This is a genomic window from Legionella gratiana, from assembly GCF_001467695.1.
In the GTDB taxonomy this organism is placed as follows: domain Bacteria; phylum Pseudomonadota; class Gammaproteobacteria; order Legionellales; family Legionellaceae; genus Legionella; species Legionella gratiana.
In genome coordinates this window covers 71,328-186,670 of the sequence record NZ_LNYE01000003.1, presented here as the reverse complement: position 1 = coordinate 186,670, position 115,343 = coordinate 71,328, and the positions used below count along the sequence as shown (strand labels likewise).

Sequence of the window (115,343 nt, the reverse complement as noted above, 5' to 3'; positions counted from 1 at the left end):
CTAACATTACATAAAAAATAACCCCTACTCCAGCAATAGATTTACTCGGAAATTGACAACCTGGTTGATTAGGATTCACAATCGCACAAGCATTAGGAATAGTTTCCGCAGGCAAATGATGATCGGTAATTAAAACATCTATGCCTAATTGATTTGCTCTTTCGACCCCATCAAAACTAGCAATGCCATTATCCACCGTAATAATGAGTGCCGGCGTCCACTTGCTGGCTACATCGACAATTTGAGGTGTTAAACCATAACCGAATTCAAACCTGTTGGGCACTAAATAATCAATAAACTGAGCTCCCATAGCACGTAAAGCAGTAATTGCGAGTGCTGTTGAGGTCGCACCATCTGCATCAAAATCACCAACAATGATAATACGCTGCTGTTCACGTAATGCCTTTGCTAAACGCATACAAGCAGCATCAATACCCTTTAAAGTATCAAAAGGTAATAAAGCTTGTAACTGCTTATCTAATTGAGATGCTTCTGTTATGCCGCGAGCAGCAAAAATCCGCTTAAGTATCTCAGGTACATTAGGCATATTGGGAATATGTCTTGGTGGCACACGCTGTTTAATAAGCATGGATAAGTTTTCTCCACAAATGAACAAGCCAACCACTAGAAAATTGGATGTAAGCAGCATTATTCCAATACCAATGGATGGTCATTTTTTTTAATTCTTCTTGATGTTGTTCACTGAGCATAGAAAACTCGGTGAGCAATAAAATCTTATAATCCTTAAGTGCTAATGAAGAGTTATATAAACTCACATTTGTCCCACAAATTTTTGCCCAAGGTAAAAATTGTTCATCAGCACAAATACTTATTGCTTTTTTCTCCTTAAGTTTTGCATTTCCCCAAACCCATAATCCATTAATTAAAGAATTATTAGGTCTAGATGCAAAAAGCATTTGGCATTCAGTTAAAAACTTTTGCCAATACATTGTATTATCTAATTGCGCCAATTCAGGCATTAAGGATTGATTCAATAAATGCTGTACTGGTTTAGCGCGTAACAAATACTCTTTATCATTGTATAACAACCAGGTTACTGGATTATGGTAATGAAGAACTTTACCTTCTTCTGCGAGATACTGCGAAAATAGTTCGAACCATAATTTAGCTTCACCCTCTTGAATTTGCAGCTCTTTACCTAAAGTCGCAATCATGGCGTCATTATGGGTAGCTACCCAATGAACAAGACTCAAAACGAACCACTCACCTTCTAATTTATGATACTGCCTTAATAAATCGGCAAAAGGTGGATCAGAAGGATCATAATCGAGACAACGTAAAAAATGAAGCAGTGCATTTCCTTCTGAAGTTAATAATTTTGCGTTTTCTGGAATAATGGTACATTCTGAGTCAATCACTACATGCATACTTATGAAGCCTTAATCAGTCCATCTCTTTTAAATAATATTTTCAAGTTTCTTAATGCTTGACGCATACGATCTTTATTTTCTATAAGGCCAAAACGAACATAACCATCTCCTTGTTGACCAAAACCTATCCCAGGTGATACTGCGACATGAGCTTCTTGTAATAAGTACTTACTAAATTCAAGTGAGCCCATATCTTTGTAATGAGAAGGGATAGGAGCCCAAACAAACATAGTTGCTTTGGGACGCTCCACTGCCCAACCTAGTTCATTTAAACCATCACAAAGAATATTACGGCGTTTCTCATAGAGATCTCTAATTTCTCGCACACAGTCATCAGAACCTTCTAATGCAGCAATTGCTGCAACTTGGATTGGTGTAAATGTACCATAGTCCAAATACGATTTAATCCGAGTCAGCGCTGCAACAAGCTCTTCGTTACCACAAGCAAAACCAATACGCCAACCTGGCATATTATAAGATTTAGACATTGAATAAGTTTCAATAGCTATGTCTGTAGCACCAGGAACTTGCAATATTGAAGGTGCTTTATATCCATCAAATACGATATCTGCATAGGCTAAATCATGGATTACCCAAATTTGATGTTTTTTTGCCAAATCTACTATTTGTTCAAAAAAAGCATAATCGACACAATGGGTACTTGGATTTGCAGGAAAATTGATTACTATCGCTTTAGGTTTAGGCAAACTGCTGTTGATGGTATCTTCAAGGGATGCTAAAAATTGGGTTTCATTAATAAGTGGAATTTGTTTTACATTGGCTCCAGCAATAATAAATCCGTAAGTATGGATAGGATATGCGGGATCAGGTACTAAAATAGTATCACCAGGTCCACTAATCGCTAATGCTAAATGAGCTAACCCTTCTTTCGAGCCAATAGTCGCTAATATTTGTGTTTCATTATTTAAATGCACATTATAGTTGCGTTCATACCAAGAAGCCATTGCTCGTCTTAACCGTGGAATTCCCTTAGACATTGAGTACCGATGCGTATCTGGTCGTTGCACCGCTTCGATCAATTTATTCACTATATGCGGAGGTGTTGGTTGATCGGGATTTCCCATACCAAAATCAATAATATCTTCTCCACGTGCTCGCGCCTCTGTTTTTAATTGTGTTAATGTGTTAAAAACATAGGGTGGTAAGCGCTTAATTCGTGGAAATTGATTCATAATATCGACCTCTGTAGTATACTCACAGCCACTATAACCCAATCACCCCTCCAAAACCATGAATATCAATTTAGAAGAATCAGAACTACATGCGGTGCAAGCTTATAATAATAACAAAATTCAGATTAATTCCACTGTTTACGAAAAAAGTTTCATTGTTTCCAAAAAAGAAATCATCAGTGAGCTATCCATTAAAAATATCCTAGATATTGATGAAGTCTACTTGAGCTTATTAACGCAATTCAAACCGGAAATTATCATCATTGGCCATGAAAATACCGGAAAACTCCCATCTTTGTCAATTATGAGTCAACTTGCACAACAGAGAATTGGAATTGAATCTATGTCAATCGGCGCAGCCTGCCGTACTTATAATGTTTTGTTAAGTGAGCATCGAACTGTTGTTGCAGGATTTATTTTCTGAATGCGGCACTTTTTTGAAAAAATAGGTTTCTTCGTCTATACTCCATGTTGATCAAGGAAGGATCACCATGAGTTGACCTGTATCAAAATTGACTCTTGTCCAACCAAACATGGAGCAGCATTATCTCAATGGTTGAGGTGAGCTGAAATACGGAAATGAAAATAGCTATTCAATTAAAAAGTGAAGCACCTAATATTCCCTGGGAAGCTCTTGACTTGCAAGTTTCTTATTTTGTCAAAACTGATACCGAGGAATTTCTTCCCAAAACTGAAAAATACCCAGCTCTCGGGTCGGGTGATATTTCCGTCAAATTTGGTAATGATCTAGTACGTGAGAAAGACGTGTTTTTTAGTCTTTTGCTTGATTCAGCCAACGTTCTTGCACAAAATTCTATTTCTGCAGAAGAACTTAACGAATCCACGCCAATCACCATGGAGTTTGATTATAACCCGCGTGAACTTTCCCAACCGCCTGCAGAAATTGTCCAACCAAAACCTTTATTTGTTTATGGCCGTTTGCTGGAAAAAAATGGCAATAAAAAGATGGATGATGTGCAGATTATTTTTGAAGCATCAAAGGATGAAAATACGCCGCTGATTCCCATTGCCAGTGTAAGAACTGAAGCTAATGGTTATTTTTTTATTGAATATCCAGAAGGATATTATAAGGACGCTGTGGCACGAGTTGGATTGAATATTCGTGAGAACCCTATCCCCATACGACTGAAAGAAAAATTAATTGATGGAGAACAACATGCTCTGGTTTTTCCTAATCACGTCATTATAGTCGTAGAGTTACCAGAAGCAGAAGAACTGGAAGAGCAAACAGAGTGTGGTTGCAAAGAACTGGATGTACATGAAAACAAACGCGTTTTGGAAGAGTATTCTTTTTATAGTCTGGTACGGACTACCGAACCTGAAATTCTTGGTTATGTTCTTGAGGAAGATGATGATATTAGCTTGGATGAAGTATTAACCAATCATCCTATTAAAATCTGGGAAATTCTTGATCCGATTATTAAATTACCTGCCTTTAATCATCTTACCATGCGCACTGGTTTTGCCTCATCTGAAATGACAATCGCAAGGCCCGGCACAACCCCTGCTACGAATCCAGCGCCCAATAATGAACTGTTAGAATCATTAAAAAAAATAAAAATCAATCGAAGTGTGCTCAATACGTTTCTCAAAAGCGTACCCGCTTTAACTAAAGATAATATTGTTCATTTGATCGAACTCAATGAAGCTTTACGCTTCAAAAAGAAAATCAGACCGGTAGGCCCCAAACCTTTAGGAAGGGTAATCTTAAATGGCAGTGCCTATGTTGACTGGGATAAAGATGCTACTTTATATCAGGCCGTCTCTGTTGCTCATGGCCACTTATTGCAATTTAAATCAGAATGGATAGCTGATGGTTATTCTTTGGGCGATCTACTTTACAGTTTACCTTTGGCACCAGGACAAAAAAAGCAAATTGTGGTATTTGATTGGGAACGAAGAGAATCTGCTTCTAATACCCAATCTGTTGAATATGAAGAAAGTCTCTATAACTCCCTGGGACGTGACCGCGATATTTATGAAATTACTAAAGGAGTAATTGAAGAAAAAATTAGCGGTAAATCCAGCGCAACCACGGCCAGTGCGAGTGCAGGAATTGGAGGCTTTTTAGGAGGAATGCTGTTTGGTGTATCGGGTGGCGTCGGTCATTCTGGTTCTACCGCATCTCAAAACAGTTTACGACAAACTTCGGCCAGCGATTTACAGAAAATTCGCGATAGAATTGTCCAATCTGCCAATGCTATTCGTAGTCAGCGCTCTTCAGTTATTCAAACCGTGTCCCAAGGTGAGCGTTTTGAAGTCTCATCTGAAACCGTTGCTAATTACAACCATTGCCATGCAATTACCATTCAATACTTTGAAGTACTTCGTCATTTCAAAGTTCGACAACGTCTGGCAGATGCACGTGAATGTTTGTTTGTTCCCTTGCTGATGAGTCAATTTGATCTTGATAAAGCGCTACGCTGGAAAGAAAGCCTACACCCTTCCCTGATTAATAGTGCGTTATCCAAAGCATTCGAAGCAGCCGGACGGGTAAAAAACAAATGGATAGACAGTAACTTTCCTTCCGGTACTTTTGCATCTGAAAAAATTGTCACTGCATCTGGCAGCTTCCAAATCAAATTCATTATTCGTCGACCAGAGGATAAACGGGTAGAAGTTGATGATTACTCCAAACCCATTTATAGCGCTACTGGAATTATCGGATATCAAAAGAAATTTGTGGATGATATTAACGAAGCCAATTGGCAAAGCTTAATCCCTTTTCTTGGTGCTGATACACCTAAAGGCTTTTATGATCATCATCTCAAAGATGCAAAGAATAAAGATGAGATTTTCCATCGTCTACTGGGTGAAAAAATAGCTATGGCTTTTGTCGGTGCGCTCACTTTTCATGTAGCTGATGAAACTGGAAATGAAATTTCTTCCATGGCATTTGATACCTCATTGACCTCACGTTACAGAAAAGAAAGCACGCTCAATGTTACTGTTCGTTTTATGGGGCCTTCACAATTCAGTCGTGACAAATTGCATTACATCAAAATCCGTTGCGGTACTAACAATATTTTACCCGATTATTCATCCATTATCATCGTATCCGGTTTTATTCGCTATAAAACACCGCATTATGAAGGCTTTTTATGCCGTTATCAAAGCATACAGGATGATTTATCCCCTACTGACGGCGCAACACTATATGCTGGTCCTGGCAGTGATGAATTGCGTGATCCGCGCAAAGATGATATTGCCAGTGTTAATCTGCTTATTGATCATTTAAATGATAATTTGGAGTACTATCACAAAGCGATATGGTTAAGGATGTCACCAGAACGACGCTTCTTACTTTTAGACGGCATTATACTACCAGGAGAAAAAGGAATGGGCAGAAGTCTGGCATCATTGGTTGAAAATGAACTGATTGGTATTGTCGGTAATAGCCTGGTATTTCCTGTTGCTCAAGGGCTAAACCTTGATCCGAATTTTGGTCTTTCAGATTCATTGTTTGAATATTATATGGTATCAGCCAGTGATCCGATTAATATCAGTGTGCCAACTAAAGGGGTTTATGCTGAAGCCATGATGGGCGCATGTAACTCCTGTGAAGAAAAAGATGAAAGCAGATTCTGGCGTTGGGAAGAATCACCGATTCCTGATAGCCCTACCGCTATCAATCCGATTGATACTGAAAGCAGGCGTTCTGATCCAGGCAACTTACAACCTGCACCTTTAGCAAATCCTGTAGTCAATATTCAGAATGCACCTAATGCACCTGATCCTACTGGTTTGGCAAGTACTTTATCTTTACTAGGCAAAGGAGATTCCTTCAGGGATATTACTGGTTTGACACAAAACCAAACTAATGCACTTGAAGCCTTAAAGGCCTCTTACGACACCACAAAAACCTTTGGTCAGGAAGTAGCTAAGCTAGAAATGCAAAAAATGATGGAACGTCGTCTGGATAATGCGATCAAGGCGATAAACAGTAATCCAAATCTGGATCAAAAACAAAAGACCGAGCTTACAGAAAAAGCCTTGAATGCTTATCTTGGAGCTGGTGCAAAAACCGATACACCACCTAAAGATGCTAATAGCGAGAAATTACAGGAAGGAATTAACAAAAATCTGGATAAAGTGAACAAGAGCAAAAGTGGTGAAGTAGCCATCTCCAAACCAGATGGAACTAAGATTAATACTAAATTTAATGATGACTCTTCTTCCAGCCCTACTATTGAAACAAAAATTGGTAAAGGTGGTATTACCCCGATGAAGCAGGAAAGTCCGAATACTTGTTGGGCTACCGTCGCAACTATGATGATGCGCTGGAAAGATGGCACAAACTATACAGTTGAAGCTGTATTAACTAAAGCAGGTGCACAATACTTGAATTTATACAATCAAAAACAAGGTTTGCCTTTTGAAGAAAAACAAAACTTTATCAGCTCTCTTGGCATGAAAGGAGAACCACAGGCAACTTACACCGCCGAAAATTATCGTGATTGGTTAACAAGCCATGGTCCATTATGGGTAACAACTGATGCTGATCCTACTAAAGGCTTTTCCGCGCATGCCCGCATCATCACTGGCATCAGCAGTGATTTGAAAAACCTGGAATTGATTGATCCCTCTAAGGGAACAAAAGCGGTGCAAAGTTTTGAAGAATTTTCCAATACGTTTAATGAACTCATTACTGATAGTCCATTAATGCCAGCAACTCAAGTGGTTCATTTCCTTGATATAATAGCCAATCCAACTGAAGGAAATGACCCAACACCTGCTGATATTGTCAAAAATCTGAATGAATATAATCCAGCAAGTTCTGACACACTGGTGATTAATACGATAGAATTTAATACTGGCATTAGCGGTATTAAAAATTACAAGGATTGGCAAACAGATAACACCGTTGTCCACAATCGCAGAAAAAATGCCTATCGAGATCCTTTTGGCATTATCCAGCTTGTCCTACATGAAACAGCTGGTGAAACTGGGGATGGTTTTGATGGCTCAGCCAATGAAACCTCACACATGTCTGTCAAGAGAGATGCCACCGTCCTCCAGTTTAATGATTTGGTTGAATTTGAAAATCATGGCAGCGGTATGAATACTACCAGCATCGGCATTGAATTTGTCAATCGTGGTTGGCTCTCCTCTACAACTGATGATGGAGGCGAAGGCATACCCTCTAAAGAATCCTCAATGACTGCAGCCCAGAAGGAAACTTATAAAGAAGCAAATGGCTATTTATGGTTATTTTGGGGCTATGGGTTCAATATTTATCGTGTTCCCCCTTCTATGGATCAGCTTGAGAAAGAAGTAGAAGTGGTTAAATGGTTAACGATGGATTTACCCACTATACTCCAAGGAATAAGTGGAATCTCCATCTATAATTTATTCCCTTCAATTGATGATACCTGGCTGCAATTAATTTCCTATGATGAGGTAAAAGACATCTGGACATTTAAAGATGCAGACATTCCACCCGAAGCAGAACGAACAGAAAAAAATCTCTTTGTGATGACTACAGGTTATGAGTATTTGACACCAACTGAAGTTCGAAGCAAATCCGGTATTATTTCGCATAACGCCTTTTATGATAATCATAGTGATGGTTCGTTCCTGACACTCTACACCTGGTTACGTCTGAAAAAAGGAAAAAATAAAACGGAAGCTTTTGATATCAGCAAAAAACTGATGAAAAATCATTCTATTCGCGTATCGTTGACCAGTAATACAGATAAGAAAATTTTCCTAGTTCATGTGAAGGATGGAAATTTGGTGTAGTTTTATGAAAACAGGATAGATCAATACTTATAACCATTCGGAAAAATCGATCGTTGTTTTTTTTCCAATGTTATCGTAATTTTTTTCAATCCAAAAACTGGCTTCCTGTCTTCCTAAATCACGCATAGCCACTAAAAAATCCCAATCAGGAGAATAAATAGCGGATAATGGAAAATCACGTAAATTTTCATCAGCACGAATGCAATGCATAAATATTTTTTTATAATTTTTTTCATATTCCTTTTTCAATTGGCCTTTTGTGATCAAATTGCTAACAAAGGCAACAGCACGCATTTCACGCATTAGAGAAGAATTAAAGGATACCTCTCTTATTCGAGAGTCAATTTCTGCTGGGGTTTTAGGAATTTCGTCACGAACAATTGGAACAGTATGAAAGATCAAAATATCTCGGCAACTTGTTTGATAAATTAAAGGGAAAATGGCTGGATTACCTAAATAACCACCATCCCAATAAAACTCACCATTGATTTCAATTGATTGATATAACTGAGGTAAACAAGTAGAAGCTAAAAGAGTATTTATCGATAATTCGCTGTTGTCAAAAATACGTATTTTACCGGTTTGAACATTAGTTGCACAGATAAACAGCCGAATAGTACTTTTATTTTTAATTTGCTCTATATCAATTATTCTTTCTAAAACATTTCGAATAGGATGAAAATTAAAAGGATTGAATTGATAAGGCGAAAAAAGGCTCGCTATGGAATTAAATAAATAAAAATTAAGTGGAGCTTTTAAAAAAGGTTCTATAAAGTAATCAAACGGTGTTTTCGCTGTAATGCCAAACAATTTCCCATAGTCACTCATCGCACGCCAGAAATCGTACAACGATTGCCTAGCGCCCTCTTCTTTTCCCTGCAAAAAGCCATATGCAAGAACAGCTGCATTCAAGCTACCAGCACTTGTTGCCGAAATACCTTCAATTGTAAATAACTTTGATTCAAGAAACTTATCTAATAAACCCCATGTAAAAGCGCCATGAGCACCACCGCCTTGAAGGGCAAGATTTATTTTTTTTCTTTTAGGCATTTCAATTTCCCTATCAATAGAACGAATCCTCTCTACCATCTGTATAACAGCGCTATGCATTTCCTCAACCCCACTGCCAATTGTCCGTCGTTGCAACAGCGGGGACCCATTTTGATAAGGCACAATGCTCAAATACAAATGGATTTCCGCTTTCGCGAAAATGACGAAACCCTTAAGTCAATGCCAGCGTTTCTCAGACCGAACGATTCGAAGTAAAACCACACTCTCTTATCCGAAACTCACGTTAAGTTAACACTAATGGGACTCCATTCATCCCATAACCTAACTCAAATAATCTTCTACCACTGTACCATACGGTAACGTTAAATCAGTAACAAAATGAATTACTGATACAATTTTTTTTACAGGGAAGTCTGCAATGGGGGCTAATGCATGAGGATGCAATTCCAAACTACCAGGACCAGTCCAAGCACCTTTGACTGTTACATCCTTTAAATAGGTCCGAGTCAATTGATTAATTGCAGGGGCGCCATCAACCCCTGGTATATTTTTTAAAAGGAAAGTGGGTTTTTTCAATGAATCTAATACAGTTGTTTGATCGACTTCATGATGTTTGTATCCCATAGTTGCTGTAGCAATTCGCAGACTTCCGTAATCTAACAACCCAATGAGCACGTCTTCTTCAACAAATAATTTAGGTTTCGCCAGTTTTTTAGGGAATCCCCAAATTTCTCGGCCACCAGCAATAGGAGCATGACAATCTAGAAACATCGAGATAGTGAAACCCCCTTCCTCACCTTTGTATCGGACGGGAATCACTTGACCCGATTCTGTATAATCACCAAAACCTGTGGAGTCCGGCATCCTAATGAATTCAAACTTTACAACAGGTTCAAGTAGTTCAAGTCCGGGAGGCAGAATATCTTCAAGCAACTCAGGATATGTTTCATAGGTAATTATAAAAAACTCCCTATCAATAAATCGATAAGGCCCTGCAGGATATGTTCTTATCCAACGGGGTGCAGGCATATCAAACTCGTTGACGATTTTTGGCTTTTTCATTGATTTCTTCCCTTATAAAATTTCTTCCCTCTACAATTATAACGTCTAATTTAACTTTTTTAGTTTAGCTTATGTAAATTATCTTTGACATTTTCAGAGATCATTGAGTTTCATTTTATGTAACTCCGCCTTTAATTACACTGATAGGAGCTCTTTTTGAAAGAGTGCTTCTTAATTATATCCAAACAAATTATGAATATCTCTTTAAGGATATTAATCTATCAGACCCTATTTGATTTATTAAATAACGCCATTTAGAATTAAAATTATATGTGCATCAATGGCGTAAAAGATGTTTGTACTGAATGAATAAATATAAGAAAAATGTTAATCATTTGTGTATCTATATTGAGACATCAAACAAATAAAACGGTTAAAAGGAAATAATATCATGAGCATTAAAACTACTATAGCGAAGTCTTTTATGTCTACAGGATTAGCTTTATTCTTATCGATAGCAGCAAATGCAGCAGTACCTCAATGGGAAATTGTCCAAAATGAAAGTCAATTGACCTTCACTGCAACCCAAAATGGAGCTCCAGTAACCGGTCAATTTAAAACCTTTTCAGGTACAATTTTAGTTGATCCTAATGATTTAAAACACAGCAGTATTAACATTATTGTTGATATAAACTCAATAAGTGCCTCTTATGCTGAATTGAAAAGCACCTTACTTACTCCAGATTGGTTTAATCCCAAAGTTTTTCCAAAAGCTGAATTTAAGTCAAATCAAATTGAGAAAACTGGCAGCAACACCTACAAGGCTGTAGGTATGCTCACTATTCGTGACAAAACTGCGCCAGTAACTTTGAATTTCAAAGGAGAGCAACCTGATCCTAATAAAGGAATTGTTATAGGAAATACAGTCATTCAAAGAACCCAATTTGGGGTGGGGCAAGGTGATTGGGCAAGTACTAATGAAATTAAAGATGAAGTAACCATAAACTTTAAAGTAGTTGGCGTTAAAAAATAAAATTTTTCTAGGGTCTATTGACCTCTATGGACCCTAGCATCATTAGTTCCTATCCAATAAGAGTAAAAATTGTAGGTAAGGCGAGTTAGGTTGGTACTGAGCAAAGTCCAACAAGTGTGTGGTACCGAAGTCCTGCTGTTGGGCTTCACTGCATTCAGCACCAACCTACGTGTCCAAACCCATGAATAATGCCCCCCTGTCCTTTTACAAAAAAGTAAACTGTTAAACTTGATCATCTAATAGAATAGACTCTTAATCTCTAAGTTATTCAGATCCGCATAATCAGAGGTAATCCTAGCCAAAATTTTTTGCCCTATTACATTTCAGCTCGTGCTCGATAATGTTCTTTGGAGTCCAACGCATTGCGTTGGGTTCCAAAGAAAGGAATATTTCGAAGATTTAATGATCCGTTAATGATCATTTTGATAAAATAATATATAGCATGATTGATTTGGCTTTTAATACCTTCTTCATGCAGCGCGGCAGGTCTTCTCCTTAGGAAGTTGGAGGACTGGTACACATACTTAGTTTTAATTATTAAACGGGTTTGTCGCTGAGGCAAGTAATAAGAAAAAGCATATGCTTTTTCAAGACCTTGATTCGGCGAAGTGAAACCTTCTTATCGATGCAATCTTGTCAACTGCCTCTAAAATTTATGCCTTTTAGGCAAGTGTAAAATTTTGTTGTGCGAGGTAGTGTATGAGTTATAGTAACATAGACATGGGTCTTGGGGCTCCAGGCGACGATGGTAGTACAGAAGATAACAAGGACTCTGGTCCTAATGAGCAAACTCAGATTGAGATAAGTGACAGTACATCAGTGAGTCAAGAAATTTCCGGATTTACCTTTGAAGACTATTGTGACACAGATTATAATCAAACAGAGCAAGAACTACAAAAAAACTATGGTCATTTAGATAGCTTTTATGAAAGCAGCAGTGAACCATCATCTATTTCAAGTATCAGTACAGAGAGAAATAATCCTTGGGCAGGAGCTAAATTTCTGTTATCTCCTCTCACTTTTCTTGTAAATAAGGCTACAGCTCCATTTAAAAATACTGAGAAATCTACTTTAGAAGAGCCAAAACAAATTGCAAACGGAAATTTTGATGAAATAGACCATATGGAACATCAAAAAACCGTTGGCTCAACAAATAAAATTTTAACCGCAGCGGTTAAGACGGTGAAGGGGGCTACAGAGACCTCTCTTAAAGAGTGCGAAAATTATGAGTTTAAATGCAAGGAACGATCGAAACTTGATAAAGATACAGGTGGTGTAGAGAATCAAGAAATGGTGGGTGTGAATATCCATCTTGACAAAATTGATAGGCCTTTATTACCTGGAGCTCGTAAAGTCTTAACGGAGCACGCTAATGAAAAGCAAAAAACGAAAGAAGAACGGGGAAGCGCTCGGATGCCTCCCAGTGAAGCTACTGCCCATGCGAGAAAAGAATTTGAAATTGCTCACGAATTTGGTAAAGGCGACGATGAATATGATCAAGCAGGCAGTTTAATTCATACAACAAAGGGACTAGCTGAAATAATGGCTCTTGATCTGAATCCGATACAGGATGTTACTTCTCAACCAGGTTTTGTGGTGACTAGATCTCAACTATTTTTCAAGAAAGCAGATAGTTCAAACGCGAAGCCGACTCAAAATGATGAAAGCATGAAAACACTTTCATCAAGAAGATAGGATAATAATTCATCATTCTAATGAATGCTTGCTTCAGTCTTCATTAGATTCTTATAGAAATTTAAACGTAACCTGGGTGAAAGTCTGAAGGACAGAAACCCTGGTTTCATTTTGTGACTCAGTTTTCTTTAAATTTTTCTTATAGAAATTAGTTTTGAGAAAAGCTTATATGGAAAATATTTTATCAATGTGCTAAGTTAATAGATTTATTATAAGCATTGTATAAGGAAACTTACTATGGATGATCCATTTGGCGATCCAAATATTATTGAAGATACTAAAACCCATCTTTCAGATGGTAATACCACTTCATTAGAGTTTGATAATCAAACTGGTTTTACCTGGGATGATTATTGTGATACTGATTATAATAAAGTAGACAATGAGCTTCAGGAACAGTATGGGAGTTCGCCTAGCTTTTATGAAGTAGATCATGAAGACAAAGAGAGTCCATCAAAGTTCAGCGGAAATGATAATATAAATACAGTTCCTTGGGCAGGAGCTAAATTTTTGCTAAAACCCATTGATTTCGTTGCTCATTTTATTGCAGACAAATTTACCGCTTTAAAACAGATACATGCTACTAATTCTAAAGAAGCTACATATAATTCAAGTTCTCAAAAAATAATGATATCTTTGTCCAGCTCCCAAAATTCATTTACTAATCAAGATAAAATCTTACGGGAAGCTAATGCACCCCCTGATGAGAATGGCATTTGTTCTCCAATGGTCAACTTATATTTTGAAGAGCAATTGGGCTTACGGGATGCTAGTTACAGGGAAGGTAGTTCTGAATATATTTATAAAGAAGCAAGAAAAGAAAAACAACATCAAATTGATCTGATCCATCAGGGAAAAGATGGTTTGCATGCGGTATTTGTAGATCATAATATCCCCTATGTAAAACAAGAAGTAGATGCTCGTAAATGTGAAAGTGAAGAAGAAGTAGAATCTTTGCTAAAAGATTATGATCAAGTATTAGTCACTTATCCTATTACTCAGAAAAATGGAGAAAAGGATAGACACCAAATTTATATTAAAAAAATTGATAACTCTAGTTGTACTCGTTTTGATGTCAATAAAGAGGGTGGTGTCGAGGAAATACCTTGTAAAATGTTTTACCATAAGCTTGCCAAAAAAATTGCAAAGGCTCATATCGATAAGGATAATGATGATGAACATGTAATCATTGCGGGGATTAAAAAAAATTAAGGTACATTGACAAAGTGGTTTTATGTAAGCGTAGTAGCCTGTTTGTAAGCGGGCTTTATAAGAGACTTCATTTCCATGAATAGGAATCTCTTTATTTATCCTTCTCCAAGTCTTTGTGCGGATGGTCGGAAAATTTCAGCACATTTGGAATGGTTTCCGAGATTACAAGATGCAACAGATTGACAAACATAGTACTCAATCATAATTGCCTTCTTGCTTCTAATACATTAGGAATTTGCTCTAGTTTTGTTAATAAACGAGATAAGCTACCTAGACCATCTACATCAACAGTTAATGTAATATAAGCCATATTTTCTTGTTTGTTGCTCTGGGTCTGCAATGCATAAACATGTGCCTTTTCATTCGCCAGTAAAGAAGTAATGTCTTTAAGTAACTCAGAACGATCGAACGCTTTAATAAGAATATCTACTACATAATTCTCACGAGTAGCACTTCCCCAGCTAACTTGTAAGAAACGTTGCTTTTGTCGCTCGCTGGCATGAATAATATTAGGGCAATCTTGCCTATGTACAGATACTCCGCGTCCTACAGTAATGTACCCAACAACTGCATCTCCTGGAACAGGCTGGCAACATCTTGCCATAAAGGTTAGCAAATTACCTACACCTTCGATACGTAAATCACTTCCGGTAACTTCTGGTTTTGATTGGGGCTTAACAAACCGCTCCAAATTAAGTTCCGATGGCGCAGGAGGAGCAATTTTACTAATAATTTGCCCCATTTTAATATCACCACGTCCCAAGTTTGCATACAGATCATCTAGTTTTTTGAAATGCAACATCGGAGCGACTTCATTTAACTTATCCGATTTTATTCCTAAAGATTTTAATTCTTTGTCCAACAGCTCACGACCTTCTTGAACGTTACGATCGTAATCTTGCATTTTAAACCAATGCAATACTTTGGCTTTGGCTCTAGATGTTTTTAAGTAATTTAAGTGAGGATTAATCCAGTCGCGTGAAGGTTTAATTTGTTTTCCAGTTAAAACCTCTACTCGATCCCCTGTTTTTAATTGATAGGTCAAAGGTACTATATGACCATTGATTCGTGCTCCACGACATCGGTGACCTAAATCACTATGTACATGATAAGCAAAATCCAAAGGAGTAACGCCATGAGGTAAATCAAGAACATCTCCGTCAGGAGTAAATACATAAACTCTGTCTTCAAGAAATTCTGTAGTACTGCTTTCAGGAACTCCTTTATTACTTGCCATTTCTCGATGCCAAGCCAATACGTCACGTAGCCATTCAATTTTACGTTCATGACTTTCTTTTGGTTTGCCGCCTCCTTCTTTATATTTCCAATGTGCGGCCACACCCATTTCTGCTAAATCATGCATATGAAACGTTCTAATTTGGACCTCAAAAACCCTTTCTTCTGGTCCTTTAACTGCCGTATGCAGTGACTGGTAACCATTGGGTTTAGGATTAGTAATGTAATCATCAAATTCTGCAGGAATTTGTTTCCAAAGTGTATGCACCATACCTAATACTTCATAACATTGCGGTTTAGTATCAACAAGTACACGTACCGCTGTAGCATCGTAAATCTCATCAAGGGATACATTTTTACGGGTCATTTTTTTATAAATGCTGTGGATATGTTTTGAACGCCCGTAAACAGCAAAATGCTCTATCCCACTTGCTTTAATTTGCTCATTCAATTGCGCAACAATAGCATCAACAAAACTGTCTCGCTCTAACCGTTTTGCTTTCAGGCCTTTTGCAATCGCTTTATAATCATCAGGATGTAAATAGCGGAACGCAAGATCCTCCATTTCCCATTTAATAGCCCCTATTCCAAGTCGATTGGCCAAAGGAGCATATATCTCCATTGCCTCAGTAGCTAATTGTTTACGTAATTCTTCTGATAAATGAGAGGCAGTTCTTAAAACACATAAGCGTTCAGCAAGTTTAATTAACACCGCGCGAACATCATCGACCATAGCTAATAACATTTTACGAATGTTATCAATTTGTTGTTTATTTTGTGGATATTTGTTCAATGCCTGAAAACTGTGCATAGCGCTCATACGTTCTATGCCTTTTACTAATTTGGCAATGTTAGAACCTAATTGCTCGGCAACATCATCAATCGATAAATCAGCATAGTGTACGTTTTCAAAAATAATTGCTGCTGCGAGTGTCTCTTGATCTACTTCAAGATCAGCAAGTAAATCAGCCATAGATAAACCTTGTTGCAAACAAGATTGGCCAGTTTCTGTTGCATGCTCTTGTCCAGCCAGTTGGCTTAAAGTACATGCAGCACGAATGAGTTCAAGATTATCCAGGTACCCTTTTGCACCTAATTGATGCAGCCATAAATCCACATCAATGCTTCCATCGGCACATAATGGAATAGTATCTTTTACTCTAACCATAAGTTTTATCCTTTCTCAAACATCGCGATTGATTCAACATGAGCTGTATGAGGAAACATATCCATTACTCCTGCTTTTATCAATACATAACCTTTTTGATTCACTAAAATATCTGTATCTCGTGCTAATGTTATGGGATTACAAGAGACATAAACAATACGTTCTGGGTTGAGCAAATCAATTTGTTTCACGATCTCAAGTGCCCCTGATCGAGGAGGGTCAATTAGTACTTTGTTACAGGGCTGTTGCACCAGCTTTTTTACTTCATTGACATCATCTAAATTAGCCGCATAAAAATCCACATTGGAAAGATGATTTTCTTTGGCATTCATATATGCTCTTTCAACCATAGTTTTACTGCCTTCAACACCGAGCACTTTGGAACAAAACTTAGCCATTGGTAGTGAAAAATTACCTAACCCACAAAATAAGTCTAGCACTATATCAGTACTTTTTAAGTCCATAAGTTGTAATGCGCGTGTCACCATAGAGCGATTTAACATTGAATTAACTTGGGTAAAATCCGTTGGATGAAAGGTGAAAGAAATTTGGAAGTCCGGTAAGTGATAAGCTAAATACTCATTCGCATTCGGAGGATAAAAACAATAAACACTCTCTGGGCCACCAGGTTGAAGAAAAATTTTATAGTGATATTCTTCAGCAAATTTTTGAATTTTAAATTCATCTTCAGGGGTTAATGAAGTTAAATTTCGAAAAATAAGTGCAATCTCATCATCACTTGCCGCAACTTCAATTTGCGCAATGCAATATTTATCCTCCATAGAATCTATTAAATTTCTTAAAGCAATGATGTCGCTATCGAGTTTTGTATTTAAAACAGGACATTGATTAATTTCAGTAATATACCGAGGATTATTTCGTTCTCTAAATCCAACCATTGTAGCTTGCTTTTTTTCCACATAACGAACACTTAATCGTGCTTTATTTCTATAATTCCAATAGCTTGCAATTAAAGGTGATAAAACGATCTGTGGTTTAGTATGACCATATCGTGATAACAAATCCAATAATTGATCTTGTTTGAAATGAATTTGTTTTTCTTCGCTTACATGCTGTAACGAGCAACCACCACACATTTCATAATGAGGGCATTTAGGTGTAACACGAAAAGATGATGGCTCAAGAACTTTAAGTACGAAACCCTCATCAAAATCTTTTTTTATTCTAGTATATTGGAATTCAACTAATTCACCAGGCAAAGCACCTCGGATAAAAGTTGCTTTACCATCAATACGTGCTATGCCCTTTCCATCATGACTTAAATTATCAATTTGAGCTGTGCGCACAATTGGATTCGTTTTAGACTTAGCTCTTCTCATCAAAATATTCTCATCAATAAATCTTTTAACTTTTTGAAAAAGGCATCATCTTAGAAGCAGCTGTTTAGTTAGTGACAGTAAGCTGAATACGCTGGATTTTTTGAATCGTTTGGTGAAAGCAATAATCACCATGGAGATAAATTCAGTAGATTCAATGTCCTTAGCTTACACAATAGGACTCAACTGCTTTTATAAGCGTATAAGAAAGAATTACTTTTTCATGATGCTACAGGGTATCACAGGCATTTGCTATTTGTCATGATAATTTGTCATAACGAAATCCACAATGCATAACATCATTACATTCTTCTTCTAAATAACAGGGGTTCCACATAAAGGGTATTTCTATGATATAAGCATATAGAATATGGATTATCTATAAACTACGTCATTGGTTAAATTTGGATCATTTTAGAAATGAACTTATTTATCAAACAATTCATGGTTCTATTCACAGTGTTATCCACAAAAACTGTGGATAACACTCAAATAACTCTATCAATATGAAAATACCATAAACTCAATATAAATAAGGATTATATAGTGCTTTTATGAGCAAAAGTGAAAAACAGAAGAAGGAGGTTAGTTAAAAGTTATCCACAGGAAATAATTCGATTAAACTAGAATAGTGGGCTGAACATTTTATATAAAGAGAACATGAAAAAATAGTCTTGACATCGTTTTTTTATAATTTTTTTTATATTAGTGTCTGTTGGCAATTTGTGTGAATCGATTAAGAACCAATATCAGGTTCTGGCAAGACTGGATGTCGCACATAAAACGCGATACGTAGGAGTGGGAGTCAATCGTCAACAAATCTTAAAAAGGCAATGTTTTTTTTAACAAAATTGCATCTTCAACTTTATTATTATCCGTATAATATGCTGGTTTTATTTCTACTTGTTCAAACCCCATGCTGTGATAAAGACTCAAAGCTATTTTGTTGCTAGGTCTTACCTCAAGAACTACATATTCAATATGGGGCAATTGAATAAATGAATTAAGTATATTTTCTAAAAATTTACGCCCGTATCCTTTCGATTGGAATGATTTTGCAATGCAAAGATTCAAAATATGAGAATAATTATTACTGATTCTGCAAATTACATAACCAACAATAATAGGATTTTCATCGACGTTTATTTCAAAAACACGACAATCATAACCCACACGAACACAATCCCTTAAGATATCTCGGCTCCAAGGAGCAATATGAACATTTTTTTCAATCGCGTAAACAGTGTCTATATCTGATTCAGTCATACTACGAATAGTAAATGTCATCCCTTGTCACTCCTAAGAAAATAAATTGCTCACCTGGGTCAAATATACTAAACCCAGGCTACAAAATGATAAAGCATCTCTAAGATGCGCCATCTTTATTTTTCTTCTTTTTAGGTAAATAAAGATCAGTAATTGTTCCTTCAAATGCTTCTGCTGCTTGAGCAACAGTTTCAGAAAGTGTTGGATGAGGATGAATAGTTAAAGCAATATCTTCAACATCACAACACATTTCAATAGCTAAGGAGGCTTCCGCGATCAAATCTCCCGCATTAACACCAATGATTCCTGCGCCTAATATTCGCTTTGTATCTGGACAAAACAATAACTTTGTCATTCCCTCTTCGCGTCCCATACTTAATGCCCGACCACTAGCAGCCCAAGGGAAAGTAGCTTTTTCATACTGAATATTTTTTTCTTTGGCCTCTTTCTCAGTTAGTCCAGTCCATGCAAGCTCTGGATCAGTATACGCAACACTAGCAATACATTTAGGATCAAAATAATGCTTTTTACCTGCAATAACTTCTGCTGCTATTTTTCCTTCAGGAATTGCCTTATGTGCTAACATTGGTTGTCCCACAACATCACCAATCGCGAAAATATGCGAAACATTCGTTCTTTGTTGATTATCTACTTTGATAAAACCTCGTTCATCAACTTTAATTCCCGCTTTTTCTGCATCAATCATTCCACCATTAGGTTTTCTGCCAACTGATACAAGAACTTGTTGAAAGCAAAGCGGCTTATCCGTTGCATGTTCACCTTCCATAGAAACATAAATACCGTCTTTTTTTGCTTCTACTGCAGTTACTTTGGTTTTTAAAAGGAACTTAACGCCTTTTTTCTGCATTCGTTTTTGTAAAACACTCACTAAGTCAGCATCAGCTCCAGGAATAAGTTGATCCATAAATTCAACTACAGTTACTTCAACACCTAAAGATGAATAAACTGTAGCCATTTCTAAACCAATGATCCCCCCACCTAACACTAATAAACTACCTTTAATATCCGCAAGCTCTAGAGCACCAGTAGAACTAAAAATTCGCTTGTCTTCTGGAATAAAAGGTAAATTGATGGATTCAGAACCAACTGCAATAATCGCATTTTCGAACTCGACCTCTACAGTCCCGTCTTTGGTAGCAACAGTCACTTGATGAGTACCTGAAAATTTACCAATCCCAGTAATTACTTCAACTTTACGTTGTTTTGATAAAGCTTTTAAGCCACCTGTCAATTTAGAAACTACGGAGTTTTTCCAAGCAACAATTTTTTTATTATCAAGTTTAGGTTTACCAAAACTAACACCTTGCTCAGACATTTCATGAGCTTCTTCAACAACCTTAGCTATGTGTAATAATGCTTTAGATGGAATACAACCAACATTTAAGCAAACCCCACCAAGCGAATCGTAACGCTCTACTAGTACTACTTTTTTTCCTAAATCTGCTGCTCTAAATGCTGCCGTATATCCACCAGGACCACTACCTAATACGATGACATCTGTTTTTAGTTGATTAGCCATTACAAGCCTCTTAAATTAAATATTATTAAAACCATATATTATAATTAATGGGTGTCTCTGCTCTTTAATTGCAGTTTTCCCTCGTAAACTACAGTAAAATTCGTCTTATATCACTTAAGCAATCACCAATAAAGCGAGTAAACCGTGCTGCTTCTGCGCCATCAATAACTCGATGATCATAAGAAAGAGATAAAGGCAACATTAATCTTGGTTGGAAGGTACCATTTTCATAAACAGGTTTTATCTCTGAGCGCGATAAACCAAGAATAGCGACTTCCGGACTATTCACTATAGGTGTAAATGATGTACCACCAATTCCTCCCAAACTAGAAATAGTAAAACATCCTCCTGACATATCCATTGGCATTAAACCTTTATCCCGAGCCTTAGTACTCAAACGAGTCATTTCAAGTGCAATTTCTACAACACTTAATTGATCAACATTTTTAAGTACAGGCACTACTAACCCATTTGGTGTTTCTACAGCAATTCCAATATTGCAATATTTTTTGTAAATAAGATTGCTTCCTGTAGAATCTAGTGATGCATTAAATTGAGGAAACTCTTTTAAGGCTTTACTGACTACAGCACAAACAAATGCCAACAAGGTTAGCCTATATCCTTTTTCCTTAGCTTTTTCCGCTTCAGATTTTCTAAATGCTTCAACATCAGTGATGTCAGCTGCATCAAACTGAGTCACATGAGGTATAGTTATCCAAGAGCGATGAACATTAGTTCCAGTAAGTTTTTTAATTTTATTCAGTGGTTTTGTTTCAATTTCACCAAACTGCGAAAAATCAATTGCAGGACTGGGTGGTATGCCAAAAGCTCCAGTACTTGGTGGTGCGCTTAATCGTGCTTTTACATAAGCTTGGACATCTTCTTTAGTAATACGTGACTTACGTCCGCTACCTTTTACTTCAGTTAAATTTACTCCCAATTCTCGCGCCAATCGTCTTACAGCTGGACCTGCAGCAATAATTTTCGTTGACTCTATATTCTCTGGGATAACTTGAGTGTCCTTAGGTGTTTCGGGAACAACAGCAGCTTGCTGAGGAACTGTAATCGTTTCTTCTTCAGTTTCAACTTCTGCTTCACGTTCACTTTCTACTGTGGCGATTAAAATTTCATCACCCTCTGATACCTTATCACCTACTTTAACATTCAGCTGAGTAATTGTTCCTGCAACAGGAGAGGGGATCTCCATGCTAGCTTTATCAGACTCTAATGTAATTAGAGGCATATCCACTTTTATTTGATCCCCAACCTGGACCATGACCTCGATTACATCAACTTGCGTGGCGCCACCAATGTCAGGAATCTTAACCTTTTTTTCGGATCTTGTTTGTTGTTCATTTGATTTTTTTTCTTGTTGCTTTTTAATCTCAGGCTGTTTCTTTTCTTGAGTATCTGATCCCTTTTTTTCCGTGGATTCAACTTCTTGAGTTGTTTCAGTTTCTTTTTCCACAGTCGCCAATAAAATCACATCGCCTTCCGATACTTTATCGCCTACATGAATGTTTAACTTTGTAACTTTTCCTGCAATTGGAGAGGGGATCTCCATGCTGGCTTTATCGGATTCTAACGTAATTAGGGGAGTATCTACTTCTAGTTGATCTCCAGCCTGAACCATGATTTCAATCACATCAACCTGAGTAGCACCGCCAATATCAGGAATTTTAACTTCTATTTCTTTTGACATTTCTTTCCTCAAATTTAGCCTAGGTGGAAATACAGATCACCCAGGACAGATTGTTAATGCATCAGAATTCATAGATTAGGACATTTGCCCTATCCGCTTATAATTCAATTCTAATGATTAACTGGATTCAATTTATCAGGATTAATGTTATAGCGCTTCATTGCGTCCACAACCTTGGATTTATCAAGGTTTCCTTCAGCAACTAAAGCATTCAACGCTGCCAAAACGATGAACTTAGCATCGACTTCAAAAAAATGACGCAACTGTTGACGTGTATCACTTCTTCCATAGCCATCAGTTCCCAAAGTTATGTAACGATTTGGAACAAAAGGACGAATTTGATCCGCATAAATTCTCATGTAGTCAGTTGCGGCAATTACTGGACCTGGTTTACTCTTTAATTGTTCAGCAACATAACATTTTTGGTCATTTTCCTGGGGATGCATTGCGTTATAACGTTCTACAGCTAAGCCATCTCTTCTTAATTCATTAAAGCTTGTCACACTCCAAATGTCAGAAGTCACAGAATAATCTTCCTTCAACATTTTCGCGGCTTGAAGGACTTCACGCAATATGGTTCCACTTCCCATGAGTTGTACGTGATGCTTGGATTTTTTCTTACTTTCTTGCAGTAAATACATTCCTTTTATAATGCCCTCTTCCACTCCTGCAGGCATATCTGGGTGTGTATAATTTTCATTCATTACAGTAATGTAATAAAAAATATTTTCTTGCTTTTCATACATACGATGTAATCCATTTTGAATAATTACAGCAAGCTCGTATGCATAAGTAGGATCATAAGAAACACAATTAGGAATGGTAGATGCATACAAATGACTATGTCCATCTTGATGTTGCAAACCCTCACCAGCAAGTGTTGTACGTCCGGCTGTGCCACCAAGTAAAAATCCTCGTGCTTGTATATCCCCGGCAGCCCAAGCTAAATCACCGATACGTTGAAAACCAAACATGGAGTAGTAAATATAAAATGGAATCATAGCCAATTTATTTGAACTGTAGGATGTTGCCGCTGCGATCCATGAACAAAAAGCCCCCGCTTCATTAATTCCTTCTTCTAAAATCTGTCCATCGCGTGCCTCACGATAAAACATGACTTGCTCGTGATCTACAGGAGTATATAGTTGACCGACTGGAGAATAAATTCCTATTTGTCGGAATAATCCTTCCATACCAAAAGTACGACACTCATCTGGAACAATTGGAACGATTCGTGAGCTAATCTCTTTATTTTTTAACAAAACTGAAAGAATACGAACAAAAGCCATAGTTGTAGAAATTTCTCTATCACCCAAACCTTTAGTAATCGAAGAAAAATCTTCCAAAGGAGGGGTTTTAAGTGAATCTACTGTAGTAGATCGTGCTGGCAAATAACCACCTAAAAGCTCCCTTTGCTTTTTAATGTACTTAATCTCAGGACTATCATCGGCAGGCTTGTAAAAAGGAACATCAGCAATCTTCTCATCACTCACAGGGATGCTAAATCTGTCTCTAAATACCTGGAGTTGTTCTACGGTCATCTTTTTTTGTTGGTGAGTAATATTTTGTCCTTCACCAGCTGCCCCCATGCCGTATCCTTTTATTGTTTTTGCTAAAATAACAGTTGGAGTGCCTTTATGTTCAACTGCTTTAGCATAAGCGGCATAAACTTTTTGTGGATCATGACCGCCTCTATTCAAGCGCCAAATCTCCTCGTCTGTATAATTTTCAACCATTTTCTTTAATTCAGGGTAATGATTAAAGAAATGTTGTCTTACATAAGCGCCATTATTTGCTTTATAAGCTTGATAATCTCCATCGACACACTCTTCCATACGTTTTTGTAACCAACCATCCCTATCACGAGCTAATAGAGGATCCCATCGTCCTCCCCAGATGACCTTGATTACATTCCAACCTGCACCACGGAATAAACCTTCTAGCTCTTGAATGATTTTGCCATTACCTCGAACAGGTCCATCTAAGCGTTGCAAATTACAATTTATAACAAAAATTAGATTATCTAACTTTTCTCGGGCAGCAATACTTAAAGCGCCAACTGATTCAGGCTCATCCATCTCGCCATCACCGAGAAATGCCCATACTTTTCGATTCTCCGCTTTTATTAGTCCTCTATTTTCTAAATATTTTAAAAATCTTGCTTGATAGATAGCTTGTAATGGGCCCAACCCCATTGATACAGTAGGAAATTGCCAAAATTGCCCCATGAGCCAAGGATGAGGATAAGATGATAAACCATCAACTTCTACTTCCTGTCTGAATTTACTTAATTGCTCCTCGGTGAGTCGTCCTTCTAAAAAAGCTCGTGCATATATCCCTGGAGCAGAATGACCTTGTATGTAAATTAAGTCACCACAGTTTTCACTATTAGGGCCTTTAAAAAAGTGATTAAAACCTGTTTCATACAAAGTAGATGAAGATGCATAAGAAGCAATATGGCCGCCAAGTTCAGGTGCATATTTACCTGCGCGTAATACCATAGCTACTGCATTCCAACGAATTAATGCACTAATCCGTTTAGCGAGTCCTTCATCGGGAGGAATTTGCTTTTCCTCATGAAGCTTAATAGTATTTCTGTACGGCGTATTAATTGAGCTTGATAAATTTATGCCTTCTGAGTTTGCTTTATTAAGAAGCTGTTTTAAAAGAAACGCACCTCTCTCAGGACCATCATTGATCAATACAGCTTGCAGGGCATCCAGCCATTCACGTGTTTCCACAGGATCCAAATCTAAATTGTTTTCATTTGCCATGAAAGTGTTCCCCGAAATCTATTAAATACAATTAGGTACAGTTTGTAATTTTTTTGGAATTACTCCAGCACAACTTTGTTTACAAATAATCAAGTCTAGCTGGCAGTTACAAGTTACTTTGCGGCATTGTAGTGGATCGCGGTAAGAATTCAACTCACGCAACACTTTTTTGCCTTCAACTTTTCTTTCATGCACGTATATTTCAAAATCCCTAGCAGCCGTAGCTTGAGATGCAGCGGAACAAGTTGGGCAATTATCAACACAATTTTTTTTACAAAATTCGAAATGCTGCATACAAATCATAGTGCACTGTGCTATTGCTCGTTCCTTAAGTACATGTTGCCGTATCCCTTGGCAACTCAAAAGACTAAGGAACACAACACAGCAAAATAGTCGCAAAAAAAAGCTCATATAAATATCCGTTATAAGCTACAACCATGAAAATAATGTAAATAAAGCAATAAAAACCAACATAACAATAATTGCATGCTCAACTAAATTTTCAGCTGCCGATATGGATATTTCTTCCATATCATTGCTTCTAATCGTTTGCAGTCCACAATCTCGCAGCATCTCCGAATTAGTTTCGGGTTTCGCAAAAAGAAAGCGCGAGAACAAAGAAATACCTCGTTGGAAGTTTCCCACAAGTAAGAAAAGCACTACTGTAAGTCGTGCAGGTATCCATTCAAGTAGATCTGTTGTTTCATTTGCTTGTTCATAAACAGCATTAAATTCTCGACATAAAGTAATCAAGCGATAAGCAAGGGCTCCTATTGGCCCAGCAATAATAAACCAAAATACAAGAGAAAATAATTGTCTGTTTGAAGAGACAAAATAATCTGCTACTAATTCTTGCTCGCTTTTGGTCTCTGATTGTGTGATTGGATAAAATACATTCTGCGGCCCAAGACAGTAGAAGAAAATTAAAATGTTTAAAAGCAAACCCATTAAACCAAAAAAAATGTCATTTAATAGTAAATAGATAATTAGCGCCAATAATAATAGGGGTATTATTATTAAAGCTAAGAGTGCCCAAGGATTAATAAAAAAACGATTCTTATCCGCTCTACTTTTTATATTCTGATAATAATTCGAAAACCAATCAAATCGTTTATAAGAAACAGTATGAATCAAGAATCGTTCACAAAATAAACATAAAAGTATAACCAATAATTTCATTATTCAATCCTTACGCATTTTATCAGATAATGCTATGGGCGTTGGGTATTTCAACACAACAAAATACGATGAAACAATAAAAGTTAAAATAGTTGTCGCTTGGATCAAATTTGATGCCTTATCTGAAATAAGCTGAGTACTCAGTGCAATACTAGCAACAAGTAATGAAAACTCACTTGCTTGCCCCAATCGGACGCCTACTTCTTTAGCAACCTGTTTTTTTTCGCCGGATTTATTAAGAAGAAAATAAAATAAAATAGGTTTTATAAGCAACACTAAGGCGGATAAGATTAGAGCAGGCATAACAATCTGTTTTGCCAAGTCAAAATTAAAGGTTGCTCCAATTGAAAAGAAGAACATCACTAAAAAAAAGTCCCTTAATGGTTTTAAGCTTTCTGCAATGAAAAGAGAAATAGGGCTAGCAGCTAAGGCTACTCCGGCAATAAAAGCACCTATATCTTCAGACAAACCTATTTTTTGTGCGAGAACCGATAAACCAAGACACCAACCAATAGACAATAGAAATACATATTCTTGAGTTCTGTCAAAGCGAGCAAGTAAACGAATCAAAATATATTTTTCCACCGCGAATGCAAAAAGACAGAGCGCAGGTAAAGCAATACCCACTAGAATAATATCATCAAAAGAGAGACCGCTTCGATGTTGCGCACCATTAATCAAAATTAACACAATTATTGCAATAACGTCTTGCATTAATAACACACTAATCATGACTTCACCTGTATGCTGATGATGTAAGATAGTAGTTGGTAATAATTTCAAACCAATAATAGTACTAGAGAACATCATCGAGCCACCTAAAATCCATGACTCAGTTACAGTTAGTCCAAAAAATCTCCCAATCCAATATGCAGTTACAGCAAAAAGGATGGAACTAATTAAAGCAATCCATGTTACTTTTCGTAACATATGGATTAGATTTTGCGGTTGCAAGTGCAATCCGAGCAGAAATAGAAGAAATACAATCCCTACATCACCAATCTGCTTTACCGTACTAATGTCAGATACAAGCTTTAATCCCCAAGGACCAAGCATTGCCCCAAGTAGAATATAAGCAACTAATAATGATTGCTTGGTATAAAGTACCAATGTCGATAAAAATGCAGCGCCTGCGAAAATTAAAAAAATGGTATAAAACACAGAACCATCATGCATTGATCAAGTACCTTATTAATGTTAATTAGCCCAAAAAATTTAGAAAATAATACCGCGAGTCAAAAAAAACATTCCGTTTCCCAAGTTAGCGTTGTTTCATCCAGACCACAATGATTATTATTACAATTTTAGGGTCTGTTGACAATTCTACTATCCTGGCCAAAATGGCATAATTTTATGCGCTCCGATTCACACACGTCGTGTATGCAGCGTTTCGGTACTCTAAAATCATGTTATTTTGACTCAGTTTAGCGAATTATCCACAGACCCTAATGTTTTGAAAAATAGACGCAATAATTTTATCTATTTATCCACTAATTAGCTATATATATTCTATTATTAATCAAATCAAAACAGAAAATGTTCCATTAACTCCATTAAGTGCTAACTTATGCTTTAAACTGTCTGCTGTGTTCTTTGCTCCAAATGGTCCTATCCTAACAATGTAATTTCGATGATAACGTTCGATGGTAACAGGTGATGTTGTAATACGAACTAATTTTTCTTTTAGACGCTTTGCTGAGGCCTCGGTTGTAAAAGCTCCTGCTTGTATGTAATAACGAGCTTGTTTTGGTCCTGCTAATGTTTCTATTTCAACATTTGCAGTCCCTTTAGGAAACACGCCAAGTTTTAATGCTGCTGCATAAGATAAATCAATAATCCGATTGGAATGAAAAGGTCCCCGATCATTCACTTTGACTATAGCTTCTTTCCCATTATCTAAATTTTTGACTTTTATATAAGTTGGTAAAGGTAATGTTCTATGGGCGGCTGACATTACATACATATTATACGGCTCACCACTTGAAGTTCTTTGTTTATGAAACTTTGTTCCATACCAAGAAGCGACTCCACGTGTTTTATATCCTGATGAATTTCTCATCACTTGATAAGAACGTCCATCGACAGAGTACTCACTTGGATTACCGTATCGGCTTAAAGGTTCTTTTGTTGGAACAGGCTCTCTAAAGCTAACTTTCTTCTGCTTTGTTGGTGCTCCATCCTGAAATTGTGTGTATCGATTTGTTTTATTTTTATAGCGATTATAAATTGAACTATTCGGGCTTTGAGATGTGTGTCGTGTGGTTTTTTTTCCGCTAGATGATGCTGTATCAAGAGACTGATTTGTAGTTTGACATCCTGTTAATAGAATTGTCATCGCAATAAGTATCTTTCGCATATTTACCATTTCGAATTATTATTATTTAGGATTAATATACCGAAATATGGCTTAATTTCGAAGAATTATTTTTTAATGGAAAAAAAATTCATTATTTTTCACATGTCCTTTTGTTGCATGGAAAAGGCTGTGGTACTATATGTTGATTTTTGTAATTACATTAGGCAATAACATGACAAGAACAACGTCTATTCTCTTAACTACATTGTTTATTATCACATTATTCGTACAATCAGCACATTGTATGGCTGATGAAGGTTCGTTACCTCCAAAACCTACAGCAAACTTAGAGAGACCTTCTCCTTCAATTACGAATAAACCATTAGTAACTCCTGCAGCACCTATTCTTAATGCTAAAGCATACATATTGATTGATGTAAATAGTGGGAAAATTATTGCCGAAAAAAATAGTGAAGAACGATTACCTCCTGCAAGTTTAACTAAGATGATGACTCTGTATGTTATCTCGAATGCTCTTCATCATGAACAAATTCATCTTAATGATAATGTTAGAGTAAGTCGTGAAGCATGGAAAATTGGCGGTTCGCGTATGTTCATTAAAGAAGGACAACAAGTACCCGTTGAAGATTTGCTTAAAGGTATTATAGTTGACTCCGGAAACGATGCATGTGTTGCTATGGCAGAACATATCGGTGGAACTGAAAACTCTTTTACCGATCTTATGAACCAACAGGCCCAAAATTTGGGCATGAAAAACAGTCATTTTACTGACAGCACTGGGTTACCTGATCCCAACTTATATACTACAGCTAAAGATTTAGCAATTCTTGGTAGAGCATTAATTATTGACTTCCCTCAATATTATGAATGGTATAAGCAAAAATGGTTTACCTACAATGGAATTCGTCAACCCAATAGAAATCGCTTGTTGTGGCGCGATAATCAAGTAGATGGTATAAAAACAGGTCATACGAACGAAGCAGGATTCTGTTTAGTATCTTCTGCAAAACGTGACAATATGCGCTTATTAGCAGTAGTATTAGGTGAGCCCACAGACTCATCTCGTGCAGATGACAGTGAAAAATTACTTAACTATGGTTTCAGATTTTTTGAAACACACCAACTTTATAAATCCGGACAATCAATTACAGAACTTCCTCTTTACAAAGGGCAAATAGATAAGATGACGGTGGGTCTAAATCAAGATCAATACATTACAATTCCAACAGGACAATATCAACGTCTAAATATTACAACCAAAATACCCTCTTATCTTGAAGCTCCGATTAAAAAAGGAGATAAAATAGGTGATTTAGTTGTACAGTTTGATAATAACATTGTATCCACTCAACCTCTTTATGCGCTCCAAGATGTTGAGTCTGGGGGCTTTTTTACTCGGACCAAGGATTCGATACGTTTGCTTTTTAAAGGATGGTTTGGCTCCTAAGGTTTATACAGGATGACTAAAGAAACATTGATTGATTTTCCCTGTTACTTTCCTATAAAAATAATAGGGAATAATTCAACTTTTTTTCTAGAAGAAATCAGGCAAATTACCCTGACTCATTTTCCCAATACAGCTCAAGATGCACTGACGCATAAAATGAGTAAGAACTCCAATTACTTGGCGATCACAGTCTCCGTATTTGTTGAAAATCAAGAAAGTCTTGATGCATATTATCGAGCAATTACTCAGCATCCAGAAGTAAAGATGGTTTTATAATGAAAATACGACAGCTAGGTATTCAAAATTACACTGATGTTTGGCTGCAAATGAAAGATTTTACACAGAGTCGCCAAGTTAACACTGAAGATGAACTATGGCTACTCGAGCATTTTTCTGTATATACTCAAGGCCAAGCAGGAAAAGCGGAGCATATATTAAACCCCACCAACATTCCGGTAATACAGTCTGATCGTGGAGGGCAAGTCACTTATCATGGACCTGGACAACTTGTGGCCTATGTTTTGATGGATCTTCGAAGAAAAAATTTAGGTATCCGCTCCTTAGTAAGCAAATTAGAACAAATCTTAATATCTGTTCTTGAGCAATATAAAATTGAGGGCTCGATTCGATGTGGTGCTCCAGGCGTCTATGTAAAAGAACAAAAAATTGCCTCAATCGGTTTAAGAGTAAAAAATGGTTGTACTTATCATGGAATTGCACTTAATGTTAATATGAATTTAAAACCATTCTTGGGTATTAATCCTTGTGGATTTGCAAAAATGGAAATGACTCAAATAAGTCATTTTCATCCCAGGGTACAATTAGATGATGTCAATCAACATTTTGTGCAATATTTTCTACAACAATTCTATCCTTAGTGACGCATGAACTTGTTCATAGACTATGTACAACCTCTTACAGTTTGGTTGCAACAAAACCCTCATTGGTCTTTATTCATAACCTTTCTCATTTCATTAACAGAGTCATTGGCAATTATCGGAAGTATAGTACCTGGAAGCGTTACAATGACTGCGATAGGAATCCTAGCAGGTTCAGGTGTCATGCGTATTGATCTTACTTTATTGGCAGCGACCTTAGGTGCAATAGTAGGTGATAGCCTAAGTTATCTATTAGGTTACTATTACAGTGAACGGCTAATTGACATCTGGCCATTTAAGAAATATCCCAGATGGCTGCAATATGGCAAGGATTTTTTTAAAACCCATGGAGGAAAAAGTGTACTGATAGGCCGTTTTGTAGGTCCCTTACGGTCTATAATTCCAGTTATTGCTGGAATACTGCATATGAAACAATGGCATTTTTTTGTTGCAAATGTTTTATCTGCTATAGGCTGGTCTTTTTTGTATGTAATGCCTGGGGTTGTACTTGGAGCAGCAAGTCATGAATTATCCACAGAAACTGCGACACACTTATTTGTATTAATCCTTATACTTCTTGCCGGAGTTTGGCTCATCAGTTTAATAATTAAGTGGCTAATTAGGCAATTAAACACTTTTTTAAAATTATACCTGCATGGATTATGGATAAAGTTTAAAGCTAATTCATTATTAACTCCTGTATATAATGCATTTACTCCTAAAGGAGAAAAAGACCATTATCCTACAGCATTCTTAGTACTTATTACTTTTTTTTGTATCATTAGTTTTATGATTATCCTTGGATTAACAGTTAAAACACCATGGCTGTCATTTATTAATTTGCCGATTCACTTATTGCTTCAGAGTTTTAATACGACAATACTCAAATTCTTTTTTATTTTTTGTACCCAACTTACCAGCACAATAACTATTATCAGTTTTTTTATTATTAGCTCCTGCTGGTTTATTTATCATAAAAAAATGCCTACAGTAATTTATTTGTTTAGTCTCATTGTGTTTTGTAGTCTTCTTGCATTCCTATTGACCTCCTCCATGTACATTCCAAGACCCCCTGGACTTTTAGTGGTTATGCCAGGTTCCTCTTTCCCGGCAATTAATCTTGAAATTGCTACAGCCTTATATGGATTTGTCTTATTTTATATAAAAAACACTTATAATCTATTTACAAATACTTTTAAGTCTATTATTTTTACAATTCTGGGCTTAAGTGGTTTAGGTTCTGTTTATTTAGGAGATCATTGGCTAACAGATATTCTCGCCTCCTATTTTGCGGGTACAGCAATCTGCTTAATTCATTGTTTGATTTATAGAAAAACAAACTTTAATCTTACAAAAACATCATTTTCTTTATCAATAATTTTATCTTTTTTTATCAGTATTCTTTTATTTTCTCTCTTATCCACCTATTATAATTTCCAAACATTATCTTACAGCCATACACCTGTTCACCAACAATATACTTTAAGTGAAAAGACGTGGTGGCGGCAAAAAAAGCCCATATTACCAATTTACCAATTAAGTAGAATTGGCAAGAGGATCAGCCTGCTTAATTTACAATATGCTGGTGATTTATATGTACTCCAACATAGCCTAGAAGAAAATGGATGGGAATCACACACAGATTCATTTTTTTCCAATTTATTAATGCACATCGATAAAGAACCACATAGTGTCAAATTACCCTTATTAACTCAACTCTATGAAAATAAATCGCCTGTATTAATAATGACTCATACTGAAAAACAATCTGATTTAACTTTAGAATTAAGAATTTGGGAGTCCAATTATACCTTAACGAAATCAAATAAACCTTTATGGATAGGTAGTATTCATTCATCGGTGTCTGTTTCTAAACAAAAAAACATGAGCTCTTTTAAAAAACTTATTAATCCACTTCATTACATGTTTAAAGCTGAGAGAAGCTTTATAGTGAAACAAATCATGCTTCCAGATGCGATGGTTAAAACAACACGATATCCTGTGCATCCAAGTATCATTCTTATTAAACAAAAAAATTGATATTCCAATTGAACTGAAGGATAACCTTCTATACATCAATAAAAAATACTGTTATAACTATATGGTTTGTAAGAATAAATATAATTTTAAGAGTATGTCTTAAATGTATATCACGGCAAAATTAATCCAAAATTTTTTTCCATTAATTGCCTTAATACTCCTGATTATTGGAATAAAAAAAAGTGCCATCTATTACATGATTTCAGCTCTTTGGCTAAGCCTTATAGCTATGTTGATTCATCTTCAATTCTCAGGTAATCGGATTTTCGGTACTTATTTTAATTATTATAACGCAACAATATATTCTTTTAATTTGCTTATACTGCTTATTACCTTAATTTATATTATCTCACATTTAAGCGTTGCGCATACTTCAAAATATGTATACAGCTTTGTTAATGCTTTCTTAGTTGTTATTGCCCTTTTAAGTATTGTCAATCTCTGGATTAATGCCTTTTTTATTGAAAATAAAATGGAGGGGACGCCAATAATACAAGTTGCACTCTTTAATAAACCCAATTATTGCAAAAGTAAATATGTATTTTATAAAGTTGATTTTGATAGTTCTATCATGTATCTCTGCCCTAATTATTATGGTTTAATACCATCTGTAGGACGTTTAGCAGTAAGCCCTGATTTTATTGCAGCGCAATTACCATTGTCGGTTAAAAAGCAAATGGTATTAAAGCATAAAAAAGAATAAAGAATATGTGCATATGTTATTTAATGAGCCATTGGTTAAAGTACAAATCTAGGTTTAATGAGGTAACCTTGGAAGTGAAATTGTTCTTTGAATTATTATTTGATACCATGTCAAAAGTTTATCATTTTAGCATTTACATGAAACGATTAGTTGCCCTTATTATGGCAGTACTTAGCCTTAACAGTTACGCTATGGCTCCAAAACTTAATTGGGATCAAGCAGTTGATCGTGCTGTACAACGTTATGGTTTGCGAGTTGAACCACAGTTAAAAAAATACTTTTCGAAGGCTGGGGTGAGTTATCCTCCTCGTGAGGTAGCCTTACTTGCATTTAAGTCAGAAAGAAAGGTGGAGCTTTGGGCAAAAAACTCGAAGCAGGCTTGGAAACATGTTCATGATTATCCACTAACCGGTTTCAGTGGACGGTTAGGACCTAAGTTACGTGAAAATGACAAACAAATTCCTGAAGGAGTTTATAGGTTAGTTAATTTTAACCCTTTTAGTAGCATGCATCTATCAATGATGATTAATTACCCCAATAGCTTTGACAGACAGAAAGGTTATCAGGACGGAAGAAAGCAATTAGGAAATAATATCTTTATCCATGGGAAAAATTTATCCGTAGGTTGTTTGGCTGTGGGCGATCTTGCAATTGATCAGCTATTTATTTTAGCAAGGCGTGTAGGTTTAAATAATATTAAAGTGATTATTGCACCTAATGATCTTCGCAAGAAAAAACCATCTACATCAACCTTTGCACAACCCAGATGGCTGCCTGAATTATATAAACAGATTGCAGAATCATTAAAGCCGTTCGGTAAAAACAACTATACAGCATAGATAAAATAAGGTTTTTTATGGAAGAAAAATCTATTTTAGAAATTCAACGAGCCATGCAGCAAGGTCTTCTTTCTGCGAAAGAACTTTGCCAAGAGTACATAAAAAATATTACTGAGAAAAATCATACTGGTCCTGCGGTGAATGCCATTATTGATTTGAATCCAGAACTCCTGGAAATTGCCGACTCCTTAGATAAAGAACGCGCTCAAACCGGTCCACGTAGTCCTTTGCGATGGCTCAATAATAAAACCTTCCTCAGCCGCTGCAATTGTAGGTCTTAAACCAACAGTAGGTTTAATCAGCCGATCTGGAGTGATACCTCTCGCTTTCAGCTACGATACCCCCGGACCAATGACTCGCACGGTTTGTAGTTTAAGTTTGGCTTAGAAAACTACTTAAAAAGTAGAAAGGACCCTACTGTTCGCAATTTAGAGGATTTAATTCGATATAATGAGCAATATGCAGATAAAGTAATGCCGCTGTTTGGACAAGAGAACTTAGTACTAGCTAATACTAAAGACTTAGCTTCTCTTGATTATAAAAATGCGCTAGAAAATTGCTTTCATTTAGCAACTCATTTAGGAATTGATAAAACCTTAAAAAAAGACAACTTAGAAGCAATAATGGCTCCTAGCGAGGGAGTGCCATTTCTTATTGATCCTGTATGTGGAGATTACAATTTCCATAACAGCCATACTCATGCCGCTGTGGCAGGCTATCCTAATATTTCCGTTCCTGCAGGCTTTATCAATGAATTACCCATAGGTGTTTCTTTTTTTAGTAGCTCTTATCAGGAGGGACGGCTAATTCAATTCTCATATGCTTTTGAACAAGCCAGCCAGTTTAGAAAACCGCCTAAGTTTTTAAAGCAATTAGACTTATTAAAGTAAGACACTGTAACCTATCTTGGATTTAACCAGGTTTCCGTTTCTTTCTGATAATATTTTTTTCGCATTTTATTCAAAGCAGATGGCTTTTTAATGCCTTTAAGCGCTTTTTCAATTTCAACAGTCAATTCTTTTGCCGTGTGATAGGTAGCATCAACAACATAATCATAAATTACTCCTTGATGAACGACCTTAGAAGAACCGCGATAATGACCATCAGGTCGATTATTGTTTTCGGCATCTTCTTTTTTCATACCATCGCCTCGAGCGGATTCTCTTTGATTACCTATACTATCCTCTACCTCTAGCTTAACCATCAAAACATAATAATTCTTCAAGGATTCCATCGCCCAACATACCCAATCCCACGACCAAAAGATTTGATCGGAAATTATATTAATAGCCGCATCTAAATATATGGGTAAAGAGAAAAAACCTGCTTTAACTATCTTATTTGCTTTCGCTCCTGGGATGAGTTCATCATAAATAAGACCATCTGAGTATAAAATATTCTGCGTCTTGCTGGTTTAAGATAAGTTTATTAGGCGGCATGATAAACCAAAAATGATCGATCCCTAAACGAACCCACATCTCTTGAGCATGATCTTGAAAAGCGCGGCACAAGCTCGTTTTTCCTGCACTACTCGCCCCATTAATTAAAATTAACTTCCCTTTTTTCATGGTCCCTAATTTCCCCAAGTTCAGAGAATTTACATGCTTTAGGAAAACACATCCCTATTCATCTTTGTAAAGAAGCTAAAAACTCTGAGACCTCTGTAGGTGATAATTCATAATGCTGCCCTCGAGATAAATATCTTGGCATAGTGAGCGTCCCATAGCGAATTCGGATCAAACGACTTACCTCAACGCCTTGTGATTCCCATAAACGTCTCACCTCTCTATTTCGTCCCTCATTTAAAGTCACATGATACCAACTATTAGTACTCTCTCCACCACGAAATTCTAAACGAGAAAATTTAGCTATTCCATCATCTAATTCAACTCCATTTAGTAAATTATTTAAAGCCTCAGGAGTAACCTGTCCATGCACTCTAACTGCATACTCCCTTTCTAACCCATATTTAGGATGCATTAATTGATTCGCGAGCTCACCTGAATTAGTAAAAATAAGTAAACCAGATGTATTTAAATCCAAGCGCCCTACTTGTACCCAGCGTCCCTGTCTTAAATGAGGTAAATGATCAAAAACTGTTTTCTCAAACTTGGGATCATGACGACTTGAAATTTCTCCTATAGGTTTATGATAGAGCAAAACTCGTATATTCTTTTTTATTTTCAGTGGGTTTGGAATCAACTTCCCCTTTACTGTGATTTTATCTTCAGCATTTGCTGAATCACCCAATTTCACTGGCTTTCCATTAACTTGAACCCAACCATTTTCTATCCAACGTTCCATTTCACGTCGAGAACCAAGGCCTGCTTGGCTTAATATTTTTTGTAACCTATAGCTGCTCATTCGGTAATACACTCTTCTTCATTAGGATTATGTAAAGTCAATGTTTCCATAACCTCAGGCAAGGATGGAAGCTCGTTTAAATATTGTAAATTAAAATAATTGAGAAACTCTCTTGTTGTTGTATAAACAGCAGGCTTACCTGCTACATTTTTATAACCAGAAATACGAATCCACTCTCTTTCCAATAAAGTTTTTATTATTTGGCTATTTACTGCCACTCCACGCAACTCTTCAATATCTGCTCGAGTTACTGGTTGTTTGTAAGCGATAATGGCTAATGTTTCAAGCAAAGCTCGTGAATATTTACTGGGTTTTTCTATTTGCAATCGCGCAACCCAACTGCTGTATTCCTGTTTTGTCTGGATGATAAATCCTGTAGCCACTTGGACAAGCTCAAAAGATCGTGACGAATAATCTTCTTTTAACTCGTTAATAATAGTTACTAGACGTTCTTTAGAAGGTCTTTGCCACTCGTCCAAAGTTTCTAATAGGCGTTCTACAGATAAAGGCTCATTAGAACTTAGAAGTAATGCCTCAATGATGTTTTTTAATAGCTTATTATCCATTATTATGCTTCCTGTAATAATATGGAAGCAAATGCTTCATTTTGAGTAATAACAATTAAGGATTGTCTCGACAACTCTAAAATGGCTAATAAGGAAACAATAAGTCCCATTCGTCCTTCATCCAAAGTAAATAACTGTTTAAATTCCAAAACATGATACTCCTGGAGCTTGAGTAAGATACTAGCCATACGCTCTCGAACAGATAAAGCTTCACGAGAAATTTGATGATGACTCACTTGCTCTTCTCTTTTCATTAAAGCAATCATTGCTTCAACTAAATCCTCTAATTCAACTTCAGGATGTACGACGATTCGCTCAAGTTCAGTTGGTACCACTTGAATCAAAAAGTGATCGCGTTCTTGTCGTGGAAGTGCATCAAGCAATTCTGCAGCACATTTTATTTGCTCATACGCTTGTAATCTCCGTACTAAAGCCATGCGAGGATCTTCATCCTCTTCATCGTCATTTTGTGGAGGAGCTGGTAATAAAAGTCGGGACTTAATTTCAGCAAGCATTGCAGCCATCAATAAATAGTCGGCTGCAAGCTCCAATCTCCGGCATTCCATCAATTGAATATAATGCAAATATTGCTTAGTAATACTCACAATAGGAATATCTAATATATCAATATTTTGTTTTCGAATCAGATATAAAAGTAAATCAAGTGGCCCACTAAAAGAATCCAACAATACTTCAAGTGCATCGGGTGGAATATATAAATCATCAGGTAGTTCAGTAAGTTCTTTACCGGCAACTACAGCTTTAATTTCAGGCTTAATTGATAATTCAATGTCCATTCCAACTCTTTAATAATCGAGTCCCATAACCTCTCTAACAGTACTCAAATTTTTACAAGCTACTTCTCGCGCTGACTCACTTCCCTCAGAAACGATTCGTTTTACTGAGCCTAAATCAGATTCATATTCAGTAATCGCCTCTTGAATGGGTTTTAATTCTTTATTAATACTATCAACAATAGGTCTTTTACACTCAATACAACCAATCCCCGCAGTACGACATCCAGTCTGAACCCAATTTTTTACTTCCTCACTGGAGTATATTTTGTGAAATTGCCAAACTGGACATTTTTCAGGTTCGCCCGGATCCGTTCTCTTTACACGTGCTGGATCTGTTGGCATAGTTAATACTTTCTTTTCTACTTGATCAGGAGGCTCCCTTAGCATAATAGTATTATGATAAGACTTGGACATTTTTTGTCCATCAAGACCAGGCATTTTAGCAGTTTCGGTAAGTAAAGGATGAGGCTCGGGTAGGATAATTTTACCACTGCCTTCTAAATAACCCAATAACCGTTCTTTATCACCAATGGATAAGTTTGACTGATCTTCCAAAAGTGCTTGGGCTGTTTTAATTGCTTCGTGATTACCCAGCTCCTGAAATTGTCGACGTAACTCACTATAAAATTTACTGTTTTTCTTGCCCATTTTTTTTATAGCTTCAGCTGCTAATTCTTCAAAATTGGGTTCTTTGCCATAAAGGTAATTAAAACGACGAGCAATTTCTCGAGTAAGCTCTATATGAGAGACTTGATCTTCACCAACAGGAACATAATCTGCATGATAAATCAAAACATCAGCACTTTGTAATAAGGGATAACCTAAAAAACCGTAAGTTGCTAAATCCTTTTCCTTTAATTTTTCCTGTTGATCTTTAAAAGTTGGCACCCTCTCTAACCACCCCAAAGGAGTAATCATTGATAAAAGCAAATGTAATTCGGCATGTTCTGGAACCCAAGATTGGATAAAAATTCGTGATAACCCAGGATTAACCCCACAAGCTAACCAATCAATAATCATATCCCAAAGATGTTTTTCTATAAATCTAGGTTCATCATATTGAGTAGTTAATCCATGCCAATCTGCAGCAAAAAAGAAGCAATCATATTGATGTTGTAAGTTGATCCAATTTTTTATTACTCCATGGTAGTGTCCAAGATGTAATCTTCCACTGACACGCATTCCAGAAACAACACGTTTATTGGAACTAAATAATACTGACATCAATATCCTCTTTTAATGATTTATTTAACATAACTCTCAACTTTTTCTAGAGCTTTTCGTAAGCACACCACGCGCGTACCTATGCCCGAGTTTTAACCTAGATATTGGGACTTAGCACATAGCATGGGATACATATTCATTCACAAAAAAGTTGAAAACCGCCTCATTTTATTTAAATGGCTCAGGATCACCTTTACCTTCTCTTAGTACCACTGGGTAATCACCAGTCAAATCAATTACAGTTGTAGGTTCTTGTCCACAGTGACCGCCATCAATTACTAAATCAATTTGATTTCCTAAAAGATCTCGAATTGCTTCGGGTTCACTCAGTGGTGCTTTCGCACCAGGAAGAATTAAAGTAGTACTCATCAAGGGAGCCTCAAGACACTCCAACAAAGCAAGTGTAATGACATTATCTGGCACACGTAAACCCAAAGTTCTTCTTTTAGGATGAAGCATAAGTCTAGGCACCTCATGCGTGGCATTAAGAATAAAAGTATAGGCACCAGGAGTAAATGCTTTTAACAACCTAAAGATAGGATTTGATACTCGAGCATAAAGGCCAAGCTGGGAGAGGTCACGACAAACAAGAGTCATATTATGATTCTTATCCAATTGACGTAATCTTCGTATACGCTCAAGTGCTGATTTATTACCTAAACCACAGCCCAATGCATAACCAGAATCAGTAGGGTAAACAATAATACCACCCTCTTCAATTATATTTACGGCCTTTCTCAACAAGCGTGCTTGAGGATTATCAGGATGTAATGCAAAAAACTGACTCATAAAGTCCCCTGTTCAATGTTCCATTCATGCCAAATAGGCGTACAATTTACTGGTAGTTGTCTCTGACCGCCAAGATTCACACGAGAATGCCTGTCACTATGATAATCTGATCCAGAGGAAGCCAACAAATGAAACCGCAAACAAGTTGCAGCCATTTCATTAACCGCATCAAGTGTCATTTCTCCTGATACTACTTCTATACCAACACCACCAGCTTCTTTAAATTCATTAATTAACTCATGCAATTTAGATCGCGTCAATCCGTATTTAAGTGGATGAGCAATCACTGCCTGCCCGCCTGCAGCTTTAATTTCCTCTACTGCTTCTTGAACATTCACCCAAGATGTGGGTACATAGGCTTTTTTACCTCTGCCTAAATATTGCTTAAAAGCCGCAGTGAGATCCCGTACTTTACCTTCATTAACTAAAAGTTGAGCAAAATGTGGCCGACCTATACGTGCATGTCCAGCTAATTTACATGCTTTATAATAAGCATCCGTGATACCCAGCGAATTTAATGTTGCACCTATTTGTTGCGCGCGCTCCACCCGATTTTGATTCTGACGTTGAATAAACTCTATGAAACTTGTTGTATGATGGATTTGATAACCTAAAACATGGAGCTCATGTTTTTTCCATCGCACGCTAATTTCTATGCCATTAATTATCTTAATTGAGGTATTCGTAGCCGCCTGTAATAACTCGGAATAACCAGCTACTGTGTCATGATCAGTAAGCGACAAACATCGAAGCTTCTGGCTTTGCGCTTTTTGTATCAATTCTTTTGGGCTCAAAGCCCCATCAGAAAAATTGCTATGACAATGAAGATCGATCATGACTACGTATTATATAACAAAAAAATGATTGTATCATAAATCTTGCAGAAGATTAGTGTTCTGCACTATTCTTCTGTGCCCTATACTTCGTCTATCGAAAATATAATAAAATAGATGTTACTCATTCGTTATCCAAACTTAGTACAGGAGCGGCACAACACTATTATAAATAGGCTCTTCGCTACTCAAAAATAGTGGAGTGGGTGAGAAGTTACAAAAAATACTATACTCATAATATATAAATTACAGATCGAGGAAAACCCAAAAGCAATGATTCATAATGTCCATCATGTTAAATTATGCCGTAAATCAATCGCGGCACGTAATGACAAACAAGCTAATTTTCTTGATGCAATTGATCGTTTTGCAGTAACTTTTGCAGTTGGCCCAGCGGGCACTGGAAAAACTTACTTAGCTGTTTCCAAAGCAATACAATGTTTTGAAAAAGGTGAAGTGCAACGGTTGATTTTTGTAAGGCCTGCAGTAGAAGCAGGTGAAAAGTTAGGTTTTCTCCCAGGAGATTTAGTAGAAAAAGTGCTTCCTTATTTAAGACCCATTTACGATGCCTTATATGAAATGATTGGTTTTAAAGAAACGCAAAAATTAATTCAAACCGATACTATTGAAGTTTTACCCTTGGCGTTTATGCGCGGACGCACTCTTAATGAAGCTTTTATTATTCTAGATGAGGCACAAAATACTACAATCATGCAAATGAAAATGTTTTTAACTCGCATAGGTTTTGGTTCAAAGGCAGTCATAACTGGAGATATGACTCAGGTAGATTTACCTAAGGGTATTGATTCCGGACTTGCTCATGCAGTAGGATTATTCAAAAGAATACCTGAAATTAGTATTCATACGTTCACAAGTCGAGAGGTTGTCCGACATCCATTAGTCTCTAAAATTATTGATTGCTATGACCATCCATCAGCCGGAAAAACTAAATGAGTTATTATGTAGATATTCAAAATGCAACCGCAGAATCTCTTCCTATCAGCGAAGATGAGATAATCCGTTTGGCTTTACTTACTTTAAAAGAATACAAAAAAGAGGCAGAGCTAACGATTCGTCTGGTTACACCTGAAGAAATGACTGTGTTAAATCGTACTTATAGAAAGCAGAATAAAACCACTAATGTATTGGCCTTCCCTTCTAATTTACCTCCAGAGGTACAATTAGAATATCCTCTTTTAGGGGATGTTATCATTTGCCCACAAGTATTAGCTGACGAAAGTAAGCAACACAATAAAACTTTGGAATCACATTGGGCTTTAATCGTAATTCATGGAGTACTGCATTTATTAGGCTATGATCATATTAAGGATGATGATGCAGCCATTATGCAGTCTATTGAAATTAAATTATTAACTGAGCTTGGATTTGCTAATCCTTATGACGCAGAGGGTAATCAACTTGAATAAAGAGGAAGACAGTAGTTCGTGGTTTGTTCGGTTTAAACAGTTTTTACAAGGTGAACCACAAAATCAAGAGGAACTGGTTAGTTTATTAAGAGATGCACATATTCGCTCTCTTATTAGTTCTGAAACGTTAGCAATGATAGAAGGCGCTATTTCATTCTCCAAGATGCGAGTACGTGACATCATGTTGCCGAAAAATCAGATGGTTTGCATAAAACGAGATGATCCGTTTCAAAACATCATAAAAACTGTGACACAAACAGGACACTCAAGATTCCCAGTCCTTGATGAAGACTCTGATGAAATTATCGGCATATTGCATGCGAAAGACCTATTACCTCATCAATCTTCTAATCTGGACTCTTTTAATTTACTTGATATTTGTCGCCAGGCTACTTTTATTCCTGAAAGCAGGCGTTTAGACAGTTTACTCAGTGAGTTTCGCAGTAATAAAAATCATATGGCTATAGTTGTTGATGAATACGGAGAGGTTTCAGGCTTTGTGACCATCGAAGATATCATTGAACAAATAATTGGCGATATTGAAGATGAGTTTGATATTGATGAAGATGCCTACCTTAAAGTACATGAAGACAATCACTATATTGTAAAAGCACACATGCCTATCGAGGAGTTTAATGAACAACTTAACGCAAACTTCAGTGATGAATTTTATGATACGATTGGTGGAATAGTAATGAATAGTTTTGGCCATTTGCCTGCACGAGGTGAAACAATTACTATTGATTCTTTTGAATTTAAAATTATTAATGCTGATTCCAGACGTATTAAATTGATGGAATGTATTGATAAACGTAAGGCATAATGAATATGAATGGTACTATTCTCATAATAGATGATGATACAGAGCTTACTGATTTATTATCTCAATACTTAGAACCTGAAGGCTATCATGCTGTTTGTGTTCATGACGGTGAAAGTGGTGTAAAAAAAGCATTAAACCAACCGTTTGATGCAGTTATTCTCGATGTTATGCTACCCAAATTAAATGGTTTTGAAGTATTAAAATCCATTCGAGAGCATTTAGAAACTCCTGTCTTAATGTTAACGGCCCGGGGGGATGATATTGATCGTATTGTTGGTCTTGAAATTGGTGCAGATGATTATTTACCCAAACCATGCAATCCACGAGAATTGGTAGCTCGTCTAAGAGCTATTTTAAGACGCACACAAAAAATTCCAGCATCAAAACCGATTATTGAGCAACATAATATAGTAGTCGACTGTTCCAAACGTCATGTAACTATGGCGGGTCATTATCTTGAGCTCACGAATGCCGAATTTAATATTTTGGAAATGTTAATCAAATCACCTGGCCAAGCTTTTTCAAAAGAAGAGCTTACTGAGTATGCTCTGGGAAGAAAATATACTGCATATGATCGAAGTATCGATGTTCACATTAGCAACTTAAGAAATAAATTAGGTGATAATCCTCAAGGAGAGCCCATAGTCAAAACAGTGCGTGGATTTGGATACATGTTTAATGCGTAGTTTATATTGGAAGATTTTTATTTCATTTTGGCTAGCTACGATTCTAATCATTTTTACCACTGCTTGGGTTATTAGTCATATTGTGCATAAATCATCATTACCTGCACAAGAACAAGTGTTTATGGATAGCTATGCTAATGCAGCAGTTGCAACTTATGAATCTGGCCAGCAAGCTGCCCTATTAAAATGGCTGAATAAGATTGGTATTTCCCGCCATATGTCCATTTATTTACTTACCAGTACTGGTGAAATTATTGGGACTCATGCTGCACCAGAAAATGTAAAAAAAGTTGCGGAAAATCTACTTCAAGATCAATTAAGTGAAGGAATTTTAAAATCAGGTAAGCTCATTGTGAGTCATGAAATTTTGTCCACATCAGGAAAATTTTATCGACTTGCCGCAGTAAGTGATAAACCTATTTATCATTTTGTTGGTGTTCCATGGACAGGGCTCACCATTCGTCTTACTTTAGCAATTTTTATTAGCGGACTCATTTGTTATTTATTATCGCGTTACTTAACACAGCCATTACGTTCATTAGGAATGGCTGCTAAATCAATAGCAAAAGGGAAGCTAAATACCCGTGTTGGGCATTTAAGAGGACATAACAAAGATGAAATCGCTCAGCTTAGTGCTGAATTTGATCGCATGGCAGAGCAAGTAGAAACATTAGTCAAATCAAAAGAAAGATTATTACAAGATATTTCCCATGAATTACGTTCTCCACTGGCTAGGCTACAAATTGCAATTGAGCTTGGACGCAAAAAAACGAACCATTTAGTGGATAGTGAATTTAATCGTATGGAGCTTGAGTGCTCGAGATTAAATGCCCTAATTACTGAAATATTAGATTTCGCCCGTCTGAAAAAATCAACCGCTGATCTTAATTTAAATGAAACAGACCTTTCTGCTCTTTTATTAAATATAATAAATGATGCAAATTTTGAGTTTAGCAAAGAATTACCTCGGGTCAAAGCAGGAATTATTGAACCATGCCATATGCTGCTTGACGAACGTTTAATTCATCGCGCAATTGAAAATGTAGTTCGTAACGCCCTAAACTACTCTCCTGCAACCGAACCAGTTACTGTTTCGCTCAAACGTGACGAAACGCAAGAACATATATACATTGATATTAGTGATAAAGGACCAGGAGTCCCTGAAGAGCAACTCAATAGAATATTTAATCCATTTTATCGTGTAGATACTTCAAGAACTAAAAAAACAGGGGGTTATGGTTTAGGATTAGCCATAGCCGCTCGTGCAATTCAACTGCATCACGGTGAAATTATAGCCGTAAATAATTCTGACGGCGGTTTATTAGTACGAATTATACTTAATTCTCGCACTTCAAAAAACTAGAGGCACCAACAGCCGTTAACTCTAAAAGTACCCCAAGAATTAGACTGTTTTTTCCTGTTTAATTAAGCTACAATGTGGAAGCTTAAAGACATGCTGGAACCTCTATATTATGACTGCAGCTCAGAAATTAGAAAAAGCGAGTGGGATATTTTTTTTCTCAGGCTTTCTGCTTTCAAAACTTCAGTACCTTCCTTTTCCATTAGTATCTGCTATTTTCAGATTTATTTCATTAGGTATTTATTTCCTAGCCTATGGCTCTTGGTCCATTGCGTGTCTTCTTCATCCAGACCACAATGAGCATCACCATAAATGGTATGGTTTTGCACAGATAAAAGAACAACTCCTTTTTTCCTCATTCGTGGGATTAGTAGCTACTGTTCTCAGTGTCGCCGCTGTTTTGGTACCTGTTTTATTTCCACCAGCAGCTTGGCTTTTTCTTATTGGTAACGTGCTTTGGGCTATTGGTGAATATCATAAATTAAAAAATCCACCACAAAGCAAGGAGGATTTTTCTTATACTCAGCAAAAAAATTATCTATATTATGCAATAACATCATGTGCAATAAGTTTAGTCACGGCAATTTCAGCCACTCTCATCGTTGCCTTCCCTCCCTTGACGATACCAATCACCATTTTTTCACTTCTTCTTTATGTTGGTTTAGGCGCACTAGCATTTGAATATTGGTTAAACAGCAAAACCTCAGAAAATCGGCAATCTATTAAGGGAAGTTATCATCAAATGAGTGATTCATTAGGCCCAACAATTTCTCCCAAGCCTTCTAATTCTCTTGAACCCAACTTTACTAAGGATATTTTTAATAAATCCGAAGATAAAGTATCAGAAATCGAACTCATCCCCATCAATACCCATGAAGAAAGTGACCATGAGTATGGTTTTCAAATTCCTACTTCTTCTTTATAATTAAAACTCTAAAGAGTTTATTGAGAGTTATATGGATCCCATAATTGCGAAAATGATTTCTAATGCTTATAAAGCACTTACTCATTCTTACTCACCCTATTCCAAATTTAGTGTGGCTAGCAGTATTTGTACTGATAAAGATACTTTATACACAGGAGTTAATGTTGAAAATAGCTCTTATGGTTTATCAATCTGTGCTGAGGCTTCGGCCATTTCTGCTATGATCTCTGCAGGAGAAAAAAATATTAAAAGTATCGTTGTTCTTGCTGGAACCAATTTATTGTGTCCTCCATGTGGTGCGTGCAGACAAAGAATTTATGAATTTTCAACAACAGACACTATCGTCCATCTTTGCAGTAAAGACTCGATATTACGCAGCATAAATATTAGCGAACTTCTGCCGCTTGCTTTTGATTTTAACCCTTAATTAATAGGAATATTTGTATGATAGATACTGCCCCAAAGCAGAGTTATGCTCATTTAGCAGCAAATTATATAAAAAAATTACATCCCTCATTTAAACCTATTGTAGCTGTAGTTTTAGGTTCAGGACTGGGCAAATTTGCCGATGAATTACAAGATTCTATACGTATCCGTTATGAAGAGCTTCCTGGATTTCCCAAAATTACCGTACAAGGACATGGTGGTAACTTAATTCTTGGCTATTGGAATGGCATAGGTGTTATTTGCTTACAAGGTAGAGCACATACTTACGAAGGCCTAGAAAACTATGAAACCGTCAAAACCTATGTTCGTACAATGAAACTCTTAGGATGTACTTATTTTATTGCAACTAATGCATCTGGATCACTTAGAGAAGATGTTGGTCCGGGCGATTTAATGCTTATCTCCGATCACATTAATTTACAACCAAGCAATCCCCTTATTGGTCCTAACGATGAAGAATTTGGTCCAAGATTTTATCCTTTAGATAATGTATATGATCAAACCATGCGTTTTAAGTTGTTATCCATTGCTACAGAAAATTCAATCAAACTGACCGAAGGTGTTTATATTTCCGTATTAGGCCCACACTATGAAACTGCGGCAGAAATTAAAGCATTCAAGCTTTGGGGTGCCGATGCTGTAGGCATGTCTACAGTCCCAGAAGTATTAGTAGCGAATCATTGTGGGATGCATGTCGCAGTAATTGCAATGATTACCAACTATGCTACAGGCTTATCCAAAACAGCACATAGCCATGAGTCGGTCATAGCAATGGCAGAAAGCGCTGCAGCAAATCTTAATCTAATCATAAAACAGTATATTGCAGGCTTAAAATGACTGTAGAAAATGATCTAAACAAGCTCATGGAAAAATTGCTTGGCCATTTTCCGAAGCAATTCATCACAGTAGAGCAACTTATTCATTCTATAGACCTTACCTTACTTGATGAACATGCGACTACCGAAGCATTGTCTCAATTAAAACAAGAGGCACAACAAAATCAGGTTGCAGCCCTATGCCTTTACATGCAACATGTACCTGAAGTTTTGCCACAAAGCAGCATACCGCTGGCTACAGTAATTAATTTTCCACAAGGAACGGAACCACTTGATGCTTCACTCACAGCAGTAGAAAAGGCTGCTCTTTTAGGTGTCACTGAAATTGATTATGTCCTACCCTACTCTATGTATCTTGGAGGCCAAACAAAAAAGGCACTTCATCAGTGCCTTGCTATTGCCCAATTATGCAAACAACATAAACTTGTTTTAAAAGTAATTTTAGAAACTGGGGTATTTCCTAACTTGAAAACCATTTATACAATTAGTAAAGAGTTGATTGAGTTAGAATGTGACTTTATTAAAACATCTACGGGTAAAATCTCTCAAGGGGCTTCTTTATCTGCAGCATTTACCATTTTAAGCGCAATTAAAGATACAAATGCCTCTTGTGGTATTAAGATTTCTGGAGGCATAAAAAAACCACAACAAGCCTTTCATTATGCAGTGCTTGCAGAATTAATGATTGACAAACCAATTAATAAAAATTGGTTTCGAATTGGAGCGAGTAGTTTATTAGATGAACTGTTAAAAACTAATTAAATCTCAGTTATACTTCATACGCTCAAAATATAATTAATAGTCGTGACCTTGATAACTGACCATCACTAACAAGGATAAAGTTCATTATAGAAGGAATACAAAGTTATTCTAGTTCACCTTTTCTACTGGAGTTTTATTTATGCAAAGCAAAAAACTATTTTTTAAATCAGTTCTAGTTATACTTTTTGGCCTCATTTTATCAAGTTGTAATACTACTCTCCCACCTGGTGAATACGATACAACTGAAGTGGGGAAAGTAAAAAAAGTCATTCCCGGAACCATTATTTCTAAACGCCCTGTTCACTTACGAAATACAACTAATATGAATAACAATACAAGCAATAATCTTGTTGATAGTGGATATAGTCAGACTCGTGGTGTTGAGTACGTTATTAAATTAAACTCCGGAGGAATCATCTCTGTAGTACAATCAGAAGATCTAAAACTTAAAAACAAACAAAAAATTCTAGTCATTTATGGTAAACATACTCGTGTTGTTGCGGATAATGGCAGCGAAATCTTTTAAGTTTTAGATGAGGGGCTATTAACAATTGAGAGCCCCACGCAAAAGCGTGGTGTCTAAAACTCATAAAAATATAAAAAAGGATTGAAATGAAATTTTTTCCCCTGTTGCGCTTGGTACAGCCTCTAAAGATGAATTGATAAAATGTTGGGAGGCATTACTCGATAACGCATTAGAACAGTCAAGTGAACATCTTAAGATTTCCCGTGCTATATTGGAAATTGATCTTGGATTTGAAGATGAAAATTTTTTTAAACTTCCCTACGATAAGCAACCATTTAATTTTGCTCAAGGAAGAGAGTTCCAAAGCCCACTCCGCAAAAAATTAGAACAAGGCGAGAAAATTTCTTCTATGATTCAATCAGAACAAAATAAGATTGAACAATTGCTATTATCAAAATACGGCATTAAAGCTAAGGACATACTGCAAACAGAACGGGATAAAAACCCATCTGAAAGCTCCTTACTTACCTTATAAAATCATAAACATTCATCTAATAGTGTTTGTCCTTAACCAACGATTACAGTGCTTTAACCACCCTTCTTAAAAATATCTATAGAGTTTTTCCCTATTCTTTAGAAAAAACGATGATAAAGCTTATTGCGTACATACCTTCATTTGAGACCTCAGTTAACTTTATATTTAAAAAATTTAAACCCCCTCTACTCTTCTACATATATGACTAATTCATTAAAAAGAATGGACTATTTATCAATTTGGTATGACATATAAATTTAATCAATTGGATGTTTTTTATACTTACTGGTTAAATAAAATTACATAATAAACAATTTTTGCTGGCTAGAAATTGATCAAATACTACTAGATATTAGGAGCCATGTTAGGAGAATAGAAATGCCTAAAAATAACGCATCCAAACCAGGTTTTACTTATATAAAATCCAAGTTTAACACATTAAAGAATTCTTTAAAAAAAAATCAAGATGCACTAGAAACTCTAAAGTCAAAAAAGGAAATTATTAAAAACAATCTTAAAGATGATTTATGGGACTTAGATACTGTATCAGCCCTGCCAAAAAAGAAAAAAATGAAAAAGGTAGAGCAATAAGCATGTTTGCACTTAAAATAGATCATCCTAAAAATGATGACGAATTTAATCTATTTATAGAAACTCTAAAAAATAATATCAACTCAATTCCTGACGGTACTAGAATACAGTTGACAGTACAAAGTGGAGAACATTGGTTTCCTTTAGATTTAGAAATAGCTCACGGCAATGTAAGTGCAATCATTCCTGAAGCAGGATTTTCACCAACTACAGCGAATGCAACCTTCCGTATTATGAATTCATTCCCCAATGCAGCAATATATCGCTTTTACCCTGATGAAGTATCAGTCGATGGTAAGATGAGAACTCTAATGATTCAATCTGATGGCGAAAGCTGTTCCAGATTTGCACTACAGCAATTATTCGCATTACAGCACTCGCCTGATATTCATCAAAAAATGCATGATATACAAGGTCGACTACCTACAGTAGAATTAGCACCTAACACAAGTACACCGTATAGACATTACGGGCTATCCTTTAATAATTCACCTCCAGAGATAGCAGGAATTTTTCGCTCGACGCAGTCTTTATCAGCTCTAAATGCATTAGATAAAACGGTTAAAGAATCAATTATTAATTCAAAAGGAGAAACTTTAGAACAATATAAAGAGCGGTTTACTCGAGCTAATCCAAATGCAAACGATCGCTTGCAGAATATGGCTATAATGGATTTTAAAGAAAAATATGCCAATAAAACCATAAGTTATCTCAACAAAACAAAAAAAGAGGATCTGGAGCATTCCTTAGATCTTGCTACAAGAGGTGGTATTGATTTTATTAATAAAGGAGATAGCTACCGAGAAACATATATTCAAAAGCAAAAAGAAAAAGCAAATGATAGCAAGATACAGCAAAAGACCATTCGCAATAATGTTTGGCAACAAGTAAATACACTATGCCGAGAAAAGTTGAATGCTTTATCGCCGTTTTCGAATGATCCTGAAGTAAAAGCGCTCATTGATAATATTCGTACAATTAGAGTTAATTTTATGGGAGCCAAACAAGAGAAAAAAGAGTCATTGAAATCAATATATAACCAGCAATTGATTGAAATGAATTTAGCCACTAGCAACGTAATAAACTTTTTAAAAGCTAAGGATGAACATAACTATTCGAATGTTATAAATAAGATTAATAGCTTATCTTCGGATCTAAATGCTACAATTAATCCTATTGAACGTTCTAATATGCTTAGCTCTAACTTTTCAATGTATAAAGAAAAACTCATATCCTTAAGAGAGAAATCTAAAACAGAATCAGAAATAAATGAAAATAATACTAACCTAGTACTCTAAGGTATATTCCTTAGTACATCATTACAGTACAACTTTCGCATCAACATTAGTGAAATTTAATAGATTATTATTCTCATGAGTGGAATTTTTTATACTGAAAAATTTATTAGGATTTAGTTCCACATTTCTTTGATGCTCAATTACCTGTGTAATTATTTTTCCAGGTATCTCAGATTCTATTAACAATTCCTTAATCCCTGTTAGTGGTATTTTTTCTTTTCTTAAATCTTGAAGCGAAACTGCTGCTGCAAAAATGGCCTTGGAATGAGTAATAATATTAAATTTATCCTGAATTTCAGTATCAGAAGCATCGAGCATATCAATTCCTAAGATAATACTTGCTGGATCAGGATGCTTTGCAACTACTTCAAGATTAGTTTCAGCCTCAACTCCATTTAATAAACCTAAAAGAGTCATCTTTTTCAATGCTAAAGCCACAGATGTAGGATCGGTAGGATGTTGAGCTACTGCCCTTCTATATGTATTATTTAATAAATGATTATTATCCAAAATAATCAAAGCCCTGCATACTCTATCTGGTGCAGTTTGATGTTGGGCTACAGCAAAAAAATTTTTTTGTCTTTCATTTTCATTTTTAAATAAATCATGCTCATCAAGAATTCGAACAGCTGAAAAAAGACGCTGAGGTAAGGTGTGATTTAAAATTATTAAAATAGCCTCATCTGATAATAATTGATTTGATTTTAACAATTGACAGGTTTTATAAAGTGAACTAGTTTTAAAATTATTGATGCATGAGTAGTTTGATGATGAATTGATAATTGAATTAATAAGGTGTAATGCGCCATATATTTTATTTTCAGCGGCAGTATATTGTTTTATGAGTCTCTTAATTTCTTTAGGAAAAAAATATTTTTCGACTGGATTTAGGTTGTTGTAGCTTGTTATAAAGCCATCAATAACTTTTGTATTTGCAAGAGATAAGTCAAACATCCTCTCCTCCCAATAGAGCAATGCAAAATAACTATTAAATACCTACACCAAGCGCTACCCACATCAAAGCACCATAATAAACACTGACAATAAAGGCTTTAAAACAATTTTGAGGCTCTCGTTTATAAATTAACCTTTGTTGATAAATTAAAACTACATTTGCTGTCAGCCAAAAAAAGTAAAACAATAAATTTACTTGATTGATAAAAGCCCAGAGTAACCATAAACCATGAAATAACCCTTGTAATAAACCAATAATTAATCGATCATAACTTGCAAAATAAATAGCTGTAGATTTCACACCTATACGCAAATCATCTATTTTATCCGTCATAGCGTACATAGTATCGTATGCCAAAATCCAGGCGAAATTGATAAGAAATAATAAAAAAAACTCACTGTTTAAAGACACATTTGAAGCCACAAATGCCATAGGAATTCCCATAGAAAACGCGAATCCAAGAACTAACTGTGGCGCATTTAGAAAACGTTTACAAAAAGGATAAACAAAAGAGATGATGAGGGCAATTAATCCCAGATAAAAGCACTTTTTAGGAAGCTGAACTAATATATATAATGCGGTTAACAGCAACATAGCTAATAATATAAATGCTTCGGTCAAGCTTACTTCGCCGGCTGTTAATGGTCGAAATTGAGTCCGCGATACATGCTTATCAATATTTCTATCCGCTATATCATTGATGATACAGCCTGCAGCACGCATCAATACAGTACCACTCACAAAAAAAACTAAAAGTTTAAAATTTGGCATTCCCTTATTAGCAAGCCATAAGGCCCAAGCAGTTGGAAACCAAAGCAAGAAAATTCCTATTGGTTTATCGAAACGCATTAAACGCCAGTAGGCATTCCATTTCATAAAACAAGCTCAAGTTCTGGGAGCATTATTTCTACTATATAAAAAGATTCACTTTGTTGAAAAGAAAATTCAGTCAGTCGTACCCATAGTATACCGTCAACGACATTAATATTCTTTTTCACCCAATAAAACTCAATACAATGATGATTAATTGGATAATTAGTCCAATTTATACGCTCCACCCTATTGTTTCCAAAAACTAAATTTTTTATCGATTCATTTTTTAAACGGTCAAAAAATGCAGGATCAAGATCATAACATTTTTTAGGAATAATACTTCGAGCAAACCAATAAGATATTCCTCGACTCTTCATGATGATGTCACGTTTAAAAACATGCTCGTCTTGAATCAGCAGAACATTTTTATCCCACCAATCTGGATTTACCCAGTGTTGAGAAATAAGTTCAAGCTGTACTTCACCTCTGATTTTTTGCAATCTATCGGTTAATGAGGCTTGATAATTAAGCCATCCTTTAAGACTTTCAGAACTCTGGGCATTAATTATAAAAATAGAATCAGTATTGATAGGCATTGATTTTAATTACTTACAAAATATATTTCAGTACGATCTTACAAAATTACTGCTTTAGGGACAAGTTATTACTCACTCTTATTCTACCTAATCTATTTAAAATAAGTGTCATTTGTTCCTGAGTATTATTATTTATTAAATTAAAACGTCCGTTACTTATTGCTTGGGTTGGATTATTGGAAAAAATAATTTTGTCCTTTGAGCTTACGCCTACCCAATTTAAACTCCAGTGCTGATAATTCCATTGCCATTGATAAATTAACTCTAATTGATTTGTTTTTTTATTCAGATAATTCAAAGTAATGCCTTTAGACCAATTCATTGAGGTATCTAATGGCACAAGAAACACAGGTTTATCCAAAATCATTGCCTGTATCTTTGCGTACTGTAGTGCCGTTCGAAGTTCATCGATTATTACTTGTTGTTCATTTTTCTTAATAAAATAACTGTATGAACTGATGCTAATCATCAATAAAGCGACAACTAGTGTCATAGTAATAAGCAACTCGAGTAAAGTAAAACCTATTGCTTTCATCATAAGACGCTTAATTTGTTTTATTCCTTAGTTTGATGAATGGTTGAACTTGCGAACAGGTCGCGCGACTTAGGGCTACATTAATTCCGATGACCATAGCCCATTGTTAGCGAAGATCAGCAAAGGCTAAACGCTAAAATTTAACGCTTTTTCGCGATCAAAATCATCATAGTCCTCATAAAAAACTCCATCAACCATTCGTTGTAAAGGCTCGCATTTTCTACTTAATAAGCGAATTAAACGAACGTGAGTATGAGAGTTCTCATTTAATACCTTTAATACGCGCATACTTTGCGAAAAAGTTAAATCCCAACGTGCAAAATATACTTCATTGTCAATGAGCTTTTTATCCGATGTAAGCAAATGCAATACTTGATTGAGCCCATTATAAACCTTTTCACTAGGATTTTCTTTCAGTTCCTTTAACAAGTTAATGACAATGTGAAGAATCACGTGTGTTTCATTGCGAATTTTTGTGAAATGTTTCAAACAAGCAAAAGGAGATTTCAATGAAAAAGAATGACGTGCGTCATCAAAATGTTTTTTATCTGTACTGTCTTTTAATAGTTCTTGAGATAATTTTAGAAATATTGGAAACACGGTTAATAAAATTTTATGATGTTCTGATCGAGTTGGAGATAACGATACTTGTGAGACATCATGACCAAAAAATGTAAAAGGATTCTCTTCATGCTTGGGGCTTTGGGATTCGAGATTTTGATTAAAATAAAGGTTTTTTAACTCATTAGCCTGTTTCATGAGTTCACGTTGATTTGGGGCAGTAGACTCTTCAATAAGCTGATAGACTACATCAAACCAATGCTTATCCCCTCTATAACAACAATAGGAAAGTAACTCACCTAAAGAACTAAACGTTGCATACATATACTCTTCATTTTCATATTCCTTAAAAGCATTTTTATGATAACGCATCTCTAAATAGTTTATTGTTTCTCTATAGCCTGCCTCAATCATCTCTTTTCTACTTTTTTCATTGACTGAAAAAGAAGAACTGGACACATTATCTACATTAATAACTATTGATTGACAGGCATATTTTCTTAATTTCAAACGATCGCGTTCCCAACCACTAGCAGGGTCACTTACCCCAGTAAGAAATGTATAAATCCAGTTAAGAAAAACATTTTCTCTATAAACTCTGTCCATAACACGATCTATTGCTTTTCTTTCTGGACCATCATCAAATTTTACAGCTAATACTTTTAGGTTATTGCCATATTCTGATTCGAGTAATGTCGAATGATCATCAAAAAATGCTTCTGTAGGAAAATTGTTTAATACCCCACCATCATTATGCTCTTCTCCATCAATAAGAGTCGAGCGATATACTATAGGGAAGCTTGCCGAGATTTTAACTGCTTCGCTGACTTCAAAATTCGGCGAGCGGATTAATGAAAAATAGCGTGTACTGCCTCGTCGCTTATTAGTAGCAGTAACAACTAATTCTTTTCCAATTCCACAATTAGGACATTTTTGTCTAATTGCTTCTAGAGTCGCAAAGGTAATTTTTCCTTCAGGATATGGAATTTGATATTTGGTAACAATTTGGTTCAATTTATTTGCGATTGCAAAATCTAATGCTGTTTTTAGCGAGTGCGCTTCAGAAATTCCATTGATAGTGATATCAAAATGGACTAAATGCTCTTGTTTAAAATGCTTAAATAATTCTTCGATTTCATTTGCTGTATAACCTAAATAACACATTAAAGCCATAATTGCACCAGCTGAACTACCAGCAAATTTTTCAGGGTAGATTTTAGCTTCATTAAGAGCTTTACAAACACCAACATGAGCAAAAATTTTGGCGCCACCACCACAAAAAACTATATTTTCTATATCAGGTTTTTTTTCGCGAACCAGAATCTGATGCGATTTTAAAAAACGAAATATTTCTAATTTTTTTGTTTCATGCAATGGGACTATTTGTTTTTCTTTAATGGATTTACTTTTCTCTTTTTCTTCAGTAAGCCAGGGTAATAACCAACTCCACATTCGTATATACCAAGGTTTAAGTGACATAAACCGCTGCATTTTTCGATAATCATACATTTTATCGAGACGCTCTTGTTGATCAACTACTTCTATAGATTGAGGGTGTGGACTTTTACATATTGATTCAAACTTAATATTTTTTAGATTTAGTACAATAAGTTGATCAACAAGTTTATCAGTAATAAAAACTCTTTTTGCATTTCCTAAAGGTTCTTGCTGAGAATCATTCGGATCTTTATATTTTGTGATTGTTCCAGGAACAAGAAATTGATGAAACCCAATTAATATTCCTTGACTTCCATGACACATTTCAATTCCAGTCAACTGGTATTGTGATATATTTTTTAGTGACAAATTTAAATCGCTAATTTTCCAATACTCAAGATACGTACCTTCAAACCAACTTTTTAACCTACCCCACCATGTTAAAAAAACTTCAGCAGTAAACCCGCGATATTCATTTACTGTAGAACCACTTAAAAAATTTTTAGTTTTTTCCTTTTGATGAGGTCCCAAAAACCATTGCATAAATATCGCTTTTTTTTCATCACTTAAGCGTGTAAAGTCAAATATCATTTGCTCGTTATCGAATAAATAATTGCCTAAAGCAATTTGATTATCGGGCGGCAAACCGTTGATTTGTAACCGCCCTAAGTAGGCAGTAATAATAATTTTTTTTAATAACTCTAAGTTTTGTAGGTATTGGGAAGAGTCGGACTCAAGCAGCTGGCTAATTATATGTTGTGGTGTCATCACTTATCCTTAAGTTATGATAATCCATAAACTTCGTACAACAGTTCTCTAATTTAGAGAGATAAAACCTGTTGAATGTATCTTCCTTTATTCATCTCGAGTTTGCTTTTTTTCATCACCTTTATTTGACTGTAAATTTAAGAAAATGGTTTTTATTATTTTTAACCATGACAAATATAATTAACACAAATTAATCAGAAATTAAATATTATAAAAATTATTGGCAGGTTTTAATGTTCTTTCATGAAGCACTAAGCTTCATAAAATATATAAATAAATAGGACAATAGACTCATTTTTTCCTTGAGACAGATAAATTTTTTGATCATTAGAGAAATAAAATCGGCCCCCACTGCTTAGTCTGAATCTTCTACACATCTTGTCTATCGCAAATAAAACAGGATCCAATTATTTCTTTTGCAGAAGGAGACGGTATTGAGTGCATCGTCACCCTCTGCGTAAGCAGGGGGTCTCGTAAGCATATGACTGCAAGGTGAAGTTTAGAGCAAAGATTTGTTACTTTTAGACCTTCCGCTTTTGCGGAAGGCGACGGTATTGAGAATCCGTCCCCCTCTGCGTAAGCAGCTGTCTCTTGATGAGATAGGATCAAGAGACAGCTGCTTAGTATCGTACCAGAGTCTAATTTTGTTCAAATAGATTTACACAGTTTTGGAGCCTACGCATAAAAACGTAGGCGTGAAAGGAGGAGAATGTGTCAACATGTGTCAACAAAAATCTTTTAAAATTTCAGTGATAACTTTTTCAGGATCTGCTGCTTGGGTTATTGGACGACCAACCACCAAATAATCACTACCTTCTTCAATAGCTTGCTTTGGTGTCATTACTCTTGATTGGTCATCTTTTGAGCTTTTCTCCAATCGTATACCTGGAGTAACTGTTATAAATTGAGCCTCACAGATGCTCTTTATGACTTTTACTTCCTGAGCTGAACAAACAACACCATCCAAACCTGATTCTTTTGCTAGGACTGCTAATTTTTTTACTTGTTCTATTATAGGTATATGAATACCTACCGTGCTCAATTCATTCTGATTAAAACTCGTAAGAACCGTTACAGCAATTAATAAAGGTCTATTAGAACCATAAGGCTCAATCGCATTTTTTGCTGCTTGCATCATGCTTATGCCGCCAGCAGCATGTACATTCATCATCCAAACACCTAAATCAGCACCAGCTTTGCACGCCTGTGCAACTGTATTAGGAATATCATGAAATTTTAAATCCAAAAAAACCTTATATTGTTGTTGAATCAATCGTTTTACAAACTGAGTTCCAAATAAGGTAAAAAGTTCACTTCCAACTTTCAATGCACAATGATGAGGATTAAGTTTTTCTATTAAATTTAAAGCATCACTCTCTTTATTAAAATCTAAAGCAACAATTAACTTAGGCGACATTTATGCCATTACCTCTTCATGTAGTGTTAGGGCCTTTTTGACTGCCGCAACGACGCTGCTTTGCTCTGCCTCTTGTAAATATGGATGCATAGGCAAGCTAATGACACGACGACTTGCTTCTTCTGAGTGGGGAAAATCACCTATTTTATAACCTAAATAAGCCATAGCAGTCTGTTGGTGCAAGGGGATGGGGTAGTGTACTGCAGTAGGAATTCCTAATTCTTGCATTGCTTTTTGAAAAGCATCTCGATTATTTACTTCAATGGTATATTGCGCATATACACTAGTATTATAACTATGAATAAACGGCGTTCTTACTAAAGGTGATAACATTTGATCATATGCTTTTGCAACCCGTTGGCGCATAATAATTTCGTCCGGGAAAAGCTTCATTTTTTCAATTAGAACAGCGGCTTGAATTGTATCCATTCGCCCATTAATGCCAATACGATTATGACAATAACGTGCATTTTGACCATGAATTCTTATTTCAACTAGCTTTTGTGCTAATGCAGCATCATTAGTAAAACATGCTCCTGAATCTCCATAACCGCCTAAAGGCTTGGATGGGAAAAAACTTGTACATCCAATTGTAGATAAAGCGCAAGAGTATCTTCCCTTATATGTTGCTCCAAAACTTTGGGCCGCATCTTCAATTACTGGGATACCATATTTCTCCGCAATAGCATTAATTTCATCGTGATCTGCACATTGGCCATATAAGCCGACAGGCATTATTGCCTTGGTTTTATAGGTAATAGCATCCTCTAGTTGATTAGGATCCATGTTATAGGTGAGTGGATCAATATCTACAAAGATTGGCTTAGCCTGACATAAACTAATTACCTCAGATGTAGCAAAAAAACTAAACGGTGTAGTAATCACTTCATCTCCGGGCTTAATTTCCAAAGCCATAAGCGCCATTAACAGAGCATCAGTTCCGCTTGAATTGGCAATAACATGTTTCACACCAACAAATTCAGCCAATTGTTTTTCAAGCTGGGCTATTTCAGGCCCCATGATATATTGGCCATGATTCAAAACATTTTTTATGCTGTTTAAAATATCGTGTTCAATTATTGAATATTGTTTTTTTAAATCGATAAATTGCATTATATTCTCTTAAAAAATAGTTAATACCCTTCCAAGCCATGGACAGGCTTCATTCTTCCCCAGTTTTTACAACTGGGACAATGCCAATGTAAATGCTTTCCACCAAAACCACAGTGTACACATCGATATACTGGTTTATTGTCTAAAAATTTGCTAGTTATATCATAAAGCATTTGTAATTTATCACGTACTTTTCCATGAGCAGATTCAAGATGCCAATAAATTAATTGGTTTAAACCACGTATAGATGGATGCTTACTCAAATTATCAGCTACAAAATCTATAGCTGCATCCATATTTTTTTGTTGTTTTAAATATTCCGCGATAACAAAAAGAACTGAAGCGCGGGGATTATCTGCTAAAGTCTGCTCAAGATAGTTGATACACTCATCCATGCTATCTAATTCTTTATGACATAAAACTAAAGGCTCAATAATTTCTGTTAAAAAATCTGCATCTTGTTGAGGAACCTTTTTTAATGAACGAATCGCTTGTTTATAACGTCCCTCTTTCATTTCGATGCTTGCATGCATTAAACTAGCGCGAACAGAGGCTGCGTCTACATTAATCGCTTGTTTAATACAATAAGCCGCCTTATCTAAAGCGTTGGTTTTTAAGGCCTGGCTTGCCATTTCGCAATAATAATGGGCCGCTTGGTGATGAAAGCTTGTACCCGTCGTAATTTCTAATTTTTTAATCACATCTAGTGCTTTTTCCCAAGCTTTTTCTTGTTGGTAAATCGCTAATAAACCATGCAAGCTACTAGTTTCTTTAGAACCGCCTAGCCCAACAACCTCTAAAAAAATTCGTTCTGCTCTGTCGAATAAACCCGCACTCATGTAATCTTGGCCTAAAGCCATTAAGGATTCTTTTTTTTGAACTAAACTTAATTGTGGTCTTGCAATTAAATTCTGATGGATACGAATAGCCCGATCAACTTCGCCACGACGTCTGAATAAACTTCCTAAAGCAAGATGGGTTTCAACTGTATCACTGTCTACTTCTAACAACTTAATAAATATATCAACAGCCTTATCAGATTGTTCATTTAATAGATAGTTAAGACCTACAACATACTCACGAGATAAACGATTAGAAAGATTTGAAGTATCTTTTGACTTGTTACGATTTGCCATCCACCAACCTGACCAAGCAGCAGCAGGCAATAGTAATGGCCATAAATCAATCATTATTACCCTCCTCTGTGCATGTTATATTTCATAATAATAAAACTAGTGTTGATCTTGCAATGGGATTGAACGTAAGTTCTTAATTTCTTTTTCAGTTAATTTTAATTGATTTTTGAGTTTATGGCACTCCGCTTTTAAACGCCAATATCGTGCTACAAAAAGTATAAATCCTATTAAAACACCAACTCCCAACATGATTGTCATTAAAACAGAAATAGGCATTGATATTGTTTCAAAATAAAAATTAACATCTACCGATGTTGCATTTAAAGCAGCAAAGCTAACGCCAATAACAATAAGAAGAATATAAATAACTAGCATTAATATGCGCATTGGAGTCTTCCTTTTTTTTGTAGCCTGAGTCAACCCTTGTCTCTTAATCAGTCACAAGTTAAAATCTTGGGGGAAAAGCCATATTAACCTAGGTAATACTTCATTTTACCCAGATTAACAAAACAAAAAAAAGCGTAGAAAAACTTCTACGCTTTTTAACTCATTAACTGTAAAAAAATTAGTCACTTTCTTTACTAGCCATTTTTTCTTTGAGCAAATCACCTAAGGTTGTTGTAGATGAACCTTCTGTTCTAGAGTACTTCTTAATTGCATCTGCTTCATCTTGTGCATCTTTTGCCTTGACTGAAAGTGTGATTGAACGATTTTTACGATCAACATTTATGATCTTTGCCTCAATTTCATCACCTTCTTTAACAACAGTCGTGGCATCATCAACACGCTCATCAGATAATTCACTTGCACGAATTGTACCCGTAATATCATCAGCTAATGCTACAGTAACTGTTTTTGGATCTACTGCAGTAACAGTACCTTTGACTATTGCTCCTTTGGTGTACTCATCAACAAAACTTGCGAAGCTATCTCCTTCCAGTTGTTTCACTCCTAAAGAAATACGCTCACGTTCAGGATCAATCGCAAGAATAACCGCTTCGATCTCTTGACCTTTCTTATATTGTTTTACTGCTTCTTCACCAGGAACTGTCCAAGAAATATCAGACAGATGAACTAAACCATCGATATCCCCATCTAAACCAATGAAGATTCCAAAGTCAGTGATTGAACGGATCTTGCCACTTACTTTTTGTCCTTTGTTGTAACTTGCAGCAAATTGTTGCCAAGGATTGCCAACGCATTGTTTCATACCCAAAGAAATACGACGTCTTTCTTCATCAATTTCAAGAACCATAACATCAACAACATCACCCAGTGAAACTACTTTACTAGGATGTACGTTTTTGTTAGTCCAATCCATTTCGGACATGTGGACTAGGCCTTCAACACCTTCTTCAATTTCTACAAAACATCCATAATCAGTAATATTGGTTACTTTACCTTGTAACTTCTTACCTATAGGATAACGTTCTACGAGATCAACCCAAGGATCATTTCCTAATTGTTTCATGCCTAATGAAACACGGTTTCGCTCGCTATCAAAGCTTAATACTTTTACTTTTATATCCTGACCAACAGATAATACTTCACTCGGATGCTTCACTCGTTTCCAAGAAATATCGGTAATATGCAGCAACCCATCGATACCACCTAAGTCAATAAATGCACCATAGTCGGTAAGATTTTTAACAATACCATGAAGTTCTTGACCATCATGTAGGGATTCAAGTAATGCTTGTCTATCGGCACTACTTTCTTCTTCAACAACTGCACGACGTGATACCACAATGTTATTACGCTTTAAATCCATTTTGATTACTTTGAATTCAAGCTCTTTGCCTTCAAGATAAGAAGGATCTCTTACAGGTCTGACATCTACTAATGAACCAGGTAAGAATGCGCGTATGGAACCAATTTCAACAGTAAATCCACCCTTAACTTTACCCGAAATAAGTCCAGTAACTGTTTCATTGTTTTCATGTGATTTGGATAATTTACGCCAAGCTTCCTGACGTTTTGCTTTTTCTCTTGAAAGGATTGTTTCGCCATAGCCATCTTCCACAGAATCCAAGGCTACTTCAACCGTATCACCCAAATTTACTTCCAATGCGCCATCTTTGTCATAAAATTCTTCTTTAGGTACAATTCCTTCAGATTTTAGACCCGCATTTAAAATGACATAATCACTATCAATACCAATAACTTTAGCATTAATAATGGCACCAGGATAAAATTGAGCGCCGGCAATACTTTGCTCGAACAATTCTTTGAAACTTTCAGACATGTTTATAAACTCTTTAGTAAAAAAATGAAAGAATGAGTTCCACTCATCTTTCCCCCAACAATCATTTAAACACTGTATAGACGTTCATTAATTAAGTTTAATACATTATCGAACACTTGTACAATGGATAATCTGGTTGTATCAATTTGCACTGCATCAGCTGCAGGCTTTAATGGCGCATGCGTTCGTGCAGTATCCCTTACATCGCGCTTAGCCAATTCTTCTACAACCTGCGCGAGGCTAACATTAATTCCTTTTTCTTTCAACTGTAAATATCGTCTATTTGCTCTTTCTTCTGGATTTGCATATAAAAATATTTTCAAAATAGCCTTAGGAAAAACTACAGTCCCCATATCTCGGCCATCTGTAACTAGACCTGGAGGTTGAGCAAAATTACGTTGACGCTCAAGTAAAGCTTCTCTTACTTCAGGAATGGCAGCGATCTGAGATGCGTCTTGGCCGCATTGTTCACTCCGAATTTCTTGACTGACATCTACATTATTTAGAATTGCCCGTGAGCCATACTCATCAGAAAGATCAAAACGTAAATTAAGAGAACGGGCCAACACTACTAATTGTTTCGTATCGTCAGGCGCAGTATTATTTTTTCTCGCTGCATAAGCTAAAACACGATAGATTGCTCCACTATCAAGCATATTCCATTTAAGATGTTTTGCAAGCAATTGACATAAGGTCCCTTTACCAGTTCCACTTGGTCCATCTAGGGTTATTACAGGTACATCATAATGGTACATTATCGACTGTTTCCTCTATTTGAAGTTGAAGTTGCTTGGCTGTGTCTACAAACAAAGGAAATGAGGTAGCTACATTAGCGCAATTCTTAATAGTAACCGGAGCACTAGCTACGGCTCCTGCAATAGCAAAAGACATAGCAATACGATGATCTTCTCTGCTTTCAACAATACCTCCTTGTAAAGTGCCTCCTTCAATGAAAACACCATCGTCTAATGCCTGTGCTTGAATTCCTAATTTTTTTAGACCATCAACCATAGCAGCAATTCGATCGCTTTCTTTATAGCGTAACTCACTTGCACCACGAAGAGTAGTTTGTCCACGAGCACAAGCAGCGGCTATGAAAATAGCAGGAAATTCGTCAATTGCAAGAGGGACCATATTTGCAGATATATTAATTCCTTTTAAATGAGCATATCGAACACGCAGATCAGCAACCCATTCTTCTCCCAGTTGTCGTTGATTTTCAAGGGTAATATTAGCCCCCATTTCCAACAAAATATGAATAATGCCAGTGCGGGTTTGATTAATACCGACATTACGTATGAGCACATCCGATCCAGGAATAATTGTTGCAGCAACAATGAAAAATGCAGCTGAAGAAATATCACCAGGAATATATATTTCAGTGGCTATACATTCATGAGCAGAATTAATTACCAACGTATTTCCTGCACGATGTATTGGATAAGAAAAGTTTTTTAGCATGAGCTCCGTATGATCGCGACTTACTCCTGTTTCAGTGATCAATGTTTCACCTTCAGCGTAAAGACCTGCTAATAAAATACATGACTTTACTTGAGCACTTGCTTCTGGCATTACATAATTAATTCCATGAAGTTTTTTCCCGCCTTTAAGAGTAATTGGTGGTTTTCCATCAACTGTTGAAATATCAGCTCCCATTAAAGTCAGTGGTTTGCTAATTCGCAACATAGGTCTTTTCAAAAGACTCTCATCTCCGGTTAATTGGCTATCAAAAGATTGAGCAGCTAATAATCCAGTCAGTAGACGTATGCTGGTTCCTGAATTTCCACAATCAAGAACCTGATTCGGTTTTTTCAATCCATATTTGCCGACACCATAAATCACTACTTGCTGCTCATCAGGACCTTCTATGGTCACCCCCATTGCTTGAAATGCTTTCAAAGTAGCGATGCAATCATCACCATCTAGAAATCCATTAATAATTGTTGTTCCTCGTGCAATAGAACCAAAAATGATAGAGCGATGTGATATCGACTTATCTCCAGGAACGGTAATTTCACCTTTTATTGAGCCAACAGGTTTACTTATAAAATTGTGTATTCTCACAGATTGTTTTCCTTCGCAAATTCAGACATGAATTCAATTAAAGCATCCACTCCAGCCATAGGCATGGCATTATATAAACTCGCACGAATCCCACCTACTAATCTATGGCCTTTTAAGGCATATAAACCTCTTATCTGTGCCAACCTAAGAAATTCGCTTTCTAATCGAGCATTGTTAAGGGAGAAACATACATTAACTATGGAGCGTGCATCTTTATCTATATGAGTACTATAAAATTCAGAACTATCTAAATATTGGTATAATTTAGCTGCTTTTTGACAGTTGAGGCTATACATTGCATCAACTCCACCTTGTGCTTTTATCCAACGAAACATTTTATCAGCTAAATAGCAATTAAATACCGGTGGAGTAGCATAAAGCGAATGATGCTCCGCTTGAGTTTTATAATGAAGCATCGTTGGCACATGAGGATTTGGTGCTCTTTCTAATAAATCATCTCGTATAATCACTATAGTTAAACCCGCATTAGCTATGTTCTTCTGCGCCCCAGCAAAAATCAAACCAAATTTGCTAATATCCAAAGGCTCGCTAAGTAGAGAGGAAGTCATATCAGCAATTAAAGGGATTTCTTTAGTTTGAGGAACATAGGAAAACTGAATGCCATTAACCGTTTCATTAGCAGTATAATAAACATAGGCTGTATTTTGTTTTATTTCCCAGTCTTTAGCTCTAGGAATACTTTTGTAGGAATTTTCTTCACTACTGGCGATACAATATGCTTTTTTTAAATATTGTGCTTCAGAAAAAGCCATATGCGACCATATTCCTGTAACTAAATAACCTGCTTGTTCATTCGGATGTAAAAGATTCATTGGAATCATCGCAAATTGAGTACGAGCAGCTCCTCCTAAAAAGAGAATCTGATAATTTCGAGGAACAGTAAGTAGCTCTCTTAATGTTTGTTCCGCATGGTTTAAAAGTGCCATAAACTCTGAACTGCGATGCCCCGCCTCAAGAACAGAAATACCTAAATTTTGCCAATCTAGAAACTCCTCCTGGGCTTCCCGGAGTATGGCCTCAGGAAGCATCGCAGGTCCAGCACCAAAATTATATACTCGAGTTGTCATCACTACTTTCTTCAAATTCAACTGCATCATTATTTACATCATTGGAATCCTCACCTAAGTCTTCAATTTTTTGCATTCCAACTACTTTTTCACCTGAACTCACATTAATAAGACGAACACCTTGAGTATTTCTGCCGATGACCGATAATTCATTGACTTTAAAGCGCACCAGAGTCCCTTTGTCGGTAATCAACATGGCCTCATCTGCATCTGTTACCTGTACTGAACGAACTACTTTGCCATTACGCTCATTCACCTGAATTGAAATTACCCCTTGTCCTCCTCGTCCAGAAACACGGTATTCATCAATTGAAGTGCGTTTACCATATCCATTTTCTGTTGCAGTTAATATAGTTCCATCAGGATGAGCAACAACTAAAGAAATTACCGCCTGATCATCTTCGATACGAATACCTCTCACTCCACGAGCGGTACGTCCCATTGGTCTTACCTTATTTTCATCAAAACGCACAACTTTACCTGCATCAGTAAATAGCATAATGTCTTTGCTACCATCAGTGATATCCACACCAACCAAACTATCATCTTCATCCAAATCTACAGCAATAATTCCATTAGAACGCGGTCTACTAAAGGCATTTAAAGATACCTTTTTAACAGTGCCTTTCTTGGTTGCCATAAATACATAATATTCATCTAAATATTCTCTTACAGGCAGCATAGCATTAATTTCTTCACCTTCCGCAAGCGGTAATATATTTATAATTGGTCGACCACGAGAAATACGGCTGGCTAAAGGAAGTTCATAAGCTTTTAACCAATAAAGCTTTCCATGATTCGAAAAACAAAGCAAAGTATCATGGGTACTTGCAATAACCAAACGAGAAACAAAATCCTCATCTTTAACATTGGTAGCAGATTTTCCCTTACCACCACGGCGCTGAGCTTGATATGCGCTAATTGGTTGATACTTAACATAGCCTTGATGTGATAAGGTTACAACAACGTTCTCTTCTGTAATTAAGTCCTCAATGGTTAAATCTTCTTGTGATTCAATCATTTCAGTACGACGTTCATCACCAAACTGAGTTTTTATTTCAACCAATTCATCGCGAATGACTTGCATCAATCGCTCTGGCGAGGCCAATATGTCTAACAACTCTCGAATCAACTTCAATAGCTCTTCAAATTCATCTAAAATTTTATCTTGTTCCAAAGCGGTTAAACGATGCAGTCTTAATTCAAGAATGGCCTGGGCTTGTGCCTCCGATAACTTATAGCCTTCGACACTCAAGCCGAATTCAACAGCCAAATCATCTGGGCGCGAAGCATCTGAACCTGCACGTTCCAACATCGTTTTAACCAAACCTGGTTGCCATAATTTTGCAAGCAAGGCTTGTTTTGCATCTTGCGGGGTTGGTGATTGTTTAATTAAAGCAATCATCTCATCGATGTTAGCTAAAGCAATTCCTAAACCTTCTAACAAATGCGCTCGACTTCGCGCTTTTTTCAATTCAAATAAAGTTCTTCTCGTTACTACTTCACGTCTATGTTTAATAAAATACTCTAGAATTTGTTTCAAATTTAAAGTACGAGGTTGTCCATCAACCAATGCAACCATATTAATTCCAAAAACATTTTGCATTTGAGTTTGGGCATACAAGTTATTTAGAATCACTTCAGCAACTTCTTGTCGTTTCAATTCAATAACAACACGCATACCTTGCTTATCTGATTCATCTCTAAGACCTGAAATTCCTTCAATTTTTTTATCTCTTACCAATTCAGCAATACGTTCAACCAAACGCGCTTTATTCACTTGATAAGGCAGCTCGGTAATGACAATCGACTGACGCCCAGAATCTTCATCAGTTTCAATTTCTGTTCGAGCTCGAATAATAACGCGCCCCTTTCCTGTACGATATCCCTGAATAATTCCAGCTCTACCATTAATGATGGCAGCGGTAGGAAAATCAGGGCCAGGAATGATTTGCATAATCTCATCTAAACCAATTTCAGGATCATCAACTAAAGCAATGCAGGCATTAATCACTTCACTAAGATTATGTGGGGGAATGTTAGTCGCCATACCTACAGCGATACCTGAAGAACCATTAACCAATAAATTAGGTATTCTTGAAGGTAATACTACCGGGGCAAACTCTGTTTCATCATAGTTGGGGCTAAAGTCAACCGTCTCTTTATCCAAATCTGCCAGTAAAGCATGTGCTACTTTAGACATTCTTACTTCGGTATACCGCATTGCTGCTGGGGCATCACCATCTACTGAACCGAAATTACCCTGGCCATCAACCAAAAGATAGCGCATTGAAAAAGGCTGCGCCATGCGAACAATAGTATCATACACTGCTGTGTCACCATGAGGATGGTATTTACCGATCACATCCCCTACAACACGTGCAGATTTTTTATAAGGTTTATTCCAATCATTACCTAACTCACTCATCGCATAAAGAACGCGTCGATGAACAGGTTTAAGTCCATCACGTACATCAGGCAAGGCCCTGCCTACTATGACACTCATTGCATAATCCAGATAGGATTGCTTTAACTCATCTTCAATATTAACTGGCAAGACTTCTTTCGCTAGATAAACCATAGTTTGGACGTATCCTTGATGAAAAATTTTAATGATGAAGAATAGCATACAGACGCATTTAATTAAATGTCTGTACTAAAATATGGCTAGGTGAAAAAACAGAAAACTCTTGATTTTAGATTCTAAAATTTTGCAGCTTCAAACCTATGGCGCATGATTCACCCCCGCATTATCTCAATAATTTTATTATTTTTTACTGTAATTCTTTCAAATTCTAAACCATAATAAAATTGACTGTAAGTGCTCATTTTGTATATAGTGCCACCCACAAACAATAAGAATCCTTAATCAGGAGTAGCAATGACTAAGAAAACAGCTAAACTCAGTATTGAAGGCCAAGAGCCGCTTGAATTACCCGTTTATACACCTACTTTAGGGAACGATGTGATTGATATCACACAGCTGGGTGCTCGAGGCGTATTTACCTTCGATCAAGGTTTTTTATCTACTGCTTCCTGTGAATCCAAAATTACCTATATTGATGGCGATAAGGGGATTTTACTCTATCGGGGCTATCCAATAGAACAGCTTGCTGAGAAAAAAGACTTTCTTGATGTAAGTTATCTTTTACTCAATGGCGAATTACCCAATGCTGAAGAGAAGAAAAAATTTGTTGGCTTAATTAATAACCATACTATGGTACATCAACAAATGTACCAATTCTTAAATGGTTTTCGTCGTGATGCCCATCCTATGGCAATTATGGTAGGGATGGTTGGTGCTCTATCTGCTTTTTATCACGACACTATGGATCTCAATAACGCAGAAGATCGTTTTATTTCAGCGATTCGTATGGTTGCAAAAATGCCTACTTTTGCGGCAATGAGTTATAAATATTCAATAGGCTTACCTTATATTTACCCCCAAAATAAAATGTCTTATGCTGAAAATTTCTTGCATATGATGTTCAGTGTTCCTACGGAAGAATCAACTCCTGATCCAGTTCTCGTACGTGCAATGGACACTATATTTATTTTACATGCTGATCATGAGCAAAATGCATCAACTTCCACGGTACGGCTTGCTGGCTCAACAGGCGCTAATCCTTTTGCTTGTATTTCTGCAGGTATTGGTGCTTTATGGGGACCTGCTCATGGAGGCGCAAATGAAGCGTGTTTAAATATGCTAAAGGAAATTGGAAGTGTTGATCGAATTCAGCATTATATTAAACGAGCAAAAGATAAAGATGATCCATTCCGCTTAATGGGTTTTGGACATCGTGTGTATAAAAGTTATGACCCCAGAGCTAAAGTGATGCGTCAAACTTGCTATGACGTTTTAGAGGCTGTAGGTGCAAAAGATGCTCCTCTATTCAAGTTAGCTATGGAGTTAGAACGCATTGCTCTTGAAGATGATTATTTTATTGAGAAGAAACTTTATCCTAATGTTGATTTCTATTCAGGATTGACATTAAGCGCTATCGGAATCCCAACCAATATGTTTACCGTAGTCTTCGCCTTAGCTCGTACAGTAGGTTGGATGAGTCATTGGATGGAAATGGTTGCTACAAAATCAAGAATAGGTAGACCACGCCAGCTTTATACTGGTGAAAAAACCAGAAATGTACCTTAATTAACCTACATCAAATCTTCGCTTATAGGGCGTGTTTTCACCCTCGCCTCAACGCTGTCTTTTGATCACATCTCTGACTACGTCCCGTGGTTTATCCGCGGGATCCAGTGTTTTAAAACATGATAATACTCCAATTGTTCTTGCTTGTGGTAATGCAGCAATTGAGTCCTGACTATCACTTAGAATTTGGCATTCAAAGTGGCATGACATGGTGGTAACCTACCCTGCGGATGTTTATTGGGCATAGTCATGAGTGCAATGATCAATTTTTATGAATGCAACAACACCAGATTAGTTGCAAATCGGCGCTATTGGTCGTTTTTCAAGCTTAGTAACAAAGCAGAGGGCAGCCTAATTTTTACTCTTAATTAGATAATGATTTGCGTAAAGTAAAACCACATGATATATTTTGCGCAAATTATTACGCCTGTTGTAGAAACAATAAGCTAGATTTGCGCGACTCACTGAAGGAAATTTTGAGAACAAGACACATCGTTTTAATCAATAAAAAGGTTCGTCGCCAAGGTATAGGTTCGGTGATTGGACATCTCAGGATTGTTGCTCACGATGCCCCTCACCATCATTAAGTACTGAGTCGATAATTGCTGATTTAATTTAACCCTATTCTCTTTCTTACTGAATCTATTACCTCTTATTAACGATTTGCATTGCTTTAATAGGAGCTCAACTTTGTCACAAAAGAAACAAGAACTCAGTTCATACCGATTGGAGAAGTTGGGTACCCCTCTCGCTGTAATTACCGACCTAGTAAATTCGCAAGAATTAAATCAAGAAAACCTTAATTTACTCAAAAAAATTCTATTATGTACCCATATGGGGCGATTGTTGATCAATGGCCAGCCCCCAGACAAAGAGATTCCTCTAGCAAATTATTTGTTTGACAGTGAACGAGTCATCTTTGATTTGACTCGTCTTAGTAATGATAAAAAAAAGCAGTTTGAAAAATGGCTACTTGAAGACCCCAGAAAGAATCAAAACACATCTTTGTTTAGTAGCGCGTCAATCAATGAATATCGTGGCTATACCGCTGAAGAAAAATTAAATTGGTGGGGCAATCTCATTCGATTATTTTTCGGACCTTATGTTCAGAAGTGGAAAATAAGCGAAATCCATTTATCAACACAGTATCAGTTGTTGGGTATAGAATCGATCAAAGGAGAAAATGGTATTCTAATTGGGTTTGATCAAGCGAATGCATCTTATGATAAAGATCATTACCGCCAGCCCTTTTTACTAGATGATGATGAGTACATGGGGAATACCAAGCGCGTTGCTCTTACGGACAATATGATTACTGAATTATTGAATACTTCATTAGCCGATCTTGATATTCATACTATTGGCCAAAATCCACATCCTTTATCGGTCAAGGTTACTGACAGGCAAGCAAGATACGAGAACATGCATGAATATCGGCAAGCACATAGATATTCAGTAAACAAACCTTGGTATATTCGAATATGGGATTGGTTTGCCTCTCTTTTTAAAAATCGGGATGAAAAAAACGAGACACAAACATCAACTAAAGGTAGTCATCCCGTAGAACCCTTACAAAGTCTGATTCGTGATGAAAAAGTGACACTTTATCGTCGAAAAGCGACAAAACAAATTATTGTTTATGAAAAACGCCCCGATATAGAACATTTAGTGTTATGTGGTGGAGGACCTAAAATTTATGGCCATGTGGGTGTGTGGAAGGCACTGAATGAAAATGGCATAGTGCCCAAAGTTTTTGCAGGAACTTCTGCAGGAGCTATCATCTCATTGTTTTGTTATTTGGGCTATACAGCAGATGAAATATATGCCATCCTCAAAAATTTAAAACAAGAACATTTTGTAAATTTTAATCCAAACAGAGATGGTATTTCGGACTCAAACTCATTCAAAACAGCCATAGATTACGGCATTGCACTAAAAGTCAAAGAAATTACAACAAAGTACAACATTCCCTATCCTAAAGGCAACATTACATTTAAAACCTTAGCTGAATTGAAAAGGAGATTTCCCGATTGTGGCATTGGTGATGAGCTGATTGTAACGAGCACAAATGTATCCAAAGGCAAAACCACCTATTTTTCAGTATCAAAAACACCAAACATTGAAGTAAGTCAAGCAGTTACTGCCTCTGCCAGCATTCCCGTGATTTTTAAAGGCCATATGATTGAGGGAGAAATACACCGCGATGGAGGAGTGCTTAACAATTTTCCTACAAATGTATTTCATGACGAAGGGAATACACTATTGGAATCAGAAGATTGGAACAGTTTTAAAACTTTGGCCGTACAATTTGATACGGGTGATGAAAGAAAATCAGTCGATGTGCAAACTGAAACAGTTTATAGAGAAAACATTTTTTTAAATTGGTTGGCGGGGCTATTATCCGGCGTTAAAGACCCCGCTAGTGGTTGGGAAAAAGATCGATTAAAACTAAGAAAATACGCGGCACAAACATTGTTGGTTGATGTCAGCCAGCTTTCAGGTAACAGCTTAACCCCAGATGAAAAAACTCAAAGAAATCTGATTAATAGTGGTTACAAAACAGCCAAAGAATATATAGAACAACGTTATAGTGAGAAAAATGGAGAATATCATAATGCTGAATATATGCATTCAACGTTTTCTTCTTTGGAGGAATTATTGGTTTATTGTTGTTATCGGCACGACTACAAATGGTTTGAAAATGTATATCAACTTATGATGAAAGAAGAGACGTCTGAACAGGAAAAAATGAACTTGATTGCTCGTGTCAATAAGCTAAAAGAGATTTATTTTCCTGAAGAAGCATCACAGCATAAAAAGAACGCTACTAAGCCATCGATTAGTTTTTACACTCATGAAATATGCGACCAATTTGTGTCCACAAAACACAGCGATGATTGCAAAATATTTTTAGCCTTATATCCAATCTTACTTAAGATGAGCAGTAAGTTTGTTAGAACCAAAAAAGATAAAAATGTTCTACATGATGCACATCATGCATTCAGCTCTAATGAGCCTTTTAAATTTTTAAAGCATCTTGGGTTTATCCAAGGTGAAATGCACATTGTCTTACACGTGTTTATCAATCTCATCAGAGAGCTAAAAAATGGAACATCACCTGAACTTTATCATGCCCTGAAAACACTGCGTGATGTTGTATATGAAGATAAAAGCTTGTGGGAAAATTACTTCTATGGTGAATGGAATTTAACCACCAAACAATCAATCCAGATTGTAGAATTAATCAAAAATAAAAGTGAAACACTAAAACAAACGTGTGAAGCCTTAAATGGTAAAGATCCATTAAATACGAGAACAGATGAAATAGCCCCTCAAGAAGCCCTGACTTTGGATGAACTGGCTGATAAAGCATGGATGTGGTCATCCAAAACCTTTGTCTAAAGTGTAATATAATATACTGACCCTCCGCTTTCGCAGAGGGGTATTCTTTGAAAAACTGGCGTTATTGAATTTGTTGCACACTATTCTAACTATTTTTATGCCTCTTGTTCTTCCAAAGCATAAGACTGTACTGTAGTTTGAGTTAAATCCAACAGCTCTCTGATTGCAACAAAAAACATAGTATAGTTTAGAACTGAACTTGCTTTCAGATCTGCTAAAATGTAACGCCAACGTTGAATTAATGCTCGATGTGATTCACCCCAAGAGGAAAGACGCGCTTCTAAATCCGGATTATCGCTGTCATAGTTAATCAATCCAGCTGTAAGTTGTCGTTGTTGCCAATCTAGATCATCTCGCAATGCCTCTCTGGATAAGGATTCCCAATGATTTTCGCTAGGATGTATAATAATTTGTTTTCTTATCCAGGCAAGATCTAAGAACTCACCTATTCCATAATAAATTTCAGCAACCTTAGCTACACTCAAATTTTTCTTATAGGCGATGTCGATAATGTCAGTTGCCGCAAATAAACCACGAGATATAGTGAGCTCACGAGCTAACGTGGGTAAAATACCTTCATCAATAAGCCCTTGATAATGCTCTTGATATTTAATGCGCCGCTCTTCACTTAAAATAGATGGTATCGATTTTTTCAGTGTAGTTATTCCATCCGCGTAAAGTTGGACAATTTCAGAAATATCTACTGCTTTACGTTGACTACGTAAGAACCAACGGGTAATACGTCGTGCAAGTCTCGCGTATAACATCATCATTTCAATTTGTTTCTTAGCACTTATCCTGGTACCTAATTCCTCAATTTGTTTCCAAACAGATTCTAAGTTAAGAACTGCGCGAGTAATGATGTATGCTTTGACAATTGCAGAAACAGGTGCCCCCGTTTCATCTTGTAATCTGTAAACATAAGTAAAGCCCATTTCATTAACTATAATATTGCTTAATTTTGTGGCAATGATTTCTCGTCTTAATGGATGAGACTGCATTTGTTTACTAAAACGTTCTTGCAAAGGCATTGGAAATGAACTAATTAAAAAATGCTCCATATAAGCTTCTTCAGGAACACCTGATGCTAAAATTTGCTCTTTCAAAATAGTTTTGCTATAGCACATCAAGACTGCAATGCTGGGACGCATTAGTCCTTTCCCCATTAATTTGCGTTCCATAATCGCTTTATCATCGGGCAAGTATTCTAAGTTACGATCAATTTTACCTGTTCGCTCTAATTCATTGATATAGCGACTTTGTAGATCCAATGCTTGTAGCGGTTGTGATGCGGATAAACTAATTGCTCGAGTTTGTAAGAAATTATCTCGAAGAACTAATTTACTCACCTCATCAGTCATCTCAACCAGCAGTTCGTTTCGTTGCTTGGCTGTTAAATCACCACTTATCACAATACTGTTAAGTAAAATTTTAATATTTACCTCTTTATCAGAGCAATTCACTCCCCCAGAATTATCAATAAAGTCGGTATAGACCATTCCGCCATTTAAAGAGTACTCGACTCGCGCCAATTGAGTGAAACCTAAATTACCGCCTTCGCCCACAACTTTACAACGGAGTTGTTTCGCATTAACTCGGGTCGCATCATTAGTTCGATCACCTACATGAGCATTCGATTCAGTACTAGCTTTCACGTATGTACCAATCCCTGCACTCCAAAGCAAATCAACTTGAGCTTTTAAAATCGCTTTAATTAACTCATTGGGTTCAATTTCAGTTTGCTTAATGCCTAAAATCGCTTGCATTTCTTTACTAACAGGAATTGATTTAGCATTGCGATTGAATACACCTCCCCCCTTGGAAATAAGTTTTTTATCATAATCAGACCAATTTGAGCGAGGTAAATGAAACAGACGTTCACGTTCTTTATAGCTTTCTTCAGCATTAGGATTAGGATCAACAAAAATATGGATATGGTTAAAGGCACCAATTAACTTGATATGTCTTGATAACAACATTCCGTTACCGAAAACATCCCCAGCCATATCACCAATACCAACAACAGTAAAATCATTATTTTCAATGTCTATATCTAATTCATAGAAGTGACGCTTTACGGACTCCCATGCACCTTTAGCAGTAATTCCCATTTTTTTATGGTCATATCCGACCGAGCCGCCCGAAGCAAAGGCATCACCTAACCAGAAACCATATTCTTGAGATATTGCATTTGCAAGATCAGAGAATGTTGCAGTACCTTTATCTGCTGCAACAACAAGATAAGGATCATCTTCATCAAAACAAATAACATTTTGGGGCTTAACTACCTTACCGTCCACATAATTATCTGTGATATCTAACAAACCACGAATAAATAATTGATAACAGCTAATTCCTTCAGCCATTATTTCTTCACGCGTACCATTAACAGGTAAAAGTTTAGGTACAAAACCACCTTTAGCACCACTTGGTACAATTATTGAGTTCTTTACTTGTTGTGCTTTCATTAAACCAAGTATTTCAGTACGAAAATCCTCTCTTCGATCAGACCAACGTAAACCTCCCCGGGCCACTTTGCCACAACGTAGATGAACCCCTTCAAAACGTGGTGAATAAACAAAGATTTCAAACATGGGATGTGGCTTTGGTACGCCAGGGATAATCTTGCTGTTAAGCTTCAACGAAATATAAGGACTGTGATGTTTATTTTTATTAATTTGATAAAAATTAGTACGCAATGTTGCACTAATAGCATGGATGTATTGTCTAATTATTTTATCTTCATCAAGATTTGATACTCCATCAAGATCAGCTAAAATTTCGATCGATAAATCAGTAAAACGGTCCTCCCTATTAGGATCATCAGCGGGGTTGCAACGAATCTCAAATAATTTTACTAACTTTTTCGCAATAGCAACATTATTATTTAAAGCCATTTCCATATAATCTTGGCTGAAAGTAATGCCAATTTGTTTAAAATATTTAGCATAGGTACGTAAAACAGCTACCTCGCGCCAATTTAGGCCTGCTGCTAAAACTAACTGATTAAATCCATCATTATCAGCCTCACCAAACCAAACCTTGGCAAAAGCATTTTGGAATAACTCCTTAATCTCATCTAGATCAAACTCAGTGGCTTTATTATATTGCATGGCAAAATCATTAATCCAAGTAACTTTACCATCATCAAACTTTAATGGGTAGGGACGCTCACTAATCGCACGCAAACCTAGCTTTTCCAATATTGGTAAAACATCAGATAGCGGAATTGTTGAATCATGCTGATAAACTTTTAATCTAAAACTATTTTCCGATTCATCCAGAGGCTTATAAAAATTTATCCCTAAAGGATATTCAGACGCAAGCATTTCAATATGTTTGATGTCATATACTGCTGTTCTAGCAGAAAACATATCACGGTAAGCAATTGGAAATGCATTTTTATATCGTGCATACAAACTATTTGCTTGCTCCTCTCCATAAGACTCATTTAAATGAGTCTGTAAATCATCTGCCCATGAACGACCGGCTTCAATCAGCTTCTTTTCAATTTCTTTTAAATCATATTCAAGAGGTAATTGGGGGTTAATTTTAATGATAAAATGAACACGTGCTAGCACAGACTCAGTAAACTGTTGTGAATATGTAGTCTCAATCGAGTTAAAGCTTTCATCGAGAATTTTCTTCATCGTCATTCTCAATTCAGTATTAATCCTTTCTTTAGGAACATACACGAGGCATGAGACAAAGCGGTGATAAACATCCATTCGCGCAAACAAACGAATGCGCTTTCTATCTTGCATGTAAAAAATACCCATCGCAATTTCAAGAAGTTCATCCTCAGTTCCCTGAATTAAATCATCGCGAGGCAGAGTCTCAAGAATGTTTAATAAAACTTTACCTGCATGACTTCTAGGATTAAGTCTAGAGTTTTCCATAATGAGAGCTACTTTACGACGCAAGAATGGAATTTGTTTGGGATTCGTATGATAAGCAGCTGAAGTATACAAACCAATAATTCGTCGTTCCCCAATAACTTCTCCTTGCGCGTTAAATCGCTTAATGCCTATGTAATCGGTATAAGCATCACGATGCACGCTTGCCAATGTATTTGTTTTTGAAGTTACTAAAATACGGGGAGATAAGGAAAATTCACGCGCTTCAGGGGCCATTGCAGAAATACTACGAGCCATAGGCTTTGTGACATTTTCACGTAAAAGACCTAATCCTGTATCAGGTATTGCTTGCAGAACTGTTTCTTTCCCCTTTTTCACGAGCTCATAATCTCTCATTCCTAAAAAAGTAAAATGATGGTCTTCAATCCAATGCAGAAAAGCCTTAGTCTCCTCGACTTCGTCTAAATCAAGTATTGAAGAAACTTTATCAATCTCTGCAATTGCTTCACGGACTGCTGCACGCATTTTTTCCCAATCTTCGAACACGACTCTATTGTCCTCTAGTGCTCGTTCACATTCTTTATGTAATTGCTCAAGCATTTTTGGATCGGTTTGTCGATCAATTTCAAGAAATATAGGAGCCTCGTAAATTACCCCCTGTTCATCGATCACTTGATTACGAGAGAAAATCTCACAAACTTTATTATTTTTATCTCTTTTAACGCGAATACCGCCCATATGTATGGTTAAATGAGAGGATAATCCCATTCTGTGGATTACCAAACGAATCGAATCGACTAGAAAAGGCATATCATCACAAATCACTTCAATCACTGTATGCGTCGTTTGCCAGCCGTGCCGCTCAAAATCGGGATTATAAATTCTTATTTTTGTTTCATGTGGCGCACGCTCACTGATTAGGGACCAAAAGTTCACTACAGCACCATAAAGATCATCTAGATTCCATGCACTAAGATCTTCCATAGCCACAGTACCATATAGCTGTTTGGCAAATTCGGCGCAGAACTCAGCTTGATCACCAAGCATAGAGCTTTTAATTTTATCTACAATGGCTTCAATTAATACATCTTTACCTTCTTCAAATTTATAAGACATTGTTCTACCTCGTCGATTTTGCCTCAGCCCTGCAGCGAGAATTATTGTTTAAATAAATAACCAGCCACTCATATCTCACTAAAGAACAGTAGATAAGAGTGGCTCAAAAATTATGTTTTATGATAATCCATCTTATTGAAGATTAATTATCAGTACACTCCATTAAGAATCACTAACTGCTATGGTTTTAATATTTACAAATTCTAATATACCTTCTTTTGATAACTCACGACCATAGCCAGACTCTTTTATTCCACCAAATGGTAATCTAGGATCAGATGCAACAAAAGCATTGACAAAACATACTCCGACATCAATTTCATAAGTCGCAATATGCTCTCCTTTTTCTAAATCACGTGTAAATACAGCTGCCCCTAAACCATATTGACTTTGATTAGCATAGGCTATTGCTTCTTTTTCATTATTGGCTGAAATAATCACAATAACAGGCCCAAATAACTCTTCATCAAAAGCAGGCATGCCTGGTGTTACACCTGTTAGTAACGTTGGTGGATAAAAATATCCTTGACCGTCAGGAATTATACCACCACACAATAATTTAGCACCTTGTTTTAGCGATTTTTCTACTTGTAAATGTAGGTTATCTCTCAAGTCTGAACGAGCCAAAGGACCAAGTTTTGTATCGGGATTAAGCGGATCTCCCATTTTAAATCCTGACATTTGTTCCAGTATTTTTTGCACTAACTCTTTTTCGATAGATTTTAAAACAATGATACGCTTAGCAGCAATACAAACTTGACCTGAATTGTTTAGTCTTGAAGTAACAATACAGTTTGCAGCTAAATCAAGATCAGCATCTTCTAGCACCAAATAAGGATCATTTCCACCGAGCTCTAACACTGATTTCTTCAAAAATTTCCCCGCATGACCTGCAACAGCACTCCCAGCTCGCCCACTGCCAGTCAAAGTGACCGCAATAACAGATGGATGTTCAATTACTTTTGCTGCTCCATCATTATCCACGATTAAATGTTGAAAGACATGAGGCGGAAAGCCTGCCTCTAAAAAAAGCTGCTCTATTTTATTTCCTGTACCTGTTGAAATAGGCGCATGCTTTAAAGCTGCCACATTTCCAGCCATTAATGATGGAACTGCAAAACGAAATACCTGCCAAAATGGAAAGTTCCATGGCATAATGGCGAAAACTATTCCTAGAGGTAGATGACATACTTTGGCCTTTTTCATTTCAGTTTGAATGATTTTAGGCGCAAGGTATTCTTCAGCATGTTCCGCATAATGCTCACATAGCCAAGCACATTTCTTAATTTCAGCCTTACCTGCTGTAATTGGCTTTCCCATTTCATGAGCCATTAATTGTGCAAGCTCGTCGGTTTTATTTTTCAAAAGCTTCGCAAGTCGTAGCATCAATAAACTTCTATTACTAAATGATGTTTGTTTCCATTCCAAATAAGCTTCATGACCTTTATTAAGCTTTTCATAAGTTTCCTGTATGCTCAGGCAATCATAACTTTGCAAAACTTGTTCTGTTGTAGGATTTATTGTTTGAATTTTCATTATGTCTCCATACGGAATAAAGTATATTTAACGCAAAGTTAGCAACTCTCCTTGCGTACTACTTTTGATTATTGATACTATTTTTATGTTTTACGCTTTTTACAAAAAATAGTGGTCAATATATTAATACACTTAATTATTATCTTCGAAATCTGTTTTAGAAAGAATTTTCACTAAATAGATTTCTATTAACACTAGGATAATTGATGAATTTAAGCAAATTGAAATTCCATCCATTACAGTACATCGCTGCTTGGTCAGTACATGTCTTTACAGCAAGTGCCGCGTGTATTGGCGTTTTTTCGTTAGTAAAAATGTATCAGCATGAATACATTTTTGCTTTATGGCTTATGCTAATCACAGTAGTCATAGATGCTGTTGATGGAAGTTTTGCTCGCCTCGTTGAGATTAAAAAAATTTTACCGCAGATCGATGGAGCTCTTCTTGATAACATTGTTGACTATTTAAACTATGTTATTACCCCATGTTTTTTCTTACTGGTGAAACCTGATATGCTCCCACCTCAATATTCGGTTTTTCTGATTGCAGCAGTCACGATTACCTCTGCTTATCAATTTTGTCAATCAGATGCAAAAACACCAGATCATTTTTTTAAAGGATTTCCGTGTTATTGGAATGTGGCTATTTTATATATGTTTATATTTAATACTTCCGCAACAACTAATGCCATAATATTAGCTATTCTTTCTATACTAATTTTTGTGCCTGTAAAATACGTTTATCCTTCGAGACTCGATTACTTAACAGAATCAAAGATATTAAAAATACTGATGCATATTTGTTCTATTGTTTATGCTATAAGTTCGATTTGTTTGCTCATTAGTTACCCTAACCCCAATATTATCTGCCTTAGCCTCTCTATGGCTTATGTTGCAATGTATTTGTTTTTAAGTTTTTATAGGACTTATTATCCATTAATTAAAGCAAAAATGACCGCACATAAAGAATAAACTTCTTTTTTCCTGTAAGATAGACTTTGTTTTTTTTATGATTAAAATAACCCAAAAATTTACTTATTGAGGTTCATTATGTTTTTGTTTCATCAAATCAATAAATCGTTAATTCTCTCTATAATACTAGTTAGCTCCGTTGACGCTGCTGGTCAATTCCCACGTGGATGTGAAGTGACAGGTTTTGGATATAATCAAAATTATTTAATTTTAAACGAAACTGGGAATCAGTCTTATTATCTGATACAAAATCATTCTGACAGTAAAATTGAACTGGAACGTTTAAATACCGAAGAAGCTTTTATGAACCCGCCCTTACATGCCTCTTTAGATCCAATGAGCTGGGGAGCATTTGCATCTGATGTCAAAAATTTAAATTTTAAATGCTATAAACGCACCGATGAAAACTCAGTTCTCGTCGCTTGCCAAGATGTATTAGAAGTATGTCAATACCCAAGAGTAAAATTCGCCCTAAGCAACATGGGAAATTATTGGATCTCATTTAATAAACCACAAGGAGAAATTATCCAAGATTCTGTAGCAAAGGGTATTTATTTAAAATGGTGATTTGTGGTTAAAAAACTATTTATCTTATTGGGATGGATTGGAACACTCATAATATTATTTGGAACCACTCAAAAGCCGTCCCATGTTTATTATATTGCTGGTGCTCTCGCATTACTTTCGACAGCAATTTATTATAAGTTATTTTTTTATGTTGCTCTTGAGCTTATTCTTATAGCAGGACACTTAGCAATTTTTCTTAGGATCGGACCATATACTCAACTTTTTCTACCCATACTACTCTGTGCTCAGCTATTAACCTTCTATATTGTATTTGGTAAGGTAAAAATCTTTTTAGTACTAGGAATTTTAGGAGTTGCTTTTCTCTCAATAGGACTAGCCTATAATAATCAATGGATATTTTTTTCTGGCAGTACATTTATTGCCATCTACTCTTATTATGCTGGGCACAAGGGACAACACCCTGCTTATATTTGGGCAGGTTTAAATACAGCTCTTGCTTTAATTGCTCTGAGTAGGATTCTGATATTTTAATCATACTATATTCTTGAAACCCAAAAGCACTATACTTTTAGCAAAGGTAACCACCCTCAAACCCAGTCTTTCACCAAGAGATCAGATACTCTATCTATGCAATTATAAGGATTCCTTATGTACCGAAGGCGGCATTTTTCGCGCAATCTGCGCTCAAATACCGCCTTTCACCAAGAGGCAAGCATACCCCCTGAACGAATACCATTCCCAGCTCTAGTCGCTAAATTTTTTATAGAGCAGTAATGATTTGTAATTTTGAACAAAGTTGAACATGTTTTTACTTCTTTGCATTTTTCTTTACTTAGCAGGAACAATTTCAATATTTAAGTTAGCAATAATATCACTATGTACATGTATTTCAACAACAAAAGTGCCAATTGAGTGCAAAGGACCTTCTGGCATCACGATTTCACGCTTGCTTATTTCGATATTCTTTTCAATTAAAGCATCTTTGATTTCATTAACACCTACAGAACCGTATAACTTACCTTCGTCACTAGCCATGGCACTAATAACTACATGAATATCATTTAACTTAGCAGCACGTTGTTCGGCAATAGATAAAGATTGCTGTGCTTTCTTTTCGAGTTCAGCTCGACGTTGTTCAAATATTTCGATATTTTTAGGTGTAGCAAAAACAGCTTTATTTTGTGGAATTAAAAAATTACGACCATAACCTGCTTTTACATTAACTTTATCACCTAGGTTACCTAAATTTCTCACTTTTTCTAATAAGATAACTTCCATCTCAATAACCCCTTAAATTGATTCGCCTACCCTTGATGGGAGGTACGCTCTAAAATTAACTAAACTATCTAATGAACCAAGGACAATGTAGATACATAATACAAAAGTTGGTTTCAATAATATTAATAACATTAACAGAATGAATATACTAACCTGGCCTTTACGAGAAAAAATAAAGCAAACCAGAGTAAATCCAGCGAGTACAAAATAACAAAGCACCAAAGGAAGGACATTGATAGCCAAAGGAATTTCATAGTAAGAAGCCAAAGAAATCCCCAAAAGAACTAAAAATGATAATTTGCCACTTCGAAATGTCATAAACTCATTCTTAAAGCCCCCGGGTACAAACAATTTAGCTTGCACTGCACGAGCAACCATCAACGACATCACTAACGAAATAATAACGCTTAATACCTGAATGCCGAAAAACAGTTGTGCTAAAATCGATGAGTTTATACCATCGAGAGAACTTTCAACTAATTCCTGGTATTGTATGATGAGCATTTTAAATTGCTCAAACTGCTCCGTGATAAAATTAGGTGCTAAAAGTTGAAGAAGCAAACATCCCAAAAACACTTGTATAAAGAATACTCCAAATGCCACTTGCCATTTGCCAGTTTTCCGCAAACAGAGTGCTGCAAAATAACAGGGCACATAAGCAATAAGAGTATTAATTAACGCACCAGACAATGGTATCAACATCATCAGTGGGACAGAATGAATCACTAATGCAGGCAATAAAATATCAAAACCGGACTTTGCACCTTTTCTTAACGTTACTAAACAAACTAAAGCAACTGAAAGCCAGGACACAAATGGCAACACCGAGCAAACTGCAGCACAAACAATGGCATACTGTTTATTTTCAAGCATTACCTTGCATTGTTTTGTTATAAAATTACCCGCGCGCTTCATTTGATTTATTTATGACTATCACAATAAGGTAACAGACCAAGGAATCTGGCATTCATAATTGCTCTTGCTAATTGCCTTTGAAAACGAGTATGTGTTCCAGTAATACGGCTTGGTACTATTTTTCCTGTTTCAGAAATATAATTTTTTAACAAATTGATATCCTTATAATCAATTTCATTGCCGCCTTCCGCGCTGAAACGGCACATTTTTTTTCTACGAAAATAAGCTGACATAAATGACTCCTCTAAGCTGCTCTGGTTTCTTTTTCTTTCTTCATCAAAACAGACTCAGTAGTAATCGCTTGTTTTTGACGTGTAATTAAGTTTCTGATGATTGCATCATTGTATTTGAATGCATTTTTAATCTCTTCAAGAGCTTCAAGGCTGCATTCAATATTCATAAGAATATAATGTGCTTTATGTACATCACAAATTGGATAAGCTAATTGACGACGACCTAAATCTTCTTTTCGGTGGATTACACCAGCGTGCTTGCTTATGATCCCCTCATAGCGCTCAACCATCGCAGGTACTTGCTCGCTTTGATCAGGGTGCACAAGAAACATAACTTCATAATGTCTCATGAGTTCTCCTTATGGATTCAGCCTTCTGTTATTTAATGGTAACAGTAAGGCAAGGTTTTAAAAAAGCTGCCAATTATAACTATTTTAACTATCTCTTACAATGTGTAGGATACATAAAAAATAGAAATTTATAAATTTTAGTACTTAAAACTATAATCCAAATTTTTTTTACTCATTTATCTCAATTTATAGTGGCAAATATCTATAAATTAGGTTACCGTGCACTGGATAAATATTATGGACTTACAACTTAACCGAAAGTTATAGAGGTTTTTAATGGATATAATTTCTCTTCAGTTTGAAGAACCTTTAATGATTCATATTGGCAATTCATCTGTTAAAATTTTAGCTTTTAAGACACAAGAACCTGGGAATATCAAATTTGGAGTTGATGCTCCTAGATCAGTGAATGTGCATAGGGAAGAAATTTTTCATGCAATTAAGCAAAAACAACTTTTAGATACAGTCGAATAATTAATTTAATGAACCAAATATCATCACGGCCAATTAACATTCTTGCTGGACTAATGCTGGCACTGTCTGCTATTGTTTTTTTGATAAATCACTTTTTTTTTAAATATCAGGGGAATAATTACCTTCCGGGAGGCACTCCTTTTCTAGCAACTGTCTTATTGCTTTTCAATTTTGGTTTAATACTTTATTTTCAAAAAGGAAGCAAGTTCAGACAAATTGGAAAAGAGCTCCTTTACTTATTCGGTATAATGTGTTTGATTGCGATAGCAACCAATGCAGTGCAATTAACCCCCTTTCCCCCCATAGACAAGTCCATTGTTAATTTTGAAAATTATTTACATTTACCTATGGATTCACTTGTGGTTTGGACAAATAACCACCCAAAGTTTAAATACTTGCTTGGTGTCACTTATGATAGCTTAACCTATCAAATGAGCATTTTACCCTTATTTGTCATTTTTACATGCCACTTTCATCTAGTTCGAGAATATTATTTCTATTTATTGTGTACAACCTTAATTGGATTTTCATTTTATTATTTTTTTCCAACTACAGCTCCAGCAAGTATTTTAAACAGTACGCTTTTTTCTATTTCACAAATAGCCACAGGCCTTAAGTTTGAACAAATTCATCATTATATTATTCCTACTACAAATGATGGAGGACTTATTGCCCTTCCTTCTTTTCACGCTATCTGGGCAATATTATGTGTAAACTTAGTTCGAGATTGGAAAATTATATGGGTTGCTTTATCAATTATTAATCTATTTCTAATCGCATCATGCGTGCTTCTAGGATGGCATTATCTAACTGATATCTTAGGTAGCTTTATTGTTTTGTTGATAAGCTACTATTTTTTTAATAAGTGTAAAACAGAGAAAGAGCCTGAAAGAGAAAGTACCTTCTTGAATGACTCTTAAATGAGTTCCACGTCTTAGCCGAAACTCAAACTCAGTTATACCTTATATTTTTCGCACTAATCCTGATGGAAAAGCAAGCTCATTTTGAATTACTTTATTATTCCAGTTCACTTTATTAAAAACAGCTAATTGTTTTTCTATCACGGTATGTAACTGTATGTTGCGCTGCTCACTAAGCATAGGGTATACCTGTAGAACCAAATCGCCATCTTGTATACCTATTTTTACGGGTTGATTAATGACTCTTACTTGAGTTCCGACTGGAACTAAGCGATATAAAAGCTCAATATCATTAGGATACATCCTTATGCATCCCGCACTTACACGAGCACCTATTCCATCCTGTCTATTAGTACCATGAATAAGAAATGTAGGCCATCCTAATCGTAGAGCATATTGACCTAATGGATTATAGGGACCTGAAGGAAACTCTTCAGGAAGAAAATCACCATTTTTTTCAGCTTCCGCACGTAAATTTTCTGTTGGTCTCCACTTAGGATTGGCTACCTTAGCAACAATTTTGGTTACTCCTAGTGGGGTTTTCCATCCTTTACGTCCTATACCAACAGGAAAAGTAAGTACTACATTTTCATTTTCAGGAAAATAATAAAGTCTGTATTCAGCTAAATTAATTACAATTCCCCTTCGAGGAACAGGAGGCAAAATATGCTGCGAAGGAATAATCAGCCGTGAATTAGAAGCTAAAGTACGCCTAGGATCAATATGCGGATTAGCTCTAATTAACTCATGATAACCTACATCAAAACGTTTTCCTATTTCATCAATGGTTTCAAGACTTTCAGACAAAGCATATTGTGGTTCGCCTACTACGTCTCCTGTAGTAGGCAAAACCAACGTAGTTGCATGAGCAATAATGAAAAATCCAACGAATTGTAAAAAAATCAAAAAACACAGTCTGTTTTTACTTAAGCACATTTTTAATCATATCTCGAAACGTACCAAGGTGACACAAAGTGAGTCCCTATATTTTCTCCCAGGTTTAACTAGTGCTTCCCCCAAGTTACTTATGCTTACTCAATAAGAAAATTTATAAGCTCTCATCCACTTTGAAACGTTCCCCGTATTTTGACTCTAAAGTCTTAAATAATTTTTCCAAATTATTTTCTCCAAAATCCTTGGCATAATTCATTGGCCCCCCACGAAATGGAGCAAAACCTGTCGCGAATATCATACCTGCATCAAGTAAATCAGCATCAGCAACAACTCCCTCGCGTAAACAAGCAGCTGACTCATTTACCATTCTTAAAATTAACCGATCTGCAATATGAGCGTCTATAGCAACGTTTGGTCGTTTTTTAATGGCTTTACCATTTTTATATTGATAAAAGCCCTCACCCGACTTGCGACCAAGTTTTCCTTGTTGAACCATGTCACGTAACTTCTGAGGAACAGTGCCACCAAAATGTCCCGTTAAATTTTCAGCCACAGCCAAACCAACATCCAAGCCAACAGTATCTGCCAATTCAACTGGTCCCATAAACATACCAAAAGCTAAAGCTGCTTCATCTATTGTTTCTGGACTATACCCCTCATCCAATAATTGAACACATTCCATCAAATAAGGCATTAATACTCGATTTACTAAGAATCCCGGGCTGGACTTAACCGGCAAAGGAAGCTTACCAATTTGATTAACAAACGCACAGGAATTAAGTTCAACTTTCTTAGAAGTTCGATCACTACTCACAACTTCAACCAAATCCATCTTTGCTACTGGATTGAAAAAGTGAATTCCAACAAGACGTTGAGGATCATCCATAACACTGCTCATTTCGTCTAATGGAATACTTGATGTATTCGTAGCGATAATGGCATCTTTTTTAGCAAATTTTTCGATTTTTTTCATAATTTCTTGTTTAACGGCAAGATTCTCGAAAACAGCCTCGATGATTACATCAGCTCGTGCAATACCATAACCCTCTGGATCAGGTATTAAATTATCCATTGCGGCTTGAATCAGTCTTGGTTTACGTAATTTTTTCTTATATAAAGCATGAGCACGGCCAATCGCAGGAGCAATTTGAACATAAGTCTGATCCTGTAACGTGACCTTAAGTCCTCGCAATGCACACCAGGCAGCGATATCACCTCCCATCACTCCTGCTCCGATAACATGTACCTGCTTAGCCTTAAAATCACTCCCTTTGGCAAAACCTTTCAATCGTTCACGTAAAGTGAACGCTCGGATTAAATTTTTTGAGGTAATTCCCGTAGATACTAAATGTTCTACGGAATCTATTTCTTTTAAATAAGCCCTATCCCCTATTCCTCCCTCACGTTCCCATAAATCAATAATCGCATAAGGCGCTGGATAATGCTCTTTCCGGACTCGTTTGGCAACATTACGGCGCATTAAAGCCGCAAGAGGTTTTCGCACCCATGCATTATTGGTAATTCCTTGTATTAATGATGGCTTATGCTTCGCAGGTTTGTTTTTAATAAAATATACTGCAGCTCGTTTTAACTGACGCACAGGGACCACATCATCAACCATACCCAAACTTTTCGCTCTTGCAGCGGAAACCGCGCTACCTGTTAAAATAACCTGGGATAAGGCATTAAATCCCCCTATCAGTTGCGGTAAACGCACGGAACCGCCCCAACCCGGATGTATTCCAAGCATCACCTCAGGCAAACCAATTCGGGTATCTTTTTCATCAGTAGCAATACGATAAGTACAAGCTAAAGCTAACTCATACCCTCCTCCCATACAAAAGCCATCGATCATAGCAACACTAGGAATTGTTAATGCTTGTAATCTGGTAAATACTGCTTGCCCTTTTCGTAAAAAATCTACCGCGTGCGCAGTTGTTTCAAATTTAGAAAAAGCGTTTACATCTGCACCAGCAATAAATCCCTTTTCCTTAGCAGAATATATAATTAGACCTATAGCATTCTTATTTTGTGAAACTTCATGGAGCAAACTATTCAATTCATCTAATACTTCTTCATTGATACTGTTTACAGTAGTATCTTTTCTGTTTAAACCCAACCATAAAATAGTGTCATTGTCTTGTTGCAAGTCCCAATGTTTATAATTATTCATGTCCTTTCACCTCAGTCACTCGTTCAAGATACATTGCCCCACCCTGTCCTCCACCAATACAGATAGAGGCCATGCCTCGCAACTCATTTCTTTGTTCTAATGATTTTAATACATGTAATACAATCCTAGCTCCGCTTGCACCTATTGGATGTCCAGCCGCGATTGCTCCACCTTCACGATTTAATTTATCTAATGTAGGTCCACCCCAAGCTTTTTCTAAACCTAAATGAGTGCGGCAATAATCATCATCATTCCAAGCCGCAATACATCCAAGAACTTGCGCAGCAAATGCTTCATTAATCTCCCAACAATCCATATCACTTGGCTTTAGTTTTTGTCTTTGTAGGATTGGTGTTACCGCATGAACTGGACCCAGTCCCATTTTTGAAGGGTCAAGCGCAGACCACTGTGAATCTACGATTCTGCCAATAACGGACAGACCATATTTTTTCACTGCATCAGCGCTAGCAAGCAATAACAAACATGCGCCATCAGTTATTTGAGAGCTGTTGCCTGCAGTTACCATACCGTATTTTTTATCAAAAAAAGGTTTTAATTTAGCTAGTTTTTCTACCGTCGAATCCGCCCTTAATCCATCGTCTTGGGCATAAATCCGCCCTTTATAGTCAATAATTGGTGATACTTCTGTCATTTTGCTTTCATTATATGCTTGCGCTAATCTAAGATGGCTCTGACAAGCAAATTCATCCATTTGCTCACGCGTGATGTTAAATCGATAAGCAACCTTTTCAGCTGTTTGCCCCATGTTCATACCAACAATAGGATCGGTGAGTCCGCGAAGTAATGCAATAACAGGAGCAAGAAAAGAAGGCCTGAATTGCGTCATAAGACCCAATTTTTGACCAATACTTTTAGAAGCATACCAACTGGCCAACCAAGAGGCCATTTTTTGATTAAATAATAAAGGAGCATGACTCATCGCATCAGTCCCACCAGCAAGAACTAAGTTACTGCGTCCATTCGCAATTTGCATTGCAGCATTATCTAAGGCTTGCATGCCAGAAGCACAATTTCTCATTACAGTAAATGCAGGAACTTTATTACCACAACCTAGACGCAAGGCAACTACTCGTGCAATATTGGCCTCATCCGGACCAGGCATGGCACTACCAATAATTACCTCATCCAGTTCTACGGGAGAAAACGGCTGTCGATTTAATAATGTTATACCTGCAGCCACAGCTAAATCTGATCCCGAAAAAGGACCTATTCCTTTGGCTTTAAGAAATGGCGTTCGATTGCCATCAACAACATAAACATTCCGACCATTTAAATTTGACTGCTGTTTCATTGATCCTCCTTATTTATCTATGCGTTCATGTCACGGCAATCACATTTATTATCTTCTCAAAAGCAGGCATGACACGAGCAATATTCTCTTAATTCAATATTAACCCGATTTATGAATGTTAAAGAGTAGCAGTAAACATGAAAATTTGGAAATTTTATAAAACATTAAATAAAAAATAAATAAACCCAAATAGTTGAATAAATAAGCATTCATGTTTAGATTTGACAGATATGGGTCCGATACTTATTTTCTAAGAGTTGTATCGTACTAATGAGTTTATCCTTTGGATTAACAATTTCAATTTCGTATAATTTTTCTAGAATACTATCAATATTTTCTAATTCCTTTCGTTTAATTTTCTCAACTATTTCTGTAACCTCTCGATCATGAAGAGAGTTTGAGGTGGAACAGCCAAAAAAATGTACCTTAAAATGGAGTTTTGTTTTTGTGAGATATTCTTCAAGGTGCAAACGTATTTCATCAATTACTAGAGGTAATAATTTTTTTTCACTTTTTCTTAATTCGAAAATAAACCGATCAAATTTTCCATCTTGTTGCTCCAATGACTCTAAAAGAAATAACAACTGACAAACAAGCTGATGCGGATCTCTTGCCTCTGCTATTAACATACGAAATACAATGATTAATTGCTCCACATTCACTGAGACATGATGATCAAGATTCAAAAATACTTCTTTTTCGATGCCGAGTAACATTCTTAAAAAAACGTTATTCAGAGTAGAAGCGATAACTTTCTGAAAATTTATAGATGTCGTCCAATGCATCTTTTTGTGGACATTATTTTTTAATTTATTTACTTCATTTTGTATATCCATAGCTGTAAATACGATTTCATCTTTACAAAGAGGTATAAAATCACTAACGTAAACAACATGGTCATCAGCATTCTTCACATGAAGGATAAGTAAGCCCATACATACTCTGGAAAACTCAGATAAAGAAACATCTCTATATTGATTATTTTCTGCAAACAAATATAAATCCTTAATAAAACCCAATATCGCCATTAACTCAAACTCATAATCCCACCGCGTTTCTACTAAATTAATTAAATGAGTAATAAATCGCTCCGCCATTTCCTTATTTGATTTGCAAATTTTTTTAGCTTGATACTGTAAAATTTCCGTATACCACATAGGCAATTCAAAAGTTAGTTTCTATCTTATGGTATTAACACAGTTTTATATCTATGAACATATTTTGTATTTTTTAAAATCATACTGATGCTTTTATTGCTTTATTCAACTAAGATAAGATTTCAATAAGTTTGCAACATATATTGACGACATTAAAATACCTGATATACTGCGCAACCATTGATTGGAGAGATGGCCGAGTGGTCGAAGGCGCTCCCCTGCTAAGGGAGTATGGGAGAAATCCCATCGAGGGTTCGAATCCCTCTCTCTCCGCCAATCAACGCGCCCGTAGCTCAGTTGGATAGAGTATCTGGCTACGAACCAGGGGGTCGGAGGTTCGAATCCTTCCGGGCGCGCCATTAAATCAAGTACTTACGTGTGTTTTACGAAAAATGAAAAAGGGGTATGTAGCAAATTTGTAACACCTTTTTCAAATTCTTCTGTAAAACTAGTTACAAAACGTTACATGAAGCCCACTAATTCTGTTTGCAGCATCTCGCAAATGCTCCCCAGAAAGATGGGCATAACGTAACACCATTTCAAAACTAGACCATCCTCCTAATTGTTGCAACTCTTGGAGTGATGTTCCGTTTTGAACATGCCAACTGGCCCACGTGTGACGCAAGTCGTGCCAACGAAAATTTTCTATCCCTGCACGATCTAACGCCTTTCTCCAAGCTTTAGTATTACATTGTCGAATTTGTTTGTCTTGATAAGTAAACACATAATCCGTATGTAAACCTCGACGTCTTTTAAGAATAGCTAATGCATGAGCATTCAACGGAACCGGGATTGCTTTATTAGCCTTCGCTTGATCAGGGTGAATCCAAGCATGTCTCTTAATGAGATCTACATCATTCCACCTTAATCCAGTAACATTCGAAGCACGCAAACCAGTAGATAAGCTAAAGTCAGCCATATCTTTTAAATGTGCAGGCAATTCATTGAGTAAACGATTAGCTTCCTCTATAGTTAACCATCGAATGCGTTGTTTCTCAAAATGTCGCATACGCACTACTGGAACCTTATCAAGCTACTCCCATTCCATCTGAGCTTTACGTAATATAGCCCGCACTACTTCAAGCATACGATTAATCGTGGTTGGCGTTACTCCTGTATCCTCCTTCTTGATGGCCACTTCCTCAAGTATATCGCGAGTAATTTCATGCAGCTGAAATCCTCTAAGATAAGGATCTAGCCAACGTAAATGCATGATATCGTCCTTCAAACTCCTTTTGTGCTCATTTTCTTTTAACCATCTAACAACAGCATCCTGCCAAGAATAAATACATTTACTTTCTAATTTTACCTGAGACCACAATTCATCATCGTGCTCATCTCGTTTGACGGCCATGCTGTTTGGAGGAAACACCGCCTCCATTATTTTATCGTTCTTCACCACAATGCGATTGTAATTACTTTGGCTTAAGGTCAAGGCAATATCACTGTTGTTTTTAACAGGAATACTGCTGGAGGCTTGAGCCATCATGGAAGCTAATACCAAAGCGATACCTAAAGAGTTATGCATCTTTGTTCTCCTTCATCAGCGAAAAGTTAAGGATGGACAAGCGACTGTTTCGATAGTGAAATTGCAATCGATAGGTTTTACGTTCTTCAGTTAACGCTTGCAGTCCCACATAGCGTTTCAAGGTGCCCGATACAATTGCGGTAAGTTTATTGGGGTCTGTTTTAATTTGCGTGATGTTGAAGGTCGATGACATGTTCTTGGCTTTAATTACTGTGGCTTCACGGGTCAAACGCCTTAGCATCTCGGGATAATTTTGATGGTTCACAAAGGAAAGCAAACGTTTGTGATTTCCATCTACCGTTTCAGGACTAACGTTCAAACGTTCATTAGGCCTAGCGCTCCGGAACTTGCGCCCTGATGCAAAATCTAAAATCTCATATCGGAAAATCCCCAATTACATCGTTATACTTATCTTGTGCATCAGCTAGGCTTAACTTGGAGTATATTTCAAGAGAATCTCTTTTAGCATGGCCTGAGTAAGGTTGAATAAAAGCGTCATCAATGTTTTGCTTCTTAAGCCAAGTAAACAAAAAATGTCTTAACTTGTGGGGGGATATGGATCGCTCAATGCCTGCAAGTCTGGTATATCGCATTAGTATTTTTCTAATTCCACGATCGGTATAATGCCGTCTAAATCCTGATTCAAATAAAAATATCCTGTTTTCATTTTTATATTGTTTTAAATGAAGCGCTAATGTTTCTTTAAATGCTGGTGAAAAAGGTACAACCCTATCCTTTTTTCCCTTACCCTGATTTATTTTTATTCGGCAATTGGTTAAATCAATGTCGCATAACTGTATATTAATTAATTCGCTGACTCTTATCCCTGTATAAAGCAAAACTTTAACAATCAGCATCGGTATAATGTCGTGAGATTCCCAAACAGTTTTATAAAAGAGTCTAATTTCATCCTCAGTGGGAACGTAAGGTAAGCGTTTGGGTGTCGTTGTTACTTCGATATTAAGATTTTCTCTTACGAACCGGAATACGTCTCGAAGATAATCATAATTAGGATTTTGTGTCTTCAGCAGACTTGAAACCTTCTGAGCCATTTTTTTAGCCGATATTTGTTCCATTATGCAGCTGCCTTATAATGAAGATGAGGAAGGCGTGTTGATAAATCCAATGGAAATAAACCATACGGGTTAACATGTTCGTAAATAAGGGGGGTTAATGCTCGTTTATCCTCCTTTGTCAGTATATCTTTTAAACCATGTTCTTTTATAATTTGCTGAATCATTAACGTATTGATATAAACCATTGATAATTGCAAAAGATGTAGGGACATTACAGATAATGTTTTAGCCTTTTCATGGTTAGATGAAATTTCCCCAGCGCGGCCATAAAAAATAAACTTGCTAACGCCATTCCAAAGCTCAACAACATTTAATCCTTCCTGAATTTCCTGTCGGATGGATTCGTGCATTAAATAATTACAAATGAAAATAGTTTTTAATACCTTACCTAATTGAGATAATGCCATATAAGTTGGATGTTTTAAGTTGTTTTGGTTAAAACGTCGGAGGATAGATTCTGGATCAGCATGGCCTGCCTTCATTGCGGCAGTATATTTAACTATTTGACTATATTGGTCTTTAATTAACTGCCAATTAATGGTGTCAGTCAAAACTGGCTGTAAATTTTTATATTGTTGATAATCACCAAGTTCACATTGTGCTAATCTTTGTTTATTCAAATTGGCAAGCCGTGGCATCAAGGAAAATCCTAAAAGATACGAGAAGGCAAAACCAACTTCGCTTTGGCCATGAGTATCTACATAATTTTTTTGAACGGACATTTCTGTGCAGTGTCTTAAAACACCTTCAATCATGGCTGAAACTTCAGAGCTTGACACACTTTTTAGTTGTGAGTGAATACAACAGGCATTTTTTTCAACATGCCAGTAAATCATCACGCCTCTTCCTCCATAGCGATTATGGTATTCTGAAATCAGATTTTGAAAGTAGGCTGAAAACTGCGTGGAATCACTGGCAACAGCTATTGGCATGCCGCCCCATATCTCTTCTAGCCTTATTTTAAATAATGCATTTGCTATTTTACTCTGTGCATTTTTTAAATTATCAGGGGATAAAAAATAGTTTTTAATATGTCGAAGCTGGTAGTCACTGACATGCGGATTTCCAGCGCACATATGTTTTAATCCAACATTTGTGCCCATCCCATAGATAGAAAGTAAGATCCTTTCTGAAATTTCATTTGGTTTTAAATAGGTTTTCTGGCCATAAGAAATAAAATCATGGGTAAACCGATTTTCCAAATCAACTTCTTTAAACATATCAATTAGATTGGTTCCTTCCCATTTTTCTTGTAAATGCTTTTTTATAATTCCAATGTTTTTTGATTCGGCTTGAGGTGTAAGAGGTGTGACAATAATACGACCACCATTCTGAGGACTTATTCGAACATTTGAGTTTTTCGGAATGTTATCATTCAAAGCCGTTAGTGCGCCTATTAATTTTTGCTTTAATTGAGCAATAAAAACATCTCCATCAAGAGGTAAAGAGAGATCATCAAAATATTCTTCTTTATTCTCTTCAAAGTTATTAGGCAAATCCTCATCTGGGTTTCGATGTTTGAAAGATCCATCAATCCATATTTCACGGCATCTAATACGATCCGCAAGTTTTTTTAGAACATAAACTTCATAACAAATTCGTTTAATTTTTCCGGTATGGGCATCAACAATGCGTTTTTGCCATTTATCTGGCAAGCAATCCATCGGGACATCTTCATTATCTGGGAAATAAACTTTGTTGCTATCAAAATATTTTTTGATTAGTGCCAATGCATTGAGTATTGGTTGATGCTCTGAGTTATTAGAACGAAAAACAACGTTTTCTAATAAAGGTTGAATCATACGTCGATAATAACTTGCATACGAGCTTCTAATTTGTTGATGAAGTAGGCTCTGGTACTTAGGCCCTTTTTTCTTATACTCATCAATAATATTTCTTAATTTATCCTGGCCAACAATAGGAAAAATTTTATCTCGTATGGTTCCATCTGGCTGTTTTAGGCACGCTTCGGCTATATTAAAAAGGATAGTGTCTTTACCATAGACTTTTTTTACATCATTAATAAGCTTTTTAACAACACGTTTTTCTGATTTATGGATCACATTTCGGATAATACGATTGAACACATCAATTATTTTATCAGTAAGCTGTTCTTTTCTGATGTGGCTATGTATGCGCAAATGAGCGCATCGGTTATTATCGGTCATTTGTTTTAAGTCACTAGGATTTAAACGTGTAAATGCGTCTGAATAGTGAAGTATCCTTTTTCTTGGAATTAATCTGATGGTGGCTAGATCAAAATTAAACCGATTCAAAATAGATAGTTGTTCCATTAAAACCAACATTGAATCAAGCGATGGATTATTGATCTCTTTATTTATCCAGCCTAAATAAGATAAGCCATCTTTGTAAGGTAATAATAAACCATTCAACTGAGCCTCATCTTCTGGCGACAAGGAGTTCTTTAGTGTTTCAAACAGTTCATTCTCAAAAGCATTCGTGGCATCAAGAATGATTCGTGCCATGGTTTTTTCTTTAAATGACTCAATGCCTCTTTCTTTTAAATAGTGTATAGCGAGGGCTTCTATTTCCTCTTCAGTTATGTGATTAGTTGGCAGAATCTTGTTCTTGATCCACCCTTCAAGCTCTTTATAATGCGCTTTTTTAGAGAATGATGTTTTAAAATATTTTCTAATTAATGAAATATAATTACCATAGGTTCTTAATGATATTTTGCTAATTATGGGGGGAACATTGAGTAAGTGGGCAAGCTTATTGGTAATATGTCCTGGTATTTTGGTTAAGTCATCTAAAAATTTATGACTTTCTTGGTAACATTTAAATAATAAAGCAAATGCTAATTGTTTTGTTGGTTTCCTTGTTTTTATAAAATTTATTTCATCTTGGGTTAGGTCAACAGCATCCATCGTTATCATCATATTTTACTCATTAAGTCAGTTCCTAGAATAGCCAGAGTCGGAACTCAAACGGCTATTTCTTATTAAAATTTTCGTTGTAATCTATCTAAATCGAGTGGTAATATCAACCACAAAATTAAAGTAGGAACTAAAGTTAAGAGGATTTATCGATGTATCATGAAAAAATATTTTCATATGGAACATTGCAGTTTGAAAATGTACAAATCGCAAATTTTGGTCGTAAGCTTGATGGCTGTAAAGATGTTTTATCCAAATTTGAGCTATCAACTTTAGAAATCAAAGATCCTGATGTTGTTGCAACAAGTGGTGAAAAAATACACCCAATTATCACTTATACCGGGAATCCTGAGCATCAAATAATAGGAACGGTTTTTGAAATAAGCTTCGAAGAGTTAATACAAGCTGATTCATATGAAGTTTCAGATTATAAACGCATCAAAGTTCAACTGGATTCTGGTGTATTTGCATGGGCTTATGTAAATGCTGAAATAAGTACAGACAAAGTTCAAAAAACTGCTGTCTCCTTAGGATGATTAATAATGAATTTATTTGTAGTATATATTGGTGGCAGCCATCCTAATTCTCTAATCGAACTCCATGATATCCGCTTTATAGCGGCTAACACTATTGAAGAGACCTATGATGCTCTTAGAAAAAGCTGGTGGGGCTTACCAAAAAGCTTACATATAGATGCATGGGGCATTTTAAATTATGCGGATGGACATAGCATTCAAATTTCACAGGAGCAACCACAGGCTCATAGTAATAAATTATTTTTCGTAAATTTAGGTGGTTATGATCAAAGGCAATTTACTGAATTACATAAAAATATTTTTGTAGTTGCTACTGATGAATTTGAAGCAAAACAAAAAGCGCTAATGCAAATTTCTGATTGGGAATCACCACATCGTGATTATTTGTATGAGGTAGATAATTTACTTGATCTTAATTTGTTACTTAAAAATGAAGGTTACTATTTACATTTAAATGGACAGGCCGAGTCTAAAGCGTTTGAATTTACATGTAGTTATAATCCAATTGGTAGAATTTAAGCCATTAGCGCTAGGCCCATTAGGGCGGAAACATATTAATTTCTTAGGACACTTTTCATTTATGTTGCCTAAAGTTGTGGCAGAAGGTCAATTGAGACCATTAAATGTTGCTGAAAAGATCGAGCTTGCTTAATGATCTTTGCTTAGAGTACCTTTTCGTTCCAATGATTGTCACGCCCCATGTTAGAGCTATTTACTAGCAACGACTTGATAGTTAATATTCTAATTTTTCATACCTATTTAAGTACTCATTAACTTATGATCTTTACAATCAAAGTTATAGTATTTTAACTGGAGATGAAGATATGTACTCACGTCAATTTGAAAATGAAGCTAAAATAAAAGAAAAATTAAGCACCTTAGGTGTCCAAGGTCTTTCTGAGGTCAAAATAGATGAAGATGTTGATCAAGTCGTTTTAACATTTGAATGCGGTGCAACAAGAAGGGATAATACTGAGCAAATTAGTGAAATAATTAAACATCTTGCTCGCTCACCTAATCAACAAAATTTAAGAGTTGAGCCCGACAAATATAACGTAAATAGTTTAATCTTATCTAATTTCACTAAAAGCTCCATCAACCAATTAACAGTAATTCAACCTAATGATGTTAAAAAAATTAGCGCTAAACCTATAGCTTTAGATACAGGAACTACCTATGTCAATGCTCGAAATCATAAATCAAAAACCTATAAAGATATAAGCTTTCAATTCAATCGACGTAATACAAATTCACAAGAGGAACTAGATATTACTGTTTTTGCTGATCCGCAAAAAAAAGACACCTATGTGCTCCCTGAAAACGCTAAGCAAAATAAACAATTTTATATTTTCCGTCTGCTATTGCCAAAATATGGACAATTGAAAAACACATTAGCTGCCATAATTCCTTCAAATAATATTAATTACCCTACAGAGGAAAAGATTGAACAAGAAAATTCAAACAGCTTACACTCATTATACCAAGGGTTAAAATCAAAATCAGATGTGGCGTATGATTTAGGTATAGTCGCTAATCCAAGTATTTTAAAAATAAGGCAAACAGGAATAGATGGACAGAGAGAATATAACGACCCTCAACTAAGTTATGAAAAACGAAAAATAACCATTACTGGTCGCGATAATATTACAAAGGCTATTCAACAGTTACACAGCGATGGTCTAATATCCTTAAATGATGTCTCTAATATTTTAAATTCAAACAGCTCGAACAATAAGTCTACAACGAATGAGCATCTACTAACTAAAGAACAACTAAGCCAGCTAAAAAAATTACAAGATAATTTAAAAAAAGAAATTGATTCAATGATACCTTATCCCAATAAAGATTTAAAACGAGCTAAATATAATGCGCTACAAGACTTAGAAGATGCTGTTAAGGATCCTCAGGAGCAGCGTAATTTGAAGGAAATAATTGAATCCATAAAAGAAACATATCTTAGTCCTACGGATGATACTAAAAGTTATGACATTACATCAGGTAAGATAAGCTCACGAGTAAGAGATCTTTTCGATGATTTTTGTTCGAATCAAGAAGAAAAGCGGAATTCATTTCATCGTAAGCTATAATAAGGGTTGCCCTTGGGAGTGCGCTTTAGATAACGCTTGCTGAGGGGGTAGTGTTTAAATAACTGTGTCATCTCTTAAAAATTGTTATATTTTACGCAATTAGAAGAGATGACCATGAATAAGAAAAAAATAGATTTATCCAATTTTGATTTTAACGATTTTAAAGCAGATGCCTTATCTCAATTAAAATCAGGCCAATCCCTAACAGGTAAAGATGGCATATTAACTCCGTTAATAAAAGAACTCCTTGAAGCTGCTTTAGAAGGTGAAATGGACGCTCATATAGAAGAGTGTCATGATTGTGGTTTTGGTAACCGTCGTAATGGTAAAACCTCCAAAACAATGAAATCTACGTCGGGTATTTTTGACTTAGATACCCCCAGAGACAGGGATGGAAGTTTTGAGCCTGAAATTGTCAAAAAACGTCAAACAGTACTCAATGAATCTCTAGATAATAAAGTACTTGTCTTATATGCCCTAGGGATGAGCTATGAAGCCATTAGCGAACATTTAGCTGAGATGTATGGGCTGAAAGTTTCATCAGCTAAAATCAGTCTTATTACCGATAAACACACTGCCTATGATTACTGAGTGGCGCAACCGGTCTTTGAATCTGTCTATCCGATAGCCTTTTTAGAGGCCATGCATTTTAAAGTGCGTGTCGAGGGCAAGGTCACCAGTAAAGCATTTTATACTGTTCTTGCCGTGACTCCTGAGGGTAAAAAAGACATTCTAGGGCTTTATTTATCTGAAAATGAAGGTGCTCGCTTTTGGCTTGGGGTATTAAATGACCTTAAGGCACGCGGGGTTGAAGATATTCTCATCGCAAGTATTGATGGGCTCAAGGGATTCCCTGAAGCAATTGCCGAAGTCTTCCCTAAAACAGAGGTGCAACTTTGCGTTGTTCATCAAATTCGAAACTCTTTAAAGTACGTTGTTAGCAAAGACCAGAAAGCATTTATGGATGATTTAAAGCTTGTGTATAAAGCCTCTAGCAAAGACCTGGCTGAACATCATTTGCTGGAGCTGGAAGAGAAATGGGGCAAAAAATACCCGGCTGTATTGAAGTCCTGGAATAATAACTGGGATGCTCTATCTCAATACTTCAAATACCCTGAAGAGCTCAGACGCATCATTTATACCACCAATATTGTTGAAGGGTTCCATCGGCAAATCCGAAAATACACTAAAAACAAAGGCGCTTTCACCAGTGAAAACGCTCTTATTAAGCTTATTTATTGTGCTTGCCAAAAAGTATTGGAAAAATGGAATCAGCCAATGCACAATTGGGCGCTTATCATTTCCCAGCTACATATTTATTTCGAAGATAGATTAAATCTGGGGCTTAGATAATCATTGAGGTGACACAGTTAGATGAACACTCTCGCCGTTAAAGAGTTTTATATGAAGCATCGCTATCAAAGCTAGCGATGTTCCTCACTTCTAATTCCTGATTGCACATTTTTCGACTAACGTAATTTGCGAACAGACTTAGCGCAGATTTTAGTTCCATGGAACATCGATAAATTAACGCTATTCCAAATGGAAAATCAATCTATGTCTTTAATTCTTTTCTTAATCATACTGCGAAAAGACTCTTTTTTTATACTTTATTTAAGAACGTAAATAAATAAGGAGAAGTATTATGAAGATTGTAGTTGTCGGAAACCAAAGTGCGGGTAAAAGCACTATCCTCAATAAATTATTTTCTAATGTTCGAGAGGACTACGAACATACAGCATTTGACTCATTTTCAACTTCAATGACTGTAGATGGTAATCATTTTGAAGTGACGTTGGCAGAGGCTCAAAATCCACAAGAAGCGTATGATAGATTACGTTATCTTTCATATGAGGATGCAGATGCTTTCTTATTAGTCCTATCTGTAGACGATGAAAATCCTACATCGACTGTTAGCTATTGGTCGAAAGAATTAAAAGAACATAGGCCTAATATTCCGATTATCCTCGTTGGGAATAAAATAGATTTAAGAAGCGATGACTCCTTAAAAGATTCTCTATTAACTCCAGAAGCAGGTCAAGATTTAGCTCAAAAATTTGGTTGTCAATATATCGAAATATCAGCCAAAGATAAGGTAAATATCGAAAAACCCTTTGAAAAAGCTATTTCTGCAGTGGCAAACGAAGCTAAAAAGAACAAAAACAAGACCGATATTATACAAGAAATAGATAAATACAAAACAAAGCGAGAGAGTTTAGATACTTATACTTCCAAATTTGGTCTTTTCAAATTTTTATACGGTACAATCATTACTCCATTTAAAAAGGAACAAAAACTCGCTGCTGCTGAAGCGCTTAAAAAAGTTATTTCTGGAGAGGCGAATCCTGAAACACTCAAGGAGCATATAGGCGCCCTAAGTGAACGCAACAGTAATCTAAAAAGAGTATTTGATTCAGCACTCATAAAATTCCCTGAATTGAAAAACGAAATTTCGGAAAATAGTTCTAATATTAGCATGAGAATAAAATAGAATTGGAATTAAAGAGCGTCAGTTTTTACCAATCTTTCACGCCTCTTGTATATAGGCGTCTAAGCTTCGATGAATTATAGCTCTTTTTTAAAAAGATTGGACAATAAATTCCAAGACATATTTCTGGTGTTATTTACACTTTGCAACAACAGAAGATTTCGCTCAATAAACCGGCTTCCTCGCTCTGATTGAGCTCCAAAAGTGAATTTTTTAGAGATAACCAGGGGGACCTTAGTTGGTGTTCAGGGTTATGGAAGAACATGTGGTAGTTTCAAAGAAGCTCCATGAGCTATCTACACGGTTGCTTTATGGTTTTATCGAAAGGCTTCAAGTAAATGACGAAGCAATTTTCGTTTTAAATAATGCAGTCTAGGTTATCAAATACAATGGTTTTCAAAGAAGTCTTATCCACTTCAGTCAATGACTCATGAAGAATAACTCGCACCCTATTTCGCTCAGTGTTTAAAGCAGTTCTAACAATTAGTTGCAATGCCGAATATGCTGGCCGCATGATTTTCTTTTCTTGCATAAATGCCAGTAATTCGATAACTATAAATTGTGGACTAACATCCCTGCTTAGGATTTGTCCAGCCTTATCGATTAGCATCGGCTCAAATTCTTTTGGCCAATCACTCGCAATTTTGGCCAAACTCTTATTTGAGGCTATCCCGCCCTGGCTGTAAGCTTTCGTGTCTGAAAAATGCGCTCGCGTATCTCCTGCGCATCCAAGTCGCACTCCCCTTACAATTTGGGGAATGCGTAACATCAAGATAGGCTTCATCTAAAGACAAGGGCTCAATTAAATGGGTGTAATCCGTAAATATTTCGCGGATGTATTGGCTTTCTTGTTCAAGTCGTTGCTAGTAAATAGCTCTAACATTGCCTCAAAATATGTATTAAAATTGAGCCGTGGTGATTTTCATGAAGATGTTCTCCTGGTATGAAATTATTTGTGCATTAAGAATTATTGTTGATCTATTTAATTTTATTTGAGATGAGTTGGTCTCTGGGAGTAAACAACCCATAAGAAAATTAATGTCTTGCTAAGAGCTCTATTTCGGACTAAAAAATGTCTCAGATTGATCATTGTATAGGCAATGGTTTTCATAGCATAGTGATAAAGACTGTGATGTTCAAACCGAAGAAGTAGGCGTTTGAACTTGTCCTCCCAAGCAAAAACGCGTTCAATCGTACGAAACCGCTCTTTAAAAATCGCTTTATTGAATAAATGACTTTTAGAATTCATTAACATACCATTCAAGGGTGAATTCTTAGCTGCTGAGATAACAAGAGACTGATTTGTATTTAATAAGGTTCCAATGTAATGAACCATCCCACCTAATCGATTTGGTTTATTTCCGCTGACAGGGCATAGAGAAAAATTGAGAGTGGAATTTAAACTGAATTAAAAATAAACAGGAAACGGTCCTTTTCGTCAGGATCCCGGCCGAACCTCTTATTACTCTGATTTTCATTATAGAGGTCCGGCTCCGTTCCTGGTAAAAAAGTTTAACCAACCACCAAAATCAATAAACAATCATTTAAATTTTAAAGTTTAAACGACTGTAAATAAAAAAACTGTTCTGTTTGCGTTACTATTGGCTGCGTGAAGCCATAATCAGTCATAATTTTTACTAAGTCATCAATTTTTCCGGCCCATTTTTTACTCGGCTCAGCAATGATTATAAAGCCCATATTTCTTAAAATGCGGTAAGCTTCTTTAACATAGCTATCTGAATTCGATCCCATCAATGCAAGAGATAATACAGCTACATCAACTTGATTATTAGCTAAGGGCAATGCTGAAATATCACATGCAACTACTGAATCATCAATTGCAATATGGTCAAAAGATAAAACCTTATTTGGTATTTTTTGTTTTAATAAATTTTCACCGCACCCTAAATCAGCAACAATAAATTCAGGCCGTGTAATTCTCTTGGCAATTTCAATGTATGGAATCTCTAACCAAGTTTTTCGATTTTCGCGATATAAAGAATGGTAGTAAAACCAATCTTCTGGATTTTTTTGTAATTCTTGATGAGTTTTTTTTGAATGCTTAATACTCCAGGATTTATTAAATTCTGAAAAATCCCCTAGTTTACAATTTTGATACTCTAATTGTTTCGGTGTTAGAGGAATGGTTAGTTTCTCTCTTTCAAATGTAATAACTTCATTTAACCTTATTCGATCAATCCATTCTTTAAGTTCCTTTTGCGCATCTTTGACCATTTTAGTTTCAGAGGGTAAAAGCGAACGGGGAATATGTCCGTCCATTACAAGATCAGCTAAAGTTGCTTTATAGCGAATTATATTATATCTCTTCTTATCCCAACTCCACTGCCCCCTATCAAGTTCAATGGTTACTTGAGGAATGTATATATGGGTTTTACCGCATATCCAGCCCAAACTGGCAATGAGCAGACTTAACCTTGAGATTTAAATCGATATACAAGTAGTCCTTCATGGCCTTGATAAGTCATCTTAATTGGAATAACTGGTTCGTTTACAAATTTTTGAATTACATTTTTCCAAAATGCACTTGCAATTTCATTGTTGTCCCACACTCTTACTTGCCAAGTTCCTTCATGTTGCTTCCACAAATGATGTGCTACAAATTGTCCAATATTTTTTTGACGGAATTTTTTCATAATGAAGAACTCTGCTATATCCCAAATACTAGGTTCTTCATCTATAGGCGAACCTTTTTGAATTAACACAAATCCGGCTAATTTCTTATTGACCCAAATTAAATAGGGATATTTATTTGGTTCTTGCCAGTAAAGCGGTAAGTCTTCATAACCAAAATACCCATTCTCGTTAATATCAAAGTCTGCCAGGTCTGTCATTTCATAAGTATACAATTCAAACAATTGAGCAATAATAGGAGACTGTTCTTTGTTAGCTTTTATAATCTCAATTAATTTCGACATAATTATGTAACCTTATTCTACAATTTTTGTAATAAGTTTATTTAAAGCTTCCAAATTATTGGTATCTGATATAGCCTCCGTAAATAGAGATAAGATTTCTGGATCATGTGTTGATAAATACTTAAATGCTTTTTTTGGCCCTTGATAACGCAATTCTCTAAAAACAAAATAATCTTCAAGGATCGTATAGATTGCCCAGATATGGCGATATTGTCCTTCTAAATCTCTGATAGATGCTCTTGCCAACATTTTTTTATACCAGACTTTACGTACTACAATTTCCTCTGGAGTAATGGATTCAGGCAGGTTTATGACAGCAGACAGTCTTTTTAATAGCCTTGTACCAAAATTTTCTTTTTCTATAATAACGATTCCATCGGACATGCATAAATGTTCATCGAAAATCGTATCAAAAGCACTTTCAGGATAGACAAAAAGGTCATGATAGACGCCATGTTTTTCGTCAAGGCGTGCAATGCGTTTTTTTTCACCCGTTTTCATAATTCCTGCAACATCATAATCGCTGCTTGCTGTAAAATCGCCACGGGCACGTGAACCATATAGTATAATAGTGTGACAGTGGTATTGAGATATTAGCTCTTCAACAATTGCTTTAAGTACAGAATCATTGGTTATGGTATATTCTTTCATATCGATACCTTTCTAAGCCAAGCTTTAAGTGACAGATATTTCCCATAACCAAGATGCGTTGAAATAATTTTTTGTATCGGTACTCCCAGATGATAAAGATGTAGAATTTTATCTTTATCTTTATCATACATAGATGCCTGAATTACGCCTTTAGGTTTGCCAAGTTTTATACCTTTGGCTGCACGTGCCTTTAATCCCTCTTTGGTTCTTTTCGAAATAAAATCTCTTTCCAATTCAGCCAGCATAGAAAAGATGGTGATTAGCACTTTATTAGCTACATTGCATTTGGCAGCAGGATTCAAATCTAGATTTTGCTTGATAAGAATCAGTCGCGCTTGTTTATCCTGGATAATTGTTTCTATGGTATTGAGTGTTTCCTTAATTGATCGCCCAAGGCGTGATAGTTCAGAAGAAATTACAATATCGTCTGGTGACAATTTATTTAACAACTCATCAATTCGGCGATGTGCGGTAGACTTTCGTGAAGACATTTCAAGCTCTATCCACTCATCGACCATTAGTTTTTGATCAATGCAATATCTGCTGATGCTATTTTTCTGGCTATCAACGCTTTGATCTTGGGTACTCACCCGAACATATCCATAAATCATGCAAATTTCATCCAATTTCTATCATTTTTGTATTAAGGTTATTTTTATACATAACGCCATAGATTTTATTATCATTTATAATGCACCAATATGCTATATTTTCCCGCTCAACAAAACGAGCGTTAAAAGAATTAAATTTGATGTCCTGGATGTACCTTAATGGCAAAGCTTGAAATACTGACCCCAGCAGAACAAACTATTTTCAATGCTCCACCAAATTTTTCCCAAGATGAACAAAATAAATATTTTTGTTTACCACCAGAGTTAGCAGTCTGGCTGAAAAGCGTGGATAGCGTCACCAATAAAGCTGGATTTATTTTATTGTTTGGGTATTGCCTGGCAGGAGCGCGATTCTACCAGCCAAGACAATTTTATGAATCTGATCTCAAGGTCATATGCCACCAATACGGCTTTGACAGCAATGAGGTGCAATTAACAAAATATCATCAGCGAACATTTAATTACCATAAACAGATAATTCGGGAATATCTAGCGATAAAACCCTTTGATGAAGAGGCAAAAACATTGTTCAGGGAGAGCATCCATGATCGCGTTGCCCGTCGTTACCCACCAAAACAGATTTTACAGGATGTATTCGATCTTCTGAAAGCTAGGCATATTGAGATCCCTCGTTACAATCGATTTGCTCTAAGCATCACAGAGACAACCAGTGATTATGATAAACATCTGGTTCATTTGATTGAGGATCAATTATCCGATGGTCACAAAATCAGTATGGATGCTCTTCTAAAAATAGATGATGCGGATTCTTCAACCATTGCCAGGCTTAAAACCATCAGTCACTCAAAAAAGCCAAAGGAGATTAAGAAAAGTATCGAGGATTTTCAACTAATCCAAAGTATTTATAACAGTGTTAGTCCCTTGCTCGATAGACTAAATCTGCACAATGATACCGTCAAGCATTAGGCAACCTGGGTTCGCAAGGCCAGTCTGTTTCAGATTAATCAGCTTCAGCCTGATAAACGCTATCTCCATATCATTTGTTTTCTGGTTCATCAATATCAGTTAAGACAGGATATTTTTGCAGATATTTTACTTAACTGTGTGAAGGCAACAGAAAACGCCTCTACAAAAAATGAAAAGGAACAGATCTTTAAACAAAAAGACCAGCAAAAGGAAACCCTGCAATTATTATCAGATGCAAGAATATCCTATAAGGCTCAACTGAAAAAAATTGAAAAGCTGGCAACATCACCTGTTTTAAGCGATTCGGAGAAGGTTCAACAAATCAGGCAATTGCTGGAGGACTATCACCAGCACCTGGAAATCTATCCACCGGAACCAAAACTGGATGAATATACAAAACAGGCACTTGATGAAATGAATGCACAGAACTATTACCAGATACTGGAGGATTTGTCCCTTAAATTACAGAACAGAGTGGCTGATATTTTGCGCAATATTGCATTTGATATCCCGGAAAATCAGGATATTCCTGCCATTTTAGTAGCCATCAAACACTATCAGGCCAAAACAGGTAATGTGGGGAAAGAGGCGCCAATCAGCTTTTTATCTGAAAATGAGCAGGTTGCACTTTATTCCAGTGAAGGTAAATTTAGGATCTCCCTTTATAAAGTGTTGCTTTATTTTTATACGGCCGATGCTTTAAAAGTGGGTGTTATCAGTCTGAAGCCAGCCTATCGCTATCTGTCACTGGAAAATTATTTACACCCCAAAGAACATTGGCAGGCTAACAGGAACAGGTTACTGGAAGAAGCAGGGTTACTCGATTTTGCAGACATTGATCAATTAATGGAAACCCTTCAAAAAAAACTCCACAGGGCATACCATAAAACTAATCGCCGTATCAAGGCAGACAAAAATCCTCACATCAAATTTGATTCAAAGAGACGAATGGTTCTGACAACACCTAAAGTCGAAAAAATAAATACGCAGTCGGTATCTTCTCTGTTTGCTGATCAGAAATATACATCGATACTAAAAATATTGAGTGATATTCAGCGGTTAACTGGTTACCTTGATTGCTTTCGCCATCACAGCGTTAAAGACAAGAAGATCTTGCCCAAAACATCCATATTTTATGCATCGATTTTAGGAATTGGATGCAACATTGGCATCAGCAAGATGGCCAATGTCTCCAAAGGGATTACGGAAGATGCCCTGGAAAACTTTGTAAACTGGCACATGAGTCTTGATAATATTAACGCAGCCAATCAATGCATTCTTGGTCTGCTCGGCAAGCTATCATTAGCCAGCATCTACCAAAGAAATCCTGGTGAATTACATACATCCAGCGATGGACGAAAAGTCAGCGTAGTTGTTGAGTCATTGAACGCCAATAAATCATTCAAATACTTTGGAAGCGGCTCAGGATCTTCACTTTACAGCTTCATTGATGAGCTAAACCGGCTGTTTTATACTACGTCCATCAGTAGCTCTGAACGAGAAGCAGCCTATGTCGCCGATGGGTTATTACATAATCTTTCGATCAAAAGCACAATCCATTCCACTGATACACATGGTTATTCTGAAGCAATTTTTGGGATATTGAACATGCTGGGGATTTATTTTGCACCCAGAATTAAAGGTCTGAAGAAAGCCACTTTATACAGTTTTAACTCTAGAAGCACCTATGAAACCAAAGGATATAAGATACTCCCGCATCGCTATATCGACACTGATTTAATTAAAACACATTGGGATGATATTTTGCGTTTGATGGTTACGATTAAACTTAAAGCCACAACGGCATCACAACTGTTCAAGCGTCTCAGTTCATATTCTAAACAACATCCATTGTACTGCGCCATAAAGGAATATAGACGAATTATTAAAAGTCTGTTTATTCTTCGATATATTGATGATGTGGAATTACGACAGGCTATTGAAAAACAGTTAAATCGTATTGAACTATCAAATAAATTCTCAAAAGCCATTCTGTTTGGTAACAACCAGAAAATTCAATACAGCAGTAAGGAGGAACAAGAAATGGTTGTTGGTTGCCAGCGCTTAATCCAGAATGCAATTTTATTATGGAATGAGCTATATCTTTCGCAAAAAATGTCCTTGTTAGAAGATGAAGAAAGCAGGAAGGCACTATTAACTATTATTCGCAATGGGTCGACTTTAATCTGGCATTACGTCAATTTGCATGGGGAATATGACTTTACTCAGGATATTGAAGAACAGGATATGTTGTTCGATATGGATAAAATATTAGCGACTTAAAGTCGCTTAGCTATCTCATTGCCAGTTTGGGCTGGATATGCGGTAAAACCCAACTTGTCAAAAAAGACCATGAAGTAAGTTATCTGGTCAAGCTTGTCGATAAAAAAAATATTAATATAACGGTAGTAAGTAACGATAAATTATTTTTATCTCTATGTGAACAATATTTCGCAGGAAACACGGGTATAATCGCTACCGATAAAAAATCATTTAAGCAATTAAACATTCCCAAAATAGATAAAGATACATACAACTCTTGTCTTAGTATGATGAAAGATGGACTTCCCCGCGGTTATAAAAAAGACCTACGAAGTTTTGAGCAATTAAAGCATATTGGAGTTGATTCAAATGAGTATAATTCCATAAGTTCCCTTGGAAAGGATAAATAAATGGAAAGAGTTTTAAATAAGCTCTTTCGTACAGATCTAGTGTGTACGTAATAACTTGTGGGTGAATTCACATTGGTCTGATTAATATGAAAATATCTTTGGAACGCTGTAATCCTACTTGATATTCACCTACTTTTACTAGGACCTGAGTGTATAGAAATGTTAATTAGCACCCAACTTTAGCCGAAAGACCTCGCCTTTCAATTCAATCGTATCTCCTGCAACCATCTTTTTTCTTTTCTGTTTTTCTATTATGCCGTTTACCAATACAGAGCCCGCAGCTATCATATCCTTAGCTTCTGCTCCACTCGAGGCGATACCTTCAAATTTAAGAATTTTAAAGAGTTCAACAGGTTCTTTATTAATGAAAACATCCTTCATATTATTTATTACTCCAGTAATTATGAGTTGTCGCAATTTTTATCTTTTAAGGAAGCAATATAAAGGGTTTCAATTTCCTTTCTTGCCCATGGTGTTTTGCGCAGGAATTTAAGGCTTGATTTGATACTGGGGTTGGAAGAAAAGCAGTTAACTTTGACTCTTTCCGCCAGGCCTTCCCAGCCATAACAAATCAACAAACTATTTAAGATAGCCTCTAGGGTAATGCCGTGCAGTGGATCATTAGAAGTTCTGTCCATCAACTATACCTTTTTTTGTTACACATTGGGGTGTTTAGTCGAGACCTCGCTAAACTCTTTATCATAATAATATAATATGACCAAATTGCTCAGAGATTTATTTATAGAATTACAGTTTTGAGTCTGAGATTACGATTAATAAGACTTTTTAGATGTTATTTGCTGATGTAGCCTCTCCCCTCCTCCTATCTTTTGGTTTCACGATGATCAGACCTAATTTAATATTATAACATGCGCTTCTTCTCCGCATTAATGCTTGGTGATAAATCCAGCTCAAATTCGGCTTAATCCTATTTCAATAGATTAGCCACGCGCTGCGTGGCTCATTTGCAAGTAAAATCGTTTAATATCATTTAGTGTACCAACACTAAACTGGTTTTCCATATTTTTTAGTTGAAAGCGCTTTTGGAGAAACTTTGAATTGTGCCGACACTGTCGGCACTTCTTCATAGAAATGGTTAAATTATCAACTAGCTAATGCAGCTAATACATGTTCAGGATCTTTATTTATTGCGCGAAGAAGAGCTTTTGCGGGACCTGTTGGCTCTCTCCTCCCCTGCTCCCAATTTCTTAACGTTCCAATATTTACATCAATTAAATGACAAAATTTTTCTTGGGTTAGGCCTGTTTTTTTTCTAATTTCTTTTACATGAACAGCATCTACTACGAACTCGCGTGAAGGCACGCGCTCACCATCAATAATTTCGTTCATCTGAGTCATACTTTCGTATAATCGTTCAAATAATTTTTTATCCATGATTACCACCGTTCATTTAATTGCCGTAACATTTTCTTTTGATCTGTAGTTAGATCATCTTGAATACCTTTCTTATAAATAAGTAAGAGTCTTATTTGTGAAGCAGGAGTTACATAATAATAAATAATTCTAACACCGCCTCGCTTCCCCTTACCTTGAGATGACCACCGAACTTTTCGTAGTCCGCCAGTTTGCTGGATTACATCTCCCGCCAAAGGATTATCAGCAAGATACTCTTGAAACTCAGCATACTCGTCATCAGATAATAATTCTTTCACGTCTTCTGTAAAAATTGGAGTTTCAATAAAAATCATTACTATTCTTATTTTTCTTTGATGAATAAAGTATATATCTTAAATAAAAGTAAGTCAATGGCGTAGTTTCGTTAAATATATAAAACGGGCAGTTTATTTACTTCACTACTCTTTTTTAGCAAATTGATGAAAACTAGATGATAAATAGGGTGAATGATTCTAAATTGTAATTATTCCTCATAAAGACTTAATGGGTGAATTTCAATTTCACCATTATAATTGATAAAGTTTTGTTTTAGCTCATCAAAAAATTTTTCACGAGCCTCTGTGATTGCTGAATGATAAATCAGTGGATATATACTACCTCCTTCGTAAAAATCCGCTTTAAATTTTCCATATTCTTCGATGCTTTTTTCTCGTTGCTTATAATATGTTAGCAACTGTTTTATATGTACTTTTTCACCTTTTTCTCTTATGTAAGTCGAGATCTTATATATTAATCCTCTTATTTCTTTATCAATTTCTTCCGCTTTTACAAATGCAAATTGATTCATTTCAGTTTGAGTGGTGGGGGCATTGGGATAAAGTATTTTGTTTATTATATGATTGGTTCCTTCATACAATAATTCAGTGTGTTTCAGATACGCAATTATTTGATCTTCTTTCAGGATTAAATCTGAATTTTCGTGAACTATTATATTGCGATGATTATTCAACTCTTGAAGACTTGATATAAGTGAATCCCAAGATATTTTTTGCTCATTATGATTGTTCAGATAATTAGACATCTCGTTTTTAAAAGTATTTTTTGCCTAAGAGCTTGTCCATTACACTTATTATGGAATCTATTCTTTGAACTGAGACCAGCTGTGAAATAATACTGCCTACTGTAATAATTTTGTTGGATAAGTAGTTAATAAAGTCCATATCAATAGGAATATCTTTAAGATGATCTATTAAAGCATTTGCGTATGCGGCATCATTGTCCACAAATTCACGGACAACATCTTTAAAATAGCACTCGATAAATGTAACAAGCTTAATAGGGATATACAGCAGTAACGAAGGATTAATTTGTTTTAATGAGGGAATAATATTTATTAACGACTTTACTTCGAAGAGGTTATTATTTTGTCTTTTAATTTTTTCAAAAATTAATAGATTTGAAATTTTTATTCTTTTTAGAGTCCATTCTATTCTCCATGCAAGACGATATGAAATATATTAATAACCCGACAAGCTGTAGAAAAACAGCTAAATAAGATAGAGTTATCTAATAAATTTTGAAAGCCATTTTATTCGGCAATCACCAAGAAATTCAATACTGTGGGAAAAAGGAACAAGAGATGGTTGTTGGTTGCCAACGGTTGAGCCAAAATGCGATTGTATTGTGGAATGAATTAAGTTCTGTCACAAAATTGGCAACAACGGAGGATGAAGAGAAAAGGAAGGCTATTTAAACAATCTCCGTAATGGTTCAACACTAATTTGGCATTATGTAAGTCTACATGGGGAATATGACTTCACTGAAGATATTGATCAATTGGAAATATTGTTCGGCATAGATAAAATATTATCACTCAAGGTGGCTTAGTGGGTTCATTGCTAGTTTGGACTGTATATGCGGGAAAACCCGTTAAAGGCATTAAAGAGCTAAAACAGGAAGGTAATTTGTCACCAGGCCCGGCATTTGCAAATAAAATATCGTAATAATCGGCTGGAAGCAGATCGTGGTAAACTTAAACGATTAATTAATCGCGTTCGAGGTTTTTACTCCATAAAAACTACCTATGCCACCATCAAAGGGTTGAAATCATGCATATGTTTAAGAAAGGCCAATTTGATATCTGGATTTGTGAAAATCCCAATGAAGTCTCCTTTTATCAATGAGCAATTGGCTTATACAGGTAACTTGTGTCTAAAATTTATTAGTTTGAACTTTTGAAATTATTTGCAACACGGCCATATGCATCATTAGCAAAATCTGGTATCTTTGTTTTTTATAGTAAGAAATGCAGGATGCAACCTTGCAAACTTCTTTGCTTCATTTTCTATGACACTAACTTATCGTTATTTATAACAAAAAAATATGATAAACGGCATTTTTTGTATTACTTCGATATCGCCGAGTAAGTCTATCGTTTTGAAACAGGCAAATCACCTCCCTGCTACGCTTGTAATAATCACTCTTTTAAAAACGTTATGATAAGGAAAACAAGTTATATGAATCAAATTAAAACTAAAAGGAATTTGTTTCTTTCCATTCTTATAACAGTAAATACTATCGTTTCTGCAAAACCACCTTTATCAAATAATTTTAAAGCATTCGAAGGGTTTTATCTTGGAGGTAATTTAGGTTATGGCGAAGGAGGAAGTAAAAAAAAATTTATACAAGATAACACTGAAATTGCATTCAATATAAATGACTTAGGTGTTAGAGGTGTAGATGGAGGTGTTGAGACAGGATATATACATCGCATTGGGGGCTGGGCATTTGGGCTATCTCTTGATAAAAGCTGGAGCAATGGCACCGGGTTTCATCAACATCTTGATGGAAGCGAGGCAATTTTTGCTCATTTAAATAACTCGTTTCAGGTTTATGCGCGCAGTGGCTATGTTTTTTTTGAAAAGATTATGCCTTCTTTAGGATTAGGATGGGATAACTCATCATGGACCTTAAATAGCGTTCATACAAATCCCTTTGGCGTTAGGAACCGAGATAGCATAAAACAGCGCCAAAATGCTTTTCTATGGAAAATGGGTGTAGATATTTTGATCTCACCTTCTCTGGCTTTCGGATTTGAATATATCGGAACCATAGCAAGCGAAAAACAATTTTTTTATCCCAACGAATTATTTAAAGATTCGTGGAAGCCTCAATACAATAAGTATGCTTTTACGGTCAAAGTAATTCCATTTGCAAACGAAAACGTTGAGACTTTTGTCCCGCCTACTTTACTTAAAGGAGAAAAAATTGCATTTCAAGGCGTTTATTTCGGTGGAAATGTAGGTTACGGTAATGATGTTGGCAAAAAGACTAAATTTCTAGAAATGAGTATATCTCGCCAAGGAACTCCAAACTCTAGAGGGATAGATGGGGGAGTTGGCTTAGGGTATATTCATCGTATTCGTTCTTATGCTATAGGGGTTGCTTTTGATACAAATTGGTCTAATGCAGAAGCAAATAGAATTAATCCTATAGATAATAAATCACAAACAGTAAAACTTAAGAACTCATTCCAACTCTATAGCCGAGCCGGTTATGTTTTCTACGAAAAAGTAATGCCTTTTGCTGGATTAGGCTGGGACAACTCCGCTTGGAATCTGGCTCTTAAGGATGCACAGCATAAAGAAGTACAAAAAAGACGTCACAATGCTCTTTTATGGAAAATAGGCACGGATTTTATAGTTACAAAAAATACTATTTTAGGTTTTGAGTATATGGGAACGGCTTCCCAAAGGAAAATGCACAGTTACAAAACGCCGTTTATAAATCAAGATACAAATTCTTTGACACAGATAACTCATGAATGGAATCCGCAATATAATAAAATTGCCATCACTTTTAAAGTGATATGTTAACTAGTCGGCCCTGAAAATATTGTCTAACAACAGCACTCCTGTAGGCTCCAATGTAATGAGCCATCAGGCGCGCATAAAAGAGCTTGAATAATACCCCAAAATATCTGACAATTTACCTATCAGTTTCTAGCAATTTGTCAGATCAATTTTAAAGTTTTACAATCAACATCAATTTTTCGCAAGTTGCCGCTCGCTGGTGACACGAACCATAAATTGTCGCCGCCTTGGTTGAGCAATCTTTCTATCTATTT

104 protein-coding genes, 2 tRNA genes and 4 pseudogenes (1 of these 110 only partly in view) are annotated in these 115,343 nt (G+C 36.1%); 46 read left to right on the top strand and 64 right to left on the bottom strand.

From position 1 onward, the window contains the following. The 3 genes in view from recJ to alaC are tightly spaced (at most 2 nt apart) and all read right to left on the bottom strand, a layout consistent with a single transcriptional unit that may run on beyond the window. Positions 1-589 carry the 5' end (the start) of a single-stranded-DNA-specific exonuclease RecJ gene (gene recJ / locus Lgra_RS01695; RefSeq protein WP_058497555.1) on the bottom strand. The gene continues 1,166 nt to the left of window position 1, outside the view, so only the first 589 of its 1,755 coding nucleotides appear in the window; the start codon lies at positions 587-589; its stop codon lies off the left edge, out of view. Further along, the gene (locus tag Lgra_RS01690; protein ID WP_058497554.1) at positions 579-1,388 is read right to left on the bottom strand and encodes a hypothetical protein; all 810 of its coding nucleotides are present in this window, start codon (positions 1,386-1,388) and stop codon (positions 579-581) included. Before Lgra_RS01690 ends, recJ begins: the two co-directional genes overlap by 11 nt. Positions 1,389-1,390: 2 nt before the next feature. Further along, a complete protein-coding gene (gene alaC / locus Lgra_RS01685; RefSeq protein WP_058497577.1) occupies positions 1,391-2,584 on the bottom strand; it encodes an alanine transaminase in 1,194 nt (397 codons plus the stop codon). Positions 2,585-2,642: 58 nt separating this feature from the next. Between alaC and Lgra_RS01680 the strand changes: the two genes are divergently transcribed. Together Lgra_RS01680 and Lgra_RS01675 are read left to right on the top strand one after the other, a co-directional pair. Next, positions 2,643-3,008, top strand: a complete 366-nt coding sequence (locus Lgra_RS01680; protein ID WP_058497553.1) for an Mth938-like domain-containing protein — start codon at positions 2,643-2,645, stop codon at positions 3,006-3,008. A gap of 155 nt (positions 3,009-3,163) precedes the next feature. Beyond that, entirely contained in the window at positions 3,164-8,347 is a 5,184-nt protein-coding gene (locus tag Lgra_RS01675) for a papain-like cysteine protease family protein (RefSeq protein WP_058497552.1), read from the top strand. Positions 8,348-8,374: 27 nt separating this feature from the next. On the opposite strand, the gene Lgra_RS01670 is transcribed toward Lgra_RS01675, so the two are convergent. Together Lgra_RS01670 and Lgra_RS01665 are read right to left on the bottom strand one after the other, a co-directional pair. Next, complete coding sequence (locus tag Lgra_RS01670) at positions 8,375-9,397, bottom strand: patatin-like phospholipase family protein (protein ID WP_058497576.1); 1,023 nt, start codon at positions 9,395-9,397, stop codon at positions 8,375-8,377. A gap of 282 nt (positions 9,398-9,679) precedes the next feature. After that, on the bottom strand, positions 9,680-10,420 hold the full coding sequence (locus tag Lgra_RS01665) for an acetoacetate decarboxylase (RefSeq protein ID WP_058497551.1): 741 nt from the start codon (positions 10,418-10,420) through the stop codon (positions 9,680-9,682). Between the two features lie 391 nt (positions 10,421-10,811). Here Lgra_RS01665 and Lgra_RS01660 point away from each other — a divergent pair, with 391 nt between their 5' ends. The 3 genes from Lgra_RS01660 to Lgra_RS01650 all read left to right on the top strand — a co-directional run bounded on the left by Lgra_RS01660 (position 10,812) and on the right by Lgra_RS01650 (position 14,300). Then, entirely contained in the window at positions 10,812-11,393 is a 582-nt protein-coding gene (locus Lgra_RS01660; protein ID WP_058497550.1) for a YceI family protein, read from the top strand. A gap of 699 nt (positions 11,394-12,092) precedes the next feature. Beyond that, on the top strand, positions 12,093-13,088 hold the full coding sequence (locus tag Lgra_RS01655; protein ID WP_131743531.1) for a hypothetical protein: 996 nt from the start codon (positions 12,093-12,095) through the stop codon (positions 13,086-13,088). 237 nt (positions 13,089-13,325) lie between these two features. Further along, positions 13,326-14,300, top strand: a complete 975-nt coding sequence (locus Lgra_RS01650) for a hypothetical protein (protein WP_058497548.1) — start codon at positions 13,326-13,328, stop codon at positions 14,298-14,300. Positions 14,301-14,499: 199 nt separating this feature from the next. Here Lgra_RS01650 and relA read toward each other — a convergent pair whose 3' ends face one another. The 10 genes from relA to Lgra_RS01600 form a co-directional block, all read right to left on the bottom strand. Next, on the bottom strand, positions 14,500-16,704 hold the full coding sequence (relA, locus tag Lgra_RS01645; protein ID WP_058497547.1) for a GTP diphosphokinase: 2,205 nt from the start codon (positions 16,702-16,704) through the stop codon (positions 14,500-14,502). A 5-nt stretch (positions 16,705-16,709) separates the two neighbouring features. Next, the gene (rlmD, locus tag Lgra_RS01640; RefSeq protein WP_058497546.1) at positions 16,710-18,044 is read right to left on the bottom strand and encodes a 23S rRNA (uracil(1939)-C(5))-methyltransferase RlmD; all 1,335 of its coding nucleotides are present in this window, start codon (positions 18,042-18,044) and stop codon (positions 16,710-16,712) included. A gap of 819 nt (positions 18,045-18,863) precedes the next feature. Continuing rightward, positions 18,864-19,328 (bottom strand): ribosomal protein S18-alanine N-acetyltransferase, encoded by a 465-nt coding sequence (gene rimI, locus Lgra_RS01635; RefSeq protein WP_058497545.1) that lies wholly within the window; start codon positions 19,326-19,328, stop codon positions 18,864-18,866. 79 nt (positions 19,329-19,407) lie between these two features. After that, positions 19,408-20,847, bottom strand: a complete 1,440-nt coding sequence (gene lpdA, locus Lgra_RS01630; RefSeq protein ID WP_058497544.1) for a dihydrolipoyl dehydrogenase — start codon at positions 20,845-20,847, stop codon at positions 19,408-19,410. An 88-nt stretch (positions 20,848-20,935) separates the two neighbouring features. Next, a complete protein-coding gene (gene aceF, locus Lgra_RS01625) occupies positions 20,936-22,549 on the bottom strand; it encodes a dihydrolipoyllysine-residue acetyltransferase (RefSeq protein ID WP_058497543.1) in 1,614 nt (537 codons plus the stop codon). Between the two features lie 110 nt (positions 22,550-22,659). Further along, entirely contained in the window at positions 22,660-25,323 is a 2,664-nt protein-coding gene (gene aceE, locus Lgra_RS01620; RefSeq protein ID WP_058497542.1) for a pyruvate dehydrogenase (acetyl-transferring), homodimeric type, read from the bottom strand. A 21-nt stretch (positions 25,324-25,344) separates the two neighbouring features. Continuing rightward, a complete protein-coding gene (locus Lgra_RS01615) occupies positions 25,345-25,734 on the bottom strand; it encodes a hypothetical protein (RefSeq protein ID WP_058497541.1) in 390 nt (129 codons plus the stop codon). Between the two features lie 18 nt (positions 25,735-25,752). Then, a complete protein-coding gene (ampE, locus tag Lgra_RS01610) occupies positions 25,753-26,502 on the bottom strand; it encodes a regulatory signaling modulator protein AmpE (RefSeq protein WP_058497540.1) in 750 nt (249 codons plus the stop codon). A 3-nt stretch (positions 26,503-26,505) separates the two neighbouring features. Then, entirely contained in the window at positions 26,506-27,678 is a 1,173-nt protein-coding gene (locus Lgra_RS01605; protein WP_058497539.1) for a cation:proton antiporter, read from the bottom strand. 343 nt (positions 27,679-28,021) lie between these two features. Beyond that, on the bottom strand, positions 28,022-28,858 hold the full coding sequence (locus Lgra_RS01600) for a septal ring lytic transglycosylase RlpA family protein (RefSeq protein WP_058497538.1): 837 nt from the start codon (positions 28,856-28,858) through the stop codon (positions 28,022-28,024). A gap of 172 nt (positions 28,859-29,030) precedes the next feature. Between Lgra_RS01600 and Lgra_RS01595 the strand changes: the two genes are divergently transcribed. From Lgra_RS01595 to Lgra_RS01560, 9 genes are all read left to right on the top strand, one after another. Beyond that, on the top strand, positions 29,031-30,266 hold the full coding sequence (locus Lgra_RS01595; RefSeq protein ID WP_172468393.1) for a D-alanyl-D-alanine carboxypeptidase family protein: 1,236 nt from the start codon (positions 29,031-29,033) through the stop codon (positions 30,264-30,266). 12 nt (positions 30,267-30,278) lie between these two features. Beyond that, positions 30,279-30,542, top strand: a complete 264-nt coding sequence (locus tag Lgra_RS01590) for an HP0495 family protein (protein WP_058497536.1) — start codon at positions 30,279-30,281, stop codon at positions 30,540-30,542. Then, the gene (gene lipB / locus Lgra_RS01585) at positions 30,542-31,144 is read left to right on the top strand and encodes a lipoyl(octanoyl) transferase LipB (RefSeq protein ID WP_058497535.1); all 603 of its coding nucleotides are present in this window, start codon (positions 30,542-30,544) and stop codon (positions 31,142-31,144) included. Before Lgra_RS01590 ends, lipB begins: the two co-directional genes overlap by 1 nt. A 6-nt stretch (positions 31,145-31,150) precedes the next feature. After that, positions 31,151-33,184, top strand: a complete 2,034-nt coding sequence (locus Lgra_RS01580; protein ID WP_058497534.1) for a VTT domain-containing protein — start codon at positions 31,151-31,153, stop codon at positions 33,182-33,184. A 103-nt stretch (positions 33,185-33,287) separates the two neighbouring features. After that, entirely contained in the window at positions 33,288-33,887 is a 600-nt protein-coding gene (locus Lgra_RS01575; RefSeq protein ID WP_058497533.1) for a hypothetical protein, read from the top strand. 137 nt (positions 33,888-34,024) lie between these two features. Next, a complete protein-coding gene (locus Lgra_RS01570) occupies positions 34,025-34,726 on the top strand; it encodes a L,D-transpeptidase family protein (RefSeq protein ID WP_172468418.1) in 702 nt (233 codons plus the stop codon). 17 nt (positions 34,727-34,743) lie between these two features. Continuing rightward, positions 34,744-35,007 carry a hypothetical protein gene (locus Lgra_RS01565; protein ID WP_058497532.1) on the top strand — a complete coding sequence of 88 codons (264 nt, stop codon included), beginning with the start codon at positions 34,744-34,746 and terminating at the stop codon, positions 35,005-35,007. Continuing rightward, on the top strand, positions 34,919-35,113 hold the full coding sequence (locus tag Lgra_RS18570) for an amidase family protein (RefSeq protein WP_083502834.1): 195 nt from the start codon (positions 34,919-34,921) through the stop codon (positions 35,111-35,113). Before Lgra_RS01565 ends, Lgra_RS18570 begins: the two co-directional genes overlap by 89 nt. Before the next feature lie 86 nt (positions 35,114-35,199). Further along, entirely contained in the window at positions 35,200-35,616 is a 417-nt protein-coding gene (locus Lgra_RS01560; RefSeq protein ID WP_058497531.1) for an amidase, read from the top strand. 11 nt (positions 35,617-35,627) lie between these two features. Here Lgra_RS01560 and Lgra_RS17345 read toward each other — a convergent pair whose 3' ends face one another. From Lgra_RS17345 to Lgra_RS01520, 8 genes are all read right to left on the bottom strand, one after another. Beyond that, positions 35,628-36,062, bottom strand: a complete 435-nt coding sequence (locus tag Lgra_RS17345) for a phosphotransferase-like protein (RefSeq protein ID WP_274519560.1) — start codon at positions 36,060-36,062, stop codon at positions 35,628-35,630. Positions 36,063-36,093: 31 nt separating this feature from the next. Then, the gene (locus Lgra_RS18440; RefSeq protein ID WP_058497529.1) at positions 36,094-36,294 is read right to left on the bottom strand and encodes a phosphotransferase-like protein; all 201 of its coding nucleotides are present in this window, start codon (positions 36,292-36,294) and stop codon (positions 36,094-36,096) included. Between the two features lie 58 nt (positions 36,295-36,352). After that, positions 36,353-37,090, bottom strand: coding sequence for a pseudouridine synthase (locus Lgra_RS01545; protein WP_058497528.1), 738 nt, complete (start codon positions 37,088-37,090; stop codon positions 36,353-36,355). Then, positions 37,087-37,656: an SMC-Scp complex subunit ScpB gene (gene scpB, locus Lgra_RS01540; RefSeq protein WP_058497527.1), complete on the bottom strand. Its 570-nt coding sequence runs from the start codon at positions 37,654-37,656 to the stop codon at positions 37,087-37,089. The genes Lgra_RS01545 and scpB overlap by 4 nt, the downstream gene beginning before the upstream one ends. A 2-nt stretch (positions 37,657-37,658) precedes the next feature. Next, positions 37,659-38,453, bottom strand: coding sequence for a segregation and condensation protein A (locus Lgra_RS01535; RefSeq protein WP_058497526.1), 795 nt, complete (start codon positions 38,451-38,453; stop codon positions 37,659-37,661). Positions 38,454-38,462: 9 nt separating this feature from the next. Next, positions 38,463-39,677, bottom strand: a complete 1,215-nt coding sequence (locus Lgra_RS01530; protein ID WP_058497525.1) for a tryptophan--tRNA ligase — start codon at positions 39,675-39,677, stop codon at positions 38,463-38,465. A gap of 168 nt (positions 39,678-39,845) precedes the next feature. Continuing rightward, complete coding sequence (locus tag Lgra_RS01525; protein WP_058497524.1) at positions 39,846-40,466, bottom strand: L-threonylcarbamoyladenylate synthase; 621 nt, start codon at positions 40,464-40,466, stop codon at positions 39,846-39,848. Then, positions 40,463-41,302, bottom strand: a complete 840-nt coding sequence (locus tag Lgra_RS01520; protein ID WP_058497523.1) for a PHP domain-containing protein — start codon at positions 41,300-41,302, stop codon at positions 40,463-40,465. Before Lgra_RS01520 ends, Lgra_RS01525 begins: the two co-directional genes overlap by 4 nt. A 270-nt stretch (positions 41,303-41,572) precedes the next feature. Between Lgra_RS01520 and Lgra_RS01515 the strand changes: the two genes are divergently transcribed. From Lgra_RS01515 to Lgra_RS01455, 13 genes are all read left to right on the top strand, one after another. Beyond that, complete coding sequence (locus Lgra_RS01515; protein ID WP_083502830.1) at positions 41,573-42,253, top strand: PhoH family protein; 681 nt, start codon at positions 41,573-41,575, stop codon at positions 42,251-42,253. After that, positions 42,250-42,726 (top strand): rRNA maturation RNase YbeY, encoded by a 477-nt coding sequence (gene ybeY, locus Lgra_RS01510; RefSeq protein ID WP_058497522.1) that lies wholly within the window; start codon positions 42,250-42,252, stop codon positions 42,724-42,726. Before Lgra_RS01515 ends, ybeY begins: the two co-directional genes overlap by 4 nt. Next, positions 42,698-43,549 (top strand): HlyC/CorC family transporter, encoded by an 852-nt coding sequence (locus tag Lgra_RS01505; protein WP_172468394.1) that lies wholly within the window; start codon positions 42,698-42,700, stop codon positions 43,547-43,549. Before ybeY ends, Lgra_RS01505 begins: the two co-directional genes overlap by 29 nt. Before the next feature lie 5 nt (positions 43,550-43,554). Then, positions 43,555-44,235, top strand: a complete 681-nt coding sequence (cpxR, locus tag Lgra_RS01500) for a two-component system response regulator CpxR (RefSeq protein ID WP_058497574.1) — start codon at positions 43,555-43,557, stop codon at positions 44,233-44,235. Further along, a complete protein-coding gene (gene cpxA, locus Lgra_RS01495; protein ID WP_058497520.1) occupies positions 44,228-45,598 on the top strand; it encodes a two-component system sensor histidine kinase CpxA in 1,371 nt (456 codons plus the stop codon). Before cpxR ends, cpxA begins: the two co-directional genes overlap by 8 nt. A 109-nt stretch (positions 45,599-45,707) precedes the next feature. Continuing rightward, positions 45,708-46,520 carry a hypothetical protein gene (locus Lgra_RS01490; protein WP_058497519.1) on the top strand — a complete coding sequence of 271 codons (813 nt, stop codon included), beginning with the start codon at positions 45,708-45,710 and terminating at the stop codon, positions 46,518-46,520. Positions 46,521-46,551: 31 nt separating this feature from the next. Next, complete coding sequence (gene cdd / locus Lgra_RS01485) at positions 46,552-46,947, top strand: cytidine deaminase (protein ID WP_058497518.1); 396 nt, start codon at positions 46,552-46,554, stop codon at positions 46,945-46,947. Positions 46,948-46,964: 17 nt separating this feature from the next. After that, positions 46,965-47,804 (top strand): purine-nucleoside phosphorylase, encoded by an 840-nt coding sequence (locus tag Lgra_RS01480; RefSeq protein WP_058497517.1) that lies wholly within the window; start codon positions 46,965-46,967, stop codon positions 47,802-47,804. Then, positions 47,801-48,565, top strand: a complete 765-nt coding sequence (gene deoC, locus Lgra_RS01475) for a 2-deoxyribose-5-phosphate aldolase (RefSeq protein ID WP_058497516.1) — start codon at positions 47,801-47,803, stop codon at positions 48,563-48,565. Before Lgra_RS01480 ends, deoC begins: the two co-directional genes overlap by 4 nt. A 139-nt stretch (positions 48,566-48,704) precedes the next feature. Further along, a complete protein-coding gene (locus Lgra_RS01470; protein ID WP_058497515.1) occupies positions 48,705-49,091 on the top strand; it encodes a hypothetical protein in 387 nt (128 codons plus the stop codon). 133 nt (positions 49,092-49,224) lie between these two features. After that, on the top strand, positions 49,225-49,566 hold the full coding sequence (locus Lgra_RS01465) for a hypothetical protein (RefSeq protein ID WP_058497514.1): 342 nt from the start codon (positions 49,225-49,227) through the stop codon (positions 49,564-49,566). Between the two features lie 378 nt (positions 49,567-49,944). Beyond that, positions 49,945-50,157 (top strand): hypothetical protein, encoded by a 213-nt coding sequence (locus Lgra_RS01460; protein WP_058497513.1) that lies wholly within the window; start codon positions 49,945-49,947, stop codon positions 50,155-50,157. A 2-nt stretch (positions 50,158-50,159) separates the two neighbouring features. Then, positions 50,160-51,455, top strand: coding sequence for a YopJ family acetyltransferase (locus Lgra_RS01455; protein WP_058497512.1), 1,296 nt, complete (start codon positions 50,160-50,162; stop codon positions 51,453-51,455). Between the two features lie 21 nt (positions 51,456-51,476). Here the strand turns inward: Lgra_RS01455 and Lgra_RS01450 are convergent, their stop codons facing one another. From Lgra_RS01450 to gyrA, 14 genes are all read right to left on the bottom strand, one after another. Then, the gene (locus Lgra_RS01450) at positions 51,477-52,409 is read right to left on the bottom strand and encodes a hypothetical protein (RefSeq protein WP_058497511.1); all 933 of its coding nucleotides are present in this window, start codon (positions 52,407-52,409) and stop codon (positions 51,477-51,479) included. Positions 52,410-52,443: 34 nt separating this feature from the next. Continuing rightward, positions 52,444-53,286 carry a 4-hydroxybenzoate octaprenyltransferase gene (ubiA, locus tag Lgra_RS01445; protein WP_083502829.1) on the bottom strand — a complete coding sequence of 281 codons (843 nt, stop codon included), beginning with the start codon at positions 53,284-53,286 and terminating at the stop codon, positions 52,444-52,446. Then, positions 53,283-53,819 carry a chorismate--pyruvate lyase family protein gene (locus Lgra_RS01440; RefSeq protein ID WP_058497510.1) on the bottom strand — a complete coding sequence of 179 codons (537 nt, stop codon included), beginning with the start codon at positions 53,817-53,819 and terminating at the stop codon, positions 53,283-53,285. Before Lgra_RS01440 ends, ubiA begins: the two co-directional genes overlap by 4 nt. Positions 53,820-53,865: 46 nt before the next feature. Further along, entirely contained in the window at positions 53,866-54,357 is a 492-nt protein-coding gene (locus Lgra_RS01435) for a GspH/FimT family pseudopilin (protein WP_238584322.1), read from the bottom strand. A 123-nt stretch (positions 54,358-54,480) separates the two neighbouring features. Continuing rightward, positions 54,481-57,120, bottom strand: a complete 2,640-nt coding sequence (gene vpdC, locus Lgra_RS01430) for a Dot/Icm T4SS effector VpdC (protein ID WP_058497508.1) — start codon at positions 57,118-57,120, stop codon at positions 54,481-54,483. Between the two features lie 724 nt (positions 57,121-57,844). Continuing rightward, the gene (pyrF, locus tag Lgra_RS01425) at positions 57,845-58,537 is read right to left on the bottom strand and encodes an orotidine-5'-phosphate decarboxylase (protein ID WP_058497507.1); all 693 of its coding nucleotides are present in this window, start codon (positions 58,535-58,537) and stop codon (positions 57,845-57,847) included. Then, a complete protein-coding gene (locus Lgra_RS01420; protein ID WP_058497506.1) occupies positions 58,538-59,650 on the bottom strand; it encodes a DegT/DnrJ/EryC1/StrS family aminotransferase in 1,113 nt (370 codons plus the stop codon). 20 nt (positions 59,651-59,670) lie between these two features. Further along, a complete protein-coding gene (gene lapB, locus Lgra_RS01415) occupies positions 59,671-60,840 on the bottom strand; it encodes a lipopolysaccharide assembly protein LapB (RefSeq protein WP_058497505.1) in 1,170 nt (389 codons plus the stop codon). Between the two features lie 42 nt (positions 60,841-60,882). Then, entirely contained in the window at positions 60,883-61,173 is a 291-nt protein-coding gene (locus tag Lgra_RS01410; RefSeq protein ID WP_058497504.1) for a LapA family protein, read from the bottom strand. A gap of 178 nt (positions 61,174-61,351) precedes the next feature. After that, complete coding sequence (rpsA, locus tag Lgra_RS01405; RefSeq protein WP_058497503.1) at positions 61,352-63,031, bottom strand: 30S ribosomal protein S1; 1,680 nt, start codon at positions 63,029-63,031, stop codon at positions 61,352-61,354. A gap of 65 nt (positions 63,032-63,096) precedes the next feature. Continuing rightward, positions 63,097-63,786, bottom strand: a complete 690-nt coding sequence (cmk, locus tag Lgra_RS01400) for a (d)CMP kinase (protein WP_058497502.1) — start codon at positions 63,784-63,786, stop codon at positions 63,097-63,099. Continuing rightward, positions 63,773-65,095 (bottom strand): 3-phosphoshikimate 1-carboxyvinyltransferase, encoded by a 1,323-nt coding sequence (gene aroA / locus Lgra_RS01395; protein ID WP_058497501.1) that lies wholly within the window; start codon positions 65,093-65,095, stop codon positions 63,773-63,775. Before aroA ends, cmk begins: the two co-directional genes overlap by 14 nt. Beyond that, complete coding sequence (gene serC, locus Lgra_RS01390; protein WP_058497572.1) at positions 65,092-66,183, bottom strand: 3-phosphoserine/phosphohydroxythreonine transaminase; 1,092 nt, start codon at positions 66,181-66,183, stop codon at positions 65,092-65,094. The genes aroA and serC overlap by 4 nt, the downstream gene beginning before the upstream one ends. Next, positions 66,164-68,764: a DNA gyrase subunit A gene (gyrA, locus tag Lgra_RS01385; protein WP_058497500.1), complete on the bottom strand. Its 2,601-nt coding sequence runs from the start codon at positions 68,762-68,764 to the stop codon at positions 66,164-66,166. Before gyrA ends, serC begins: the two co-directional genes overlap by 20 nt. Positions 68,765-69,064: 300 nt before the next feature. On the opposite strand from gyrA, the gene gltA reads away from it, so the two are divergent. Further along, positions 69,065-70,336, top strand: coding sequence for a citrate synthase (gltA, locus tag Lgra_RS01380; RefSeq protein ID WP_058497499.1), 1,272 nt, complete (start codon positions 69,065-69,067; stop codon positions 70,334-70,336). 48 nt (positions 70,337-70,384) lie between these two features. On the opposite strand, the gene Lgra_RS17700 is transcribed toward gltA, so the two are convergent. After that, positions 70,385-70,546, bottom strand: a complete 162-nt coding sequence (locus tag Lgra_RS17700) for a hypothetical protein (protein ID WP_157068244.1) — start codon at positions 70,544-70,546, stop codon at positions 70,385-70,387. A 480-nt stretch (positions 70,547-71,026) separates the two neighbouring features. On the opposite strand from Lgra_RS17700, the gene vpdC (Lgra_RS01375) reads away from it, so the two are divergent. Next, positions 71,027-73,738, top strand: coding sequence for a Dot/Icm T4SS effector VpdC (vpdC, locus tag Lgra_RS01375; protein WP_058497498.1), 2,712 nt, complete (start codon positions 71,027-71,029; stop codon positions 73,736-73,738). 95 nt (positions 73,739-73,833) lie between these two features. Here the strand turns inward: vpdC (Lgra_RS01375) and Lgra_RS01370 are convergent, their stop codons facing one another. Together Lgra_RS01370 and Lgra_RS01365 are read right to left on the bottom strand one after the other, a co-directional pair. Further along, entirely contained in the window at positions 73,834-78,711 is a 4,878-nt protein-coding gene (locus Lgra_RS01370) for an NAD-glutamate dehydrogenase (RefSeq protein ID WP_058497497.1), read from the bottom strand. A 162-nt stretch (positions 78,712-78,873) separates the two neighbouring features. After that, on the bottom strand, positions 78,874-80,247 hold the full coding sequence (locus tag Lgra_RS01365; RefSeq protein WP_058497496.1) for an NAD-dependent succinate-semialdehyde dehydrogenase: 1,374 nt from the start codon (positions 80,245-80,247) through the stop codon (positions 78,874-78,876). A 206-nt stretch (positions 80,248-80,453) separates the two neighbouring features. Between Lgra_RS01365 and pcsA the strand changes: the two genes are divergently transcribed. The 3 genes from pcsA (at position 80,454) to Lgra_RS01350 (ending at position 82,277) form a co-directional block, all read left to right on the top strand. Further along, positions 80,454-81,218 carry a phosphatidylcholine synthase gene (gene pcsA, locus Lgra_RS01360; RefSeq protein WP_058497495.1) on the top strand — a complete coding sequence of 255 codons (765 nt, stop codon included), beginning with the start codon at positions 80,454-80,456 and terminating at the stop codon, positions 81,216-81,218. A gap of 78 nt (positions 81,219-81,296) precedes the next feature. Next, positions 81,297-81,785 (top strand): hypothetical protein, encoded by a 489-nt coding sequence (locus tag Lgra_RS01355; protein ID WP_058497494.1) that lies wholly within the window; start codon positions 81,297-81,299, stop codon positions 81,783-81,785. A gap of 3 nt (positions 81,786-81,788) precedes the next feature. Further along, the gene (locus tag Lgra_RS01350) at positions 81,789-82,277 is read left to right on the top strand and encodes a hypothetical protein (protein WP_058497493.1); all 489 of its coding nucleotides are present in this window, start codon (positions 81,789-81,791) and stop codon (positions 82,275-82,277) included. A gap of 297 nt (positions 82,278-82,574) precedes the next feature. Here Lgra_RS01350 and rplI read toward each other — a convergent pair whose 3' ends face one another. The 4 genes from rplI to rpsF are packed head-to-tail and all read right to left on the bottom strand — an operon-like array spanning position 82,575 to position 84,522. After that, positions 82,575-83,024: a 50S ribosomal protein L9 gene (gene rplI, locus Lgra_RS01345; RefSeq protein WP_058497492.1), complete on the bottom strand. Its 450-nt coding sequence runs from the start codon at positions 83,022-83,024 to the stop codon at positions 82,575-82,577. A 12-nt stretch (positions 83,025-83,036) separates the two neighbouring features. After that, positions 83,037-83,939, bottom strand: coding sequence for a hypothetical protein (locus Lgra_RS01340; protein ID WP_058497491.1), 903 nt, complete (start codon positions 83,937-83,939; stop codon positions 83,037-83,039). 5 nt (positions 83,940-83,944) lie between these two features. Continuing rightward, on the bottom strand, positions 83,945-84,172 hold the full coding sequence (rpsR, locus tag Lgra_RS01335; RefSeq protein WP_058497490.1) for a 30S ribosomal protein S18: 228 nt from the start codon (positions 84,170-84,172) through the stop codon (positions 83,945-83,947). Positions 84,173-84,183: 11 nt separating this feature from the next. Next, the gene (gene rpsF / locus Lgra_RS01330; protein WP_058497489.1) at positions 84,184-84,522 is read right to left on the bottom strand and encodes a 30S ribosomal protein S6; all 339 of its coding nucleotides are present in this window, start codon (positions 84,520-84,522) and stop codon (positions 84,184-84,186) included. Positions 84,523-84,798: 276 nt separating this feature from the next. Here rpsF and Lgra_RS01325 point away from each other — a divergent pair, with 276 nt between their 5' ends. Together Lgra_RS01325 and Lgra_RS01320 are read left to right on the top strand one after the other, a co-directional pair. After that, a complete protein-coding gene (locus Lgra_RS01325) occupies positions 84,799-84,996 on the top strand; it encodes a carbon storage regulator (RefSeq protein ID WP_058497488.1) in 198 nt (65 codons plus the stop codon). An 8-nt stretch (positions 84,997-85,004) separates the two neighbouring features. After that, positions 85,005-85,916, top strand: a complete 912-nt coding sequence (locus Lgra_RS01320) for a phosphatase PAP2 family protein (RefSeq protein ID WP_058497487.1) — start codon at positions 85,005-85,007, stop codon at positions 85,914-85,916. 42 nt (positions 85,917-85,958) lie between these two features. Here the strand turns inward: Lgra_RS01320 and Lgra_RS01315 are convergent, their stop codons facing one another. From Lgra_RS01315 to Lgra_RS01300, 4 genes are all read right to left on the bottom strand, one after another. Continuing rightward, entirely contained in the window at positions 85,959-86,852 is an 894-nt protein-coding gene (locus tag Lgra_RS01315) for a L,D-transpeptidase family protein (RefSeq protein WP_058497486.1), read from the bottom strand. Positions 86,853-86,964: 112 nt separating this feature from the next. After that, positions 86,965-88,983 carry a 3-hydroxyacyl-CoA dehydrogenase NAD-binding domain-containing protein gene (locus Lgra_RS01310; RefSeq protein ID WP_058497485.1) on the bottom strand — a complete coding sequence of 673 codons (2,019 nt, stop codon included), beginning with the start codon at positions 88,981-88,983 and terminating at the stop codon, positions 86,965-86,967. Then, positions 88,976-90,295 carry an acetyl-CoA C-acetyltransferase gene (locus Lgra_RS01305; RefSeq protein ID WP_058497484.1) on the bottom strand — a complete coding sequence of 440 codons (1,320 nt, stop codon included), beginning with the start codon at positions 90,293-90,295 and terminating at the stop codon, positions 88,976-88,978. Before Lgra_RS01305 ends, Lgra_RS01310 begins: the two co-directional genes overlap by 8 nt. Before the next feature lie 215 nt (positions 90,296-90,510). Then, positions 90,511-91,452, bottom strand: coding sequence for a hypothetical protein (locus Lgra_RS01300; RefSeq protein WP_058497483.1), 942 nt, complete (start codon positions 91,450-91,452; stop codon positions 90,511-90,513). Between the two features lie 186 nt (positions 91,453-91,638). Between Lgra_RS01300 and Lgra_RS01295 the strand changes: the two genes are divergently transcribed. Both Lgra_RS01295 and Lgra_RS01290 read left to right on the top strand, forming a co-directional pair. Then, a tRNA-Ser gene (locus tag Lgra_RS01295) sits at positions 91,639-91,728 on the top strand. Positions 91,729-91,734: 6 nt separating this feature from the next. Then, positions 91,735-91,811 (top strand) — tRNA-Arg (locus tag Lgra_RS01290). Between the two features lie 89 nt (positions 91,812-91,900). Here the strand turns inward: Lgra_RS01290 and Lgra_RS17925 are convergent. The 4 genes and pseudogenes from Lgra_RS17925 to Lgra_RS01270 form a co-directional block, all read right to left on the bottom strand. Then, a pseudogene (locus Lgra_RS17925) lies at positions 91,901-92,938 on the bottom strand (tyrosine-type recombinase/integrase). Between the two features lie 34 nt (positions 92,939-92,972). Continuing rightward, positions 92,973-93,299 carry a type IV conjugative transfer system protein TraE gene (locus Lgra_RS01280; protein ID WP_238584321.1) on the bottom strand — a complete coding sequence of 109 codons (327 nt, stop codon included), beginning with the start codon at positions 93,297-93,299 and terminating at the stop codon, positions 92,973-92,975. 55 nt (positions 93,300-93,354) lie between these two features. Further along, positions 93,355-94,056 carry a tyrosine-type recombinase/integrase gene (locus tag Lgra_RS01275; protein WP_058497482.1) on the bottom strand — a complete coding sequence of 234 codons (702 nt, stop codon included), beginning with the start codon at positions 94,054-94,056 and terminating at the stop codon, positions 93,355-93,357. Continuing rightward, entirely contained in the window at positions 94,056-96,956 is a 2,901-nt protein-coding gene (locus tag Lgra_RS01270; RefSeq protein WP_058497481.1) for a Tn3 family transposase, read from the bottom strand. The genes Lgra_RS01275 and Lgra_RS01270 overlap by 1 nt, the downstream gene beginning before the upstream one ends. Before the next feature lie 149 nt (positions 96,957-97,105). Between Lgra_RS01270 and Lgra_RS01265 the strand changes: the two genes are divergently transcribed. From Lgra_RS01265 to Lgra_RS01245, 5 genes and pseudogenes are all read left to right on the top strand, one after another. Then, positions 97,106-97,489, top strand: a complete 384-nt coding sequence (locus Lgra_RS01265) for a gamma-glutamylcyclotransferase family protein (RefSeq protein WP_058497480.1) — start codon at positions 97,106-97,108, stop codon at positions 97,487-97,489. A 6-nt stretch (positions 97,490-97,495) separates the two neighbouring features. Next, positions 97,496-98,008 (top strand): DUF1543 domain-containing protein, encoded by a 513-nt coding sequence (locus tag Lgra_RS01260; protein ID WP_058497479.1) that lies wholly within the window; start codon positions 97,496-97,498, stop codon positions 98,006-98,008. Between the two features lie 305 nt (positions 98,009-98,313). After that, positions 98,314-99,576, top strand: coding sequence for a hypothetical protein (locus Lgra_RS01255; protein WP_058497478.1), 1,263 nt, complete (start codon positions 98,314-98,316; stop codon positions 99,574-99,576). Between the two features lie 108 nt (positions 99,577-99,684). Beyond that, positions 99,685-100,929 (top strand): annotated as a pseudogene (locus Lgra_RS01250) (IS256 family transposase). A gap of 292 nt (positions 100,930-101,221) precedes the next feature. Then, positions 101,222-102,067 (top strand): GTP-binding protein, encoded by an 846-nt coding sequence (locus Lgra_RS01245; protein ID WP_058497477.1) that lies wholly within the window; start codon positions 101,222-101,224, stop codon positions 102,065-102,067. Positions 102,068-102,422: 355 nt separating this feature from the next. Here Lgra_RS01245 and Lgra_RS17960 read toward each other — a convergent pair whose 3' ends face one another. The 7 genes and pseudogenes from Lgra_RS17960 to Lgra_RS01215 form a co-directional block, all read right to left on the bottom strand. Then, positions 102,423-102,674, bottom strand: coding sequence for a DUF4158 domain-containing protein (locus tag Lgra_RS17960; RefSeq protein WP_165482877.1), 252 nt, complete (start codon positions 102,672-102,674; stop codon positions 102,423-102,425). Further along, positions 102,666-102,918 (bottom strand): annotated as a pseudogene (locus Lgra_RS17340) (Y-family DNA polymerase); the annotation flags it as partial. The gene Lgra_RS17960 and the pseudogene Lgra_RS17340, both read right to left, overlap by 9 nt. Before the next feature lie 134 nt (positions 102,919-103,052). After that, positions 103,053-103,400, bottom strand: a complete 348-nt coding sequence (locus Lgra_RS18095; protein ID WP_115385419.1) for a hypothetical protein — start codon at positions 103,398-103,400, stop codon at positions 103,053-103,055. 215 nt (positions 103,401-103,615) lie between these two features. Beyond that, positions 103,616-104,344, bottom strand: coding sequence for a methyltransferase domain-containing protein (locus Lgra_RS01230; protein ID WP_131743543.1), 729 nt, complete (start codon positions 104,342-104,344; stop codon positions 103,616-103,618). A gap of 149 nt (positions 104,345-104,493) precedes the next feature. After that, positions 104,494-105,000, bottom strand: a complete 507-nt coding sequence (locus Lgra_RS01225; RefSeq protein ID WP_058497474.1) for a GNAT family N-acetyltransferase — start codon at positions 104,998-105,000, stop codon at positions 104,494-104,496. A gap of 12 nt (positions 105,001-105,012) precedes the next feature. Next, positions 105,013-105,651, bottom strand: coding sequence for a nucleotidyltransferase domain-containing protein (locus tag Lgra_RS01220; protein WP_058497473.1), 639 nt, complete (start codon positions 105,649-105,651; stop codon positions 105,013-105,015). Next, positions 105,648-106,262: a recombinase family protein gene (locus Lgra_RS01215; RefSeq protein ID WP_058497472.1), complete on the bottom strand. Its 615-nt coding sequence runs from the start codon at positions 106,260-106,262 to the stop codon at positions 105,648-105,650. Before Lgra_RS01215 ends, Lgra_RS01220 begins: the two co-directional genes overlap by 4 nt. Positions 106,263-106,421: 159 nt before the next feature. Here Lgra_RS01215 and Lgra_RS01210 point away from each other — a divergent pair, with 159 nt between their 5' ends. Both Lgra_RS01210 and Lgra_RS01205 read left to right on the top strand, forming a co-directional pair. Next, on the top strand, positions 106,422-107,189 hold the full coding sequence (locus Lgra_RS01210) for a DUF4158 domain-containing protein (RefSeq protein WP_058497471.1): 768 nt from the start codon (positions 106,422-106,424) through the stop codon (positions 107,187-107,189). Between the two features lie 12 nt (positions 107,190-107,201). Beyond that, a pseudogene (locus Lgra_RS01205) lies at positions 107,202-109,472 on the top strand (Tn3 family transposase); the annotation flags it as partial. Between the two features lie 551 nt (positions 109,473-110,023). On the opposite strand, the gene Lgra_RS01195 reads toward Lgra_RS01205, so the two are convergent. The 5 genes from Lgra_RS01195 to Lgra_RS01175 all read right to left on the bottom strand — a co-directional run bounded on the left by Lgra_RS01195 (position 110,024) and on the right by Lgra_RS01175 (position 112,298). Next, a complete protein-coding gene (locus tag Lgra_RS01195; protein WP_058497468.1) occupies positions 110,024-110,242 on the bottom strand; it encodes an RNA-binding S4 domain-containing protein in 219 nt (72 codons plus the stop codon). Between the two features lie 20 nt (positions 110,243-110,262). After that, the gene (locus Lgra_RS01190) at positions 110,263-110,499 is read right to left on the bottom strand and encodes a VF530 family protein (RefSeq protein WP_058497467.1); all 237 of its coding nucleotides are present in this window, start codon (positions 110,497-110,499) and stop codon (positions 110,263-110,265) included. 466 nt (positions 110,500-110,965) lie between these two features. Further along, positions 110,966-111,256, bottom strand: coding sequence for a helix-turn-helix domain-containing protein (locus Lgra_RS01185; RefSeq protein ID WP_058441751.1), 291 nt, complete (start codon positions 111,254-111,256; stop codon positions 110,966-110,968). A 2-nt stretch (positions 111,257-111,258) separates the two neighbouring features. Further along, positions 111,259-111,570, bottom strand: a complete 312-nt coding sequence (locus Lgra_RS01180; RefSeq protein WP_058497466.1) for a hypothetical protein — start codon at positions 111,568-111,570, stop codon at positions 111,259-111,261. Positions 111,571-111,740: 170 nt separating this feature from the next. Further along, positions 111,741-112,298 carry a lysozyme inhibitor LprI family protein gene (locus Lgra_RS01175; RefSeq protein ID WP_058497465.1) on the bottom strand — a complete coding sequence of 186 codons (558 nt, stop codon included), beginning with the start codon at positions 112,296-112,298 and terminating at the stop codon, positions 111,741-111,743. Positions 112,299-112,793: 495 nt separating this feature from the next. Between Lgra_RS01175 and Lgra_RS18435 the strand changes: the two genes are divergently transcribed. The 3 genes from Lgra_RS18435 (at position 112,794) to Lgra_RS01165 (ending at position 115,092) form a co-directional block, all read left to right on the top strand. Beyond that, a complete protein-coding gene (locus tag Lgra_RS18435) occupies positions 112,794-112,970 on the top strand; it encodes a Tn3 family transposase (protein WP_162264310.1) in 177 nt (58 codons plus the stop codon). A gap of 230 nt (positions 112,971-113,200) precedes the next feature. Next, positions 113,201-113,455 carry a DDE-type integrase/transposase/recombinase gene (locus Lgra_RS01170; RefSeq protein WP_058497464.1) on the top strand — a complete coding sequence of 85 codons (255 nt, stop codon included), beginning with the start codon at positions 113,201-113,203 and terminating at the stop codon, positions 113,453-113,455. A 278-nt stretch (positions 113,456-113,733) separates the two neighbouring features. Then, positions 113,734-115,092 (top strand): outer membrane protein, encoded by a 1,359-nt coding sequence (locus Lgra_RS01165; protein ID WP_058497463.1) that lies wholly within the window; start codon positions 113,734-113,736, stop codon positions 115,090-115,092. Positions 115,093-115,343 lie beyond the last annotated feature (251 nt).

Bases quoted from the DNA above. Each gene is read 5' to 3' on its own strand.
- Lgra_RS01690 (WP_058497554.1), bottom strand. From the start codon at position 1,388: ATGCATGTAGTGATTGACTCAGAATGTACCATTATTCCAGAAAACGCA.
- alaC (WP_058497577.1), bottom strand. From the start codon at position 2,584: ATGAATCAATTTCCACGAATTAAGCGCTTACCACCCTATGTTTTTAAC.
- Lgra_RS01680 (WP_058497553.1), top strand. From the start codon at position 2,643: ATGAATATCAATTTAGAAGAATCAGAACTACATGCGGTGCAAGCTTAT.
- Lgra_RS01675 (WP_058497552.1), top strand. From the start codon at position 3,164: ATGAAAATAGCTATTCAATTAAAAAGTGAAGCACCTAATATTCCCTGG.
- Lgra_RS01670 (WP_058497576.1), bottom strand. From the start codon at position 9,397: ATGCCTAAAAGAAAAAAAATAAATCTTGCCCTTCAAGGCGGTGGTGCT.
- Lgra_RS01665 (WP_058497551.1), bottom strand. From the start codon at position 10,420: ATGAAAAAGCCAAAAATCGTCAACGAGTTTGATATGCCTGCACCCCGT.
- Lgra_RS01660 (WP_058497550.1), top strand. From the start codon at position 10,812: ATGAGCATTAAAACTACTATAGCGAAGTCTTTTATGTCTACAGGATTA.
- Lgra_RS01655 (WP_131743531.1), top strand. From the start codon at position 12,093: ATGAGTTATAGTAACATAGACATGGGTCTTGGGGCTCCAGGCGACGAT.
- Lgra_RS01650 (WP_058497548.1), top strand. From the start codon at position 13,326: ATGGATGATCCATTTGGCGATCCAAATATTATTGAAGATACTAAAACC.
- relA (WP_058497547.1), bottom strand. From the start codon at position 16,704: ATGGTTAGAGTAAAAGATACTATTCCATTATGTGCCGATGGAAGCATT.
- rlmD (WP_058497546.1), bottom strand. From the start codon at position 18,044: ATGAGAAGAGCTAAGTCTAAAACGAATCCAATTGTGCGCACAGCTCAA.
- rimI (WP_058497545.1), bottom strand. From the start codon at position 19,328: ATGACATTTACTATTCGTAGTATGACTGAATCAGATATAGACACTGTT.
- lpdA (WP_058497544.1), bottom strand. From the start codon at position 20,847: ATGGCTAATCAACTAAAAACAGATGTCATCGTATTAGGTAGTGGTCCT.
- aceF (WP_058497543.1), bottom strand. From the start codon at position 22,549: ATGTCAAAAGAAATAGAAGTTAAAATTCCTGATATTGGCGGTGCTACT.
- aceE (WP_058497542.1), bottom strand. From the start codon at position 25,323: ATGGCAAATGAAAACAATTTAGATTTGGATCCTGTGGAAACACGTGAA.
- Lgra_RS01615 (WP_058497541.1), bottom strand. From the start codon at position 25,734: ATGAGCTTTTTTTTGCGACTATTTTGCTGTGTTGTGTTCCTTAGTCTT.
- ampE (WP_058497540.1), bottom strand. From the start codon at position 26,502: ATGAAATTATTGGTTATACTTTTATGTTTATTTTGTGAACGATTCTTG.
- Lgra_RS01605 (WP_058497539.1), bottom strand. From the start codon at position 27,678: ATGCATGATGGTTCTGTGTTTTATACCATTTTTTTAATTTTCGCAGGC.
- Lgra_RS01600 (WP_058497538.1), bottom strand. From the start codon at position 28,858: ATGCGAAAGATACTTATTGCGATGACAATTCTATTAACAGGATGTCAA.
- Lgra_RS01595 (WP_172468393.1), top strand. From the start codon at position 29,031: ATGACAAGAACAACGTCTATTCTCTTAACTACATTGTTTATTATCACA.
- Lgra_RS01590 (WP_058497536.1), top strand. From the start codon at position 30,279: ATGACTAAAGAAACATTGATTGATTTTCCCTGTTACTTTCCTATAAAA.
- lipB (WP_058497535.1), top strand. From the start codon at position 30,542: ATGAAAATACGACAGCTAGGTATTCAAAATTACACTGATGTTTGGCTG.
- Lgra_RS01580 (WP_058497534.1), top strand. From the start codon at position 31,151: ATGAACTTGTTCATAGACTATGTACAACCTCTTACAGTTTGGTTGCAA.
- Lgra_RS01575 (WP_058497533.1), top strand. From the start codon at position 33,288: ATGTATATCACGGCAAAATTAATCCAAAATTTTTTTCCATTAATTGCC.
- Lgra_RS01570 (WP_172468418.1), top strand. From the start codon at position 34,025: ATGAAACGATTAGTTGCCCTTATTATGGCAGTACTTAGCCTTAACAGT.
- Lgra_RS01565 (WP_058497532.1), top strand. From the start codon at position 34,744: ATGGAAGAAAAATCTATTTTAGAAATTCAACGAGCCATGCAGCAAGGT.
- Lgra_RS01560 (WP_058497531.1), top strand. From the start codon at position 35,200: ATGCCGCTGTTTGGACAAGAGAACTTAGTACTAGCTAATACTAAAGAC.
- Lgra_RS18440 (WP_058497529.1), bottom strand. From the start codon at position 36,294: ATGAAAAAAGGGAAGTTAATTTTAATTAATGGGGCGAGTAGTGCAGGA.
- Lgra_RS01545 (WP_058497528.1), bottom strand. From the start codon at position 37,090: ATGAGCAGCTATAGGTTACAAAAAATATTAAGCCAAGCAGGCCTTGGT.
- scpB (WP_058497527.1), bottom strand. From the start codon at position 37,656: ATGGATAATAAGCTATTAAAAAACATCATTGAGGCATTACTTCTAAGT.
- Lgra_RS01535 (WP_058497526.1), bottom strand. From the start codon at position 38,453: ATGGACATTGAATTATCAATTAAGCCTGAAATTAAAGCTGTAGTTGCC.
- Lgra_RS01530 (WP_058497525.1), bottom strand. From the start codon at position 39,677: ATGTCAGTATTATTTAGTTCCAATAAACGTGTTGTTTCTGGAATGCGT.
- Lgra_RS01525 (WP_058497524.1), bottom strand. From the start codon at position 40,466: ATGAGTCAGTTTTTTGCATTACATCCTGATAATCCTCAAGCACGCTTG.
- Lgra_RS01520 (WP_058497523.1), bottom strand. From the start codon at position 41,302: ATGATCGATCTTCATTGTCATAGCAATTTTTCTGATGGGGCTTTGAGC.
- Lgra_RS01515 (WP_083502830.1), top strand. From the start codon at position 41,573: ATGATTCATAATGTCCATCATGTTAAATTATGCCGTAAATCAATCGCG.
- ybeY (WP_058497522.1), top strand. From the start codon at position 42,250: ATGAGTTATTATGTAGATATTCAAAATGCAACCGCAGAATCTCTTCCT.
- Lgra_RS01505 (WP_172468394.1), top strand. From the start codon at position 42,698: ATGACGCAGAGGGTAATCAACTTGAATAAAGAGGAAGACAGTAGTTCG.
- cpxR (WP_058497574.1), top strand. From the start codon at position 43,555: ATGAATGGTACTATTCTCATAATAGATGATGATACAGAGCTTACTGAT.
- cpxA (WP_058497520.1), top strand. From the start codon at position 44,228: ATGCGTAGTTTATATTGGAAGATTTTTATTTCATTTTGGCTAGCTACG.
- Lgra_RS01490 (WP_058497519.1), top strand. From the start codon at position 45,708: ATGACTGCAGCTCAGAAATTAGAAAAAGCGAGTGGGATATTTTTTTTC.
- cdd (WP_058497518.1), top strand. From the start codon at position 46,552: ATGGATCCCATAATTGCGAAAATGATTTCTAATGCTTATAAAGCACTT.
- Lgra_RS01480 (WP_058497517.1), top strand. From the start codon at position 46,965: ATGATAGATACTGCCCCAAAGCAGAGTTATGCTCATTTAGCAGCAAAT.
- deoC (WP_058497516.1), top strand. From the start codon at position 47,801: ATGACTGTAGAAAATGATCTAAACAAGCTCATGGAAAAATTGCTTGGC.
- Lgra_RS01470 (WP_058497515.1), top strand. From the start codon at position 48,705: ATGCAAAGCAAAAAACTATTTTTTAAATCAGTTCTAGTTATACTTTTT.
- Lgra_RS01460 (WP_058497513.1), top strand. From the start codon at position 49,945: ATGCCTAAAAATAACGCATCCAAACCAGGTTTTACTTATATAAAATCC.
- Lgra_RS01455 (WP_058497512.1), top strand. From the start codon at position 50,160: ATGTTTGCACTTAAAATAGATCATCCTAAAAATGATGACGAATTTAAT.
- Lgra_RS01450 (WP_058497511.1), bottom strand. From the start codon at position 52,409: ATGTTTGACTTATCTCTTGCAAATACAAAAGTTATTGATGGCTTTATA.
- ubiA (WP_083502829.1), bottom strand. From the start codon at position 53,286: ATGAAATGGAATGCCTACTGGCGTTTAATGCGTTTCGATAAACCAATA.
- Lgra_RS01440 (WP_058497510.1), bottom strand. From the start codon at position 53,819: ATGCCTATCAATACTGATTCTATTTTTATAATTAATGCCCAGAGTTCT.
- Lgra_RS01435 (WP_238584322.1), bottom strand. From the start codon at position 54,357: ATGATGAAAGCAATAGGTTTTACTTTACTCGAGTTGCTTATTACTATG.
- vpdC (WP_058497508.1), bottom strand. From the start codon at position 57,120: ATGACACCACAACATATAATTAGCCAGCTGCTTGAGTCCGACTCTTCC.
- pyrF (WP_058497507.1), bottom strand. From the start codon at position 58,537: ATGTCGCCTAAGTTAATTGTTGCTTTAGATTTTAATAAAGAGAGTGAT.
- Lgra_RS01420 (WP_058497506.1), bottom strand. From the start codon at position 59,650: ATGCAATTTATCGATTTAAAAAAACAATATTCAATAATTGAACACGAT.
- lapB (WP_058497505.1), bottom strand. From the start codon at position 60,840: ATGATTGATTTATGGCCATTACTATTGCCTGCTGCTGCTTGGTCAGGT.
- Lgra_RS01410 (WP_058497504.1), bottom strand. From the start codon at position 61,173: ATGCGCATATTAATGCTAGTTATTTATATTCTTCTTATTGTTATTGGC.
- rpsA (WP_058497503.1), bottom strand. From the start codon at position 63,031: ATGTCTGAAAGTTTCAAAGAATTGTTCGAGCAAAGTATTGCCGGCGCT.
- cmk (WP_058497502.1), bottom strand. From the start codon at position 63,786: ATGTACCATTATGATGTACCTGTAATAACCCTAGATGGACCAAGTGGA.
- serC (WP_058497572.1), bottom strand. From the start codon at position 66,183: ATGACAACTCGAGTATATAATTTTGGTGCTGGACCTGCGATGCTTCCT.
- gyrA (WP_058497500.1), bottom strand. From the start codon at position 68,764: ATGGTTTATCTAGCGAAAGAAGTCTTGCCAGTTAATATTGAAGATGAG.
- gltA (WP_058497499.1), top strand. From the start codon at position 69,065: ATGACTAAGAAAACAGCTAAACTCAGTATTGAAGGCCAAGAGCCGCTT.
- Lgra_RS17700 (WP_157068244.1), bottom strand. From the start codon at position 70,546: ATGTCATGCCACTTTGAATGCCAAATTCTAAGTGATAGTCAGGACTCA.
- Lgra_RS01370 (WP_058497497.1), bottom strand. From the start codon at position 78,711: ATGTCTTATAAATTTGAAGAAGGTAAAGATGTATTAATTGAAGCCATT.
- Lgra_RS01365 (WP_058497496.1), bottom strand. From the start codon at position 80,247: ATGAAAATTCAAACAATAAATCCTACAACAGAACAAGTTTTGCAAAGT.
- pcsA (WP_058497495.1), top strand. From the start codon at position 80,454: ATGAATTTAAGCAAATTGAAATTCCATCCATTACAGTACATCGCTGCT.
- Lgra_RS01355 (WP_058497494.1), top strand. From the start codon at position 81,297: ATGTTTTTGTTTCATCAAATCAATAAATCGTTAATTCTCTCTATAATA.
- rplI (WP_058497492.1), bottom strand. From the start codon at position 83,024: ATGGAAGTTATCTTATTAGAAAAAGTGAGAAATTTAGGTAACCTAGGT.
- Lgra_RS01340 (WP_058497491.1), bottom strand. From the start codon at position 83,939: ATGAAGCGCGCGGGTAATTTTATAACAAAACAATGCAAGGTAATGCTT.
- rpsR (WP_058497490.1), bottom strand. From the start codon at position 84,172: ATGTCAGCTTATTTTCGTAGAAAAAAAATGTGCCGTTTCAGCGCGGAA.
- rpsF (WP_058497489.1), bottom strand. From the start codon at position 84,522: ATGAGACATTATGAAGTTATGTTTCTTGTGCACCCTGATCAAAGCGAG.
- Lgra_RS01325 (WP_058497488.1), top strand. From the start codon at position 84,799: ATGGATATAATTTCTCTTCAGTTTGAAGAACCTTTAATGATTCATATT.
- Lgra_RS01320 (WP_058497487.1), top strand. From the start codon at position 85,005: ATGAACCAAATATCATCACGGCCAATTAACATTCTTGCTGGACTAATG.
- Lgra_RS01315 (WP_058497486.1), bottom strand. From the start codon at position 86,852: ATGTGCTTAAGTAAAAACAGACTGTGTTTTTTGATTTTTTTACAATTC.
- Lgra_RS01310 (WP_058497485.1), bottom strand. From the start codon at position 88,983: ATGAATAATTATAAACATTGGGACTTGCAACAAGACAATGACACTATT.
- Lgra_RS01305 (WP_058497484.1), bottom strand. From the start codon at position 90,295: ATGAAACAGCAGTCAAATTTAAATGGTCGGAATGTTTATGTTGTTGAT.
- Lgra_RS01300 (WP_058497483.1), bottom strand. From the start codon at position 91,452: ATGTGGTATACGGAAATTTTACAGTATCAAGCTAAAAAAATTTGCAAA.
- Lgra_RS01275 (WP_058497482.1), bottom strand. From the start codon at position 94,056: ATGGAACAAATATCGGCTAAAAAAATGGCTCAGAAGGTTTCAAGTCTG.
- Lgra_RS01270 (WP_058497481.1), bottom strand. From the start codon at position 96,956: ATGATGATAACGATGGATGCTGTTGACCTAACCCAAGATGAAATAAAT.
- Lgra_RS01265 (WP_058497480.1), top strand. From the start codon at position 97,106: ATGTATCATGAAAAAATATTTTCATATGGAACATTGCAGTTTGAAAAT.
- Lgra_RS01260 (WP_058497479.1), top strand. From the start codon at position 97,496: ATGAATTTATTTGTAGTATATATTGGTGGCAGCCATCCTAATTCTCTA.
- Lgra_RS01255 (WP_058497478.1), top strand. From the start codon at position 98,314: ATGTACTCACGTCAATTTGAAAATGAAGCTAAAATAAAAGAAAAATTA.
- Lgra_RS01245 (WP_058497477.1), top strand. From the start codon at position 101,222: ATGAAGATTGTAGTTGTCGGAAACCAAAGTGCGGGTAAAAGCACTATC.
- Lgra_RS17960 (WP_165482877.1), bottom strand. From the start codon at position 102,674: ATGCTAATCGATAAGGCTGGACAAATCCTAAGCAGGGATGTTAGTCCA.
- Lgra_RS18095 (WP_115385419.1), bottom strand. From the start codon at position 103,400: ATGGTTCATTACATTGGAACCTTATTAAATACAAATCAGTCTCTTGTT.
- Lgra_RS01230 (WP_131743543.1), bottom strand. From the start codon at position 104,344: ATGGACGGACATATTCCCCGTTCGCTTTTACCCTCTGAAACTAAAATG.
- Lgra_RS01225 (WP_058497474.1), bottom strand. From the start codon at position 105,000: ATGTCGAAATTAATTGAGATTATAAAAGCTAACAAAGAACAGTCTCCT.
- Lgra_RS01220 (WP_058497473.1), bottom strand. From the start codon at position 105,651: ATGAAAGAATATACCATAACCAATGATTCTGTACTTAAAGCAATTGTT.
- Lgra_RS01215 (WP_058497472.1), bottom strand. From the start codon at position 106,262: ATGATTTATGGATATGTTCGGGTGAGTACCCAAGATCAAAGCGTTGAT.
- Lgra_RS01210 (WP_058497471.1), top strand. From the start codon at position 106,422: ATGGCAAAGCTTGAAATACTGACCCCAGCAGAACAAACTATTTTCAAT.
- Lgra_RS01195 (WP_058497468.1), bottom strand. From the start codon at position 110,242: ATGAAGGATGTTTTCATTAATAAAGAACCTGTTGAACTCTTTAAAATT.
- Lgra_RS01190 (WP_058497467.1), bottom strand. From the start codon at position 110,499: ATGGACAGAACTTCTAATGATCCACTGCACGGCATTACCCTAGAGGCT.
- Lgra_RS01185 (WP_058441751.1), bottom strand. From the start codon at position 111,256: ATGGATAAAAAATTATTTGAACGATTATACGAAAGTATGACTCAGATG.
- Lgra_RS01180 (WP_058497466.1), bottom strand. From the start codon at position 111,570: ATGATTTTTATTGAAACTCCAATTTTTACAGAAGACGTGAAAGAATTA.
- Lgra_RS01175 (WP_058497465.1), bottom strand. From the start codon at position 112,298: ATGTCTAATTATCTGAACAATCATAATGAGCAAAAAATATCTTGGGAT.
- Lgra_RS01165 (WP_058497463.1), top strand. From the start codon at position 113,734: ATGAATCAAATTAAAACTAAAAGGAATTTGTTTCTTTCCATTCTTATA.